A 112,725-nucleotide genomic window follows, 5' to 3' on the forward strand; every position below is an offset into this window, starting at 1 on the left:
AGCGCCGGGCGCAGGGCGGCGGCGAGGTCGGCGCGCTGGCCCGCGGCCCGGCGGGCCTCGGCGTGGTCGAGGGCGTGCCGGGCCGCCCGCACCTGCTCCGCCGCCGCCGCGACGGCCCGTTCGGCGTCGGCCCGGGCCGCGAGCGCGGACTCCCGCTCCCCCGTGAGCGACGCCCGGTCGGCGTGCTCGCGGCGCGCCTGCTCCAGCGGGCCGCGGGCGGGGGCAGCGTCGAGGACCTCGCGGGCCCGGGCGTCGGCCGACTCCGCCGCGGCGAGCGCGGTGTCGGCCTCGGCCAGCGCGGCGACGGCGGCGCTGCGACGGCGACCGAGCGCGTCGAGCCCGGCGGGGACGGCGAGCGCGCGCAGCCCGTCGCGCTCGGCGACGACCCGACGGACGGTGTCGGCGGCGGCCGCCGCGGCCGCGGTGGCGGCGTCGCGGGCGGTGCGGGCGGTGTCGAGCGCGGTGCGGGCGTCGGCGGCGTCGCGGGCGGCGGTGTCGTAGGCGGCCAGCGCCTTCGCGTGGCGGTCGCGCAGGCCGGGCAGGTCGCCGGTGAGCGCGGCGAGCTCGGCGTGCCGGGAACGGACGAGCTCCAGCGGCCCGCGCTCGGGGGCCTGCGCCAGCGCGTCGCGGGCGTCGCCGTCCGCGGCCTCCGCCGACGAGTGGGCCGCGGCGGCGCTCGCGAGCGCGGTGGCCGCGGCGGACCGGCGGGCGTCGAGGTCGGCCAGCCCGTCGGGGGCCGCCAGTGCCGCGAGGACCGTGCCCTCCGCGCGGATCCGGGCCGCGTCGGCCTCGGCCGCGGCCTGCTCGGCCGCCGCCGCCTCGACCTGCGGCACGAGCGCGTCGACCCGCCCGGCCAGCGCCACGAGCGCATCGACCCGCTGCTGCGCGGCCGCCTCGGCCTCCGGCGTGGCGTCGGCGTAGCCGGTGAGCTGCTCGGCGAGGACCTCCGCGCGCTGGCGCTGCGCGGCGGACTCGCTGTTGGCCTCGCGCGCGATCTGGTCGTAGAGCCCCAGCCCGAGGATGCGCACCAGCTTCTCCTGGCGCTTGCGCGGCTCGGTGTGCAGGAACTCCGCGAAGTCGCCCTGGGGCAGCACGACGCAGGTCGTGAAGTCGCCGAAGGGCAGGCCGAGCAGCTCCTCCACCGCCGCGGTGACGCCCCCGGCGCCGTCGGCGAGCGGGTCGGTCTCCTCGTCGACGCCCGCCGTGCCCGCCGGGTCGCGCAGCCGTTCCAGCCGGGCCGAGCGCACCGACACCGACCCCGACGCGGCCCGCCGCAGCTCGCGCGCGGCGACGTAGCGCGCCCCGCCGACGTCGAACACGAGCTTGACGGTGCCCCGGCCGGCCGTCGGCGCGAGCGCGAGCGACACCGTGCGCTGGTTGTCCCAGCGCGGCACCGAGCCGTAGAGGGCGAAGGTGATCGCGTCGATGATCGTGGACTTGCCCGAGCCGGTGGGCCCGACCAGCGCGAAGTACTCCGCGCCCGTGAAGTCGACGACCGTGCGCTCGCGGAACGAGGCGAACCCGTCGAGCTCCAGCAGGACCGGCCTCACGAGGAGATCCGGTCGTGCAGCGTGCGGAACAGCGACTCGACCCGCGGATCGGCGACGCCGCGCGTGCCCAGGTACTCGGAGAACAGCTCGGCCGGGCTCCGCTCGGCGCCCCCGCCCGACGGCCGCGACGCCTCGGGGACCGCGGCGAAGTCCGGGTCGATCCGCACCTCCAGCGCGTTCGGCAGCACCGCCGTGACCTCCTCCCGCAGCCCGGCCCGCGCGGGTTCGGTCACCCACACCCTCAGCCAGTCGTCGCCGACGGTGGCAGAGAGCACCGACAGTTCCGCGACGGTGCCGCGCACGGTGCGCAGCCGCCGGCCCGACGTGACGGGGATGTCGGTGATCCGCGCCGGCGTCGTCGGGGTGGCCTCGACCAGGCAGACGACGGGCTCGTTCTCCTGCTCGCCGAAGTCGACGGCGAGCGGCGCACCCGAGTAGTGGACGGGGCACGGGGCCTCCATCCGCTGGCGGCGGTGCAGGTGCCCGAGCGCGACGTAGTGCGCCTCGATGGGGAAGATGCCGGCGGGAACGGCGTACTCGAAGATCGACTGCGCGGTGCGCTCCCCGCCGCCGAACCGCCCGTTGAGCACGGTCAGGTGGGCCATGACCAGGTTGACCGCGCCGTCCTCGAAGCCCGCGGTGAGGGTGCCGAGGACGTCGCGCAGGTTCTGGTCGTAGGCGTTCGTGTTCTCCCCCGCGGTCTGCGCGACGAGATCGGCCGCGCGCACCGCGTAGCGCTGCGACAGGAACGGCAGGACGGCGACGTTGACCCGCTCCCCGGTGGAGCGGGCGGTGAAGCCGACGACACCGCCCTTGTCGGCCGTGCGCACCTCCCCCACCAGCGTGATCCCGGCCTCCTGGGCCAGCGGGCGGTAGGCGTCCAGGGCCCGGGCGTGGTCGTGGTTGCCCGCGATCGCGACGACCTGCGTGCCGTCCCTGGCCAGCCCCATCAGCGTGCGGATGACGAGCTTCTGCGCCTCCGCCGACGGGGCCGCGGTGTCGTAGAGGTCGCCCGCGACGAGCACGGCGTCGACCTGCTGCTCCCGCGCGATCGTGACGATCTCGCGCAGCACCTGCTCCTGCTCCTCGAGCCGCGAGTGGCCCTTCAGCGTCTTGCCGACGTGCCAGTCGGCGGTGTGCAGGAAGCGCATGGGCCGACGATTCCACCCGACGGCCGACGCGTTCTGTCGGGGGTCGGTGCCACCCTCTCCGCCATGAGCACACGAGACACCGCATGGCCCGCCGGCACCCCCTGCTGGGTCGACATCGCCGTTCCCGACCTGCCCGCCGCCACCGCCTTCTACGGCGCGGTGCTGGGGTGGGAGTTCGTCGACACCGGGGAGGAGTTCGGCCACTACACGCTCGCGCAGGTCGGCGGCCGCAGCGCCGCCGCGATCGCTCCCGTCCAGCCCGGCCAACCGCCGGGGTCCACCCTCTACCTGGCCAGCGACGACGTCGACACCACCGCGAAGCTGGTGACCGAGCACGGCGGCACGGTCGCCGTCGAGCCGTTCGACGTCCCCGGCACGGGGCGGATGGCCGTCGCGTTCGACGCCGCGGGCGGCGCGTTCGGCATCTGGCAGGCGGCCGGGATGATCGGGGCCGAGGTCTACAACGAACCCGGTTCGCTGATCTGGGAGGACGCCCGGCTCACCGACGCCGGGGCCGGCCAGGAGTTCTACGCGTCGGTCTTCGGCTGGACCTACGGCTCCGTCCCCGGCGCCCCCGAGGACTACGCCGTCTTCTCCGTCGGCGGCGAGATCGCGGGCGGCATCGGCGGCATGATGGGCGCCCCCGAGGGCACCCCGAGCCACTGGCTCGTCTACTTCATGGCCGCCGACGTCGACGCGGCGCTGGCCGCGGTCACCTCGGGCGGCGGCACGGTGCTCAGCGACGCCGTCGACACCCCCTTCGGCCGCATGGGCGTCGTGGCGGACCCCTTCGGCACCGCGTTCGCCCTGCACGGAGGGATGCCGCAGTCATGACCCCGGCGCCCGGGCCGGGACGCGGCCGTGCGCGAGCCCCGTCAGAACGGGGCGTCGTCGTCGTCCGCGCCCACCGGGAGGCGGGCGAAGGGGTCGCGCGAGGCCGTCGCGGAGTGGCCGTTCGTCGCCGCCGGGGCGCCCGCGCTCTCCGAGAGCCGGGTCGCCCAGGCCGGGAACGGGAACTCGACGGCCAGCGGCACCGGGATCTCGGGCTGCGAGACGAACATCGTGCCCGGCTTCGCCAGCACCGCGCGGGCCCGCTGCGACGGCGGGAGGAAGCCGTACTCGGGGCGCCCGGCCTCGGCGGGGTCGAGCCGCCCCACCACCTTGATCGAGGAGTTCGACACGATCCGCCGCTCCACCTCCGACGCGGTCTGCTGCGCGCCGATGAGGATGATGCCCAGCGAGCGGCCGCGCTCGGCGATGTCGAGGAGCACCTCCTTGATCGGCGACGACCCCTCGCGCGGCGCGTACTTGTTCAGCTCGTCGATCATGGTGAACAGCAGCCCTGCCGACCCGGCCTGCTCCTTGCGCGCGGTCTCCGCGGCCAGCACCACGCCGACGACGAACCGCTGGGCGCGTTCCGGGAGGTTGTGCAGGTCCACGACCGTGACCTGCTGGTTCTCCGTGCTCACCCGCCGCCCGGGCGCATCGGCGAGGTCGCCGCGGACGATCGTGCGCAGCGGCTTGAGCGAGGAGCGCAGCCGGCGCAGGAACGCGTTGATCGTGCCGATGCCGGTGACCGGGCCGGCCCAGTCGCGGCGGGCGTCCTCGTCGCCGAGGCGGTCGGCGACGAACTCGACGAGCGCGTCGTAGCTGCGCAGCGTCTGCCCCTCCACGGTGACGGCGCCGTCGGCGGCCGGGGTGGCGATCCGCCGCAGGCGCGCGGCGACCTGGTGGATGACCATCGTGTACTGGTTGCGCTCGTCCTCGGCGTCGGCGAAGACGAACGGCAGCAGCTCGCCGGAGCAGAACTCGGCCAGCGTCCACCAGAACGCGGCCACCCCGCTGGTGCGGCCCGTGACGTACGGGCGGCCGGACGGGTCGTCGGGCGTCGGCGGGGCGAAGAACCCGGCGGAGGAGAACGGCGAGGCGGGCAGGTCGAGGCGGGCGTAGCGGGCGCGCTGCTCGTCGTCGAGCTTGGCGTTGGCGTGGTCGAGGAACAGCAGGTCCTCGCCCTTCACGCTGAACACCAGCGCCTTCGCGTTCACCGCGCGCCGCCCGAGCACCCCGGACCGGAAGATCGAGTAGAGCAGGAACAGCGCGAAGCTGGTCTTCGTCGCCACCCCGGAGATGCCGCTGATCGAGACGTGCCCGCCGCGCGTGCCGTCGAGGAACTCCAGGTTGACGTAGATCGGCTCGCCGTCGCGGCCGAGCCCGACGGGCACCTTGAGGTCCATCTTGTCGAAGTACAGCGCCTGCGCGCGCTCCAGCCCGGTCGCGCGGCGGACGAGCGACCCGGGCATCGGCGGCACGTAGACCTCGGGCTCCACCCGCGTCGTCGTGACCTCGGCGATCTCCTGCACCTGCGCGGGCAGCACGCCGTCGTCGATGAGGAAGACGTCGGAGCCGTACTGCGCGCCCTCGTGCCGCGCGCGCACCTCGGTGACCACCCCGGACGTCGTCACGGCCCCGTGCCCGGACACCGACCGCTGCGTGAGCACCACGTCGTCGAGCTGCAGGTACTCCCCCGGCCGCAGCGCCACGGAGAACTGCAGCGGCGTGGAGTCCTCGGTGCCGACGACGAGGCCGACGGACGGCGGAGGGGGCGGGGACGACACGCGGCGAGCCTAGTGACCCTCGACCCCCGCTCCCCCGCCCCCTACTGTCGACCTTCCACGACGGGGAGGACGACGATGACCGAACCCAGGTTCGATCTCGGCTGGATGGACGACGTCATCCGGGGGCTGCACTCGCTGACCTCCGACCAGGTGCCCGCGCTGGAGATCACCCTGCTCGACGCGGTCGTCGACTGGCTGTTCTCCCCGCAGAACCCGCAGATCGCGAACCCCGAGGCCGAGTACGACGAGTCGCACGCCGGCACGCTGGTCTCCACGATGTTCACCGCGGTCGACACCTCGCGCACGTTCCTCCCGAAGCGGGAGCCCGCCGTCACCGACACGATCACGGCGGCGCGCACCCGGATCGTCGACGGGGCGCACGAGCTGTCGGCGCAGGGCCCCGACGGGATCTCGATCCTGGTGTCGCGGGCGATGCCCTCCGTGCTCGCCGAGCTGGGCGACAACTCCGGCGAGAAGGGCAAGCAGGCGCACGGCGTGTACGTGTACCTGCTCTACGCGCTGGCCCTGGGCACGCGCACCGAGCACGACCCGGTCGTGCTCGACGGCGTGGTCGAGTCGTTCATCGGCTGGGACGGCGTGCTGCGGGACGGGTACGTGCTGCCGTGGCGCCCGGCCCGCCCGGAGCCCGAGCCCGATCAGCCCGCGTAGCGCTGCTGCAGCGCGGCCATCCCGGCCCCGAACACGCCGTCGGCGAACAGCGTCACCAGCTCGGGCGCGTCGGCGGCCTCGGAGTCGAAGTCGGTCCACCACTCCACGAACGCGTGCCCGGTGTCGGTGACCGGGGCCACCCGCACCGTCGCGACGTAGCGGCGCACCGGGAACGGGCTCTCGAGGATCTCGTAGGTCTGGCTGCGGGCGAGGTCGTCGAGGACGAGCAGGCGCTCGACGACGGTGCCGCCGTCGCCCAGCGTCAGCCGGCGCACCGCACCGACCTCCGCGGCCGAGGCCCTCGAGTCGAGGGAGCTGGCGGCGATGGCGGGCATCCAGGCGGCAAGGCCGTCGAAGTCGCGGACGACGGTCCACACCTCCTCGGCGGGGGCGGCGATCACGGCGCTGGCGAAGGCACGGGTCACGAGGTGATTCCCTTCAGACGGGTCTTGAACGCGCGGGTCTGCGCGGTCAGTGCGGTCTCGGTGGGCAGCCGCTCCATCGACGACGCCCCGTAGAAGCCGTGGCAGTACCGGGTGCGCTGCAGGACGTGCGCGGCGTCGTCGGGCGAGGAGATCGGGCCGCCGTGGCAGAGCACGAGCACGTCGTCGCGCACCTCCCGCGCGGCCGCCGACCACTCGTCGATCAGCTCCACGCAGTCGTCCAGCGACTTCGCCGTGCCCGCCCCGATCGCGCCGCCCGTCGTCAGGCCCATGTGGCAGACGACCAGGTCGGCCCCGGCGCGGGTCATGACGCGGGCGTCGTCGGCGGAGAAGACGTAGGGGGTGGTGAGCAGGTCGGCGGCGTGCGCGGCGGCGATCATGTCGACCTCCAGCCCGAAGCCCATCCCGGTCTCCTCCAGGTTGGCCCGGAAGACGCCGTCGATCAGGCCGACGGTCGGGAAGTTCTGGACGCCCGCGAAGCCGAGGTCGGCGAGCTCGCGCAGGAAGCGGTCGGTGAGCAGGAACGGATCGGTCCCGTTGACGCCCGCGAGCACCGGCGTGTGCGTGACGACCGGCAGCACCTCCGCGGCCATCTCGACGACGATGTCGTTGGCGTTGCCGTAGGCGAGCAGCCCGGCCAGCGACCCGCGCCCGGCCATCCGGTAGCGGCCCGAGTTGTAGATGACGATGAGGTCGATCCCGCCGGCCTCCTCGCACTTGGCCGACAGGCCCGTCCCCGCCCCGCCGCCGACGATCGGCTCGCCGCGCGCGGCCATGTCGGCGAATCGCTCGACGAGCTCCTGGCGCCGGAACCTCATGCGGTCACCTCCTGCCACGCGGCCAGCACGGCGTCGGCGAAGCCGGGGTCGTTGACGTGGTGCGGCACCCGCCGCACGATCCCCGGCCGGGTGTCCTTCTCGAGCGCGGCGAACAGCGCCTCGTCGGCCTCGGGGTCGTGGAACGGCAGACCGGGCGCGTCGAGGGCCGAGACCCCGCCGGTGGGCAGCAGGAAGACCGCGGGCCCGGTCGTGGCGTTGAGCTTGCGGGCCAGGAACTCCCCGATGGCGACGTTCTCGGCCGCGGTCGTCCGCATGAGCGTGACCTGCGCGTTGTGCACGTAGAGCAGCCTCCCGTCGAACCGCGCGGGCACGTCGGCCCCGAAGTTGACCATGTCCAGTGCCCCGCACGATCCCACATACGGCACGCCGGTGCGCGCGACGGCGTCGAGGCGGTCCTCTCCCGCGGCCATGACGCCGCCGACGATCAGGTCGGCGACCTCGGTTGTGGTCAGGTCGAGCACGCCGGTGACCAGGCCGTCGTCGACGAGCTTCTCCATCGCCCTCCCGCCGGTGCCGGTGGCGTGGAAGACGAGCGCGTCGACGTCGTCGCCCAGGCGCTCGCGGACCTGCGTGACGCACGCCGTGGTGACGCCGAACATCGTCAGCGCGACGGCCGGGCGGTCGTCGGCGGCGGGGACCTCGTGGGTGAGCATCCCGGCGAGGGCGTGCGCGGCGTTGGCGAGGACGCGGCGGGAGATGCGGTTGAGCCCGGCGACGTCGGTGACGGAGTGCAGCATCGCGATGTCCGACGCCCCCACGTACGGCGCGACGTCGCCCGACGCCACCGTCGACACCATGATCTTCGGGACGCCGACGGGCAGCGCCCGCAGCGCCGGGGTGACGAGCGCGGTGCCGCCGGACCCGCCGAGCCCGAGCACCCCGCCGACGTCGTCGCGGGTGCCGAGCCAGCGCTCGAACGCCAGCGCCATCGCGGTGACGGCGGTCCCGCGGTCGCCGGTGAACACCGCGTCCGCCCCGTCGGGGTGGTGGGCGGCGACCTCGGTGGCGGTGACGTCACCCCCGTGCTCGCCGCCGCCCGTGGAGACGTCGACGACCCGCGCAGACACCCCCGCGGCCCGCAGCAGTCCCGCGACGTGGGCCAGCTCGGGCCCCTTGGTGTCGAGCGTGCCGACGACGTAGGCGATCACCGGACCAGTTGTAGTGCAGTCACCGCCGCAGCGACACCGCGGACCGGCGACCACCGCGCAGACCCCGTGGTCACCACGCAGACCGCCGGCGGTCTGCGCGCCGCTCGGCGGTCTGCGCGGTGGCCGCCGGGGCCGAACGCGCGCCGAGCCCCACCAGGTCCTCGCCGGTCAGCCCCGGCCACCCGTGCAGCATCCGCCGCCACTCCCCCGGCACCGCCGACGCCCCGTACCGCGCCCCGAGCAGCGCCCCGGCGATCGCGGCGACGGTGTCGGTGTCGCCGCCCCCGCGCACCGCGGCCTGCAGCCCGTCGACCAGGCCGTCGGTGTGCACGATCGCCGACCACGCCCCCTGCAGCGCCGCCACCACCCACCCGTTCGACGCGGCGAACGCCGACGGGTCGGAGCGCTCCGCCTCGTCGAGCCGGTCCGCCCACGCGGGGTCGACGTGCGGCAGCCCGACCCGGACGTCGAGCGAACCGGTGCGCACGGCGTGGGCGATCGCCAGGCACCACAGCACGCAGGCGTCCCCGGCCTGCGGGTCGTGGTGGGTCAGCGCGGAGACCGCCCGCGCGGCGTCGGCCACGCCGTCCGCGGCCAGCGCGACCGGTGCCGTCCGCATCAGCGACCCGTTGCCGGCGCTGCGCCCGGTCTCGGCGTGCACCTGCGCCGCGCGCTCCCGCAGCCGGGCGGCCGCCCCGCGCCGCGGGATGCCGTGCAGCGGTCCGAGGACGGCGGCGGTCTGCAGCCCCACGTCGGCGGGCCCGGCCGCGTGCCAGGCCAGGAAGCCGTGGGCGACGGCGTCGAGCGCGTCCTCGGAGCGCAGGTCCACCCGCGCGATCACGCACGCCATCTCGGTGTCGTCGCTCCACTGCCCCGGCGCGTAGTTCCCGAGCCCGCCGCCGAGCATCTCGGCCCGCTCCCCCAGCGCGCGGACCCCCGCCTCGTACGGCACGCCGAGCGCGTCGCCGCAGGCCGCGCCGAGCAGCACGCCCGCCCTCCGGTCGGCCGTCATGCCGCCCACTCGTTGATCGCCACCGTGTGCACGTCCCGACCGTGCCAGCGCAGCACCGACACCCGCGGGCCGAGGTCCCGCACGAACCGCCGCGCGTGCCGGCCCAGCGTCGGCACCGGGCGCCGCCCGAGCGCGTCGAGGGCGGCGGCGTGCAGCAGCCCGTCCCAGACGGCGGCGAGCGTCGACGGGGCGTCGAACACCTCCAGCAGGACCGGGCGCCCGGCGATCCCGACGAGCACCCCGCTCTGGAACGGCAGCGGCGAGAGCCCGCTGACCAGCGCGGACGCCGCGTCGTCGAGGTGGCGGACGGTGTCGAACAACGAGTCGCCGTCGCCGTAGACCGCCACGCGCTCCCACACCTCCCGCTGCCCCTTCGCCGTCCGGACCGCGAGCGGCGCCCGCCGACCGTCGCGCGAGTGGACCCCCGCCCCGGACCAGCGCGCCTGCTCGACGCACCGCACCGGCAGCGCGACGGTCGCCCCCGGCTCGACGAGCACCGACCGCGCCGCCACCCGGTCCTGCCGACCCCCCGCCAGCAGCTCCCCCTCCAGCACCAGCGCGGCCCGCTCCCCGCCGTTGTGGACGAGCAGCTCCCCCACCACCGCGTCCGCCCGCTCCGCGACGAGCACCCCGCCGAGCGCGTACCCCGCGTCGGCCACCGCGACGCCGTTGAACACGGGGAACAGCGTCAGCGCGCCCCGCACGACCGGGTTGCCCACGTGGACGTCCATGCCGACCTCCTTCATTAGCGCGATCTAGCGCTAACTAATAAGAGCACAGGTGCGCTAACTTGTCGAGCATGACCTGGCGCGACCCCACCGGCCGCACCCTGGCCGACTACCCGCACCCCTCGGTGGCCGTCGACGTCGCCCTGCTGACCGTCGCCGACGACCGCCTGTGCGTCCTGCTGCACGAGGGCCGCGCGCTGCCCGGCACGTTCCTGCGCATCGAGGAGACCCTGCGCGACGCCGCGCTGCGCGTGCTGCGCGAGAAGGCCGGCGTCAGCGGTGAGGAGCCCCGTCAGCTGGCCGTGTTCGACGATCCCGCGCGCGACGACCGCGGCCGCGTGCTCTCCGTCGCACACGTCGACCTGGTGCCCGCCGACCGCCTGACCGGCGCCCTCACCCCCGTCGACGCCCTGCCGCCGCTCGCCTTCGACCACGCCGCGATCGTCGACGCCGCCGTCGCCTGGGCCCGCGCCGCGCACCGCGACCGGCCCGACCCCCGCGGCCTGCTCGACGAGGAGTTCACGCTCCTGGAGCTGCAGCGGCTGCACGAGGCGGTGCACGGCGGGCCGCTGCCCAAGGACGCGTTCCGGCGCCGGATGCAGGAGCACCTGATCGACACGGGCACACTGAGCCGCGGCACGGTCGGCAAACCCGCTCGCGTCTTCCGCCGCGCGCCCCAGGAGACCCCATGATCAACGACGACGAGCGCATCGCGCTGTTCCTCGACTACGAGAACCTCGCCATCGGCGCCCGCGACGGGCTCGGCGTCATGCCGTTCGACTTCGGTCCCATCGCCGACGCACTGGCAGAGCGGGGGCGGGTCGTCGCGCGCCGGGCGTACGCCGACTGGTCCTACTTCGACGAGGACCGCCGCCTGCTCGCCCGCGCCCAGGTCGAGCTCATCGAGATCCCGCAGCGGCTCGGCGCGTCGCGGAAGAACGCGGCCGACATCAAGATGGTCGTCGACGCGATCGAGATGGCCTTCGAGCGCAGCTTCGTCACGACGTTCGCGATCTGCACCGGCGACTCCGACTTCACCCCGCTCGTGCACAAGCTCCGCGAGCTCGACAAGCGCGTGATCGGGATCGGCGTCGAGTCGTCGACGTCGGCGCTGCTGCCCCCGGCCTGCGACGAGTTCCTGTTCTACGACCGGCTGCCCGGCGTCGAGCCCTCGCAGGCGCCCCGGCGTCCGGCGCGGCGCGGTGGACGCCCCGCGGCGGCGTCGACCCCCGCACCGGCGGCGTCCGAGCCGGTGGTCGAGCCCGTCGTCGACGCGGAGGAGGCCGTGGACGAGCCCGCCGCACCGGCGGAGGAGCGCGAGGTCGGCCCGATCGTCACCACCACCCTCGCCGGGCTGCAGCGCCACGCCGACGGGGTGGTCCTCGCCTCGCGGCTCAAGCGCGCGATCCTGCGCAAGGACCCGACCTTCGACGAGGCCGACCACGGCTTCCGCAGCTTCGGCGAGCTGCTGCGGCACCTGGAGTCCGCGGGCGTCGTCGAGCTGCGGAAGGGATCGGCGCAGGGCGACCCCGAGGTCACCTTCCCGCAGGACGCCTCCGCCGACGACGACGCGTTCCGGCTGCTCGTCGAGGTCGTCCGCGGGTTGCAGGGGCCGCGCTTCCGCCCGCAGCTCAGCGGGCTCAAGGACCAGCTCCGCAAGCGCGAGCCCGGGTTCAGCGAGAAGCGCTACGGCTTCAACACGTTCCTGTCCTTCGCCAAGGCCGCCCGTGCCCGCGGTCTGCTCGCGATGGACTGGGACGAGGACACGGGCGACTACCTGCTCCGCGTCCCCGACGAGTTCTAGCCGGCTACCCCGCCGAGGACAGCCGCGACCGGCGCCGCAGGTCGGCCCGGCGCCGCTGGAACTCCGCGACGAGGTCCTCGCGCGGCGCCGGCACCCAGTGGGTCGTGCGGTCCGCGCCGCGCTGCTCCAGCGCGCCCTCCCCGGTGAGGGTGCCGAGCAGGTGCAGCGCGACGTCCGGTCCGACGCCGAGCAGGTTCCGCACGGCGGCGACGGTCAGGGGCCGGCTCCGCGCGACGTCGAGCAGCGCGGCCCGCTGGGCCGCGGTGGGAGCCGCGGGTCGGGGCTCCTCCGGCTCGGCGCGGTGCGGCCGGGACTCCGGATCGGGGGTGCGCGGACGGGCGGGGGTCTCGGCGAACAGCTCCGCCGGCTCGACCCCCTCCACCGGCCGGTACCGGTGCGGAGGCTCGGCGGACAGGTCGACGGGGTCCGGCCCGGGACGCGACGGCGGCTCGGCGAACAGGTCGACCGGCCGGTCCGGTCCCGGCCCGGCGGGGTGGATCTCGACGGGCTCGCGCTCCACCGGCGGTGTCTCCCACGCCGACCACGACCCGGCCGTCATCGGCTCGACGACGTCGCCCCCGACGGGCGACGGCTCACCGGGAGGCTGCTCCGCGGAACGCGGACCGGACACCGGAAGCACCTCCCCGGGACCGACGAACGACGGCTCCCCCGACCCGACGACCGGCGACCCGACCGGCGGCGGGTCGACCACCTGCGGCGCGGGCGGCGGCGGACCGACCGGCGACCGAACGCCGGGCGGCTCGATCACCGGCGGCTCGACCACCGACGGTTCGACGACCGAGGGCTCGGCCACCGACGGCTCGGCCACCGACGGCTCGGCCACCGACGGACCGACCGGAACAGAGCCGGACCCCGCACCCGACACCGCGGCCCCCGCCGACCGCTCCAGGTCGGCCTCGCCCACCCCGAACAGCTCCTCCACGGCGTCGACCTGCCCGGCCGCAGCCGGAGCCTCGCGAGCCGGGACCTCGCGAGCCGGGACCTCGCGCAGGGCGTGCCGGCCGCTCGGGCGCGGCTCCGCCCCGTCCGCCGAGACGCGCGGCCCGGGCATCCGCACGGTGACGTCCGGTTCGGGCCACCCGGCGTCGGGTGCGGCCGCGTGGTGCACGGGGACGCGGACGGTCGCCGCGTCGCGCACGCCGGGCGCCGAGACGGGAACGGCGGGGACCTCCGGCCCGGGGAGCACCGGCGGGGCGGGCGGGGGGACGGCGACCGGCGGGCGGGCCACCGGCGACGCGGTCGTGGAGGGGACCGCCATCGCGGCCGTCTGCGGCTCCGGAGCGGGTCCGGGGGCGGGCAGCTCGGCCGTCGCGACCGCGTCGACCGGGGGCCGGGGCGCCGCCACCACCTCCAGCACCTCCGTCTCCACCGGCCGCGGCGTCCACACCCCGTCGACGACCTCCCCGAGCGGCGCGATCCCCCGCTCCTCCAGCGCGGCCCACACGGGGGCCAGCGCGGCGTCGGGGTCGAGCAGGTGCACCGACTCGCGGACGCGGACGAACGTCCAGCCGCACCCCGTCAGCTCCTGCTCGCGGGCCAGGTCGGCGGCGCGCTGCTCGGGGGTCGTGTGGAACGCCTCGCCGTCGCACTCCACCGCGACCGTGCCGCCGGCCCCCGTCACGACGAGGTCGATCCGGCGCCCGTTGACCGTCACCTGCGGCAGGACGTGGAACCCCCGCCCGACGAGGTCGAGGAACACGGCCTGCTCGAACAGGGAGTCGAAGCGGTCGTCGCGGCGGTCGGCGCGGACCCCGGACGGCACCGGGGGCAGGTCGTCGGCCCCGGCCAGCACGTGCTCCAGCAGGGAGCGGCGGACGTCGCCGGGCGGGAGGTCCGCCGCGCGGACGGTGTGCACGAGCCAGAGCCGGTCGCGGGCCCGGGACACCGCGAGCGCGTAGTCCTGGGCCGACGCCGGGTGCAGCGGCAGCACGACGGCGTCGCGCTCGTCGCCGCGGAAGTCCTCCGGCGTACCCACGCGCACCCGCGCCCGCACCGCCGGGGCGAGGCGGTCCGCGACCGCCGGGCCGAACCCGGGGTCGTCGCCCGGCACCACCACCCCGACGCTGCGGTCCGGGTGCTCGGCCACGCAGGCGGCCACGGCCTCGACGACGGCCTGCACCTCGTCACCGCGCACGAACGTGCTGCGCAGCGCAGGCGTCCCGTCGGCGACGGCGCGGCGCAGCGGGGCGGGCGGGTCGTCGCGGCCGGGGTCGGGCGACCAGTCGGTGATCGCGGGCAGCCCGCGGAACTGGTCGCGCAGCCGCACGACCGGCCCGAACCGGGTGCGCAGCACGGAGAACAGGCTGCTGCCGGGGCCGAGGGCGGCACGCAGGTACCCGGGCACGTCCGGCAGGGCCGTCTCGACGAGCGGGGGCGCGGGCGCCGCGGGCGGGACGCACTGCCCGTCGTCCCCGACCACCACGACGCGCGGGGCGAGCCACAGCAGGAACGCGCAGGAGGGGTCGAGCCGCGTGGCCTCGTCGACGATCACGACGTCGAACGAGTCGGGCCGGTGCGCGAGCGTCTCCAGCAGGGCCGGGACCGGCAGCACCCACGCGGGCACCGCCGACAGCGCGACCGCCATCGCGTCGCGGGCGCTGCGGCGCAGCGCCTCCGCGGCCTCACCCGTGCCGGCCCGGGCCTGCGTGACGGCGTGCCGGTAGGCCTGCAGGGCCTGGGCCTGCGTGGTGTCGATCCGCGTCAGGCACGCGCGCCAGGCGCGGGCGACGCCGAGCTCGCTGGTCAGCGACCGCAGCACCCCGGTCGCGACGGCCAGCTCCGCGTCCGCCGCCGCGCCTGCGGTGGCCGCGGGCTGCTGGGCCATCCACGCGACGGCCCGGGCCCGCGCCCACGCGGGACCCCACCGCTGCGGGTCGGGGGCGAACCCCGCGGCCAGCTGCGCGGCCAGCTCCGGCGCCGCGCCGCGGACCCGGTCGAGCAGCTCGTCGGCCCGGGTCTGCGCGCGGTGCTCCCGGCGGGCGGTGTCGAGCGCGTGGCCGGCCGCGGTGTACCCGGCGGGGTCGAGGGCGCGCAGGGCGTCGAGCAGCGGGGCGTGCTCGGGCATCCGCTGCGCGGGCGGCACGGCCTCCACCAGCGCCACGGCCGCGTCGACCTCGGCCCGGGCCAGCCGCGCCGCCCGGTGCGCGCGGGCGAGCGCGGCGAGGCAGCCCACCCGCTCCAGGTCGGCGACGGAACCCAGCGCCGGGCGCGCGGGCGGCGGCAGCTCCACGAGCACCCGGCCCACCGCGCCGACGACGGCGTGCAGCCGCTCGACCACCCCGCAGGCCCGGCGCAGGTCGAGCAGGGCGTCGACGGAGTGCGGCCCGTCGGGGATGCCGGTCCGCAGCGGGGCGAACGCCGCGTCGACGCGGTGGGCGATCCGGCGGACGGCGAGGTGGTGCACGGCGGTGACGGCGGCGGCCCGGGTGCGCGGCGGGACCCCGTCGACGAGGACGGCGGTGCCGAGCCGCTCCACCGCGCGCTGCTCGGCGCTGCGGAACACGCGCTTGAGCGCCGCGCCCTGGCCCAGGTGCTCGGCCAGGCGCTCCAGGGCGTGCGCGGCGGCGGGTTCGTCGACGTCGGGGGCCACCTCGACGGGGGCGGCGACCCGCCGCGCGTGCTCCACCGCGGCGTCGACGGCGTCGAGCTCGGCCAGCGCCTCGTGCCAGGTCCGGGACGGCCCCGACGCCAGCAGGGCGTCGGCGGTCGTGCGGGTCCAGCCGGTGGGGTCGGGCAGGGCCCGCAGCGCGGCGGCGGACTCGGCGATCTCGCCGGCCAGCGCCTCCAGCGCGGTCAGCGCCTCGGGCGGGAGCTCGCCGAGCGCCACGACGAGCTCGTCGTCCGGGCCGGGGTGCACGAACGGGCCCCGGTCGACCGCGCCCGCGAGCCGGGCGAAGCCCTCCGGCGACAGCGGGGCGGGCACCGGCAGGCGGTGGCGGCGCTCGCGGTGGCGCGGGGTCTGCTCGCGCAGCAGGTCGAGCAGCTCGGCGAACTCGGCGTCGTCGACGGGCGGCTGGCCGTGCACCGCCCCGGGCACCCAGCCGTCGCGCTCGGCCGTGCTGAGCAGGGTGCGGGCGACCTGCGCGGGAGTGCCGCCGAAGCCGGGCGCGATCTCGGGGTAGACGCGTGCCTCGGCCTCGCGCAGCAGCCCGATCCGGGTCGCCACCTCGTCGCGGGTGCGGGCGGCGTCGGCGCGGCGGGCGGTGAGGTCGGCGATGCGGCGGTCGGCGCGGGCGGGGTCGAACTCGGTGCGCTCGCGGGCCACGCGGGCGACGCCGCCCCCGTCGGCGTCGTCGAGCCCGACGCACAGGTCGCGCAGCCCCTCGGGCAGGCGGTCGCGCAGCACGCGCAGCGACCCGGCGTCGCCGCTGGTGACCAGCACGCGCTTCCCGTCGGCGAGGAGTGCGCCGAGCAGGGCGGCGACGGTGTGGGTCTTGCCGGTGCCGGGCGGGCCCTCGACGACGACACCGGTGTCGGCACCGAGCGCGGCGACGACCCGGGACTGGTCCTCGGTGGCGGCGAACGGGAGCAGCGGTTCGTCGAGGACGGCCGCGGCCCCGCTGCGCTGCAGCCAGGCCGCGCGCTCGGCCGGGGCGACGGCCCGCACGAGCTGGGCGAGCCCGAGCGGCACGGGCCGGCGGACGTCGCGGACGCTGCGGTCGACCTCGTCCCAGCAGCGGTGCAGCGCCACCGCGCCGGTGCGCCGCACGAGCAGCGCCGGGGCGACGGCCAGCACCGGGGACGGACCGGTCGGGCGGGTCCAGCCCGGGTCGAGGGTGCAGGGGGGCCCGGCCCAGCCGCCGAGCAGGTCGACGACGTCCGGGGCGAGCGCGAACGGGCCCGGCTCGCGCGGGGCGGGCGTGCGGTCGTCCTCCCACCGCAGCGGTCCGGTGACGGTGCAGACGAGGTCCCCGGTCGCCGGGTCGGTCCGGACGGCCACGGGCTGGCCGAGCACGTGGACGTGGGTGCCGGACGCGGGCAGGTGCAGCAGGCCCGCGCCGAGCACCAGCTCCCGGCCGGGCAGGGCGGCGAGCCGGGCCAGCTCGCCGACGCGGGCGACCAGCTCCTCCTGGGCGCGGCGGGCCCGCTCGCGGTGCGCCCACGGGCGCCGGACCGCCATCCAGGCGTCGAACGCGTCGCGGACGCCGGGGGCGTCGACGAGGTAGGCGTGCTGGCCGTGCAGCGGCCCGCGGTCGTGCAGGACGGGCGGCTCGAGGTCGTCGCCCGCCGGGCCGAGCCAGCCCGCGACCGCGGCCGGCGCCGAGGGCTCCGGCTCCGCGACGGAGCGTCGCAGCCGGAGCACCTCGGGGCCGTTCCCGACCGGGCAGCGCAGGTCCTCCAGCCAGAGGACGGCGTCGTGCGCGTCGACGTGGCGGACGGGGAGGCGCGCGGGCGGGGCGAGCGCGCGCAGCACACCGACCAGGCGGACCACCTGGTCGCGCACCTGCGCATCCCGCTCCGGCTGCATCGCCACTCCCCCGTTCGCCGCGGCACGATCACGCGACGCGATCGACTATCACCCCAACGGGTGACAGGCGTCGCGGGTTACGGCCGGATCTCAGGCGAAGGTGGCCGCGTCGATCACGAAGCGGTACCGCACGTCGCTGTCGACGACCCGGTCGTAGGCCTCGTCGATGCGCGAGGCGTCGATGACCTCGATCTCGGCGCCCAGGCCGTGCTCGGCGCAGAAGTCGAGCATCTCCTGGGTCTCGCGGATGCCACCGATCATCGAGCCGGCCCAGCTGCGGCGCATCGGGATCAGCGCGAACGCGGGGACCTCGAGCGGCTCGGCGGGCGCGCCCACGTTGACCAGGGTGCCGTTGAGGCCCAGCAGCGACAGGTACTTCTCCATCGGCAGCGGCGCGGACACGGTGTTGACGATCAGGTCGAACGAGCCCGCGAGCTGCTCGAACGTGGCGTCGTCGGAGGTGGCGTAGTAGTGCTGCGCACCGAACTTCCGGCCGTCCTCCTCCTTCGACAGCGTCTGCGACAGCACCGTGACCTCGGCGCCGAGCGCGGCCGCGATCTTGACGCCCATGTGGCCGAGCCCGCCGAGACCGACGATCGCCACCTTCTTGCCCGGGCCCGCGCCCCAGTGCTTGAGCGGCGAGTACAGGGTGATGCCGGCGCACAGCAGCGGCGCGGCCTCGTCGAGCCCGACGCCCTCGGGGATGCCGAGCACGTAGTTCTCGTCGACGACGATCTTCTCGGAGTAGCCGCCGTCGGTGGGCCTGCCGTCGAGGACCCCGCCGTAGGTGCCGACGTTGCCCTTCAGGCAGTACTGCTCCTCGCCCGCCCGGCAGTTCACGCACTCGCGGCAGGAGTCGACCATGCAGCCGACGCCGACGCGGTCGCCCACCCGGTACTTCGTGACCTCGGAGCCGACCTCGGAGACGATCCCGGCGATCTCGTGGCCCGGGACGAGCGGGTAGGTGCCCTCGCCCCACTCGTCGCGGGCGGTGTGGATGTCGGAGTGGCAGATGCCGGCGAACTTGATGTCGATCAGCACGTCACCCGGCTTCAGGTCCCGGCGCTCGATGGTCGTCTTCTCGAACGGGGCCTTGGCGGCGGGGGTGGCGTAGGCGTTGACGGTGATGCTCATGGTTCCGGGGTCCCCGGATCGTGTCGTGCACAACCGAACTGTCGCGACCGTCACGCGTCCCGGACGCGCTCCTCCCGCGACGGCTGCGTCCGCAGCTGGACGGCCACCAGGACGGCCACCGCGGCGGCCCCCAGCACCGCGACGCCGAGCATCGCGGGCCAGCCTCGACGAAGAACGCGAGACCGAGGACCGCCCCGAGCAGGAACGTGCCGACGTAGGCGAGGTCCCGGTCGACGGCCCGCAGCGTCGGCTCGTAGAGGCCCACCGCGAGCAGCAGGAACGACCCCGACAGGCCCGGCAGGACCAGCGCGCAGACCGCCACCGCCGCCGCGGGCGCGACCAGCCACAGCGACGGGTCGTCCAGGTCGCCCGGCGGGAGCCCGGTGATCAGCGCCGTCCCCACCGCGGCGACGACGAGCAGCACCCACTCCCGCACCCCGCGCAGGCCCCCGAGGTCCAGCAGCGGCACCGCGACCGAGGCGGCGACCATGCCGAAGAACAGGGCGGAGGTGCCCACCGGGTGCGCCTCGATCAGCGGGGGCAGCAGGCGCGCGGCCACCAGTACCGCCAGCACCATCCCGGACAGCACGGCGAGCACCAGCGGCCACTCGACGCGGGCCACCTCGGCCCGGGCCCGCGCCCAGCCGAGCCCCCGCGGCACGTCGGTGGTCGCCCGGGCCGCCGACACCAGGTGCGACGCGGCGGAGATCAGCCGCTCGTAGACGCCCACGACGAGCGCGACGGTGCCCCCGCTGACGCCGGGCACGACCTCGACCGAACCGATGGCGACGCCGCGCAGGACATGGGAGAAGCGGAAGGACGACACTGCCCGAAACTACCGATATGACGGAATGAGCCCTCCCTCGGGAGGGGCCGTCGTCACCGGCCTACGGCCGCAGCACCAGGTTCCCGACCTTGCGCCCGGAGTCGACGCGGCGGTGCGCCGCGACGATCCCGTCCAGCCCGACCACCTCGTCGACCACCACGGTCAGCTCCCCCTTCGCCACCCGCTCCAGCAGGTCGGTGAAGTCCTCGGGCCGCTCCGGCGTGACGCCGGAGCGCACCCTCCGGCGGGGCAGCACGGTCTCCCCCAGGCTCGCGACGGCGAGCACCAGCACCCCGTCGTCGGTGAGCAGGCGGCGTCCGGTGGCGGGGTTCAGCGTGCCGACGGCGTCGAGGACGACGTCGAACCGCTCGGTGATCGCGGCCGGGTCCGTCCGCCGGTGGTCGACGACGTGCGCGGCGCCCAGACCCGTCACCAGCTCCGCGTTCGCCCCGCCGCAGACGGCGGTGACGGTCGCGCCGGCGTGCGCGGCCAGCTGCACGGCGTTCGTGCCGACGGCCCCCGAGGCCCCGACGACCAGCACCGACTGTCCGCGGCGGACGTCCCGGAGGAGGTGCAGCGCCGTGGTGCCGCCGAACAGCACGCCCGCGGCGTCCTCGTGCGAGACCTCCGCGGGCTTGCGCACGACCTTCCTGGCCGTGACGAGCTCCGCGTGCGCGCCCAGCCTCGCCCCCGTCATCCCACAGACCTCGTCGCCGGGCCGGAACGATCCGCCGCCGACCTCCACCACCCCGGAGAACACCACCCCCAGTACCGGCTGCCGCGGCCTGCGGAGGCCGATCGCGAGCCGGGCGAGCGGGCCGAACCCCCGCGGGAAGCGCGCGCCGCGGATCCGCGCGTCGCCGGAGTTCACCGTGGTGGCGACGACCCGCACGAGCACCTCCCCCGCCCGCGGCTCGGGGTCGGGCACGTCGGTGACGCGCACGACGTCCGGTGGGCCGTACCGGGTGACGACCGCTGCCCTCATGGCTTCTCCTTACGCCTGTAAGTCCGTGCTCGGACGGTAGCCTTACAGTCGTAAGCCCGCAAGGAGGTACCCGTGCCCACCCGTCCCGCCCTGAGCCCCGAGCGCGTCGTCGACGCCGCCGTCCGCGTCGCCGACCGCGGCGGCCTCGCGCTCGTGAGCATGCGCAACGTCGGCAGGGAGCTCGGCGTCGAGGCGATGTCGCTCTACCACCACGTCGCCGGCAAGGACGCCCTGCTCGACGCGCTCGCCGATCGCGTCTTCGGCGAGATCGGGCTCCCCGCGCCCGACCGCCCGTGGCGTCCCGCGATGGCCGACCGCGCCGCGTCCGCCCGCGTCGTGCTGTCGGCCCATCCGTGGGCGCTCGGCCTCGTCGAGTCGCGCCGCAACCCCGGGCCCGCACTGCTGCGCCACCACGACGCCGTGCTGGGGTGCCTGCGCCGCAACGGGTTCACCGTCGCGATGGCCGCGCACGCGTACTCCGTCCTGGACGCCTACGTCTACGGGTTCGTGCTCACCGAGGTCAACCTGCCCTTCGAGCCCGGCGAGGGCCCCGACGAGTTCGTCGAGGCGCTGAACCTGCCCGTCGACGCCTACCCGCACCTCGCCGAGATGGTGGCCGAGCACGTGCGGGGCCGGGACTACGCCTACGCCCACGAGTTCGAGTACGGCCTCGAGCTGATCCTCGACGGACTCGCCGCGCGGGCGGGGACGTAGGGCGCGCGGGCACGTAGGGTCGGGCCCCGTGGACGCACTGGCATCGGTCGACGGCGTGATCGGCCCGGCCGCGACGGCGACGATCCCGGTCACCGACGACGGGCTGCTGCGCGGCGACGGCGTGTTCGAGGTCGCCCGGCTCTACGCGGGCCGCCCGTTCGCCTGGGACGAGCACGTGGCCCGGCTGCGGCTCTCGGCGGCGAACATCCGCCTGGAGTTCGACCTCGACGCCGCGCTCGCCGAGGTCGACGCCCTGCTCGACCGCGCGGGGGCCGTCGACGGGACCGTGCGCCTGCTCGTCACCCGCGGCGGGCGGCGGGTGGTCGTGCTCGCCCCGCCCCCGGACATCGCCCCGACCATCGCGCTCGGCACGGTCGAGTACGCGCCCACCCGGGTGCTCGACGCGGTGAAGTCGCTGTCCTACGCGGCCAACATGCACGCGTCGCGGCTGGCACGGGAGGCGGGCGCGGGCGAGGCCCTGCTCGTCACCCCCGACGGGACCGTCCTGGAGGGTCCGACCTCGGCGTTCTTCTACGCCGTCGACGGCAGGCTGCACACCCCGCCGCTCGCCGACCACGTGCTCGACTCGATCACCCGCCGGCACGTCGTCGCCGTCACCGGCACGACGGAGCGCCGCCTGGCCCGCGACGAGCTGGGCCGGCTCGACGAGGCGTTCCTCGCCTCCACCACCCGCGAGGTCCAGCCGGTCTCCGCGATCGACGGCCACGACCTGCCCGCCGCACCCGGTCCGCTCACCGCCGCCGCGGCCGACGCCTTCCGCCGGTACGTGCGCGCCGCTACGGCGCCAGCAGCGCGTCGATCTGGTTGATCGCGCTCGACGCCCCCTCGACGACGCCCATGTCGAGCACCGTCTGCAGGGCGTCGGCGCTCGGGTAGGTGCCGACGTAGGTCGCGCGCGTGCCGCCGTCGTGCGCGGCGAAGCGGTACTCGTTGTGCGACACGGGCAGGGCGGGGTTGGGCGTGAAGTCCTCGTGGGCGAAGCCGTCGTCGAAGGTGAAGCCGGTCGGCTCGTCGACGGTGGCGATCTCCCAGTAGCCGGCGTACTTCTCGCCCTCCGGGCTGGTCATGTAGTAGGTCATCCGGCCGCCGGGGCGCAGGTCGTGGTCGACGACGGTGGCCGGGTACGACGGCGGGCCCCACACGCGCTCGAGCTGGCGCGGGTCGGCGTAGACCTGCCAGACGCGCTCGACCGGGGCCGCGAACTCCGCGACGATCGTCAGGGTCAGGGTGTCCATGTCGTGCGAGACGTCGGTGACGGGCATGTCAGCTCTCCTCGTTGTCGGTGGTGTCGTCGGCGGCGATCAGTTCGTCGATGCGGGAGATGCGGCCGCGCCAGACGTGCTCCAGCTCGGTGAGCATCGAGCCCACCGACCGCACGGCCGCCACGTCGCCGCTGGCCAGCTGCTCGCGCCCGTTGCGGCGCTTGGTGATCAGCCCGGCCCTCTCCAGCACGGCGACGTGCTTCTGCACCGCGGCGAAGCTCATCTCGTACCCCGCCGCGAGCGCGGAGACCGAGTGCTCCCCGGCCAGCACGCGGCGCAGGATGTCGCGCCGGGTGCGGTCGGCGAGGGCGTGGAACAGGGCGTCCGCCCGGTCCTCGTCGTCCTCGGCCATGCGACAAACATACAACCAATCGGTTGTATGTCAAGGACGTCGTAGCCTGACCGCCGTGCAGCTGACGAAGGGCGCCAACACCGCACTGCCGCCCACCCGCGAGGTGACCGTGACCTGCGGCTGGGCGTCCCTCCCCGGTCTCGAGGCCGACCTCTCGGCGCTCCTGCTCGCCGCGGGGCGCGTGCGCGGTGACGCCGACTTCGTCTTCTACAACCAGCCCTCCTCCGCCGACCGCAGCGTCGTCCACGCCGGGAAGCGGGCGGGTGCCGCGGTGACCGACCGGATCGTCGTCGACCTGGGCGGCCTGCCCGGGGCCGTGGACGCGGTCGTGTTCGCCGTCAGCGTCGACGGGGGTGCGCTGGCCGAGCTCGGGCCGGTGCACGCGACCGTCGGCAACGGCCCGGGCGCGCCGCTCGCCTCGTTCGTGATGGACGGGCTGGACGCCGAGACCGCGGCCGTCGCCGTGGAGCTGTACCGCCGCGGGGCGCAGTGGAAGGTGCGGGCCGTCGGCCAGGGCTACCGCGACGGGCTGGCGGGGCTGGCGCGCGACTTCGGCGTCGAGATCGACGACGAGCCCCCTCCCCCGCCGCCCGGGATCGACTGGCGCCACCCCCCGGTCCCCGCCGGGTACGAGCTGTAGGAGCACACCGTGGGCTTCTGGCTGCACAAGAGCATCAAGATCCTCCCGGGCGTGCACGTCACGGTGAGCAACGGCGGCGTCAGCTACTCCGTCGGCCCGCGCAACGCCCGCCTGACCCGCCACCCCGGTGGGCGGATCAGCAGCACCGTCGGGCTGGCGCGGATGGGGCTGGTCCACTCCACGACCCTGCGCGAGGCGCGGGCGAACCGGCCCACCCCGCCGCCCGCACCCGCGCCTGTTCCGCCCCCGCCCGCCGCGCAGCCGCCCGACTCACCTGCGCCCGCGCCCACCCCTGCGCCACCCACCTGGGCCCCGTCGCCCGTCGAACCGTCCTGGGAGCGCGACCTCCTCGACGCGCTGACCACCGGCCGCTACGCCGCCGTCGCCCGCGCCCACGGCCGGACCGACCCCGTCGTCCGCCTCCTCGCCGCCGCCCTCGACGGCCTCGCCGAGCCCGATCCCGTCCGCTCGCGCGAGCTGCTCGGCTGGGTGGCCGCCCAGGGCACGACGCCGCTGCACCACCACCCCTTCACCACCCGCCACCTCCGCGACCGGACGTGGCCGGTCCAGATCGCCCACGGCGCCACCGCCTACCTCGGGATCGCGAACGACGTCGTCCTGCTGGCCGTCGCCGAGCTGCACCAGGCGGCGGGTGACCTGGACGCTGCGATCTGGACGGTCGAGCAGGCCGAGCCCACCGCCCCCGCCGCCCTGTCCCTCACCGAGCTCTACAGCGACGCGGGTCGGCACACCGACGTCGTCGACCTGACGACCAGCACCGTCAACGCCGACGACGCCACCGCCCTGCTGCTGGTCTTCCGCGGCCGCGCCCTCGCCGAGCTCGGCCACCCCGACGCCGCCCGCGACGCGCTGCAGGGGTCCCTGCGCGTCCCCCGCGCCTCCTCCGTCCGGCACCGGGCCCTGCTCGAACGCGCCCGCGTGGACCTCTCGCAGGGCCGGCGCGACGACGCCCGCCGCGACCTGGAGACGGTCCTGCACGAGGACCCCGTCTTCCCCGGCCTCGCCGCGGCCCTGCAGGAGATCCGATGACCTGGACCGCGCAGGAGTGCGCCGACGCGTGGGGCGTCAAGATCGGGACCTGGCACGGCTACGTCTCCCGTGGCCAGGCCCCCGCCCCGCTCGCCGACGGCCGGACCTGGGATCCCGACGCCGTCCGCACCTTCCGCCGCCCGGGTGTGGGCCGGTCGCGGACCGGAGCGACTCCCCAGGCCCAGGAGCTCCTCGCGGAGATGGCGCGGGTCGCGGCCGACATCGATGACCTCCGCATCCGCCAGCGCGAGCTGCTGGTCACCGGGAAGCAGGAGGGGCTGGAGGTGCTGGCGATGTCCAGAGCCCTCGGCATCTCCCGCCAGACCGCGGCCAACTGGCTCCGCGACGCCTGACGTCCCCCGATCGGACGAGCAGCCTTCCGACCCTCCGGATGCCCTCCAGGAGCATGAGCTGGAGGCAGGATGTGCCCGATGAGCGGTGAGAGCGTGCGGGCGGAGCGGCCGCGGAGCTTCGCCGAGTTCTGCGTCCTCGCGCGGCCGCGGGTGTGCGCGTCGCTGCGCGCGATGACCGACGGGGACCGCGACGTCGAGGACGTCGTCCAGGAGGCGCTGCTGATCGCCCGGCACCGGTGGGACGAGGTCGGGTCGTACGAGTACCCGGAGGCGTGGCTGGTCCGGGTGAGCCTGCGGATGCTCGTGCGCTGGCGGACCCGTGACCGCTCCCGCATCACGGCGCTCGACCACGACCCGGCCGACACCGACGCCGCGCAGGCGCTCGATCACCTCGAGCGCAGCCACGACCTCGCGGCGGTCATCGCGACGCTGCCGACCCGACAGCGCGAGGTGATCACGCTGTTCTACCGCCTCGACCTCCCGGTCGCCGAGATCGCCAGCGCGCTCGACATGCGGCCCGGCACGGTCCGCAGCCTGCTCGCCCGTGGCCGCGCGACGATCGCCGCCCGCTGGTCCGACGACACCGGGACATCGCGATGACCGGCGCCGAGGCCCGGCTGCGCGCCGCCGCCCACCAGCTCGACGGCGACGTCGACCTCCTCGACTCCTACCAGCGGTTCCTGGCGCTCGAACAGGCTTACGCCGAACGGACGATGCACGACGAGGGGGTCGCGTCGCTGTCGGCCGCGGCCGCCGCAGTGGAGGCGCACTCCGTCGGCGAGTCCGCGGCACGTGCAGGTGACGACGACACGGCCCGCCTGCACCTCGATCTGGCCCACCGGCTCGGCCTCCCCGGGCTCACCCGGCCGGGCGGGCGGGAGAACTGGGAGGGCGTCGACCTCGACACGGTCGCCGACGCCGCCGCAGCAGGCGACCGGGCCGCCGTGGCCGCTCTGCTCACCCGACTGCGCCCGCTCGTCGGACGGTACTGCCGCGCGCGGCTGCAGACCGTTCCGCTGAGCGGTCCGGTCGTCGATCCCGACGACCTGGTGCACACGGTCCTGATGGCCGTCCTCGCCCGGCTGCCCGAGCGTCGGTCAACGTCGGTGACCGGCTTCGCGTTGGCGATCGCCCGTCAGGCCGTCCGTGCCGGTGGACGACAGACCGCGATGCCACCCGGACTCGACGCAGGGCTGCACGAACTCGACGCAGGGCTGCGCGAACTGCCGCTCGACGAGCGCAACGTCGTCGTCGCCCGGGTGGTGATCGGTCGCTCCGCGGCCGAGACGGCGGACCTGCTGGGCATGACGCCCGGGGACGTCAGGATCGCCCAGCACCGTGCGCTGGCCCGGCTCCGGATGCTGCTGAGCGACCCCGGAACCCCGAGCGGTACCCCTTCCGAGCCGTGACGTGCACCGTTCGTCGCTCAGTACTCGTCGTGCCAGTCCCACCAGGCGTACGGCGGGGACTGGGGGTAGCCCTCCGGCGAGTCCTCCCACGCCTCCTGCCGGCCCAGGGCGGTGATGTCGAGGTAGCTCCACGTGCCACCCATCGCCTCGTCCCCGCGGTTGTCGACGAAGTAGGTGCGGTAGACGCTCTCGCCGTCCCGGACGAACGCGTTGGTCCCGTGCCAATGGTCGACGCCGAAGTCGGCGTCGAAGCCGTCGGTCATCGTGAACCACGGCATCGTCCAGCCCATCCGCTCCTTCACCCGCGCGATGTCGGGCTGGGGTGCGCGGGAGGCGAAGACGAGGGTGGTGTCGCGGGCGTGCAGGTGGGCGACGTGCGCGACCTGGTCGGCCACCAGCGAGCAGCCGCGGCAGGCGTGGTCGGGCCAGCCGTGCACGCCTTCCTCCAGGAAGGCGCGGTAGACGATCAGCTGGCGGCGGCCGTCGAACAGGTCGAGCAGGCTCACCCGGCCGTCGGGACCGTCTAACGCGTACTCCTGCTCGACGCGCATCCACGGCATCCGGCGCCGGCGGGCGGCCATCGCGTCGCGGGCGCGGGTCAGCTCCTTCTCCCGCACGAGGAGCGCGCGGCGGGCGGCGTCCCACTCGGCGGCGTCGACGATCGGGGGTCGGGTCATGTCAGCGGGCAGGGTCATCGGGTCCTCCGAGATGGCGGGTCAGGCGGTCGAGGGGGCCGTCCCAGTCGCGGGCCAGTGCGGCGAGGAACTGCTGCGCCACCCGCATCGGGGCCGAGCGCAGCCGGAAGCGCACCCGGCGGCCCTCCCCCGGTTCGGCGGTGACGAGCCCCGCGTCCGCGAGCAGGGCGAGGTGCTTGGCGACGGCCTGCCGGGTGATCGGCAGGCGGGCCGACAGGTCGGTGGCCGTCGCGGGCCCGCCGGAGGCGAGCTCGGCGAGGACGGCCCGGCGGGTCGGGTCGGCGAGGGCGACGAAGACCTGCTCCGCCACCGCCTCGACGTCGCCGCCCTCAGGCGGCATCGAGGTAGCTGACCAGCTCGCCGAGCTCGCTCGCCCAGCCCTGGGTGTTGCCGCCGAACGCGGTGTCGTGGGCCTCGGTGGGCAGCTGCGCGAACCCGCTCTCGACGACGGTCAGCCGCGTGCCGGGACCGTCCTCCACGAGCGTGAACTCGACGTAGGTCCGGCGCGGATCGTCGTCGGGCAGACCGTTGATGTGCCAGGTGAACCCGAACACCGACGGCTCCTCGACGCGCTCCACTCGCATGCGGGCGACGTCTCCGCTGGACCAGGACATCTCTGCCTCACCGCCCGGGCGCAGGTCGATCGTGGCCTTCTCGCCGAACCAGGCGGCGAGACCGTCGGCCGTGGTCAGCGCCGTCCAGACGTCCTCCGGCGGGCGGGCGATCTCGACGGTCCGCTCGATGCGGTCGGGGAATCCCATGACTGCCTCCCTCTATAGCAACTCAACGGTTGCGACCGTATGGCAACCGATGAGTTGCGTCAAGAGGCCACCACCGATGCTGCCCGGAACACCTCCGCCGGCATGGCCCGGTCCAACGACCAGGTGATCGCGATCGGCCGCTCCCCCGAGTGCTCGACGTAGCGGCACAGCCCCAGGCACAGGAACGGGGCCGGGCCCAGGTCGTCGGTCGGCGTCTCCCGCACGAACAGGGCCACGTGGGAGGTCCCGGTCAGGTACCGCTGCCCCGGCCCCGACGCCACCGTGGTGGCGTTGGGCGACTCCCAGTGGAACCGGTCCGGGCTGAAGGCGAAGTCGCGGTACATCGTCGTCGGGGAGAAGTCGCGCTCGGTCTTGCGCAGGTTGACCAGCAGCGCGTCGGTCCCCGTCTCCGGCGCCCACGCCACCCCCTGCGCGTGGCCGTGCGCCTTGCGCGTCAGCGACGCCCAGCCGAGCGCGGCGAGGACCTCCTCGCGGCGGTAGTGCGCGTGGCTGAGCAGCGGGACGTGCAGCAGCCCCTCCCCCAGCGGCCGCGGGACGTGCCGGACGCGGTCGAACTGCATCTCCACCAGCTCCCGGATCTCCGCGCACACCGCGGGATGGCGGCGCAGGTGGGCGAGGCCGTCCTGGTAGGAGGCGTGGCCGCCGCGGTCGGGCCAGAGCAGGAAGAACAGCATCCGGGCCAGGCACTGCTCGCGGGCGGTCAGGTCGTCGTAGGCGGGGCCGTCCGGGTCGGCGAGCGCGGCGTAGACCTCGGCCCGCTCCCGGTCGTCGACGTGGGCGAACGCGACGGCCTTCTTCAGCAGCGCCACCTCGTCCGGCCCGGCGGGGAGGGTGGGCAGGCCCGCGTCGCGCCGCAGACCGGTCCAGGAACCCGACCGGTAGACGTCGACGAGCTCGCGCCCCGACTCCTCCAGGTAGCGGGCCAGCGCGAGGTCGCCGTGCGAGCGGACGTCCGCGACGAGGGCCCGGCGCGTGATCCGCAGCTGCTGGCGCACGTTGTCGAGCACGATCTTCTCGACGACCCGGTCCAGCACCAGCTGCGACCCGGACGGCAGGAACGGGAAGCCGCGCTCGATGTCGTCGACCAGCCCCTTGCGCGTGCTCCCGGTCAGCGCCCGGTAGCGGACGTCGAACCGGAACTCCTGACGGTGCCGGCCGATGAAGTCCAGCACGGTGAGCACCGCCTTGCCGCGCGCCCGGCGCAGGCCGCGCCCCAGCTGCTGCAGGAACACCGTGGCGCTCTGGGTCGGGCGCAGGAACAGGACGGTGTCGATCTCGGGGAGGTCGAGGCCCTCGTTGAACAGGTCGGCTGCGAACAGGCAGTTGACCTCGCGGTTCCGCAGCTTCCGCAGCGCGTCGGCGCGCTCGGCCGCGGGCGTCGAACCGTCGACGGCGAGGCTGGGGATCCCGGCCCGGGTGAACGCCGCGGCCATGTAGCGGGCGTGGGCGACGGAGACGCAGAACCCCAACGCGCGCATGAGCGACACGTCGGTGACCTTGTCCTTCGTCTCTCGCACGATCTTCGCCGCCCGCGCGTCGTTGCCGGTGTACACCGCGTCGAGCGAGGCGACGTCGTACGAGCCGCGCTTCCACCCGACACCGGTCAGGTCGACGTCGTCGGCCACCCCGAAGTAGTGGAACGGCACGAGGAGGTCGGCGCTGAGCGCGTCCCACAGCCGCAGCTCGTAGGCGGTGCGGCCGCCGAACCGGTCGCGGACGTCGGTGCCGTCGGTGCGCTCGGGAGTCGCGGTGAGCCCGAGGAGCTCGCGCGGGGCGAGGTGGTCGAGCAGCCGCCGGTAGGTCGGGGCCTCGGCGTGGTGGAACTCGTCGACGACCACGACGTCGAAGTGGTCGGCGGGCAGCCGGTCCACCCCGTACGCCGCCAGCGACTGCACGCTCGCGAACACGTGCTCCCACCGCTCCGGCCGTTCCCCGCCGACGTGGACCTCGCCGAACGTGCCGTCGGCCAGCACCTCGCGGTACATCCGCCGCGACTGCTCGAGGATCTCCCTGCGGTGGGCGACGAACAGCAGCCGCGCGCGGGGCAGCGTCGTGCGCAGCCGGGCGTAGTCGAGCGCGGCCACCACGGTCTTGCCCGTGCCGGTCGCGGCCACGACGAGGTTGCGGTGGCGGTCGTGTAGGGTCCGCTCCGCGTCCAGCGCGTCGAGGATCATCGACTGGTGCGGGTGCGGGCGGACCTCCAGCCCGGACACCGCGGAGACCTCGATCCGGTCGCGACCCAGGGCGTCGCGCATGCGGTCGTGGTCACGGTCCGGGTCGTAGTCGACGAACGACGGATCGGCCCAGTAGCTGTCGAACGTGCCGGCGAACTTGCGCACGAGGTCGGGCGTGGCGATCGAGGACAGCCGGACGTTCCACTCCAGCCCGTCCACCAGCGCCGACCGCGACAGGTTGCTGCTGCCGACGAACGCGGTGTCGAACCCGGTGTTCCGCCGGAACAGCCACGCCTTGGCGTGCAGCCGCGTCGTCGTCGTCTCGTAGCTGACCTTCACCTGCCCGCCGAACCGGCGGACCAGCGCGTCGACGGCCCGCTGCTCCGTCGCGCCGACGTAGGTCGTCGTGATCACGCGGAACGGGACACCGCGGCGGTGCAGGGCGTCGAGCTGCTCCTCCAGCACGCGGATGCCGGCCCAGCGGACGAACGCGCACAACAGGTCGACGCGGTCGGCCGAGGCCAGCTCGGCCCGCAGCTCCGTCATCAGCGACGGCTCGCCGCGCGCGTTCGTGAGCAGCGCGGCCGAGGACAGCGGCGTGAGCGGGCGCTCCAGCCGGTGCACGCCCGGCGCGGTCTCCCGGCTCAGCGTCACGAGGTGCTCGGCGCTCGTCCCCACCCGCTGCTCCTCGGCGGCGACCCGCCCGAGCAGGTCGTTGACCAGCGCGAGCCGGCGGGCCGGGTCACGCTCCCCCTCCAGCGCCCGCGCGACGGCGCTGCCCACGTGCCGGGCGAGCACGTGCGGCTCGTCGGCCGGGTCGACGACCGCGAAGCGCGGTGTCAGCTCCGCGGACCGGGCCAGGTCCTCGTCCAGCGCCGCGGTGCGCAGGGACTCGTAGACACCCTCGGGGAGCGGCTGCATCACGCCGCACCCTAGAGCCCTCAGCCCCGCGCCCGGTCCAGCGCCGCGCGCAGCAGGTGGGCGAAGACCGCGACGAAGCCGACGGCCAGCACCACCAGGACCCCGAGCACGACCCACACGGCGGGCCCGCCCGGCTGCAGGTGCAGCGCCCAGATCCCGGCCGCGACGGCGAGGGCCGCCATCGGCCAGGCCAGGGTGCCGAGCACCTTCTCCCGGGTGGTCCAGCGGGGGCCGCCCCACAGCATCACGACCCCGGCGACCCACCCCAGCAGCGGGACGACGAACCCGCCGAGCAGCAGGGCCAGCACGGTGAGCACGTCGTAGGCGGTGGAGCCGGTGGTGTCCCGGGCGGGCGGCGGGGCGTTCTCGGCCCGGGCCGCGGCGGCGACCTCCTCCGGGCGGCCCAGCTCGTCGAGGGCCTGGCGGGCGGCCGTCTCGCCGGTGCCCGGCGGGACCGTCTCGGCCAGGTGGGCGCCGATGTTGTCGAGCAGCTCCGCGCGCGGGGCGTCCGCGAGGTCGGCGGTGGCGGCGCGCAGGCGGGCCAGGTAGTCCTCGACCAGCGCGGCGGCCGGGGTGGGGGCGGTCATCAGGCGGGCTCCGTGCGTCGGGTCGTGGTCGGTCATGTGCGTCCCTTCAGCAGTAGTGCGTCCACGGCGGTCTGGAACCGGACCCACTCGCCGCGGAAGGTCTCCAGCGCGGCGCGGCCGTCGTCGGTCAGCCGGTAGTAGCGGCGCGGCGGCCCCGACGGGGACTCCCGCCACGTCGTGTCGACCAGCCCGTCGGTGCGCAGCCGCGACAGCAGCGGGTAGATCGTCCCCTGCCCGGCCGCGAGGGCGTCGTGCCCCGCGAGCTCGGCGACCAGCTCGACGGCGTAGTACTCGCGGAGGTCCAGCAGGGCCAGCACGCAGAAGGCGACGGTGCCGCGGCGCAGCTCGCTCATCGACTTCCGGGTGCGACCTGGTTCCATGCCACACAAGGTACCCGCGCCCACCTGGTACCGCCACCGCCGTCGCCGGGAGGGCAGACTGCACCCGTGACGCACCCCCTCGATCCGCTGTCCGCCGACGAGTTCCGCCAGGTCGCCGCACTGCTGCGCCGTGAGCGCGACGTGGCCCGCCCGACATGGCGGATCGCCGGGATCGAGCTGCGCGAGCCGGCGAAGGCCGCGGTGGCCGCCCACCGCGACGGCGACGACGTGCCGCGCCACGCCCGCGCGCTGGTCTGGGACACCACCACCGGTGTCCCCTACGTCGCGCTGCTCGACCTCACCGCCGACGCCCTCGTCGCCTGGGACGCCCACCCCGGCCAGCAGCCCAACGCGACCGTCGACGAGTGGCACGAGTGCGACGAGACCCTGCGGGCGCACCCCGACGTCGTCGCCGCGCTGGCCGCGCGCGGCATCCCCGACCCGTCGCTGGCCCTGATCGACGTCTGGACCTACGGCGCCGCCCGGCTCCCGGAGGCCTACCGGGGGCGCCGCGTCGGCTGGTGCGACGTGTGGCTGCGCGGGGCGCCCGGCTCCAACCCCTACGCCCACCCCGTGGCGGGGCTGCGGCTGATCGTCGACATGAACACGATGGAGCTGCTGGAGATCGTCGACCACGGCGACCCGGGCCGCCCCGACGTCCAGGGCGAGTACGTCCCCGCCCACATCCCCGGCTACGCCGCGCGCACCGACCGGAAGCCGCTGGAGATCACCCAGCCCGACGGCGTCTCCTTCTCCCTCGACGGCCACGCACTGAGCTGGCAGAACTGGCGGCTGCGGATCGGGTTCACACACCGCGAGGGCCTGGTGCTGCACCAGGTCGGCTGGGCCGACGGCGACACGGTGCGGCCGATCGCACACCGGCTCTCGTTCGCCGAGATGGTCGTCCCCTACCGCGACCCCACCCCCCAGCACGCCGACCGCACCGCCTTCGACATCGGCGAGTGGGGCCTGGGCTTCATGACGACGTCGCTGGAGCTGGGCTGCGACTGCCTCGGCGAGATCCGTTACCTCGACGCCGTCCTGCACGACACCGCGGGCGAGCCGCAGGAGATCCGCAACGCGGTCTGCCTGCACGAGGAGGACAACGGGATCCTCTGGAAGCACGTCGACGGGCAGGCGGGCGCCGAGGTCCGGCGGATGCGCCGCATGGTGATCTCCACGCACGTGACCGTGGCCAACTACGAGTACCTCGTCTACTGGCGCCTCTACGAGGACGGCTCGATCGAGTGCGAGGTGCGCGCCACCGGGATCATGGTGACCACGCCGTTCGTCGGCGAGGCCCCGCCCTACGGCGTGGTCGTCGACCGCGACACCTACGCCCCGATCCACCAGCACTTCATCGTCGCCCGCCTCGACATGGACGTCGACGGGGAGGGCAACACCGTCGTGATGACGGAGACGGCGCAGCCCCCCATCGGCCCCGACAACCCCGACGGCCTCGCGCTGGTGCTGCGCAACGAGCCGATCACCGTCGAGGGGCCGCAGGACTACCGGTGGGAGACCCAGCGCGCGTGGAAGGTCACCAACCCCTCGCGCCGCAACGCCCACGGCAGCCCGGTCGCCTACAAGCTCGTGCCCGGCGCGGCGGTGCCCCCGATGCTCGACCCGGCGTCGTCGGTGTTCGCGCGCGCGCAGGTCATCGGGCACACGCTGTGGGTCACCCCGTTCGACGCCGACGAGCGCTGGCCCTGCGGCGAGTTCGTCAACCAGTCCGCGGTCGACGAGGGGCTGCCGGTCTGGACCGCCCGGCGGCGCAGCGTGGAGGACGCCGACGTCGTGCTCTGGTACGTCTTCGGCATCCACCACGTGCCGCGCGTCGAGGACTGGCCGGTGATGCCCGCCGACACCGTGAGCTTCTGGCTCAAGCCGGCGGGCTTCTTCGACGCCAACCCGGCCCTCGACGTCGCGCCGTCGCACTGACGACTCAGGCCGCCCGGCGCGTGACCAGCCCGGTGACGCCGACGACCACCGCGAACAGCGGCCACACCAGCCCGGCGCTGTAGGGCAGGCCGAGCACCACGGTGGCCGCGGTCGACGCGGCGGCGAGCACGAGCGCGACCACGCCGACGCCCAGCGGCAGCACCCGGTCCCGCACGGCGAGCAGCCCGACGACCGTCATCACGGCCAGGCCCGGCAGGAACGCGCCGAACGCGGCCTGGTCGGCGAGCACGGAGAGGGTGACGGCGGCCTCCGGCGTGTAGAACGCGGAGTCGGTGCCGCCCGGGACCCCGCTCGCCGCGACGTAGCGCAGCAGGACCCCGATGCTCCCGGCGCCCAGGAACGCGATCGACGTCCAGCGCAGCGCCTCCACCAGGCCCGCGCGGTGCGGCGCGTGCCGGGCGTGGAACCGGGTGAGCCCGAGCAGGAACACCAGCGACGCGGCCAGCCCGACGAGCGCGAGCGTGCCGCCGAGCTGCACGGTCGCGGGCTCGGAGAGGCGCTCGCGGAGGAAGTCGGTGGTGGGCTCGGGCGGGCCGCCGAAGCTGTCCGCCGACATCGCCAGCAGGAACGTGGACCCGGCCGCGGCGAGCCCGGACACCAGCGCGGCGGCGGGCCACGGGGTGCGGCGGGCGGGGACGGTGCCGGCGGGGGCGGGGGCGTGCGTCGTCATCGTGACTCCTGGAGGTTCGTCCGGTATGTGCACCCAGGATCTCGGCGCACGGACCCCGGACCCAGGAGGGCAGCGGGCCGACCCGGGTGGTGTCAGCACCACCCGGGCGGGGCGGGATCAGCCCCCTTCGCGCATCCCCCACGGCGAGCCGTAGGACGTCAGGAGGTCGAGGAAGGGCACCGCGTCGAACGCCTCCGGGCCGAGCACGCCGCGGCCGGACCACACCCCCGTGGCCAGCAGCTCCAGCGCCACCACCGGGTTGACGGCGGTCTGCCACACCACGGCCTGGCAGCCGTACTCGCGCATCGACCACTCGTTGTCGACGATGTGGTGCAGGTAGACCTGCCGCGGCCCGCCGTCGACGCCGGTCCCGCTCACCCACAGGCCCGCGCAGGTGCGGCCGCTCATCGTCGGACCCAGGGTCGCGGGGTCGGGCAGGCAGGCCGCCACCACCTCGCGCGGCGACACCGACACCCCGCCCACCTGCACCGGGACCGTCGACGACAGCCCCAGCTCGTGCAGGGTCCGGAGGACCCCGATCACGTGCGACCCCAGCCCGTACTTGAAGGTGACGCGCCGCGCGTCGATCCACCGCGGCATGAGGAGCACCTCCTCGTGCTCCACGTTGACGCACTCCAGCGGCCCGATCCCGCCGGGGAAGTCGAACACCTCGGGCTCGCTGAACGGCTCGGTGGTGAACCAGCCGCGATCGCGCTCCCAGACCACCGGCGGGTTGAGGCACTCCTCGATCAGCGTCCAGATCGAGAACGGCGGCGCGAACCCCCGGCCCTCGACGCGCAGGTCGGACCCGTCGCGCACGCCGAGCTCGTCGATGCGGGAGAACAGGTGATCGGCGGCGTAGCGGGCGAACACGTCGGACAGTCCGGGCTCGACCCCCATGCCGACGAGCGCGAGCACCCCCGCCGCGGCGAACTCGTCGGCGAGGGCGAACTGCTCGTCGCCCAGCAGCACGCCCGGCTGCGTGTACGGCGACGTCGGGTGCGGCACCGACATCGACATCGCCATGTCCAGGTAGGTCACCCGGGCCAGCAGGCAGGCGCGGAACAGCGGCATGACGAAGCGCGGGTCGGTGGCGTTGAGCAGCGCGGTGCAGCCGTGCTCGGCCAGCGCCGCCGCGACCCCGTCGGCGTCGGTGGCGTCGAGCCGGACCGCGACGAACCGCGGGTCCCCCACCCGCTCGACCACCGCCCGGGCGCGCGCCGGGTCGGAGTCGGCCACCACGAGGTGCTCGACGAAGTCACGGCGCGCGGCGATGGCCGCGACGGAGCCGCCCACCCCGCCCGCACCGACGAGGAGGATTCGCATACAGCAACGTAACCGGGTAGCTCTTGTGGGTGAACGGCGCGGGGTGCAATAACTTCCCGATGAGTGCCGAACCCGCCGCCGAAGCCGAGGCGCAGCTCAAACCGGGCGCCATCTCGTTCGTCGACGCGCTGGTGATCGGCCTCGCGTCGACGTCGCCGGCGTACTCGCTCGCCGCGATCATCGGGCCGGTGGTCGCGCTCGTCGGCGTCTACGCCCCCGGGGTGCTGCTGGCGTCGTTCCTGCCGATGCTGCTCATCGCGTCGGCGTTCTACTACCTCAACAAGGTCGACCAGGACTGCGGCACCACGTTCTCCTGGGTGACGCGCGCGATGGGGCCGTGGCTCGGGTGGACCGGCGGCTGGGCGATCGCGATGACCGGCGTGCTGGTCACGGGCTCGCTCGCCGACACCGCCGTCCGCTTCTCGCTGCTCGCGCTCAACCTCGACGACCTGGCGTCGAACAACGCGGTCGTCATCCCGATCGTCGTGGTCGTCGTGCTCGCGATGACGGCGCTGTGCGTGCTCGGCACGGAGATCTCGGCGAGGTTCCAGAACGTGCTGATCCTCGTGCAGGTGCTGTCGCTGCTGGTCTTCGCCGCGGTCGCGCTCGTGCGGGCCGCCACCGGCGACACCCCGTTCGACGCCGAGGTCCCGTCGCTGTCCTGGCTCAACCCGTTCGCCGAGGGCGGCGCGGCGCTCACCGCGGGCCTGCTGCTCGGCGTGTTCGCCTACTGGGGCTGGGAGTCGGCGGTGAACCTCACCGAGGAGACCACCGACTCGGCGTCGACGCCCGGCAAGGCCGCGATCGTGTCGACGGTCGTCCTGCTCGTCACCTACCTCGCCGTCGCCTACGCGGTGGTGACGTTCGCCGGCACCGGCTTCCTCGCCGAGAACCAGGACCAGGCCGAGCTGATCTTCGCGCTGCTCGGCGAGCAGGTGCTCGGCGGCTGGGACTGGGTGCTGCTGCTCTCCGTCGCCACCGCGGCGCTCGCGTCCACCCAGACCACGATCATCCCGGCGTCGCGCACGGGGCTGTCGATGGCCCGCCGGGCGGCGATGCCGCGGCGGCTCGCGCACATCCACCCGCGGTTCCGCACTCCCGACGTGTCGACCTGGACCGTCGCCGCGATCGCCATCGCCTGGTACGTGCTGATCTACCTGGTCAGCGAGAACGCCCTGTTCGACTCGCTCACCGCGCTCTCGCTGCTCATCGCGTTCTACTACTCGCTCACCGGCATCGCGTGCGCCGTCTACTACCGCAAGCAGCTGCTGCGCAGCGCGTCCAACCTGCTCCTGATCGGCGTCGGGCCGCTCGTCGGGTCGGCGCTGCTGATCTACCTGCTGATCCAGTCGGTCACCGACCTCAACGACCCCGAGGCGAGCTCGTCGGGCGTCTCGTGGTTCGGCTTCGGGCCGCCCCTGGTGATCGGGGTCGGCATCTTCCTGGTCGGTATCGTCTTCATGATCGGCTGGCGGGTGCACGACGCACGGTTCTGGCAGGAACGACCCGGCGTGGCACCGGACCCCGTCGACTCCGAGAAGGGCTGAGGCACGTGGCGAGTGGCAAGAGCATCGTCCTGGGCTACGACCGGTCGCCCGGGGCCCGGCGCGCGCTGGACATCGCGATCGAGCTGGCCGGGAGCTTCGACGTGCCGCTCGTGCTGGTGCACGGCGTCGCCCCGCCCAGCTCCGTGGGCGAGGAGGCGGGCCAGGCCCGTGCGGCGATCGACGACATGGACGAGCGGATCGCCGCCCCGGCCGTCGCGGCCGCGGAGGCGGCGGGGGTGTCGGTCGTCGTCGAGGTCGTCGACTCCCGTCCCGCCCCGGCCCTGATCGCCGCGGCCGAGGAGCACGACGCACTCGTCATCGTCGTCGGCACCTGGAACGAGAGCCCGCTGCGCGGCGCCCTGCTCGGCTCGGTGTCGCACAAGCTGCTGCAGATCTCCAACCGGCCGGTGCTCTGCGTGCCCTCCGCGGATCGCGACGCCTGATGACGCCGGTCGCCGTGCTCGTCCTCGTCGTCGGGGTGCTGGTGGTGCTCGCGATCGCCGGGACCGCGTTCGCGCTCGACGCCCGGCGCCGCCGCACCGCCCACCGGCCGGCGGCCCCGCCGCACCCGGCCCCGGAGCACCCTGCCCCGGAGCGGCCGACGCCACCGGCACGGCAGGTCGAGCCGATCGACTCCGCCCGTGCCCAGGAGGACCCGCCGACCGTCATGACCCGCGGCGACGACGGTCCGACGGTGGCCATCCCCCGCCCGGCCGACCCGGAGGACCCGGGCCGGCCCTGAGCGGGCTCACTCCCCCAGCGAGCGCTCCAGCTGCGCCGTCAGCGCCGCGGCGAACGCCGCCGGGTCCGGCAGGTCGCCGCCCTCGGCGAGCAGGGCCGTGCCGTGCAGCAGGCGGGCGATGCCGCGCAGCTCCTCGTCGTCGGGGCGCTCGGCGTGCGCCCGGTTGAGGCCGACGACCAGCGGGCTCTGCGGGTTGAGCTCCAGGATCCGCTTGACCTTCGGCGGCTCCTGGCCCATCGCGCGGTACATCTTCTCCAGCGTCGGGGTGAGGTCGCCGGGGTCGCCGACCAGGCACGCCGCCGACGTCGTCAGCCGGTGGGACAGCCGCACCTCCTTGACGTCGTCCTCCAGCGCGGTGCCCAGCCAGGTGAGCAGCCCGTCGAAGCCCTGCTTCGTCTCGTCGTCGAGGTCGTCGCCGCCGAGGTCGACGTCGCCCTTCGCGATCGAGGCCAGCGGCCTGCCGTCGAACTCCGGCACCATGTCGACCCACACCTCGTCGACGGGGTCGGTCAGCAGCAGCACCTCGTAGCCCTTGGCGCGGAAGGCCTCCATGTGCGGGGAGCCCTCGAGCGCGGTGCGCGAGTCGCCCGTCATGTAGTAGATCGCGTCTTGGCCCTCGGGCATCCGGGCGACGTAGTCGGCCAGCGTCGTCTGCTGCTCGGCGTCGTGCGTCGTGGGGAACGAGCAGACCTCCAGGATCGCCTGCCGGTTGTCGCCGTCGGAGAGCAGTCCCTCCTTGAGCGCGCGGCCCAGCTCGGTCCAGAAGGTGGCGTACTTCTCGGCGTCGGTGTCGAGCATGGTCCTGATCGTCGAGAGCACCTTCTTCACCAGCCGCTTGCGGATCAGCTGGATCTGGCGGTCCTGCTGGAGGATCTCCCGGGAGACGTTGAGCGAGAGGTCGGCCGCGTCGACGACGCCCTTGACGAACCGCAGGTACTCGGGGACGAGCGCCTCGCAATCCTCCATGATGAACACGCGCTTGACGTAGAGCTGCACGCCCCGCCTGGCGTCGCGCATGAACAGGTCCATCGGCGCGTGCGCGGGCAGGAACAGCAGCGCCTGGTACTCGAACGTGCCCTCGGCGGAGAGGCGGACGGTCTCCAGCGGCTCCTGCCAGTCGTGGCTGACGTGCCGGTAGAACTCGCTGTACTCCTCGGGCGAGACGTCGCTCTGCGGGCGCGACCACAGCGCCTTGCGCGAGTTGACGGTGTCGTCCCCGATGCGGATCGGCCAGGTGATGAAGTCCGAGTAGCGCTTCACGAGCCCGCGCACGACGGACTCGTCGGCGTAGTCGTGCAGGCCGTCCTCGGCGTCGACGGGCTTGAGGTGCAGCGTGATCGAGGTGCCCTGGGGCGCGTCCGCGGCGTCGTCGACGGTGTAGGTGCCCTCGCCTGCCGACTCCCAGTGCACCCCCGCCGCCTCCCCGGCCCGCCGGGTGACCATCTCGACGCGGTCGGCGACCATGAAGCTGGAGTAGAACCCGACGCCGAACTGCCCGATGAGCTCGGCCGACGCCTCCTCCGACGCGGCGCCGCTCTCCTTGGCCGCCCGCAGCTGGGCGAGCATCTCGGCGCTGCCCGAGCGCGCGATGGTGCCGATCAGTCCGACGACGTCGTCGCGGCTCATGCCGATGCCGTTGTCGCGGACCGTCAGGGTGCGGGCCTCGGGATCGACCGCCAGCTCGACGTGCAGGTCGTCGACGTCGGCGCCGAGGTCCTTGTCCTGGTACGACGCCAGGCGCAGCTTGTCCAGCGCGTCGGAGGCGTTGGAGACGAGCTCGCGCAGGAAGACGTCCTTGTTCGAGTAGATCGAGTGGATCATCAGCTGGAGCAGCTGGCGGGCTTCCGCCTGGAACTCGATCGTCTCGGTCGACATGGCCGGGTCCTCTCACATCGGTCCTTCGGGAACGCGCGCCGACTTTATGCGACCCCGATGTAACTGCTGCGCCCCCTCGGTACTCCTACGTACTGACGACGCCGGACGGCCGGCGCGCACCACCCCGACACACTTCGAGGAGATCCGCCATGTCCGTTTCGTCCCGCCTCCGCTCGCTCGCCACCGTCACCGCCGGCACGTTCCTGGCCGCCGGCCTCATGGCCGGGCTGGCCACCCCCGCCTCCGCCGCCCCGCGCGACTGCGCCTACATGGGCTACGGCAGCTACGTCGACGGCCTCGCGCTCGACCACCGCGACGGCGAGGTCGTGCTCGCCAACGCGATCAACGCCTACCGCGCCCAGAACGGCCTGCGCCCGCTGACCTACTCCCGCACCCTGGCCCGCCCGGCCATGTGGGCCAGCCTCGACAGCTTCAACCGCGGGTTCTCCCCCAGCAACCACATCGACACCCGCGGCATGAACGTCGCCCAGCGCGTCCAGTTCTGCTCGGGCTACACCGGCTACCTGGGTGAGATCAACTTCTGGGGCTACGGCTCGTCCCCCTCGTACAGCTCGCCCGAGGCCGCGCTGAACTGGTGGAAGAACTCCCCCGGCCACAACGCCCGGCTGCTCGACCCGCGCGCCACCACGTTCGCGGTCGGCCAGGCCTACAACGGCTACCCGACCATCGACCGGGCCCACTACACGGTCGTCTTCGGCGACCACTGAGCCGACCCGACCGGCCCTTGCCCGGGCACCGGGTCGTCACGAGACTGACCCGATGCCCGACAAGAGCCAGCTCCTCAACTACATCGACGGCGAGTTCCGGCCCCCCGCCGAGGGGGGCCGGACCGACGTCGTGGACCCCGCGACCGGCGAGGTCTACGCCACCGCTCCGCTGTCCACCGCCGCCGACGTCGACGCGGCGTACACCGCGGCGGCCCGCGCGTTCGGCGAGTGGAGGCGCACCACTCCCGGGGAGCGCATGGAGAAGCTGCTGGCGATGGCCGACGCCGTCTCCCAGGGCGCGTCGCGGCTGATCGAGGCTGAGGCGCGCAACACCGGCAAGCCGCTGGGGCTCACCGCGTCGGAGGAGATCCCGCCGATGGTCGACCAGATCCGGTTCTTCGCCGGGGCGGCCCGGATGCTGGAGGGCAAGGCGAGCGCGGAGTACATGCGCGGGTTCCAGTCCACGATCCGGCGCGAGCCCGTCGGCGTCGTCGGGTCGGTGGCGCCGTGGAACTACCCGATGATGATGGCGGTCTGGAAGTTCGCGCCGGCGCTGGCGGCGGGCAACACGATCGTCCTCAAGCCGTCGGACACCACACCGGCGAGCGCGGTGCTGATGGCCGAGCTGTTCTCCGACATCCTCCCGCCCGGCGTGTTCAACGTCGTCTGCGGCGACCGCGGCACCGGCGCGCTGATGTCGGCGCACCCGACGCCCGCGATGGTGTCGATCACCGGGAGCACCCGGGCGGGCAAGGCGGTCGCCGAGGCGGCCGCGGCCACCGTCAAGCGCACCCACCTGGAGCTGGGCGGGAAGGCCCCGTGCGTCGTGTTCGCCGACGCCGACGTCGCCGCCGCGGCGGAGGGCATCGCCGTCGCCGGCTACTTCAACGCCGGGCAGGACTGCACCGCCGCCACCCGCGTGCTCATCGCCGAGAGCATCCGGGGCGAGCTGGTGGAGGCGCTCGCCGAGCAGGCCGCCGCCGTCCGCCTGTCCCGCGACGAGGTGGCGGGCAGCGAGGACCTCTACATCCCGCCGGTCAACAACCCCACTCAGCTCGCGCACGTGTCCGGGCTGGTGGAGCGGGCCCCGGCGCACGCGCGGGTGGTCTCCGGCGGAGAGAAGGCGGGAGGTGGGGGCTACTTCTACACGCCCACCCTCGTCGACGGCCTGCGCGCCGACGACGAGCTGATCCGCACCGAGATCTTCGGCCCGGTGATCACCGTGCAGGGCTTCTCCGACGAGGCCGAGGCGATCGCCATGGCCAACGACACCGACTACGGCCTGGCCGCGAGCGTCTGGACGCGGGACCACGGCACCGCGCTGCGCGTCTCCGCGGCGATCGACTCGGGCTGCGTCTGGGTCAACTGCCACATCCCGCTGGTCGCCGAGATGCCGCACGGGGGCGTCAAGCAGTCCGGCTACGGCAAGGACCTGTCGGCGTACTCGCTGGAGGACTACACCCGCGTCAAGCACGTCATGTCCTATGTCGGTGAGTAGGCGGTAACGTGGAGTGACTTCTCGGAGGTGCGGATGGCCGGTGGTGTGCTGGACCGCGTGGTCGTCCGCTCCGTCGAGATCGCCGTGCGCGCCCTGTGGGGGTTCACGCCGCGGGTGATGGAGTACGTCGTCGCCGATCTCGGGCCGTGGCGCGCGATCGGCTGGATGGCGGCGCACATGCCCCGCTACCAGCGCACGCTGCGGGTGCTCGGGCCGCTCCGCGCCCACCTGGCCTGCCTGGCGATCTCCCTGGTCAACGGCTGCCGCTACTGCGCGTTCGGGCAGGCCTACGCGCTGGACCTGCTGCACCTGCGCGACCGCGGCGCACTGCTCCCGGTCGACGCGCCGACCCTGTCGACCTGGACCGGCCTGCCGCCCGACGAGCTGCGCGCCCGCCTGCACCTGGTGCTGGAGGAGGCCGGCCTGCACGCGGAGGTGGTGTGGCTCGACACCGTCCTCGACCTCGCGACCGGCACCCAGGCCCCGATCGACGGGGACGAGGCCCGGGTGGCGCACCTCGTCGTCATGATCGGGCAGCTCAACCGGGTCGGGATCGCGCACGGCATCGCCCCCGACGAGGCGCACGACGCGGTCAACAGGGACGCCGCCCTGCGCGCCCGGCACGCGGAGCTCCGCGCGTGACAGGATGACCGCGTCCAGGTGACGGCGGTACGAGGAAGCCGGTGCGAGTCCGGCGCGGTCCCGCCACTGTGATCCCCCGCCGGGGAGAGCCAGAGACTCACGCCGTCACTCCTCCGTGATCCGGGGCGGATATCCCCGTGAGGAGTCACCCGTGCGTCTCGTGCCTGCCCTGCTCGCCGGGCTCGTCGTCCTGTCGGCCTGCTCCGCCGCCCCCGCCGCGGCGCCCGCCGGCTGCGTCCCCGGCTCCGGCGGGCGCTCCACCGTCGAGCACGCGGAGAACTTCTCCCTGCGCTACGAGGACGGCTACCAGGTCCTGACCGTGGACGAGCCGTCGCCGGGCGCGCCACCGGAGTCCTACGTGCTCCTCGCCTGCGGGGCCGCGCCGGACCTCCCGCCGGAGCTGGCGTCGGCGCAGCGCATCCCGGTCCCGGTCGACAGCCTCTACTCCGGCTCCACGACCCACCTGCCGCTGCTGGTCGACCTCGGCCGCGTCGACGTCCTCACCGGCGTGGCGACGGCCGGGTTCGTCAGCTCGCCGGAGGTGGTCGCGGCCGTCGCCGCCGGTGCGGTCGCCGAGTACGCGCCGACCGAGCAGGTCGACGTGGAGCGCGTCGTCGCCGGGCGCCCGGACGTCCTCATGACCGGCGGGTTCGACGACCCCGCCTACGCGACGCTGCGGCAGGCGGGGATCCCCGTCGTCGCCAACGCCGAGTACCTGGAGCCCACCCCGCTCGGCCGCGCCGAGTGGATCAAGGTGATGGCCGCGCTGACGGGCGACGAGCTGCGGGCCGCCGCCGTGTTCGACCAGGTCGAGGCGGCGTACACGGGGACCGCGGCGCTCGCGGCGGGCGCGGCGCCGGTGCCCGTCGTCGCCGGGTCGCTGTTCGAGGGGGTCTGGAGCGTGCCGGCCGGGGGCAGCTACCTCGGCCGTCTGCTCGACGACGCGGGCGGGGCGAACCCGTGGGCGGGCGACCCGTCGGCGAGCAGCCTGACGCTGGACTTCGAGACCGTCTACGCCACGGCCGGGCAGGCGCCGGTGTGGCTGGCCACGCAGGACTGGGCCACCCGCGCCGACGCGCTCGCCGCCGACCCCCGCTACGGCGAGCTGGCCGCGATGCGCGACGGGCGGACGTGGACGGCGAACCGGTCGATCGGGCCGAACGGCGGCAACGACTTCTACGAGCGCGGGGTGACCCGCCCCGACCTGGTGCTCGCCGACCTGGTGGCGATCCTGCACCCGGAGCTGCTCCCCGGCCACGAGCAGACGTTCTACACCGAGCTCCGATGACGGCGGCGCCCCGGCTGGCACGGCGCGGGGGCCCGACCCGCGCGCTCCCGCGCCCCGACCCGCGGGGGTGGGGGGCGGTGGTGCTGCTGACCGTGGCCGCCGTCGGGACGCTGGTGCTGGCCGTCGCGGTCGGGCCCGTGGTCGTCTCGCCGTCCGACACCGTGGCCGTGCTGCTCGGCCGCACCCCCGCCGACCCCACCGCGCCCGTGCTGATCGGGTCGGTGCGGGTGCCGCGGGCGCTCACCGCGGCGCTGGCCGGGGCCGCGCTCGGGGTGGCGGGCCTGCAGCTGCAGACGCTGTTCCGCAACCCGCTGGCCGAGCCCTACGTGCTGGGCGTCAGCGCCGGGGCGAGCCTCGGTGTCGCGCTGGCCGTGGCGGGCACCGCGGGCGGGTCGGCGGGCACGTTCACCGCGGGGGTCGTCGGGGCCGGGCGGGCGGGGACGGTGGTGGCCGCGGCCGTCGGCGCCGGGATCGTGCTGGGGGTCGTGCTGCTGCTCTCGCGCTGGGTGCGGTCCGGGATCGTGCTGCTCGTCGTCGGCGTGATGCTCGGGTCGCTGGCCACGGCCGGGGTCAGCCTGCTGCTCACCGTGATCGACCCGCAGCGCGCGCAGCAGTTCATCGCGTGGGGGCTGGGCAGCTTCTCCGGGACGACCGGCGCCGACCTGGCCGTGCTCGCGCCGGTCGTCGGCGTCGGGTTGCTGGTGGCGCTGGCCGGGACGAAGTCGCTCAACGCGCTGCTGCTCGGCGAGGACTACGCGCGCAGCGTCGGCGTCCGGATCGGGCGGGTGCGGCTGGTGATCCTGGTGTCCTCGGCCGTGCTGGCCGGGTCGGTCACCGCGTTCTGCGGGCCGGTGGCGTTCCTCGGGATGGCGGTGCCGCACCTGGCCCGGCTGGCCGTCGGCACGTCGGACCACCGGGTCCTGCTGCCGGTCGCGCTGCTCACCGGCGCCGTGGTCGCGCTGGTCTGCGCGGTCGCGGCGCACCTGCCGTGGCTGGCGGGCCCGATCCCGGTCAACGTGATCACGTCGGTGGTCGGGGCCCCGGTCGTCATCGTGGTGCTGATCCGCAGCCGGCTGGTGAACGCGTGACGCTGGCCCTGGACCACCTCACCGTCGGCCACCGGCGCGGCCCCGCCGTGCTCGGCGGGGTCTCCCTCGACGCCCGTCCCGGCGAGCTCACCGCCCTGCTCGGGCCGAACGGGGCCGGGAAGTCGACGCTGCTGCGGACGGTCGCGGGCCTGCTGCCCGCCGTCGCGGGGTCGGTGTCGCTGGGCGGCACGGACCTGCTGGCCCTGACCCCCGCCGAGCGCGCCCGTCGCGTCGCCGTCGTCCTCACCGAGCGCGTCGACGGCGGGCTGCTGACGGCCCGCGAGCTCGTCGGACTCGGCAGGCACCCGCACACCGGCGCCCGCGGCACGCTGCGCGCCGCCGACCGCGCCGCCGTCGACGACGCGCTGGCCGCGGTCCGCGCGACGGAGTTCGCGCAGCGGCGGGTCGGAGAGCTCTCCGACGGCGAGCGGCAGCGCGTCCTCATGGCCCGGGCCCTGGCGCAGGCCCCCGACCTGCTGCTCCTCGACGAGCCGACCGCGTTCCTCGACGCGCCGTCGCGCGTGTCGGTGACCGGCCTGCTGCGGCGCCTGGCCCGCGACCGCGGGATCGTCGTGGTCGTCTCGACCCACGACGTCGAGCTCGCGCTGCGCGTCGCCGACCGGGTCTGGCTGCTCGACCGCACCGGCGGCGTGCGCACCGGACCGCCCGCCGGCCTGGTGGCCGACGGGGCGGTCGGGGCGGCGTTCGACAGCGACGAGCTGCGCTTCGACGCGGGCGCCGGGACGTTCGTGATGCGCTAGCTGCCCTCCAGCACGACCTCGCCCATCTCCGACCAGCCCACCCCGTCCGGCAGCTCCTGGTAGACGATCTTCGGGACCGACGCGACGACCGAGGGCAGCCAGCCGAAGAACCACTGCGCGTGCTCGGAGGACACGTGCGCCTCCCCCGCCGCCTGGTCGACGTAGTTGGCGATCACCGCGTACTCCTCCGGGCGCTCGACGCTCGCGAAGCAGGAGAAGACCAGGTTGCCGGGCTCCTCCCGGACCTGGGCCGAATACGTGACGATGCCCGCGAGGAAGTCCTCCTTCTTCTCGGGGCGGATGTCGATCCTGATCACGATGAAGATCATGACGCCTCCCTGCGTCCGGCGGTGCACACTGCGGCCCCAGGCATACCGCACCCGGGGCCGCAGTGGTGTCTCATCCTCGCTACCCCGTCGCCGGCAGGGTGCTCGGCGCCGGCTCCTGCGCGCAGACGGTGCCGTCGGCGGGCACGGTGCCGTCCACCAGGTAGCGGTCGACGGCGGTGTCGATGCACGGACCGCTCGCCCGGTAGGACCCGTGGCCGTAGCCGTCGCGGGTGAGCAGGACGCCGGACTCCAGCTCGTCGGCCATCGCCACGGCCCACGGGTACGGGGTCTGGGAGTCCTCGCGGCCCCCGACGACCAGGATCGGCGGGGCGCCGGCGCCGGTCAGCGGGCCGGTGAAGCGGTCGGGGTTCGGGACCGGCCACGAGGCGCAGGTCAGCAGCAGGTAGCTGGACAGCGTGCCGAACCGCGGTGCGGCGGCCACGATCTCCGCGGCGTTGGCGTCGTGCACGGCCGGGTCGGCGGGCACCGCGCGGTCGAGGCAGTTGACGGCCGTGTTGGCCTCGGCGAAACCGGCCGGTGTGCCGTCGGGCTCGCGCAGCAGGAGCGTCGACAGCACCCGCAGGATCGACCCGTCCCCGGCCTCGGCGGCGAGCAGCCCGGTGGTGAGCACCGGCCACAGGCTCGGGGTGATCATCGCGAAGCGGGCCGCCGTCAGCACACCGGCCCCGTCGAGGGTGCCGGCCGGGACGCCGTTCGCCGCCGGCACCTCCAGCGGCTGCGCCTCCAGGCGGGCGACCAGCGCGTCGAGCGCGGCACCCGGGTCGCCCGCCCCGAACGGGCAGCCCTGCTCGACGCAGGTGGCCAGGTAGGCGTCGAGCATGCGCTCGCCGGCCAGCGCCTGGTCGGTCGTCGCGGCGACCGGGTCGGTCTGCCAGCGGGCCGGGTCGACGGGCGCGTCGAGCACCATGTGCCGGACGCGGTCGGGGAACAGCGTCGCGTAGGTCGCGCCGAGCAGCGTGCCGTAGGACGCGCCGAGGTAGCTGATCCGGTCCTCGCCGAGCGCGGCCCGCACGAGGTCGATGTCGCGGGCGACGTCGTCGGTGGCCATGTGCGCGAGCAGGGCGGGGTCGACGCCGTCGACGCAGCCGTCGGTCAGCAGCCGCACGTCGGCCTCGAGCGCCTCGCGGGGCATCCCGCCCGGCAGCGTCGGGTCGACGTCGCGCGCGAGGACGGCCTCGCGCTCCGCGTCGTCCAGGCAGCGGACGCCCTCGCTCTCCCCCACCCCGCGCGGGTCCATCCCGACGACGTCGAAGCGCGCGAGCAGCTCGGGCGACCACGGCCCGGTGCCGGCGGCCGCGTCGATCGTCCGGACCGCCTCGTTGGCCGGGCCGCCCGGGCCGCCCGGGTTGTAGAGCAGGCTGCCGATCCGCTGCGCCGGATCGGTCGCGCGGTGGCGGACCAGGGAGAGCGCGACGGTGTCGCCGTCCGGGTCGGCGTGGTCGACGGGGACCTCGAGCGTGGCGCAGTCGAGGCCCGCGCCGCACTCCTGCCAGGCGACGGCGGGCGCGGCCGACCCCCCGGCCGCCGCCCCCGTCGAGCACCCGGCCGCGAGCACGCCCGCGGTGAGCAGCACGGTCAGTGTTCGTGATCGCATGAGCCGATGCTCGCCGGGCGGGCCCTCCCACCGGCAGTCCCGCCCGTCACCGGTCGAGGTGACGCCCGGGCTCCCCGTCGATGACAGGTGTCACCAGGTAGGTGTGCAGCGCCGCCGCCGCACCGAGCATCGCCAGGCCGCGGCGGCGGAGCCGGGCGTGCCAGTCGTCGAGCGTCGCCTCCAGCGCGGCGACCCCACCGGCGGCGCGGACCCGCGCGACGACGACGGCGATGCGCTCCAGCGGGTAGCCGCCGCGGCGCAGCTGGTGGGCGAGGTGGGCGTCGCGGACGTCGACGGCCGAGTAGACGCGGTAGCCGGTGCGGGGGTCGCGGCGCGGGGTGACGATGCCGGCCCGCTCCCAGGCCCGCACCGTCGCGGGGTGGACGCCGAGGCGCCGGGCCAGCGGTCCGATCGCCGACGCCGCGGCGGGTGCCGGGTCGTGCACACCGGGATCCCGGACGGCCGCGTCCACGGCCTCCAGCGTCGCGCGGTCCGCGCTCAGCTCGGCGTGGCTCGCGTCGAGCAGCCCGAGCGCGGCGTCCACGTCGTCGCGGTGCACCGCCCGCAGCACGGCGGCGGCGGTCGCGTGCCCGTGGGCGGGGACCAGCGCGACGAACGCCCGCAGCGCCAGTACGTGTCGCTGGCCGTAGACGCGGTAGCCGTGCGCGGTGCGGTCGGCGGGAGGGAGGATGGAGGCTTCCTCGTAGTTGCGCACCGCCTGGGTCGACAATCCGTGCTCACGGGCCAGGTCGACGGGTCGCAGGCGGGGAGGTCGCATCGCCCCAGTCTCAACCGAGTGTTCAACGATACGGTGGAGGGGGTGACCACTCCCGTGCCCCTGCCCTTCCGCCCCGACGACGACGAGGGGATCGGCGCCCCGCTCGCGCGCTTCCTCGCCGCCCGCCCGACCCCGCCGCGGGTGCTCGCGCTCGGCGAGCCGACGCACGGCGTCGGGTCGTTCCCGCGGATGCGCAACGCGGCCCTGCGCTACCTGGTGGAGCACGCCGGCTTCCGGTCGGTCGCGCTCGAGAGCGACGCGCCGGCCGGGCTGGCCGTCGACGCGTGGGTCCGCGGCGGCCCCGGTGACCTCGACGACCTGCTGGCCACCGGCTTCTCCCACGGCTTCGGCGCCTACGCGGCCAACCGGGAGCTGCTGGTCTGGCTGCGCGGGCACAACCGCGACCGCGCCGACCCGGTGCGCTTCCACGGGTTCGACGCCCCGCTGGAGATGACGCACGCCCAGAGCCCCCGCACCGCGCTGCTCGCCCTGCACGCCCACCTCTCCGCGGTGATCGAGCCGCCGTGCACCGCCGCGGGGATCGAGGAGCTGACCGGTCCCGACGCCCGGTGGACCGAGCCCGCGGCGGCGACGGACCCGTCCCGGTCGGTCGGGTCGACGCCCGAGGTCACCGCCCTGCGGCTGCTCGCCGACGACCTGCGCACCCTGCTGCACGCCCACGCCCCCGCGCTGGTGGCCGCCACCTCGCCGGACGCCTGGTGGACCGCCCGCCTGCACGCGCGCACCGCCGCCGGGCTGCTGCGCTACCACGCCACGATGGCCGACCCCGGTCCCGCGCGGTTCGCCCGGATGATGCAGATGCGCGACGCGATGATGGCCGAGAACCTGCTCGCGGTCGTCGAGCGGGACGGCCCGACGCTGGCGTTCGCCCACAACGGGCACCTGCAGTACGACCAGGGCAGCTGGGCCGGCCTGCGGTGGTGGAGCGCCGGGGCGATCGCGGCCGCAGAACTGGGGGCGGGCTACGCTGTCCTCGTCTCCGCTCTGGGCCGCGGCCCCGGCGTCGGCGACCCGCCGCCCGGCACCCCGGAGGCCGTACTCGCCGCGCTCCCCGCCGGCCGGCTGATCGCGGACCCGGCGGTGCTGCACGGGACCGCGAAGCGCACGGACATCCCACCGCGGCGGGGCTGCTTCCCGCTCGATCCCGCCCATCCCGAGGGGAGCGACGGGATCGTCTTCGTCCGGGACGCCTACTGAGCGCTGCGCCCGTAGAACAGCTCCTGGGTGAGGGTGTTCATCCGGTCGTCCGGAGGTGCGGAGTAGGCGAGCACGGCGTTGATGCGCAGGCGGTCCCCCGCCACCGGCGTGACGCGGTGCAGCGAGTACCGTCCCTGGAACAGGCTCAGCGTGCCGGGCTCGTTCGGCAGCGTGATCCGTCCGGGCCGCTCGTCGGCCAGCGCGGCCCGCACGCCGTCCGGGTTCTCGTCGTCGGCGGTGCGCAGGAGGTGGTGGTACTCGTAGGCCCCGCCCGCGGTGCCCGGCTGCAGCATGATCGTCACGGCGAACGGGGCGCGGTCGAAGTGCCACCCCAGCTCGTCACCGGCGTCGAACACCATCAGCGACGCGGCGCCCAGCGGGTCGGCGAACCGGTGCAGCTGCTCCGGACCGAGCACCCGGGCGAGGAACCCGGTGAGGGCGTCGGAGGTGTAGGCGACGCGCAGCGGGGAGTCGTCGTCGACGAGGTCCCAGGCGATCGCCGACTTGGCCGAGTGCTGCAGCAGCGACGCCACGCCGTCGTCGGTGACCGGCTCGAAGTAGACGTTGTGCGTGCCGTCGGTGCGGTGCGCGCTCCCCCGCTTCCCGAGCGCCTCGTCGACCAGCCGCCGCACCGCGTCGGGCCGCAGGAACCCGGGCAGCTGGCAGGCCCCCTCGAACGCCAGCGCGGCCCGGCAGAACTCGACCAGCGCCCGGCCGCGGGGGCTCTCGGGCCGGTCGATCGGGTAGCGGTCGAGGTCGAGGACCTGCGCGAGGGCCGGGCGGGCGGGTGCGGCCGTCATGACGTGCTCCTTCGGTGTCGTCCGGGCGGCGGGCCCGCGCGGTGTCAGCGCAACGCGGCGTTCGCGACGTCCTGGGCCTGCTGCAGCCCGTCGGCGAGGGGGACGCGGCCGGAGAAGACGTCGTTGAGGACCCCCTCGTTGGCCGTGGTGGCCGCGCCGTACTTCGGCCCGAACGGGGCGTCGATGGTGGGGTCGCCGCCGTCGGTGCCGAACGGGGCGGTGTCGACGCCGCGCGAGGTCCAGTAGTCGTAGTAGCCCTGCTGGGCGTCGAGGACGGCGGGCAGGGCGGCGCCGCGGGCCCCGACCGCCACCGCCCCCTCCGGGGATCCGAGCCAGCGCAGCACGCGCAGGATCTGCTCGCGCCTCGGGCTGTCGGCGTTGCCCGCGGCGATGATGCTGTTGACCACGCTGACGCGTCCGGCCGGGCCAGCGGGCAGCGGGGCGATGCCCCACTCGAACTCCGCGCCGTCGTCGACGTTCTGCAGGTTGTAGGTGCCCGACTCGAACAGCGCCATCCGGCCCTGCAGGAACTGGTCGCGGCTGAAGTCGGGGTTGGTGTTGGTGTCGGCGGCCGACGGGGCCACCCGGTAGCGGTTGATCAGGTCGACGAGGTAGCCGAACGCCTGCGCGGTGGCCGGCTCGGTGTAGACGAACGTGGCGTCCTCGGCCTGGATGCGGCCGCCGTTGGAGCCGACGAAGTTGTAGTAGATGCCCTGCAGGTCGCGGGCGGCGTTGTGGCCGTACTGAGCGATGGCCCCCGCGTCGAAGGCGGGGTCGGTGGCGTCGCGGCCGGACGTGTCGAGCGTCAGGCGCCGGGCGGCGGCGAGGAAGGTGTCGGCCGCCGGGTCGGTCGGGTTCCAGGTCAGGTTCGCCGGGTCGACGCCGGCGGCCTCGACCATCGCCTTGTTGTAGTAGAGGACGATCCGCCCGTCGGTCAGGACCGGCACGCCGCACACGACGCCGTTGCGGGTGTACTGCTCCACCGCGGCCGGGGTCCAGCCCGGCACCTGGTCGCCGAGCTCGGTGCCGACGTCGATCAGCTTGCCCGCGTCGGCCAGCGCGCCGTAGTTGAGCGCGTTGACCCAGTAGACGTCGGTGGCCGTCCCGCTCGCGACGTCGAGGGGCAGCGAGGTGAAGTAGTCGGCGAACGCGACGCGGGTGAACTCCACCCGGATGTCGGGGTTCCGCCGCGAGAACTCGTCGAACGACTCGCGGTAGGCCGCCTCCACGTCCTCGTCCCACAGCCGGAGGGTCACCGTGGTCACGCCGTCGGGCGCCGGCCCGTCGCTCGGGGAGGCGGGCGAGCAGGCGGTCAGGGCCAGCGCGGCGACCGAGAGCTGCAGCGCGGTACGCCGGTCGAAGGTGGTCATGGTCTCCCCCTCACCGGAACCCGGTGATCGTGATGGATCGGACGACGGTGCGCTGGACCGCGAGGAACAGCACCAGCAGCGGGACGATCGCGATCGTCGTGGCGGCCATGACGATCGTCCAGTTGCCGTTGTACTGGGTCTGCAGCGCCGACGTGGCCACCGTCAGCACCTGCCAGGTGGGCCCGGAGGTGATCACCAGCGGCCACAGGAAGTTGTTCCAGTGCGTCACCACGGTGATCACGACGAGCGTCGCGACGATCGGCCGGCTCATCGGCAGGACGATGCTGAACAGGATCCGCAGCGTGCCCGCACCGTCGAGCTTGGCGGCGTCGAGCAGGTCCGACGGGATGCCGCGGAAGTACTCGCGCAACAGGAAGATCGCGTACGGCGAGCCGAACACCTGCGGCAGCACCAGCGCCCAGAACGTGTTGCGCAGACCGGCCTCGGTCATCATCAGGTAGAGCGGGATGATCGTGACGGCCTGCGGCACCATCAGCGTCGCGAGGTACACCCAGAACAGGGTGTCGCGGCCCCGGAAGCGCAGCCGGGCGAACGCGTAGGCGGCGAAGATCGAGAACAGCAGCTGACCCACCAGGATCACGGCGACGACCTGCACGGTCACCGCGATCGGCGTCGTGAAGTCGTACTGCTCCCCGAACAGCGCGACGAAGTTGTCGGCGACGGGCGGCGCGGGCGGGGCCAGCACCGACTGCGCGGCGAACTGCCGCGGGGTCTTCAGCGCCGTCGACAGGCTGAGCACGAACGGCGCGAGCACCAGCACCGCCCCGACGACGAGCACCACGTACGTGGCCCAGGTCGCGACACCACCGCGGCCCCTCACGTCGACAGGTCGTAGGTCGTGCGGCGGGCGAACCACCGCTGCTGCACCAGCGTCACCGTCACCAGGATGACGAACAGCACCAGCGCCATCACCGCGGCCTGCCCGACGGCCCGGTTCTCGAACGCCTCGTAGTAGATCCGCCCCGCCACGACGTCGGTGACGCCCTGCGGGCCGCCGTTGGGGGTGAGCGCGTAGACGGAGTCGAACACCTGGAAGCTCGAGATCACGCCCGTGACCAGCACGAAGAACGTGGTCGGGCGCAGCAGCGGCAGGGTCACCCGCCAGAACGTCTGCCGGCGGTTCGCGCCGTCGAGCCGGGCGGCCTCGAGCACCGTCGACGGGATCGCGCGCAGCCCCGCGACGAAGAACAGCGCGACGTAGCCCGCCTGGGTCCACACCGTGACCGCGGCGACCGACGGCAGCGCCAGCGCCGGGTCGGCCAGCCACTCGATCCGGGTGCCCAGGACGGCGTTGAGCGCGCCGTCGGTGGGCGCGAGCACCCAGCGCCACACCACCCCGAGCACCAGCGGCGCACAGATCCACGGCAGCAGGTAGATCACCCGGAACGCCGCCGAGCCCGGCAGGTCCCGGTGCAGCAGCAGTGCCGCTCCCAGCCCGAGCACGGTCTGCAACGGGATGACGATGACGACGAACAGGGCCGTGACCAGCAGCGACCGGGCGAACCGGCCGTCGGCGGCCACCGAGGTGACGTTGTCGAGGCCGACGAACGTGCGCGGCCCGATCAGGTCCCAGCTCTGCATCCCCAGCCAGGCGACGACCATCACCGGCACCACCAGGAACGCCACCACGCCGAAGAGGCTGGGGGCCAGCAGCGCCCACGCCACTCTGGCCTCACCGTTCTGCCGTGCCATCCGCCCCCGCCGACGCCGGTCCGTCCGCAGCGCGGGAGGACTCCGTGGAGTGCATCCCATGGTCAACCGGGGGCGTTGTCAAGCGGTACCGCAGACCGCTCAGATCCGGTAGGTGCGGATCTTCGCGTAGAGGGCGGTGCGGGAGATCCCGAGCTCCCGGGCGGCGGCGGACTTGTTGCCGTCGTGCTCGCGCAGGACCGCGGCGACGACCGACGCCTCGGAGCGCTCGATCGGCGTCAGCGCCCGGCGCTCGACGGCGGCGCGGACCTCGGGGGGCAGCGCGGCGAGGGCGACCGTCGGTCCGTCGGCGTCGCGGGCGAGGTCGCGCACGACCCGGGTGAGCTCGGCGAGGTTGCCGGGCCAGTGGTAGCGGCGCAGCGCGGCGAACGCCTCGGCGGCGAAGACCCGCCCGCCGCCGTGCCGGGCCAGCTCGGCCCGGGCGATCGCCACGACCGCGTCGGGCCTGCGCCGCAGCGGCGGCAGCCGCACGGACCCCGCGCCCAGCCGGTCGATCAGCCGCATCGTCTGCGGTGCGGCCGGATCGCCGTCCGTCGCGGCGGCGGTCAGACCGACGGCCGGGCGCGGGCAGGCGGCGGCGAGGACCGCGGTGACCGCCGCCGACGCGGTGGCGTCGAGCAGGTCGACGTGGAGCAGCACCACCGGTGCGTCACCGGCGAGCACGGTCCGCAGCCGGTCGAACCACGCGGCGGGATCAACGTGGTGGATGGCCGCGTCGAGCAGCTGCGGGTCGTCGCCGAGCGCCTCCGCGAGCACGGAGCGCCGGCCCGAGCCGGGCTCGCCGAGCACGACCACCGGTCCGTCGGCGGCGAGTCGCCGGGCGCGCGCGGCCGCGGCGTCCCACTCGTCCCCGGCCGGCACCGCGACCGGGCGGCGCGCCGGCTGCGGCCGCGCGGGCAGGTCGGCCACGGTGACCACCGCACCGGCCGGTGCGCCCGCGTCCCGCACGATCCGGACCTGCGCGTTCAGGTCGGTCGGGAGCCCGATGCGCACGTCCTCGCCCGCCCCGCGCAGGGCGCGGATCTCGTCCCACAGGTCGAGACGGTCCAGGCCCAGGTCGGCGGCCTGCGGGTTGGCGATGATCAGCCCGTCGCCGACGACGGCCACGGGCCCGCCCACCCGCCGCTGCTCGTCGAGGAACGCGGACAGGAGGTGCTGCTCCCGCGCCGTGGCCGAGTCGTACAGGGCGACCTGGATCTCGTCGACGAGCTTGCGCACCACCACCGAGAGCAGCGAGTTGGTGTCGGCCGCGCGGCAGGTGACGTTGACGGCACCGACGACGCGGCGGGTCACCGGGTGCCGCACCGGCGCCGCGACGCAGGTGACGTCGTGGAACCGGTGGACGAAGTGCTCGGACCCGCGGACGACCGTCAGCCCCCCGGTCTCGAGCGCGGTGCCGAGACCGTTGGTGCCGACGAACTCCTCGTTGAAGCAGAACCCCTCCACGACCGACAGGTCGTCGAGCGTGGTGCGGAGCATCGGCTCGGAGACCCACCTCCACACCACGCTGCCGGACGCGTCGGACAGCGCCAGGCACGAGCTGTCGCCGACCAGCAGGTCGGCCATCCCGGCCATGATCGGGACGGCGACGCGGGCGAAGTGGCTGTCGAGATCGGTCTCGAGGTACGGGACGTCGACGTACTCGGGATCCACGCCGCTGATCCGGGACCGCCGCCAGGACGTCAGCACCTCCGCGCGCACGTCCCGGGGCTCCTCGCCCGCCTGGAAGAGTTCCCAGGTGTCCACCGTCCCCATCGACGCCCCCTCGCTCCGCACCCCATCCTGACCCGCCGCGCCCGGCGGATCCAGGGGTCGGATCCCGCGTCAGCCCTGCGCCGACTTCTCCTGCTCGTACTTCCTCGTCATGTGGTCGACGGCGTCGAGCTGGGTCTGCGCGTGGGCCGTCCGGGTGGCGGACGCCCGGTCCTTCGCCGCCACGGTGCTGGCCGCCTGGCCCTGGAACTCGGGGAAGACGTTCTGGGCGATGAGCTCGTAGGAGCGCCTGGTGGCCTCCGGGTTGGCCCACTCGTGCCCGAGCAGCAGGAACGCGCCGAAGCCGCCGGACTGGTCGGCGAGCTTCTGCACCTGCGCCTTCGCGTCCTCGACGGTGCCGATGGCACCGATGCCGGCCTCGTTGATGAAGTCGATCATCTCCTTGACGTCGCCGCCCGCGACCGCCATCTGCGGGAACGCCGCGACCTTCTGGAAGTACTGGAACCAGTGCTCGATGCCGTACTCCACCTCGCGGTAGGCCTGCTCCCTGGTCTCGGCGATGTGCATCAGCCCGACCAGGCGCCAGCCGGAGCGGTCCGGCGTCGGACGTCCGTAGTGCCGGGCCCGCTCCTCCACGACGCTCCAGTGGTGCGCCAGCGCGTCGAACCCGTCCTGGGTCAGGGTGGCGCCGATCGACAGGAGCCCGGTGCCGAAGCGGCCGGCGAGGCGGGGGCCCGTGGGGGACGCGACCGCGGCCACGGTGATGTCGAAGCAGGGGTCGCTGTAGGGGCGCAGCTGGAGCTGGGCGTCGACGAGGTTGTGGGTCTTCGTCTGCTTCGTGACGCTCTCCCCCGCGAGCAGCCGCGTGATGATGTCGAGGTTGTCCTCCATCAGCTCGCGGGTGTCGGTCGGGTTCAGCCCGATCATCGCCGAGTCGGTCGGCAGGGAACCCGGCCCGCACCCGAGCATCGTGCGCCCGCGCGTGAGGTGGTCGAGCAGCACCATGCGGTCCGCCACCCACAGCGGGTTGTGGTAGGCGACGGAGGTGACCCCGGTGCCCAGCTTGATGTGGCGGGTCCGCTCGGCCGCCGCGGCCATGAAGATCTCCGGCGAGGCGATGATCTCGCTGCCCGCCGAGTGGTGCTCCCCGATCCAGGCCTCGTCGTAGCCGAGCTGGTCGAGGTGCTCGACCAGCTGCAGGTCGCGCTGCAGCGCGAGGGTCGGGTTCTGGCCGGGCTTGTGGAAGGGCGCCAGGAAGGTGCCGAAACGCAGACGACTCACGGGGACTCCTGCAACTCGATCGGCGGCCGCGGTCCCGACCGCTCTGTCGGAGCCGTCAGCATGACCCGCGCCGCGCCCGCCGGAGTGTGCGGAAAGTGGACACCCGCCGGCCGGCCCTCACGCCCAACGGCGGCGCGACCGGGCGCCCCAGTACTCCTGCGCCGTCCCGCCCACCGCGGCGATCTCCGCGCCCACCCCGTCCGGGACCACCACCTCGACGGCCGCGAGGTTGCTGGCCAGGTGCGCGGGATCGACGGCGCCGGAGAGCACCCGGCCCGCCCACGGCTGCGCCAGTGCCGCCGCCACCGCCAGCCGGTCGACCGGGACGCCGAGCTCCGCGGCCACCGCCTCGGCGCGCCGCACCCCGGGCGAGCCGTCACCGCCGCCCGGGGCGAGCAGCCCGTTCGCCACCGCCTCCTTGACGATCACCCGTGCGCCCGCCCGCGCGGCGTCGGCGAGCGCCGGGCCCGCCGACTGCTCCAGCAGGTTCCACGTCGACTGCACCGAGGTGAACAGCGGCTCCCCGTCCACCTGCACCTCCAGCGCCCGGCGCACCGCGTCGCCCTGCGCCGGACCGGACGTCGAGACGCCCACCCGCACGCCGCGGTCGCGCAGCCCGGCCATCGCCCGGTGCACGGCGACGTCGTCGAGGACTCCGGTGTCGAGCGTCGCCGAGTGCACGTGGTAGATCCGCAGCCGGTCGCCCAGCAGGTCCAGCGTCTGCGCCGACTGCTCCGCGAACGCCGCCGCCGAGTGGTCCTTCACCTCGTGCACCTCGGCGTCGACCCGCCACCCCCCGACGTAGCGGTAGCCCCACTTCGACCCGACCTCCACGTCCCCCGTGCCGGGCCGCGCCGCCAGCCAGCCGGCGACGAACTCCTCCGACCGCCCGTAGGAGCGTGCGACGTCGACGTAGCGGATCCCGGCCGCGTGGGCGGCGTCGAGGAGGGCCCACGTCCGGGCCCGCAGGTCGTCGACGCTCCGGTCGGGACCGAGGTCGCGGGCGCGGCCGGAGGTGAGGTAGGCGGGGCGGGCCACGGCGGCGAGGCCGATGCCGAGGCGCGGGTGCGTCGAGTCGTCCACGGCACCAGCGTGCCCCAGGGGCGTCCGGCGCCGTGGCCTACCGCTCCCGCTCGTCGTCCTCCTCGTACTCCCCCTCGTCCTCCTCTTCTTCGCCGTCTTCTCTTTCGCCGTCTTCTTCTTCGTCCTCGGCCTCGTCGTCCTCGTACTCCTCGTCGTCCTCTTCCTCGGACTCGTCCTCGTCCTCGGAGGCGTCCTCGCCGGAGTCGTCGTCCCCGCCGGCCACGAGCTCCTCCACCTGCCACGCCGTGACGATGGCGTCGAGCACCTCGGTCTCGTCCTCGTCCTCCCCGTCCCCGGCCTCCACGACCTGCCGCAGCTGCCCCAGCAGGCTGCCCAGGACGTCGGTCGGGACGTGCTCGGCGAACAGGACGATCGTCTCCCCCACGAGGTCCTCCCCGTCGTCGCCGTCGTAGAGCTTCTGCGCCTTGCGCAGCAGCTTCTCCGGCGACATCGACGACTCCAGCGAGTCCAGCACCGGCTGCAGGAGCAGGGCGGCCTCGGCCAGCTCGGCGTCCTCGACCTCCCCGTCCGCCGACGCCACCGCCACGAACAGCAGCGCCATCCGCCGCTCGAACGCGACGTCGCCCATCGCGTCGACCAGCTCGCCGTAGGTCTCGTCGTCCATCTCGGCCAGGAAGGTGCCGGGCTCGGTGAGCACCGACTCCTCCTCGCCCCAGCCGGCCTCCTCGTCGAGCACCTCGACCTGGCGGATGATCCAGGAGTCGCCGCCGTTCTGCGCCGGGTCCATGAGGTAGGCGTAGGGCATGTAGCAGTAGCCCCGGTCGCCCCAGTCCGCTCCCCAGGAGTTGCGGACGATGAACACCTGGTCGACGTCGGAGTAGCCGACGCAGAGCATCGCGTGCCCGCCGTGTTGGGCGAGCTCCGCCTCCCGCGGCGTCGGCATCGGGACCAGCCCGGGCCTGCGGTGCTGGTAGAACGAGTCGTAGAGGCTGATCCCGAAGATGATCGGGTAGCCCTCGGCGAGCGCCGACCTCCAGGCGTCCAGGTCGGTCGGCACCAGCTGCACGTCCTCGACGAGGAACGACTCGGCCTCGGTGTAGGCCTCCGCCGCGGGCTCCTCGTCGACCACGTCGGTGTCGAACGGCCACGACGTCTCCGCGCAGGCCCCGTACCGGCGCAGGCCGTCGATGACGTCGACGAGGACCGCGCCCTCGTCGCTGACCTCCTCCTCGCCGGACCCGGTCCGGGCGTTGTAGTAGATGAACAGGCGGCTGACGTCGTAGGCGTCGTCGCCCAGGTGCCGCTTCATCAGGTACTCGTACGCGCCCGCGGTGGCGTTGGCCGTGCAGGTGTTGGTCTGGCCCTGGTCCTCGACCTCGGTCATCCACTCCCGCAGGTCGACCTTGGGCGGCAGGCCGCTCGCGGACCTGCGGCCGGCGAAGCGCTTCGCGTCGGCGGGCGGCTCCTGCCGGCGGTACCCGCTCAGGACCCGCAGGGCCCCTTCCGCGTTCTCCAGCACGTACTGGGCGATCGACATCGGTGGTGCCCTGTTCTCGTCGGGTGGGTGGGGCCACCAACGAGGACGCGCAGCAACGACCTGGCGCCACGATCGTGACCGGCATCACAGGTCCGGGTGTCGGCGCATCGGCTGGTTCGCCGGCGGGAGTGGGGCGGGTGGGGTTCGAACCCACGACCTGACGGGTTATGAGTCCGCTGCTCTGACCAGCTGAGCTACCGCCCCTCGGGGCGCGAGGCTAGCGGATCCCGACACGGCCGGGTCCCATCCACCTGCCGTACCGGCCCGTCACGGACGAAGGCCCCGGCCCGTCCAGGTGGAGGTCGCCGGGGCCTTGCCCGCATCCGATCGTCAGAGCGCGTTCAGCCAGGCGATCCGCTCGGACGAGAAGCGGAACGTCGGGTCGAACAGCACGACGTACTGGCCCGACGGGCTGCCCTGCGGAGCATCGAAGCAGACGTCGCCGGAGGCGGTACCGCCCGGCGCGATCTCGCCGCTGCTCAGCAGGTTGGTGCTGCCCGTGAACCCGGTGTTGAGGATCGTGCCGTTGGGGTCCTGCAACTTCCAGTCGATGAGACTGAACGGCGCCGCCCCGTCACCACCGTTGTTGTAGATCACCGAGGTGCACAGCGTCTCGCCGAGAGTGGAGCCCCCCTCGGTCAACGCGGTGGCCGAGAGCGACAGACCGTCGGACTCGACGGTCGCGCCCGCCTCGGCGACGAGGTCATCTGCCGTCGCTCCCGGGAACGCAGGCGGGGCGCTCGGGTCCTGGGCTGCCGCGTTCCCACCCGGCGTGGTGGTCGATCCGCCACCACCGCCGTTGGCCACGGAGATGATGACGATCAGCAGGATGGTCGCCAGCGGAACGATGAAGCGCTTCTTCTTGTACCAGGGCCGCTGCGCCTTCCGGTACGCCTTCTCCGCGGAAGCCTGTGCCCTGGCTTCTCGCGGGCTGCCGTACCCGGGCTGTGGCTCCGGGCCTCGTGGCTGCGACATGTGTCCCCCTACAGCTCTGCGTGATCCGGTCGGCCACGCATCAGAGCGACCCCTGCCGAGCGCTGTACGCAACGCAGTGGATCGCTGGCGGAGCGTAGCGTGACCCGTGCCACACCCTGCGCTCGGTCCCTCGAACGAGTGATCACCAAGTCACCCAGGGTGGGACCTCCCTCAGGTCGTCCACCCGGCGGCGAGGGCGGCCGCCGCGTCGCGCCGCCCCTGCTCCGCCTGGGCCCGGGCGTAGGCCTCGCGGAACAGCACGAGGCTCAGCAGCTCGTCGCGGCCGCCGCCGTCACCGAGGGAGTCGAGGAGGCGGCCGATCGCCCAGTACGGGTCCCACGGCCCGGCCGGGGCGAACGAGTCCGCCGCCAGCGCGGCCAGCTCGCCGTCCGCGGGCGCCACGACCAGGTGCGGGACGACCCGGTGCCCGGGCCTGCGGTTCTTGCGGCGCAGCGTGTTCACGTCGTCGGCGAGGCCGTCGGCGAGGATCGCCCGGACCGACATCGCCGCCGTCGACGCCAGGTCCGGTGCGCGGAACGGCGGTGCCGCCGGCAGCACCGGGGGCGGGTCGACGGAGTGGCCGGAGACCACCACGAGCCGGTCGACGCCCAGGTCGACGGCCGGGCGCAGCGGCGCGTTGAGCCGCACACCGCCGTCGACGTACCAGCCCGCGCCGACCGCGGGCTCGTCGAGCAGGACGGGCGGGAACATGCCCGGGATCGCGGCCGAGGCGAGCAGGTGGTCCAGGCGCAGCGCGACCGGCACGACGTCGACGGCGAAGGCCGGCGGCGGCACCGCGCCCTGGACGAACAGCCGCGACCGGGCCGCCGACCGCGCGGGCGGGCAGACCGTGGCGGCGACCGCCACCGACTCGACGGCCCCGCTCGCGAGGTTCGCCGCCACCCGGTCGGGCCGGAACAGCTCGCCGGCGCGGGTGCGCAGCGGGGTGACGTCGAGCAGGGCGCCCGGGGCGCCGACGACGCCCAGCCCGGCCAGCCGCGCGACGACGGCGGCGGCGGGGCCGGGGGTGCACAGCGGGTTGCGGAAGACGTCGCCGAACCCGATCCAGGTCTCCTCGACGAGCCGCCCCGCGTCGTCGGGCGGGAGGTCGGCGCACTGCGCGACCAGCGCGGCGGTGATCCCGCCCGAACTGGTGCCGAGCAGGACCTGCGGACGCCTGCCCTGCTCGGCGAGCGCCGGGAGGAGCACGGCCAGTGCGCCCGCCTGGTACGGACCGCGCGCGGCCGCGCCGGACAGCACCAGGCCGACCCGTTCGGTCATCGGTGTCCCTTTCGACGCCAACCGGTGGAACGCTCTTGCCACCGGCCCTCTGATCGGGCGATCATTTCTGAGCACCGTCCGAAGTACATCGGTCACGGAGCGTCAGTACGCCTCGACGTTCAAGGAGACGACCATGCCGGTCAACGATGATGCCAGCGGTGACTACGGGTACGACCTCGCCCATGAGATGAAGGCGGTGCTCAACCTGCCGGTCAGCCGGCGGCGCACCCCCGTCTCCGGCCGGATGGCGGGCCGCGAGCTCGACCTCGACGGCGGCGACTTCGGCTACGACCAGGCGCACGAGTACTGATCCGCCTGGCACGATGGGTGGATGACTTCGACCTCGACCCGTAGTGGTCTGGACCTGCAGTGGGTCGACTCGGGCACCCGTCCGCAGGACGACCTGTTCTCGCACGTCAACGGCCGCTGGCTCGCCACGCACGAGATCCCCGACGACCGCGCGCAGGACGGCGCCTTCCGCGTCCTGCGCGACAACGCTGAGGACGACGTCCGCGCGATCGTCGAGGAGGCGGGGTCCGGCCCCGTCGCCGATCTCTACGCGTCGTTCATGGACGTCGAGCGGATCGAGGCGGCGGGCGTCGCCCCGCTGACCCCCCTGCTCGACGAGGTGACGGCCGCCACCGACCGTGCCGCGCTCGCCGCCGTGCTCGGCCGGCGGCAGCGGGAGGGCCGGGCCGCGCTGTTCGGCGCGTTCGTCTCCACGGACGCGAAGGACTCCACGCGCTACCTGGTGCACCTGTCGCAGTCCGGGCTCGGACTGCCCGACGAGTCGTACTACCGCGAGGACTCCTCGGCCGAGATCCGCACCGAGTACGTCGCCCACCTGCGCCGCCTCTGCGCGCTCGTCGGGCTGCCCGACCACGCCGACACGGTGATGGAGCTGGAGACGGCCCTGGCCGCCGAGTCGTGGGACCGCGTCACCAACCGCGACGCCGAGAAGACCTACACGCTCATGACGCTGGCGCAGCTGCGCGAGTCGGCCCCGGAGTTCGACTGGGAGCCGTTCCTCACCGCGCTGGGCGCCCCGGACGGCGCGTTCGACGAGGTCGTCGTGCGGCAGCCGAGCTTCGTCACCGCCGCCGCGGCGCTGTGGGCGTCCCGGCCGCTCGAGCAGTGGCAGGCCTGGCTGGCCGTGCACACCGCGTCGGCCTGCGCGGAGTTCCTCAACGAGGACGTCGTGCAGGAGGACTTCGCGTTCCACGGCCGCACCCTGTCGGGCACGCCGACGCTGCGGGAGCGGTGGAAGCGCGGCGTGGCGCTGGTGGAGAGCGCGCTGGGCGAGGAGGTCGGCAAGCTCTACGTCGAGCGGCACTTCCCGGCGTCGTCGAAGGAGCGGATGGTCGAGCTCGTCGCTAACCTCGTCGAGGCGTACCGGCAGTCGATCTCCTCGCTCGACTGGATGAGCCCGGAGACGCGGCAGCGCGCGCTCGACAAGCTGGAGCGCTTCACGCCCAAGATCGGCTACCCGGACGTGTGGAAGGACTACTCCTCCCTCGTCGTGCGGCCGGACGACCTGCTGGGCAACGTCGCGCGCGCCGGCGAGTGGTTCACCGACTTCCAGCTCGCGAAGATCGGCCAGCCGGTCGACCACGACGAGTGGTTGATGACCCCGCAGACCGTCAACGCCTACTACCACCCGCGGATGAACGAGATCGTCTTCCCGGCCGCGATCCTGCAGCCGCCGTTCTTCGACCCCGAGGCCGACGACGCGGCCAACTACGGCGGGATCGGCGCCGTCATCGGCCACGAGATCGGCCACGGCTTCGACGACCAGGGCTCGAAGTACGACGGCGACGGCAACATGACCGACTGGTGGACCGAGGCCGACCGCGCCGAGTTCGACCGCCGCTCGGCCGCCCTGATCGCGCAGTACGACGCCCTGTCGCCGGCCGGGCTGCCCGACCACAAGGTCAACGGGTCGCTCACCGTCGGTGAGAACATCGGCGACCTCGGCGGCCTCACCATCGCGCTCAAGGCGTACGCGATCGCCACCGCCGACGAGGAGCCGCCCGTCCTCGACGACCTCACCGGCGTGCAGCGCGTCCTGTTCGGCTGGGCGCAGGTGTGGCGGGCCGTCACCCGGGACGCGGAGGCGATCCGCCGGCTGGCGCTCGACCCGCACTCCCCGCCGGACCTGCGGTGCAACGCCGTCGTCACCAACCTCGACGCGTTCCACGAGGCGTTCGACGTGCAGGAGTCCGACGCCCTGTTCACCCCGCCCGACCAGCGGGTCCGCATCTGGTGACGACGCCGCGGGTGATCAGTGGTCGGCGTCGCCCTCCCCGCCGATGACGCCCGCCGTGACGTCGGGGAGGCCCGCGAACCAGTAGGCCTGCGGGTCGTCCTCGACCAGCCAGGACGGGCGGGCGTGCTCGGAGCCCTGCCCGCGGCCGACCCCGGCCGCGGGCAGGAACGGTGTCGCGCCGGGTGTCGACCGTCCCGCTGCCGGGCCGCCCGGGGTCCCCGTGCGCGGGGACGCCGCGGACGGCGGCTCCGCCGGGACGCCCCGGGGGCCGGCGGCTCCGCCCTCGGGCGGGGTCCGGCCGGTCCACGGCGTACCCGGCACCCAGCCGGTCCCGGTGCCCGCCGCGTCCCGGGGGCCGGCTGCGGCGCGGGCGGACGGGTCGGGGCCGGGGAGGGCGGCGTCGGGGAGGGCGGCGTCGGGACGGGCGCCGCCGTACAGGGCCGCGGTCGACGTGCGCGGCGGGCCGCCCACCCCGGATCCGGCGCGCGGGCCGACCGCCCCCGCCCCACCCGCGCCGGGGCGCCCGGATCCCGCGGGCCCGGACCCGCCCGGCCCGGACACACCGCCCGCTCCCGACGCACCGGGACCGACCGGCGTGGCGGTGCCGAGCAGTCCGGCACCGCCCGCGCCGGGACCGCCCGCTCCCCCACCGCCTGCTCCGGGACCGCCCGCTCCGGGCACCCCGGAGCCACCGGCCCCGGCCGACCCCGACCCGCCGGGCGCCGCCGGGCTGCCGGCACCGGCGCCCACCGGAACGTCCGCTCCCCCCGCGGGCAGGCCTGCGGCGACGGCGGTGCCGGGCGATCCGGGGCCCGCTCCCCCGCCGGCGGACAACGCGGCGCCGCCCGCGCCCGGGGCGGCGACGACCGGCGGCTCGAACGGCTGGAACGTGCGCCCGAGCGACCAGTTCGTGTTCGACTCGTACCGCTGCGCCGCCTCCACCGCGAGCACCCGCAGCTGCTCGACCTGCTGATCCCGCACCGCCGCCTGCGCCACGTTCCGCGGCGGGGACGCGTCGTCGGGCTGCAGCGCGCGCATGTCGTCGGCCACCCGGCCGTAGTAGGCGGCGCCGTCGTCGAGCGCGCCGACCGCGATCCGCGCCTGTCCCGCCCCGAGCTCCCCGACCGCCGCGACGCGCTCGACGTAGCGCCGCGACGCCTCCGCCGCCTCCCCCTCGTGCGCGCCCTGGGCCGCGGTCATCGCCACGCGCAGGTCCTCGGCGGCCCGCTGCAGCGTCTCGGCCAGCTGCCGGTAGCGGTCGGCCGCCGCCCCCATCCCGTCGATGCCCGGACCGGCCAGCACCGGGTCGCGCAGCGCGGCGAGCGGGAACTGCTCGAACGGCACGGCGGTCTGCGTGTACGGCTCGGCCATCGTGGTCCTCAGGTCAGCGGCGGGAGGTTGGAGAGGATGAACTCGCCCATGCGGCGGGGGATGTCGCAGGGGTCGGGGAGGGGCCGGTTCGCCCCGTTCGCCTGGATCCCGATCCCTTGGTGGTCAGCGATGCCGATGGCGAGGGTGCAGCTGTTGTCGGCGAAGTAGTCCGCGCGCACCGCCGGATGGCCCGCAACCTCGGTGGGTTCGAAGCGCTCCACCACATCGCGCGTGTTGTAGATGATGTCCAGCGCCGCGAGTGTCGAATCGGTGTTGATCTCAAGACCGACGGGGTTGGTCGCATCAGTGGCCGAGGTCCACGCGCACGTCTGGACGACTGCGTCGCCTGCTCCTGTGGCGCTGTCCGGTAGCAGATCGAGCTGCCTGAGCTGATCGTCGGTGAGCAGATCGCACGGCGGAATGCCGCGAGCATCCTTGGGTTCCGGGACAGATGGCGCGAACATCGGAGGCGCGCCCTGATCGGGGGCCATCGCAGCGGCAGGTGCGGTGGCCGCACCGTCCGATCTCGGCGGAGTCCGTTCAGGCGCCGTCGTCGTGCAGGCAACAGTCGCGATCACGCAGAGGACAGCGAACAGGAACAGACGGCTCATGCCAGCAATCCGGAGTTCGAGGTTTCCACCGACCGGTATGCGTCCAGCTGATCCTGCAGTGCGTCACGCGTCGCCTCGATCTGGGCGGCCCAGGCCTGCAGGAACCCCTCCGCGCGCCGGGACATCTCGGCGCCGTTGGCTGCGAGATTGAGACTGACCTCGTCGTTCCCAGGAGCATCGAACCGGAATCCGTTGGAAGTCACCACCTGCATCCGCAGCTCGTTCGTGATCCTCGTCAGCTCCGCGATGCACGCCTCCGCCCGCTCCGGATCCACGACGAACCCACCGGCCCGGCCCCCACCCTCGACCGGGGCCGCCAACCGGGAGCGGGCCCAGGTCACGGCGGCGTGGCCGAGGTCCGCCTCGTCGGTACTGCCCCCACCGTCGTCCGCCACGCCAGCAGGATGCCAGCCGGGCCCGCCTCCCGGGCCCGAACAGGGAAAGAGCCGGGCACCCCGTACGGGGTGCCCGGCTCGACGGCGGGTGGGATCAGGCGGTGAGGGCGTGGACGCGCTTGCGGGCGTCCTTGGCCGCGCCCTCGGCCTGGTGCGCGATCTCGGAGCCGACGGCGCTGGCGCGGGCGGCGAGCTCGTGGCCGAGCGAGCTGGCCTGCGAGGTGACCTGGTCGAGGACGACGGGCCCCCGCTTCTCCAGCTCCTTGCGCTTCTTCGCGGCCTGCTTGGCGAGCTGCTTGCGCTGCTTCGCGGTGCGCTTGAGCAGCTCGGCGCGGCGCTTCTCGCCGGCCTTCTGCAGCTCGGCGCCGCGCTTCTCGGCGACCTTCTGCAGCTCGGCGCCGCGCTTCTCGGCCTTCTTGGCGGCACGGGCGGCGCGGACCGAGAGGTCCTGCCCGACCTCGGACGCGCGGGCGGAGGCCTCGCTGCCCGCGGCGGAGAGCTGGGTGCCGGCCTTCTGCGCGAAGGACGAGACGGCGGCACCGGCGCCGGGCGCGGCACCGACGAGGCCCGCGGCGACGCCGCCGAGCGCGCCGGTCGCGTCGTGGGCGACCGAGCTGACGCGCTCGCCGATGCCCGGGCCGGAGGTCTGGGTGAGGTCGAGGACCGCAGCCTGGGCGCGGCGGGCCGCGCGCTTGCCGCGGTAGGCCACCGACGGCTTGCCGTGGGTGTCGGCCGCGGCGATGAGCAGGCCACCGAGCAGGCCGACGTTCTTGAAGAAGTGGATCTGCTGCTCCGCCTTCTTCGCCTCGTCGGTCTCCTCCCAGAACCGGTGACCGGCCAGGGTGGTGGGGATCAGGGACGCGGCGAGGGCGGTGGAGGCCAGGCGCGGGAACTTGCCCAGTGCGAGCATCGACCCGGCGACGATCTTGACGCCGGCGTCGATCTTGATCAGCAGCTCGTCGTCGGGGCGCTGGTCGATCGGCGCCACCTCGACGGCCTTGTCCACGGCCGGGGCGACGGCGTCGAGAACGGGCCGGGCCGCCTCGACGTGGCCCTGGGGCGCCTTGAGCGCGTTGATGCCGCCCTGGATGAACAGAGCAGCGAGCATGGGTCGGGCGACTCGTCGAAGGAGCATGTCGGGCAGTTCCCCATCCTGGGTCGGGCGAAACACCGGCGGTGCCATCATTCCGGTGTGAGCAGACAGCGGGCGATCGGGCTGGACGTCGGAGGCACCAAGATCGCGGGCGGTGTCGTGGACGCCGACGGCACCGTACTGACCGAGCTCGTGGAGCCCACACCGGAGGACTCCGACGCCGAGGCGGTGCTCGCGGTGCTGCTGGACATCGTCGAACGGCTGCGCGCGAAGCACGACGACGTGGCGGCGATCGGGGTCGGCGCGGCCGGGATCGTGGAGTGGCCGCAGGGGCGGATGCTGTGGGCGCCGAACAACGCCTACCGCGACTGGCCGGTGCGCGAGCAGCTGGAGGCCGCCACCGGGCTGCCCGCCGTCATCGACAACGACGCCAACGTCGCCGCGCTCGCGGAGGCGCGGCTGGGCCCGCGCCCCTACCGCCACCTCGTGCTGATCACCGTCGGCACCGGGATCGGCGGCGGGCTGGTGCAGGACGGGCGGATCTACCGGGGCCCGACCGGGCGCGGCGCCGAGCTGGGCCACATCGTCCTCAACCCCGACGGCCCCGTCTGCGGCTGCGGCAACCACGGCTGCTTCGAGGCCTACGCGTCCGGCACGGCGCTCACCCGGATGGGTCGCGAGGCCGCCGCCGACGACCCCGACGGGCTGATCGCGCGGCTCGGGGCGGAGCGGGGCGAGGTCACCGGCCAGACGGTGACGGCTGCGGCCGGGCAGGGCGACCCGACCGCCCTGGACCTGTTCGGGCGGCTGGGCCGCTGGCTCGGTGTCGGCATCGCCTCGCTGGCCAACATCTTCGAGCTGGAGGTGGTCGTCGTCGGCGGCGGGCTCGTCAGCACCGGCGACCTGCTGCTGGCCCCGGCGCGGCGCGCCGCCCGCGAGTTCGCCTACGCCCGGGAGGCCCGGGCGACCGCGCCGATCGTCGCGGCGACGTTCGGCGGCGACGCCGGGATGGTCGGCGCCGCGCTGCTCGCCCTCGACGAGGGCCGTACCTCGGTAGGGTGAGTCCATGCTCGTTCTCGGACCCGTCCTGCGGCACGTCGGCGAGACCACCGCACAGGTCTGGGTGCAGACCGACGAGCCCGCCACCGTGCGCGTACTGGGCTGCGAGGCCCGCACGTTCGAGGTGCAGGGCCACCACTTCGCGCTGGTCGGCGTCACCGGGCTGACACCGGACAGCCGCACCCCCTACGAGGTGCACCTCGACGGCGAGCAGGTGTGGCCGCTGGCCAGCACGCCGTTCCCGGCCAGCCTGATCCGCACGCGCGGCCCGGACTCCGACGGGTCGAACCGGATCATCTTCGGCTCCTGCCGGTACGCGAAGGTGGCCGATCCGAAGCTCGCCGCGAAGCTCGGCATCGACGCGCTCGACGCGTACGCCACGCGGATGGTGCACCGCGATCCCGCGGAGTGGCCCGACGCGCTGCTGCTGCTCGGCGACCAGGTCTACGCCGACGAGCTGACCCCGCGGATCCGCCGCCGCATCGCCGGCCGCCGCGACAACCACCCCGACTGGCCCGACGACGAGATCGTCGACTTCGGCGAGTACGTCGGCCTCTACCGCGACGCCTGGTCCGACCCGGAGATCCGCTGGCTGCTCTCCACGGTGCCCACCGCGATGATCTTCGACGACCACGACGTGCGCGACGACTGGAACACCTCGAAGGCCTGGCGCGACGAGATGCGCGCGACCAGCTGGTGGGAGCACCGGATCCGCGCGGGCCTGGCGTCGTACTGGGTGTTCCAGCACATCGGCAACCTGCCGCCCGAGGAGCTCGCCGCCGACTCCGACGCCGCGCGCATCCTCGGCGCCGAGGGCGACACGTGGCCGCAGCTCGCCGAGCTGGCCGACCGCGCCGACGCCGAGACCGACGGTGCGAAGGGCGTGCGCTTCAGCTTCCGCTGGGACCTGGGCCGCAGCCGGTTCATCATGATCGACTCCCGGAACGGGCGGATCCTCGAGGACGGCCAGCACCTGATGCTGGGCGATCCCGAGTTCGACTGGGTCGAGGCCGCGGTGCACGCCCCCGGCTCCGTCGACCACCTGGTGCTCGGCACGTCGCTGCCGTGGCTGCTGCCGCACGCGATCGGCGAGCTGCAGACGGTCAACGAGATCGCGGCGGCGAAGCCGGGATGGCGCGGGCGGCTCGGGGAGTCGATCCGCCAGGGGGCCGACCTGGAGCACTGGGCGGCGTTCCGCGAGTCCTTCGACCGGCTGACCCGGATGATCGAGCGCGCCGCGCGGAGCGGGGTGGCGTCGGTGAACGTCCTCTCCGGCGACGTCCACCACAGCTACGCCGCCCGGGCCGACCTCGAGTCGGCACCGCCCGCCGCCGTCCACCAGCTCACGTGCTCGCCGGTGCACAACCACGTCGAGTGGTTCGTGAAGCCGGGCTTCCGGCTCGGCTGGTCGCGGTTCACCCGCCGGCTCACCGAGCGCTGGTCCGAGCGGGCGGGCGCCCCGGCCAAGACCGTCGACTGGGAACGCCTGGCCGGCCCGCTGTTCGGCAACACCATCGCCACGCTCGACATCACCGACCGCACGGCCGAGGTGATCTTCGAGCAGCCCACGTCGCCCGCCTCGCTCGCCGAGCGCGCCCGTCTCGAGCTCACCGCACCCGCTCCCGTGGAGGTCGCCACGTGACACCGCCCCCCTCGGCCATCGCCGGCCAGACCGTCGTCCTGCGGCCCACCACGGCCGCCCACGTGCCGCGGTTCCTGGAGGTGCTCTCCCACCCCGAGGTGGCGAAGTGGTGGGGCGGCTACGACCTGGAGCGCGTGCGGCGCGAGCTGCTCGGCCCGCAGGGCTACGCGGTGGAGCTGCACGGCGACGTCGTCGGGCTGATCATCTACTACGAGGAGGACGACGCCGACCACCGCCACGCCGGCCTCGACCTCGCCCTGCACCCCGACGCCCACGGGCAGGGCCTCGGCGCCGACGCGATGCGCACGATGGCCCGGTTCCTGTTCGAGGTCCGCGGCCACCACCGCATCGTCATCGACCCGGCCGCCCACAACGAGCGCGCGATCCGCAGCTACACCCGCGTCGGGTTCCGACCGATCGGCGTCATGCGCGACTACGAGCGCCGCCTCGACGGCAGCTGGCACGACGGCCTGCTGATGGACCTGCTGCCCGACGACCTGGTCTGAGGCCTCAGAAGCTGGTGCGCTCCAGCCACGTGTCGAGCACCGCGGCGTCGCCGAGCACCTCGACGCGCGAGGCCGGGACCCGGCGGGTGACGGCGAGCAGCAGGTCGGCCGCGGTCCCGCGGACGGCCGCCGCGCCCTTGCCGTGCCCGTGCTCCCACTCGACGCCACCGCCGTCGGTGCCGCGGACCAGCCACTCCCCCGCCTCGCCCAGCCCGTCGTCGGTGGCGTGCAGGTGCAGCACGGTCCCCGCGGCCAGCGGCGGGTCCCCGCCGTCGGAGCGCTCCGCCAGCAGCGCGATCCACTCCGACAGGCCGTCGGCGGCCAGCTCCGGCTCGATGTCGTAGGGCACGCCCAGGGCCAGCGCCGCGTCGGCCCGGTGCACCGTCGACTCGTGCAGCCGCCGCCGGATCCACCACGCGGCGGGGCGCGGGCCGAGGAACGTCCAGACCGGCACGTCGGGGCCGGTCCCGTCGACGGCGTCGAGGAGCGTGCGGGGGCTCTCGTGCAGCCAGCCGACGACGTCGTCGCCGGGCTTGCCGCCCGCCACCTCCCGCGGGTCGACGAACGCCCCGGTGCGCACGATCGTCGCGGCCCACCGGTCGCCGCGCCCCACGTGCCGGACCAGCTGCTGCAGCGTCCAGCCCGGGCAGGTCGGGACGGCGGTGTCGGCGGGCGCGTCCCGGACGAGGTCGGCGAGCAACCGGTTCTGGTCGACGAGGGCGGCGGCGTGATCCATGTCTCCACGCTAGCGACCCGTGCGGACAGGCATGGATCCCGGGAGGAGGGGGTAAGGGCACACCATGGCGCCGGATTCACCCGACTGGACGGTCCCTGCCCCGCTGCGTGCACTCTTCTGGTGGCCGGGGGCCGCCTTCGTGCTCGTGCTCGTCGCACCCGAGGCGGCGGTCGGGTCGATCGCGGCGGCGGGCCTGGTGCTGGTCACGTTCGGTGCGCTGGCCGAGGCGCTGCGCCGACGCGCCCGTGCCGTGCGGCCGGAGGGCACCGAGGTGCTGGCAGAGTACGAGCCGGCCGGCCGGGCCGTCGCCTGATCGACGGAGCACGTCACTCCCGGGGCCGCTTGTACGTCCGATAGTCGGATGTCAAACTAAATCCGTCGGCCGGGGTTCGCCCGAACACCGGAAGGCTCCCCGACGAGAGGACTCGGCGATGACCGACCTGCACGTGCCCACGAACCCGGTCCGGTTCGTCACGGCCGCCAGCCTGTTCGACGGCCACGACGCCGCGATCAACATCATGCGACGGATCCTGCAGCGGCAGGGCGCCGAGGTGATCCACCTAGGCCACAACCGCTCCGTCGACGAGGTGGTGGCCGCCGCGATCCAGGAGGACGCGCAGGGCGTCGCCATCAGCTCGTACCAGGGCGGGCACGTCGAGTACTTCTCCTACCTCGTCGAGCTGCTGCGCGAGCGCGGCGCCGGGCACGTCAAGGTCTACGGCGGCGGGGGCGGCGTCATCGTCCCGGCCGAGATCGAGCTGCTGCACAGCCGCGGCGTCGCCCGCATCTTCTCCCCCGAGGACGGCCAGAAGCTCGGGCTGCCCGGGATGATCAACCTGATGATCCGGGAGTGCGACACCGACCTGACGGCCACTCCCCCGTCCTCCTTCGACGGCCTGCGCACCGGCGACCACACCACGCTCGCCCGCGTGCTCACCCTCGCCGAGTCCGGGAAGCTCCCCGCCGACCTCGACCTGGAGCCGCGCCGCCCGGTGCCGGTCCTGGGTATCACGGGCACCGGCGGGTCCGGCAAGTCGAGCCTGACCGACGAGATCGTGCGCCGCTTCCGCCTCGACCAGGAGGACAAGCTCCGGATCGCCGTGCTCGCCGTCGACCCGACGCGGCGCAAGGGCGGCGGTGCGCTGCTCGGCGACCGCATCCGGATGAACTCCCTCGGCGGCGAGCAGGTCTTCTTCCGCTCGATGGCCACCCGCGGCGCCGACGCGAGCCTGCCCGAGCACCTCACCTCCGCGATCGCGGTGCTGCGCGCGGCCGAGTTCGACCTGGTGATCGTCGAGACCCCCGGCATCGGCCAGGGCGACGCCGGCATCGCCGGGCTCGTCGACCGCTCGCTGTACGTGATGACGCCGGAGTTCGGCGCCGCGTCGCAGCTGGAGAAGATCGACATGCTCGACTTCGCCGACGTCGTCGCGATCAACAAGTTCGAGCGCCGCGGCGCCGAGGACGCCCGCCGCGACGTGGGGCGCCAGCTCGTGCGCAACCGCGAGGAGTTCGGGAAGACGTGGGAGGACATGCCGGTCTACGGCACGTCCGCGGCCACCTTCAACGACCTCGGCGTCACCGCGCTCTACCAGCACCTGCGCGAGCTGCTCGTCGACAACGGCCTGGTCGCGGGCGAGGGGCGGCTGCCGCACACCGACCGCAAGACCTCCGCCGACCACGCGTCGGTGATCCCGCCGCAGCGCACGCGCTACCTCTCGGAGATCGCCGAGACCGTGCGGGGCTACCACGCCGACACCGAGAAGGCCGTCGACGCCGCGCGCGTCCGCCAGCACCTGCGCACCGCGCGCGAGCTCGTGGGCGAGGCCGTCGACGAGGAGCTGGCGAAGGCCGAGAAGGCCCTGCCCGCCGACGCCGCGGAGCTGCTCGACACCTGGCCGCAGGTCGTCGAGGACTACTCGGGCGACGAGCTGGTCGTGACGATCCGCGACAAGGAGCTCCGCACGCAGCTGACGCGCGAGACGCTGTCGGGCAACAAGGTGCGCCGGGTCGCGCTGCCGAGCGTCACCGAGGACGCCGACCTGCTGCGCTTCCTGCGCCGCGAGAACCTGCCGGGGCGCTTCCCGTTCACCGCCGGGGTGTTCCCGTTCAAGCGCGAGGGCGAGGACCCGGCCCGCATGTTCGCCGGTGAGGGCGACGCGTTCCGCACCAACCGGCGCTTCAAGATCCTCTCCGACGACTCCGACGCCAAGCGGCTGTCGACGGCGTTCGACTCCGTCACCCTCTACGGCCGCGACCCCGACACCCGTCCCGACGTCTACGGCAAGGTCGGCACCTCGGGCGTCTCGATCGCCACGCTCGAGGACATGAAGGTCCTCTACAGCGGCTTCGACCTCACCTCGCCGACCACCTCGGTGTCGATGACGATCAACGGCCCGGCGCCGTCGATCCTGGCGTTCTACCTCAACACCGCGATCGACCAGACGCTGGAGCGGTTCCGCGAGGAGGAGGGGCGCGAGCCCGACGACGCCGAGCGCGAGGAGCTCACGGCGTTCACGCTGGCCAACGTCCGCGGCACGGTGCAGGCCGACATCCTCAAGGAGGACCAGGGCCAGAACACCTGCATCTTCTCCACCGAGTTCAGCCTGCGGATGATGGCCGACATCCAGGCCTGGTTCATCGAGCACAAGGTCCGCAACTTCTACTCGGTCTCGATCTCCGGCTACCACATCGCCGAGGCCGGGGCGAACCCCATCAGCCAGCTCGCGTTCACGCTGTCCAACGGCTTCACCTTCGTGGAGAGCTACCTCGCCCGCGGCATGTCGATCGACGACTTCGCCCCCAACCTGTCGTTCTTCTTCTCCAACGGCATGGACGCGGAGTACACCGTGATCGGGCGGGTCGCGCGCCGGATCTGGGCCGTCGCGATGCGGGAGAAGTACGGGGCGAACGAGCGCAGCCAGAAGCTCAAGTACCACGTGCAGACCTCCGGGCGGTCGCTGCACGCGCAGGAGATGAACTTCAACGACATCCGCACCACGCTGCAGGCGCTGTGCGCGCTCTACGACAACGCGAACTCGCTGCACACCAACGCCTACGACGAGGCGGTCACCACGCCCACCGAGGAGTCGGTGCGGCGCGCGATGGCGATCCAGCTGATCATCAACCGCGAGTGGGGCCTGTCGCTCAACGAGAACCCGCTGCAGGGCTCGCACATCGTCGACGAGCTGACCGACCTCGTCGAGGAGGCCGTCCTGGCCGAGTTCGACCGGATCTCCGAGCGCGGCGGCGTGCTCGGCGCGATGGAGACCGGCTACCAGCGCGGCCGCATCCAGGACGAGTCGATGCTCTACGAGCACCGCAAGCACGACGGCACGCTGCCGCTCGTCGGCGTCAACACCTTCCTCAAGCCCGACGACCCCGACGCCGGCCCGGTCGAGATCGAGCTGATGCGCGCCACCGAGGCGGAGAAGGAGAGCCAGCTCGAGCGGCTCGCCGATTTCCAGGGCCGGCACGCGTCGGAGGCGCAGGAGGCGATCCGGCGGCTGCAGGACGTCGCCACCGGCGAGGGCAACGTGTTCGCCGAGCTCATGGCGGCGGCGCGGGTCTGCTCGCTGGGCCAGCTCACCGAGGCGTTCTTCGAGGTGGGCGGGCAGTACCGGCGCAACATGTGACCCGTGCGCGGAAAGGGGGGCCAGGGCCCTCCTCTCCGCGCACGAGTGTCGTTACGGGGCGGGCACGTGGCGCAGGTGCACGGCCAGCACCAGCGCGGTCCCGAGCAGCACCGTCACGTAGCCGACCAGCCCGAGCCAGCCGGCGAGGTCGAACGCGACCCCGCCGAGCAGGCCGCCGACGCTGGAGCCGGCGTAGTAGGCGAACAGGTACAGCGACGAGGCCTGGCTCGGGTCGCCGCCGGGCAGCAGCACCGAGCGGCGCCCGACCCAGCTGCTCGCCACCGAGTGCGCGCCGAAGAAGCCGATCGTCAGCAGCAGCACGCCGACGAGCACCAGAGGCAGGACGTCGGGCACGGTGATCCACGCCCCGGCCAGCGCCACCAGCACGGTGCCCCAGAGCACCTTGCGGCGGCCGAAGCGGTCGCCCAGGCGGCCCGCCGTCGTCGACGCGCCGGTGCCGGCGAGGTAGCCGAGGAACACCAGCCCGACCAGCGCGCCCGGCAGCAGGAAGGGGGCCGCGAGCAGGCGGAAGGACAGGAAGTTGTAGACCGTGACGAACGTGCCCATCAGCGCGAACGAGATCCCGAACAGGCAGCGCAGGCCGGGGTCGCGCAGGTGCACGCGCAGCGGGGCGCCGAGGTCGCGCAGCCGCACCGGGGCGGCCCGCACGCCGATCGAGGGCGGCAGCAGCGCCCGGAACGCCACCGTGCAGGCCAGCGACACGATCCCGACGGCCGCGAGCCCGGCCCGCCACCCGCCGAACTCCGCGACGGCCCCGGCGATCAGCCGACCGGACAGTCCGCCGATCGTGTTTCCCGCGATGAGCAGCCCGACCGCGCCGCCGAGCCAGCGCGGCGCGACCTCCCGCGTCACGTGCGTCATCAGCAGCGCCGGCAGGGCCGCGAGCGCGAGACCCTGCAGCGCCCGGATCCCGACGAGCACGCCGAAGGTCGGCGACAGCGGCGCGAGGAGGGCGAGCAGGGCCGACAGGGCGAGCGCCCACGTCATCACGCGCGCCCGGCCCCACGACTCCGCGACCGACGCCAGCGGGACGATCGCCAGGGCGAGCGTGCCGGTCGTCGCCGAGAGCACGAGGCTCGACGTCGACGAGGACACCCCGAACTCGCCCGCCAGCGTCGGCAGGAGCCCCTGCACCGCGTAGACCAGCACGAACGTGGCGATGCCGCCGAACCACAGCGCCGCGCCGAGGCGCCGGTACTCCGGCGTCCCGCGTTCGTGACCGGTGGTGGCGGCGAGGGTCGTTGTCATCGCTATCGACCCTACGTCGCCCGGGCCGCCTCAGCGCTGTGAGTCGCGACTCCGCCGCGCCGTGAACGCGTACTCGGCGAACTCCACCGTCCGCCGCAGGGTGAAGCCGAGGTGCTCGTAGAGCCGCAGCGCGGTGGCGTTGTCGGCGGCGGCGTGCAGGAACGGGACGTCCCCCCGCTCCCGGATCGCGGCGCCGACCGCCCGCACGAGCCGCGAGCCCAGCCCGCGCCCGCGCGCCTCGGGCGCGGTGCAGACCGCGCTGATCTCCGACCACCCGGCCGGGCGCATCCGCTCCCCCGCCATCGCGACGAGCGCGCCGCCGTCGCGGATCCCCAGGTAGGTGCCCATCTCGATCGTGCGCTCCAGGAACGGACCGGGACGGGTGCGCTCCACCAGGGCGAGCATCTCGGGGACGTCGTCCGGGCCGAGCACGACCGCCTCCGGGTCGGGCACCACCGCCATCCCCGACCCGTCGTACTGGACGCCGGGGATGAGCATGGTGCACTCCCAGCCCGCCGGGGCCGTCCGCGGATCACCCGCGGTGGTGACGGTCCCGAACCCCTCGGCGTCGCGCCACCCGTCGGCGTCGTCGGGGAACGCGGCCCAGATCGACATCTCCGGCGGGTAGCGCAGCGCCGAGCCGTGGCGCCGGGCGAACGGGGCGTGCGTGCCGGTCAGTGCGGAGTGCACCGGGGTGTCGAGCGGATGCATGGCCCGATCAGATCACGGGCGATCAGGCCGCCTGGGCGTGCGCCTTGCCGACGGCCGCCGCCCGCTCGAGGGCCTGCGCGTGCGAGGCCTCGGCCAGCGGGACGAGCTCGGCCATGGCCGGGGTGACCGGGGCCAGCGTCAGCTCGGCCTCGACGACGGTGAGGTCGGCGCCCCAGACGTCGGCGAGGATGCGCACCAGGTAGGGGGTGGCGTGGTCCCAGCCCTCGCGCGGGGTGCCGGCCCCGTAGCCCCCGCCGCGGGCGACGACCAGCGTGACCGGGCGCCCGGCCAGCGGCGACGCGCCCGGCGCGAAGCGCGGGTCGGTGATCAGCAGGTCGATCCACGCCTTGAGGTGGGCGGGGACGCCGAAGTTGTAGAGCGGGGTGGCGACGACGACCACGTCGGCGCGGAGCACCTCGTCGGCCAGCCCGGCGGCGACGGCGAGCGCCGCGCGCTGCTCGTCGGTGCGCTGGTCCTCGGGGGTGAACCCGGCGAAGGCGGCGACCGGCCAGACGTTCGGCAGCGGGTCGGCCACCAGGTCGCGACGGGTGACGGTGGCGTTCGGGTGCTGCTCGACGTAGGCGTTCTCCAGCGCGTCGGCGACCTCCCGGCTCACCGAACCGTCGACGCGGATGCTGCTGTCCAGGCGGAACAGGCTCAACGGACTCTCCTCAGAAGTGTGGTGCAGACGATGTTCTGTCTAGCAGACGATCGCTGCAACAGACAATATCGCGGCCCACTTCCTGCGTAGACTGCGACCGTGACCACACCGCCGCGCCTCGAGTCCGACCTGGGCTGGGCGCTGGGCACGGTCATGCGCAGCTACCTGCGCGCGGTCGACGAGGTCGTCGCCGAGGTCCCCGGCGGCCCGCGCGGCTACCAGGTCCTCGCCGCCGCCGGCCGCGGCGAGGCCGGCAGCCAGCTCGCGCTCGCCCAGCACCTGGGCGTCGACCGCACCGTGATGACCTACCTGCTCGACGACCTGGAGTCCGCCGGTCTCGTCGAGCGCCGCCCCGACCCGGCCGACCGCCGCGCCCGGCGCATCTGGATCACCGACGACGGCGGCGCCCGCCTCTGCGCGCTGGAGCGGGCGCTGCGCAGCGCCGAGGACGCCGTGCTGGCCCCGCTGGCCGACGAGGAGCGCACCGTGCTGCGCGAGCTGCTGGCCCGCATCGCGCTCGGGTCCGCCCCGGTCGACCCCTGCCAGGTGGCGGAGGAGCTGCGGGCGGAGGAGATCAGCGCACCCCGAGGTCGAGCTCCGCGACGATCCGCCGCTGCACCGACGCCACCGCCCGGAACGCCTCGCGCAGCGACGCCCGCGTCACGGCGCTGAGGTCGACCGGGCGCACCAGGTCGTCCGGTTCCTCCCCGGCCCGCAGCTGCTCGACCTGGTGCGCCAGCCGCAGGCCCAGCACCAGGTGGAACGCCTCCTCCAGCGTCGCCGCCGCGGCGGGCGACAGGGTGCCCGCGGCCGCCGCGGCGCGCAGCCGGGCCGGCGTCGACGCGCTCGTCACCCCGGCCGCCATGCCGGCCCAGCGCGCCAGGTCGACGACGGGCACGAGCCCGCCGCGCTTGAGGTCGAGCCGGCCGCGGTGGCGCCCCGAGTGCTCCACGACGAAGTCGCGCAGGAACCCCGTCGGCGGGCGGTGCGCGAGGGCGTAGCGGCCGAGCAGGCGCAGCAGGTCCGGGTGGCGGCGGGCGTCGCGGAAGACGTCCGGGACGGCCGGGCTCGCCCGCACGCCCCACACCGGCCGGGCGTCGACGACCAGGGAGACGAGGATGGGTGCCTTCTCCTGCGTCGGGTCGCGCAGCCAGCCGCGCGCCGCCGCGGCCCACGCCTCGTAGGAGCGGGCGAACAGCGGGTTGGTCGCGACCGCGCCGTTCGCGTCGGCCCGGAACCCCGCGGCGGCGAGCCCGGCGAGCACCCGCTCGGCGAGCGCGCGGGAGTGGGCCGCGGCGTCGGCGTCGCGCTCGGGGCCGACCCAGACCAGCGCGCTGTCGACGTCGGAGGACGGCACGGCCTCGCGCCGGGCGAGGCTGCCCAGCGCCAGCCAGGTCAGCGGGCGGGGCGGGGCGCCCAGGTCGGCCACCGCGAGGTCGACGAGCCGGCGGGTGACGGCGTCGACGACGACGGCGGTGATGCCCGCGACGTCCCCGGCGGCGACGCGCGCGTCGTGCAGCCCGATGATCGTGGGTGTCAGCTCCCGCGCCGCCGCGACGACGTCGGCCACCGACCCGGCCCGGGCGATCCGCGCGCGCAGCCCGAAGCTGCTCCGCGTGCTGGCCGCCACGACGTCGACGTCCTCCAGCACGCCGAGCACCTCCCCCGTCGGGGACAGGACCGGGACGTGCCGGACCCCGCGGTCGAGCATGTCGAGCAGCACCTCGCCGCCGAGCCGGTCGGCGGCGGCGGTCCACGCGGGGGCGGTCATCGCGTCCGACAGCGCGGAGCCGGTGTCGGTGCCGTCGGCGACCACGGCCCGCAGGTCGCGGTCGGTGAGGATGCCGACGCGCCCGTCGACCAGCGGGACGACCACGGCCGACGCGCCGCAGCCCGTCATCCGCTGCGCCGCCTCCCGGATCGTGGTCGAGGGCGGCGCGGTGCACAGCGGGGCGCGGATCAGCTCGCCGACGGGGCGCTGCGCCGGATCGGGCCCGTGATCGTCACCGAGCGGCGTGAGCAGCGAGCGGGCGACGTAGCGCAGCCCGCTCGGGCGCCCGAGCAGCGCGCGGACCGACTCCGCGGGCAGCCGCAGGCACGTGGTGGCGCCGCGGGCGACGGCGGAGAAGCCCAGCGGCAGGCCCGAGAGCATCGCGGCGTGCCCGAACAGCTCGCCCGGGCCCAGGAGGTCCAGCACGCGGCCGCCGTGCACGATCTCCACGGCCCCCGTCTGCACCACCCGGACGTACGCGGGCGGGCCGAGCCCCTCCGCCAGGATCGTGGTGCCCGACCGGTGCTCCTCGGGCTCCGCGACGGCCGCGAGCGCGGCGAGCTCGTCCTCGTCGAGGGCGTCGAAGGGCGGGTGGGCACCGAGGAACGCCCCGACCGTCACCGGCGGGCCCCGACCATGATCACCGGAAGTGGTCCCCTCGTGTCACCGGCGACACCCACCGACCACTCCTGGCGATCACCTGCCCGCGGTGGTGCGCCGGTGTGCGCAGAGCGGCTCTGCTCACCTCCACGCATCACCGGCGGGCCGACCAGTAGGCGTGGTGGGCGTCGTGCAGCAGCAGGAACGCGCCCTGCACCACGATCCCGGCACTCGCCCCGGCCGGTCCGGGCCGCCCGCGCCGCCACCGCCACAGCGCCGCCCCGCCCGCGACGTAGCCGGCGTCGAGCCCGACGTTGATCCACAGCACCCGGCGCAGCGTCCGGGACTCCGCCGCCAGCACGTCCGGCGCGTACGGGTCGGGCACCCGCGCCATCCGCCGCCGCTTCAGCCGCCCGGCGACCACGACGATCGCCAGGTCCACCGCGCCCCACCCCGCGTTCTGCCACCCGAACGCCGTGGCGAACGGCCCCCGCCGGGCCGCGGCGAGGCCCAGCCCGCCCACGACGCTCGCCGCACCCCACACGGTGGTGGACCGGGCCAGCGCGTCCTGGCGGGCCCAGGGATCAGGCACGGAGGAGATCCGCCGCCTTCTCCCCGACCATCATGCAGGTGATGTTGGGGTTGATCGCCGGGAGGAACGGCAGGATCGAGGCGTCGGCGACCCGCAGCCCCTCCACCCCCCGCACCCGCAGCTGCGGGTCCACGACCGCCATCGGGTCCGACGACGGGCCCATCTTCGCCGTGCACGCCGGGTGGTAGACGGTGTTGTGGGTCTTCGTGATGTAGTCCACGAGGTCGTCGTCGGTGACGGCGTCGGGCCCCGGCGTCAGCTCCCGGGTGATCCACTCCTTGAGCGCGGGCTGCTCCGCGATCCGCCGGGCGAGCTTCACGCCGTGCAGCATCACCGCCATGTCGTGGCCATCGGGGTCGGTGAAGTACCGCGGATCGACGCGCGCCCGGTCCCGGAAGTCGCGGCTGCGCAGCCGCACCGTGCCGCGCGAGCGGCCCCGCGTGACGTTCGGCGTCAGGCAGAAGCCGTTGTCGGTGGTCGGGTAGCCCCAGCGCACCGTGTTGAGGTCGAACGGCACCGAGCCGTAGTGCATCATCAGGTCCGGCCGGTCCAGGTCGGGCTGCGTGCGGGCGAACAGCCCGATCTCCCACCACTGCGTGGAACGGGTGACCATCGGCCGCGCGGCCTCCCACATGACCAGGCCCTCGACGTGGTCGTCGAGGTTGGCCCCGACGCCCGGCGCGTCGACGAGCACGTCGATCCCGAACTCCCGCAGGTGCTCCCCCGGCCCGATGCCCGACAGCATGAGCAGCTTCGGGGTGTCGACCGCGCCCGTCGACAGGACCACCTCCCGCCGGGCCGCCACCGTGCGGCGCCCCGGCCCGATGTCCTGCTGGTACTCCACCCCCGTCGCCCGGCGCCCGTCGAACAGCACCCGGGACGCCCACGCCCCGGTGATCACCGTCAGGTTGGACCGCGTGCCGAGGATCGGGTGCAGGTAGCTCACCGACGCCGACGCGCGCGTGCCGTCGGGGAAGGAGTTGATCTGGAAGAACCCCGCCCCGTCGGTGACGGTCGAGCCCTCGTTGAACCGCACCGTCGGCAGCCCGACGCCGGCCGCGGCCTCCAGCACCGCGACGCCGCACGGGTCGTCGGGCGGGATCTGCATGAGGTGGACGGGGCCGGAGCGCCCGTGTCCCTCCCACGGGCCGTCGTTGGTCTCCAGGCGCCGGATCAGCGGCCAGCACTCGTCGGCCGACCATCCGTCGCACCCGGACGCGGCCCACTCGTCGAGGTCCTCGCGCGGGGTCCAGAACGCGATGCACGAGTTGTGCGACGAGCACCCGCCCAGCACCTTCGCGCGCGCGTGGCGCAGGAAGGAGTTGCCGTGCTCCTGCGGCTCGACGAGGTAGTCCCAGTCGTAGCCGGAGTCGAGCAGCCCCATCCAGTCGGTGAGCCGCAGGATCGCCGGGTCGTCGACGTCGGACGGCCCCGCCTCCAGCAGCGCGACGGTGACGGCCGGGTCCTCGGACAGCCGCGCCGCGAGCGCGCAGCCCGACGACCCGCCGCCGACGACGACGTAGTCGTAGGTGTCCGTCACGGGGCCTCCTCCAGGTTCTTCGCCATGTGCTCGGGCAGCGTGCCGGTCTGGTGCCGGCCGCGGGCCAGGTACCAGGCCAGCCCGACCAGGATGACGGCCCCGATGAAGATCGGCGCGATGAAGCTGAGCACCCCGGCGCCGTAGACGTCCTCGCGCGGCCAGGCCAGGTTGATCGCCATCGCGGTGCCCCAGACCACGGCGACGATGTTCACCGGCAGCCCCCAGCGACCGAGGGAGAAGTAGCCGTCCTTGCCCGCGTTCGGGCCGGGCCACTCCCCCTTCAGCCGCTTGCGCAGCATCGGCACCGTGACCAGCAGGTACGCGATGTAGATCATGATGATCGCGACGCTGGTGACGGCCGTGAAGATCTGCGGGCTGCCGATGTTCACCACCAGGATGAGCACGGACGCCACGCCGATCAGGACCGCGGGCACCACCGGGGTCTTGCGCTTCGGGTCGATCTTCGCCAGGCGCGCCCCGGCGGGCAGCGCGTTGTCCCGGGCCATCGCGAACATCAGCCGGATCGCGGCGGTGTGCACGGCCAGCGCGCAGACGGTCACCGCGATGACGACGCTGATCAGCAGGGCGATGCCGAGCGGTCCGCCGAGCACGGTGAGCACGACGAACTGCAGGCCGCCGACCGAGCCGATCTCCGGGGCGGTCAGGTCGGGGGCGGCGAGGATCGCGAACAGCAGGATCAGGCCGCCGATGACGAACGAGGCGATCACGGCCCGGAGGATGGCGGTGGGCGCGGTGCGGCGCGGGTCGACGGTCTCCTCACCCAGCGAGCTGGCGGTGTCGAAGCCGTACATGACGTACGCGCTGGCCAGCGCGGCGACGAGGAACGCGCCGAAGTACCCGAGGTCGGTGCCCGCGCCGAGGCCCTGGGTGTCGAACAGCACCGTCGGCGGGTTCACGATGTTCACCGCGAGCAGCACGATGAGCAGGACGGCCGCGATCAGCTCGATGAACACCCCGGCGCTGTTGATCCGGGCCATGAGCTTGACGCCGAGCGCGTTGATCGTCGTCGTGAACGCCACCAGTACGGCGCCCCAGATCACGGCGGACACGGCGAAGTCGGTCTCACCGGTGCCGTCGCCGACGAGCTGGAAGCCGCTCCAGATCAACGGCAGGGTGCCCTGGTAGGCGAGCACGACGGCCGTCAGCGTCACCACCGAGGCGGTGAACATCATCCACCCGGCCAGCCACGCGGTGGTCGGGCCCGCGAGCCGCTTGGACCAGTTGTAGACCGACCCGGCCACCGGGTAGCGCCCGGCCAGCTCGGCGAAGCACAGCGCGACCATGATCTGCCCGGCGAACACCAGCGGCCAGCTCCACCAGTACGCCGGCCCGCCGAACGCGTAGCCGAAGTAGAACAGCTGGAACGTGCCGGTGAGGATCGAGATGTAGCTGATCCCGGCCGCGAAGCTGGCGAACTTGCCGATGCTGCGGTCGAGCGACTGGGAGTAGCCGAAGTCGGCCATCCCGTCGTCGGAGGGCGTGTTCTCCGTCGTGCTCATGATGATGATTCCTCTCCTCGGAACCACCGCATCGGCGCCGGCGCGGTGTTGTGCCAGATGTGCTTGTGCTCCTGGTACTCGGCCAGCCCGGTCGGTCCCAGCTCCCTCCCGTTGCCGGAGGACTTCATCCCGCCCCACTCCGCCGCGGGGACGTAGGGGTGGTAGTCGTTGATCCACACCGTGCCGTGGCGCAGCGCCCCGGCGACGCGGTGCGCGCGCGCCATGTCCTGGGTCCAGACCGCGCCCGCGAGGCCGTACTCGGTGTCGTTGCCGAGCGCGATCGCCTCCTCCTCGGTGCGGAACGTCTCGACGGTGAGGATCGGCCCGAACGTCTCCTCGCGGATCACGCGGGAGTCCCGGCTGACGTCGGCGAGCACGGTGGGCCGGTAGAAGAAGCCGTCCTGCAGCTCCGGTTCGTCGGGCCGCTTCCCGCCCGCGACGAGCCGCGCGCCGTCGGCGAGGGCGTCGGCGACGAACTTCTCGATCTTCTCGCGCTGCGCGGCGGAGACCAGCGGGCCGGACTCGGTGCCCTCGACCAGCCCGCCGCCGAGCCGGATCAGCTCCGCGCGCCGCCCGATCTCGGCCACCAGCTCGTCGTGCACCGACTCCTCGACGATCAGCCGCGCCCCCGCCGAGCACACCTGCCCGGCGTGCAGGAAGACCGCCGTCAGGGCCCAGTCGGCGGCGAGGTCGATCGGGGTGTCGGCGAAGACGATGTTGGGGTTCTTGCCGCCCAGCTCCACCGCGACCCGCTTCACGGTGGCGGCGCTCGCGCGGATGATCGCCTGCCCGGTCGTCAGGCCGCCGGTGAAGCTGACCATGTCGACGTCGCGGTGCTCGGTCAGCGGCGCGCCGACGTCGCGGCCGTCGCCCAGGACGATGTTGACGACGCCGGGCGGCACCCCGGCCTCCTCGCACAGCTGCACGAGGATCACGCTGGTCAGGGGCGTGACCTCGCTGGGCTTGACCACGCACGTGTTGCCCGCGGCGAGGGCGGGCGCGAGCTTCCAGGACAGCTGCAGCAGCGGGTAGTTCCAGGGCGTGATGAGCACGCAGACGCCCACCGGCTCGTGCACGACGCGGGAGAGCACGTTCGCCTGCCCCACGTCGACGACGCGGCCGGGGTCCTTGTCGGCGAGGTCGGCGTAGTAGCGGAATACCGCCGTGACGTCGTCGACGTCGATGCGGGACTCGACGATCGTCTTGCCGGTGTCGAGGGTCTCGGTGCGGGCGATGGACTCCTTGTCCCGCACGAGCAGGTCGGCGATCCGGCGCAGCAGCGCGCCCCGCTCGGGGGCCGGGGTCGTCCGCCACGGTCCGGTGTCGAACGCGGCGCGCGCGGCGGCGACCGCGCGCGCCACGTCGTCGGGGCCCGCCAGGTCGACCGTCTCGACCACGCTCCCGTCGAACGGGTTGATCACGTCGTCGGTACCGCCGGAGCCGGCGGACCACTTTCCGTCGATGAAGAGGCTGGGCACGCGTTGATCGTCCTCACCCGCGACGCCACGTCAAGCGCTCGGTTCGGATTGGTGCTTATAGTTTCGCCATGGGCAACACTGCTGCTCGGGATGGGGGCGTCCAGTCCGTCGATCGGGCCATCAGCGTGTTGGAGATCCTCGCGAGACGCGGTGAGGCGGGCGTCAGCGAGGTGGCCGCGGAGATCGACGTGCACAAGTCCACCGCGTTCCGCCTCCTCGGTGCGCTGGAGGGCCGCGGGCTCGTCGAGCAGGCCGAGGACCGGGGCAAGTACCGCCTCGGGTTCGGCCTGATCCCGCTCGCGGGTGCGGTCTCCGACCGCCTCGACGTCACCCGGCAGGGCCGCGCGGTCTGCTCCCGGCTGGCGTCGGAGATGGGCGAGACGATCAACCTCGCGGTGCTCCAGGAGCACTGGGCGGTCAACGTCGACCAGGCGCTCGGCCCGTCGACGGTGTCCACGCACAACTGGATCGGCCGCCTCACCCCGCTGCACTGCACGTCCAGCGGCAAGATCCTGCTCGCCCACCTGCCCGCCGAGCACCGGACCGCGCTGCTCACCGCGTCCGGCATGGAGCGGCTGACCCCCCGCACCGCCACCATCGACGCCCTGGAGAGCGAGCTCGCGAAGGTCCGTGCCTCCGGCTACGCCGTGGCGCTGGAGGAGTACGAGACCGGCCTCAACGCCGTCGCCGCCCCGGTGCACGACCGCAGCGGCAACGTCATCGCGGCCCTGAGCGTGAGCGGCCCGGCCTACCGCCTCGACGAGGACCGCCTGGCGACGCTGACGGCCCCCCTGGTCCGCGGAGCGGCCGAGATCAGCCGCCGCATGGGCTGGTACGCCGCGTGAGGTTCCGCTGAGCGCTGTTCGGCCCGCGCGCAGCAGCACTGGACGTCATCTCACGCGGCCAGCGCCCGCTCGATCTTCGCGACGATCTCGTCGGGCTCGCCGTAGACCTCGTACTTCGTGAAGCGGTACAGGCGCCAGCCGTGGTCGACCAGGTCCGTGCCACGTCCGATGTCACGCAGCACGCGCTCCGGCCTGACGTGCTCGGCCCCCTCGTACTCGATGCCGATGCGCCGCTCCGGGTAGGCGAGGTCGAGCCAGACGGCCCGGCGGCGACGCTCGTCCTGCACCACCCACTGGACCTCGGGCCTCGGTAGTCCGCGCAGCACCAGCAGGAGCCGCAGGCGCGTCTCCATCGGCGAGCCCGCCCGCGGATCGGCGAGGTCCACCACCCGGGGGAGGCGTCGTCTCCCCCGGGCCCGCGGGTAGCGCTCCGCCAGCCGCAGCACCTCCCGGGGGGCGAACCCTCCCACCCGGCTCAGCGCGTCGACCGCGGCGACGGCGTCGACGAGGTCCGGACGGGTGCGGGCGAGGTCGTACGCCGTGCGCCGGGGTGTCGTCACCGGGACCCCGGCCACCCGCACGACCTCGTTGCGGAGCAGCCGGTCGCGGCGGACGACCAGTCCGGTACACGGGTGGACGCCGCCACCGGGCACCGTGATCTCGACCGGGGCGTCGGCGGGGCCGCAGGACGCATCGAGCAGTTCCGCGGCGGAGTACCCCGCCAGCACGCCGCGGCCGCGGGCGAACAGGTACGCGCCGGTCGACCGCAGGGCCAGGTCGGGTGGTCCGTCGCCGACGGGTGCGTAGACGTCCGGGAAGAGCCGCACGAACCGCGGCCCCCGCAACCGACCCGGGGTGACGAGACCGGCCGAGACGGCAGCGGATCCCCGGAACACAGCGGGCCATCCCGGCACGGACACCCGGGGAGCATCGCGAACCACCCCCACGTCCCGTGGCGTTTCGCGACAACCCGCCGTGAGATGACGGTCAGCACTGTTCGATCACGGTCGGACGACGCTGACCGTCATCTCACGCGAGGCGGTCGCTGACCCAGCGGTGGAACTCGCCGATGTGGTGCTCGCTGGGCACCAGCACTCCCCCGGCCCGGTACGCGCGGCTCGCCATCCCGGGCTGGGTGCGCTCGCACGCGGCGAAGTCCTGCTGGTTGACGCGGTGGAACAGCTCCACGCTCGCGTCGATCTCGGTGACGCCCGGGGCGAAGAGCCAGTCGCACTCGACGACGGTGCGGTCGGCGGCGAGCGGCGTCATCCGGTGCACGATCACGTGGTCGGGCACCAGGTTGACGAACACCTGCGGCTTGATCGTGATCGCGTAGTAGCGGCGGTCCTGGTCGTCGGCGATGCCGGGGAGGCGCTCCGCCCCGGCCCGGCCGTCGACGGTGAACCCCTGCGCGTCGGGCGCGAACGCCGCGCCGTGGCCGACGAAGTACTGCGCGGCGAAGCCGTCGGCGAACTCCGGGAGCACCTCGGTCAGCTCCGGGTGGATCGTGGCGCAGTGGTAGCACTCCATGAAGTTCTCGACGATGAGCTTCCAGTTCGACGCCACGTCGTAGCGGATGCGGCGGCCGAGCACGAGCGAGCCGACGTCGTAGCGGTCGATCGAGTCGACGTCGCCCAGCCGCGTCACCACCTCGCCGATCACGTCGTCGGCGAACGACGGGGGGTCGGCCGCGAGGCAGATCCACACGTAGCCGAGCCACTCCCGCAGGTGGACGACGTGCAGGCCGTACTCGGCGCGGTCGACGTCGGGCATCGTGGTGAGGTTCGGGGCGGCGATCAGCTCGCCGGACAGCGAGTAGGTCCAGGCGTGGTACGGGCACTGCAGGTTGCGCCGCAGCTGCCCGGACTCCTCGGTGCACAGCGCCGCGCCGCGGTGGCGGCAGACGTTGAGGAACCCGCGGACCACCCCGTCGCGGCCGCGGACGAGCACCACCGACTCGCGGCCGACGGTGACGGTCCGGAACGCGCCGGGGCCGGTGAGGTCGGCAGCGAGCGCGACGCAGGTCCAGGTCTGCTCGAAGATCCGCTCCTGCTCCAGGGAGAACAGCGATGCGTCGGTGTAAGCAGAGCCGGGGAGCGTCGTGATCAGCGAGGGCTGGACGGCGGTCACGTGAGGCGCTCCGAGTCGAAGAGTCCGATCGGGTGGGCGGTGGTGCCGGTCGTCGCGAGGTCGGCGCAGATCTCCCCGATCACCGGCACGAACTTGAAGCCGTGCCCGGAGAACCCGCAGGCGACCGTGACGCGGTCGCGGCGGCGGATCACGAAGTGCTCGTCGGGCGTGGTCGTGTACATGCACGGCACGGCCTTCACCAGCGGCCCGACCAGGCTCGGGAGCGTGTCGGCGACGCGGGCGCGCATCTCGTCGACCTCGGCGTCGGTGACGACGCGGTCGAGCGCGTCGGGGTCGGCGTCGGTGCCGCGGCGGAAGAACGCGACCTTCACCCCGCCGCGCGGCCCGTCGATCGCGGGGAAGCCGTAGATCTGCGCTCCCCCGGCCTGTTCGGAGACGTACACCGGGTTGTCGACGAACGGCTCCACCCCGCCCGGGGGCGCGAACCAGTACTGCACCTGGCGCTCGACGCGCAGCGGCAGGCCGAGGTCGCGCAGCAGCGAGGGCGCCCACGCACCCGGGCTGACGACGACGTGCCCGGCGGTGAACGTGCCGTCCGAGGTGCGGACGGTGACGCCGTCGCCGGTCTCGACGACGTCGCGGACCTGCAGCCCGAACCGCAGGTCGGCGCCGTCGCGGGCGGCGAGGTCGAGGTGCGCGGCGACCGTCGCCTCCGGGCGGACGAAGCCGGCGCGCTCCTCGTACACGGCCACCTCGCCCGCGGCGGGGGTGATCGTCGGGAACCGCTCGCGCACGGCCCGCGCGTCGAGGACCTCGTGCGGCAGGTCCCACTCCTGCGCGGCGCGCAGGCTCCCGGCGAACGTCGTGCTCCGTTCCGGGCCGAGGTAGAGGCCGCCGGTCAGCGTGAGGAGGTCGACCGACGCGTCCTTCTCCGCCTCCTCCCACAGCTCGTAGGCGCGCAGCAGCAGCGGGACGTAGGCCGGATCCTCGAAGTAGGACTGGCGGATCACCCGCGAGCCGCCGTGGCTGGAGCCGCGGTCGTGCGCCGGGGTGAACTGCTCCAGCCCGAGCACCCGCACCCCCCGCGCGGCGAGGTGGCGGACGGTGGCCGAGCCCATCCCACCGAGGCCGACCACGATGACGTCGTACGGGGAGCTCATGACCGGATCCGCTTCATCTCGGGGTCGAACAGGGGCTCGGCGGCCACCACCGCCGCGAGGCGCTCGCCGAAGTACTCGATCTGCACCGGCGTGCCCGGCGACGCCGCCGCGGCGGGCAGCCAGGCGTAGGCGATGGAGGCGTCGATCGTGTAGCCGTAGGCCGCGCTGGTGACGTAGCCGGCGCACTCCCCGGCGTGGAAGACCGGCTCCCTGCCCATGACGACGTGCGCCGGGTCGTCGAGGAGCAGCGGGACGAGCCTGCGCTGCGGCACGACGTCGGCCCGCGGCTTCACCGCGAACGCCAGGCCGGCCTCGTACGGGTCGTGCTCGGTGGTCATGTCGGTGCCCGCGGAGCGGTAGCCCTTCTCCAGCCGCAGCGAGTTGAACGCGCTGCGCCCCGCCGCGATGACGCCGTGCTCCTGCCCGGCCGCCCACAGCAGGTCCCACAGCCGCAGCCCCAGCTCGGCGCCGCAGTACAGCTCCCAGCCCAGCTCGCCCACGTAGGACAGCCGCAGCGCGGTGACCGGCACCTCGCCGACGTGGATGCGCCGGGCGCGGAAGTAGCCGAAGCCGGTGTGCGAGACGTCGTCGGTGGTGAGGGAGGCCAGCACGTCGCGCGCCCTCGGACCCCACAGCCCGATGCAGCAGGTGCCGCCGGTGATGTCCCGGACCTGCACGTCGGGGCCCGCCGCGCGCGTGAGCACGTCGAGGTCGAGGTTCGAGTTGCAGCCGACCTGGAAGCGCTGCTCCCCCAGCCGGGCGACGGTGAGGTCGCTGCGGACGCCGCCGTTCCCGTCGAGCAGCAGCGTGTAGGTGACCGCACCCGGCTTCTTGCGCAGGTCGTTCGTCGTCAGGCCGTCGAGGAGGTCCAGCGCGCCGGGGCCGGAGACCTCCAGGCGCTTGAGCGGGGTCATGTCGTACATCGCGACGCGCTCGCGCGTCACCAGCGCCTCGGCGCCGGCGATCGGCGACCAGAACCGCGACGCCCACTCGCCGCGCCCGGGGACCCGCCCCACCTCGGGCAGGTCGGCGTTCGCGGCGAACCACAGCGGCCGCTCCCAGCCCGCGCCCTCGGTGAACACGGCGCCGAGCTCGACCTGGCGGGCGTGGAACGGGCTGACCCGCAGCGGCCGCGGCCGCACCGGGGGTTCGAGCGGGTGGATGACGTCGTAGACCTCGACGAAGCTCTGCATGCTGCGCGTCCGCACGTAGGAGGGGGCGAGCTGCGGCTCCTCGAAGCGGGCGAGGTCGGCCTCGTGCAGGTCGACGCCCGGTTCCCCCCCGACGATCCAGCGCGCGACGGCCCGCGCGACGCCGCACGAGTGCGTCACCCAGACGGCCTCGGCCACCCAGAAGCCCTGCACCGCGGGGTGCTCACCGATCAGCGGCATCCCGTCGGCGGTGAAGGAGAAGATGCCGTTGAAGCCGTGCTCGACCTCGGTGAGCGACGGCAGGAGCGCGCGGGCGTCGTCCCAGGAGGGGGCGAAGTCCTCGACGGTGAAGTGGAGCTTGCTGGGCATCGGGTGGGCGGGCGATGTCTCGGTCGGCAGGTCGCCCAGGTCGACGGGTATCGGGCGGTGGGCGTAGGAGCCGATGCCGATGCGGTCGGTGTGCTCGCGGAAGTAGAGGTCGCGGTCCTGGTGGCGCAGGATCACCGCGCTCGCCTCGGACGTCGCGCCGGCCAGCTCGGGCAGCGGCGTCGTGGTGGCGTACTGGTGCGCCATCGGCAGCAGCGGGATCGCCAGGTCGACGAGCGCACCCGTCTGCGGACCCCAGAAGCCGGTGCAGGACACGACGCGGTCGGCCGGGACGTCGCCCTTGTCGGTGCGGACGCCGGTGACGCGGCCGTGCTCGGTGAGGATCTCCAGCACCCGGTGCCCGCCGAGGACGCGCGCACCCCGGTCGGCGGCGCGGGCGAGCTGTGCGGCGACGGCGCCGGGCGCGTTCGCCAGGCCGTCGGTGGGGGTGTGGAAGCCGCCGAGCACGTTCCCCGCGGGCAGCAGCGGGTGCAGCGCGGCGCACTCGTCGGCGTCGACCAGGCGGGAGTCGATCCCCCAGCTCTGCGCGAGGCCGTGGCGGCGGCGCAGGTCGAGCAGGCGCTCCGGGGTGGTGGCGATCTCCAGGCCGCCGACCGGGGTGAACGCGCCTAGCTCCGTCATCTTCTCGACGGTGTAGCGCGCGAAGCCCGCCATCGTCCTCGACGGGTTGGTCTGGAACACCAGGCCGGGAGCGTGCGACGACGAGCCGCCGGGCAGCGGCAGCTCGCCGCGGTCGAGGACGGTGACGTCGGTCCAGCCCAGTGCGGTCAGCTCGTCGGCGACGGCGGCGCCCACGACACCGGCGCCGATGACGACGACGCGCGGGCTCACGAGGCGACGTCGAGCTGGGCGGCGGCGTCGGCCGCGACGAGGACGTAGACCTCGTCGGCGTCGATCACGACCTGGTGGGTGCGCACGGGGCGGCGCGCGAGCAGGCCGTCGGGCTCACCGGTGCGCAGGTCGAAGATCGCCGCGTGCAGCGGGCACTCGACCTCGCAGCCCTCCAGCCAGCCGTCGGCCAGCGAGGCGTCCTGGTGGGTGCAGGTGTCGTCGATGGCGTAGAGCTCGCCGTCGGTCGTGTGGAACACCGAGACGGGCGGGGTGAGGGGCAGGCGGCGGGCCGTGCCGGGCTGGAGGTCGGCGAGGGCGCAGACGTAGATCATGGGGGCTCCGGAAGCGCAGTACGGAACGGGGTGCACCTGGCGCAACAACGGTCGCTGGGCACCCGGCCCGCTGTCAAGGGGCCCGGGCGACCGGAAACGCGCTCGTCACGCGCTCCGGCCGTAGGCTCACCCGAGTGGCTGTGGATGACCTCGGGAACGACGTGGACGTACCGGACACCGTGGGACGGGTGGTGTCGATCGTCCCCTCGCTGACGGAGGCCGTGGCCGCGACCGCACCCGGCCTGCTCGTCGGCGTCACCGACTGGTGCACCCACCCCGGGGACCTCGACGCCGCCCGGATCCGGGGCACGAAGAACCCGGACGTCGACGCGATCGTCGCGCTGCGGCCCGACCTCGTCGTGGCCAACCAGGAGGAGAACCGCGTCCCCGACCTCGACGCGCTGCGCGCCGCGGGCGTGCCGGTGTACGTGACCGACATCCGCACCCTGGACGACGCCTTCGGCTCGCTCGCCCGCATGCTCGCCGCCTGCCGGCTGGACCGCCCCGCCTGGCTCGACGAGGCGGAGGGGGCGTGGGCGGCGGTGCCCGTCCCGGCGCGGCGGCGGCGCGCCGTGATCCCGATCTGGCGCAAGCCGTGGATGGCGGTCGGGTCCGACACGTTCACCGGAGCGCTGCTCGCCCGGCTCGGCGTCGACAACGTGCTGGCTGAGGACCCGGAGCGGTACCCGAGGTTCGACCCGGCCGCGCTCCCCCCGCACGACCTCGCGGTGCTCCCCGACGAGCCCTACCTGTTCACCGCCGACGACGGGCCGGAGGCGTTCCCGGACGTCCCGTCCGCGCTGGTCAGTGGCCGGCTGCTGACCTGGTACGGCCCGAGCCTGACCGAGGCCGCCCGGGTGCTGCCGGCGGCGTTGGCCGGGTAGCCGCCGCTCTACCCTGGCCCCGTGCTCGTCGTCCTCGACCTCCTCGGCGTCGCCGTGTTCGCCGCATCGGGTGCCCTGGCGGCGGTGCACGCGCGGCTGGACGTGTTCGGGGTCGTCGTCCTCGCCGCCGTCACGGCCCTCGGCGGAGGGATCGTCCGTGACGTCCTGCTCGGCATCACCCCGCCCTCGACGCTGCGCCAGTGGCCCTACCTCGTCGTGCCGGCCGTCGTCGCGCTGCTGGTGTCGCGCTGGCACCCGGCGGTGGCGCGGCTACGCCGCGGGGTGCAGCTCGCCGACGCACTCGGGCTCGCCCTGTTCGTCACCACCGGCACCGCGGTGGCGCTGGGCACCGGCGCCCCGGCGATCACCTCCGCGCTGGTCGGGGTGATCACCGGGATCGGCGGGGGCGTGCTGCGCGACGTGCTGCTCAACGAGGTCCCGACGGTCCTGTGCCGCGAGATCTACGCCCTCGCGGCCGCGGCCGGCGCGGTGGTCGTCGTCGCCGGTGACGCCGTCGGGCTCCCCCAGCTCCCGGTCACGCTCGCCGCGGCGGGGCTGGTGGCGGGGCTGCGGGTGCTCGCCCTGTGGCGGCGCTGGAACGTGCCGGCCCCCTAGCCCCCGCCCCCCGCGACGGCACCGGCACCGGCCGTCCGGCCGCGACACCGGGCGTCACCTAGTGTGGCGTCAGGTGGGGGAACACAGCGCACGAACGGGTGGCCGGGCACGACACGCAGGGGTGGCCGTCCTGGCCGTGCTGCTCGCGGGGTGCACGGCGAGCCCACCGCCGCCGCCCCTGACGCCGCAGGTCAGCGACCCCGCCTTCGCCGTGACGGTGCTCGACGGCGACCCCGCCGCCCTCGCCGCGGACACCAGCACGACCCTGTTCGCGTCGTCACCGCTCGCCGTCCTCGCCGCCGCCGACGACCCGGACGCGCAGGCGCGGGCGGGTGAACGGGCCACCCGCCTGGGCGTGCCGCTGCTGCTCACGCCGGACCCGTCGGCCGAGCTCGACCGGCTCGGCGCCTCGACCGTCCTGCCGGTCGGGGCGGGGGCCCAGGAGTGGGCCGCCGCGTCGGGGCGCACCGTCACCGCGGACGACCCCGAGGTCACCGCGCCGGCGGACCGCGACGTCCTGGTCCTCACCGACGACCCCGCCTCCCCCGCCGCGGCGACCGCACGGGCGTCGGGTGCGCGCGTGGAGACCGTCACCGACCCCGACCCCCGCGTCGCGCCGCCGCCCGGCCTGGACCCGCGCCCGGCGCACGTCGTCGCGCTGGGGGGCGGGTTCGGGCCCGCGGAGCGGCTCTCGGCCCGGCTCGACGTCGCCGCCACCGGGACGACCCTGCCGGGCGGCGGGCAGGTGCTTTTCCCGGGCCGCCGGATGGTCGCGCTCTACGGCCACCCCGGCGTCCCCGCGCTCGGGGTGCTCGGCGAGCAGGGGATCCCCGAGTCGATCGCGCGGGCGCAGGCGCTCGCGGCGGAGTACGACCCGGTCTCCGACGAGCCGGTCGTGCCCGCGTTCGAGCTGATCAGCACCGTCGCCGACGCCGGACCTGGGCCCGACGGCGACTTCAGCTCCGAGGCCGACGTCGAGTTCCTGCGGCCGTGGGTCGACGCGGCGCGCGAGGCGGGCGTGTACGTCGTGCTCGACCTCCAGCCCGGCCGCGCCGACTTCCTCACCCAGGCGCAGCGCTACGCCGACCTGCTCGCGCAGCCGCACGTCGGGCTGGCGCTGGACCCGGAGTGGCGCCTGGGCCCCGACCAGCGCCCGTCGCAGCAGATCGGGACCGTCGACGTCGGGGAGATCAACGCCGTGGCCACCTGGCTCGCCGACCTGACCCGCGACGGCGCCCTGCCGCAGAAGCTGCTGCTGGTGCACCAGTTCCGGCTCTCGATGATCCAGGGCCGGGAGCGGCTCGACACCTCGCGCGACGAGCTCGCGGTGCTCCTGCACGCCGACGGCTTCGGCGTGCCCGAGGAGAAGCTCGGCACCTGGGCCGCCCTGCACGACGGCGAGCCGGCCGGCGTCGTCTGGGGCTGGAAGAACTTCTACGACGAGGACGCGCCGATGTTCACTCCGGAGCAGACGCTGCGGGTCGGGCCGGTTCCGCCGGTGTTCGTGTCGTTCCAGTAGGCCGCGCCGCCCCGGTGGCGAGCAGCCCGACCAGCAGCGCGCCGAGGACGACGAACAGGGCCCGCAGGATCCCGGCGTCCTGCGCGAGCAGCCCGATCAGCGGCGGCCCCGCGAGGAACGCCGTGTACCCCACCGAGCTGACGACGGACACGCGCGCCGCGGCCCTCGCCGGGTCGTCGGCGGCCGCGCTCATCCCGACCGGGAAGCCCAGCGACGCCCCGAGGCCCCAGAGCAGCGCCCCGGCCAGCGCCACCGGCACGGACCCGCCGACGAGCACCAGCAGCAGCCCGACCAGCGCGAGCCCGGCCGCCGCCCGCAGCACCGCGACCCGCCCGAAGCGCTCCAGGGCCGATCCGCCGAACGTGCGCCCGACCGTCATCGCCGTGACGAACATGCCGAACGCGATCGCGCCGACGGTCTCGCTGGACCCGTAGCCCTCGACGAGCGCGTAGGCGATCCAGTCGTTGGCCGACCCCTCGGTGAACGCGAAACCGAGGACCAGCACGCCGATGAGCAGCGTCCGCGGCTCGCGCCAGGCCGCGAGGACCCCGGTGCCGCCCTCGGCCCGCGTCGGGGCCGGGACGGACGGCAGGAACCCGCGCACGGCCACCGTCATGACGATCGGGATGAGCACGACGACGCCGAGGACCTGCGCGGCCAGCGGCACGCCGGTGGCGGCGGTGGCCGCACCGATCCCGGCACCGGTGACGGTGCCGACGCTGAACGCGGCGTGCAACCGCGGCATGAGCGTGCGGCCGCGGCGCTGCTCGACCTCCGCGCCCGCGACGTTCATCGCGACGTCCCACACGCCCGTGCCGAGACCGGTGACGACGAGGCCGACCGCGGCGGGGAGCACCGCACCGGTGAGCAGCCCGGTTGCCAGCAGCGCGAGGCCGACGGTCTCGGTGAGCGCCGCGACCAGCACCGACCGGGCCGGACCCAGCCGCGCGACCAGCGGCCCGGCCAGCGGCAGCCCGGCCACCGATCCGACCGAGAGGCACAGCAGCATCAGCGCGAGCTGCGCCGTCGTGAGGCCCAGCCCGTCCGCGATCGCCGGGGTGCGGCTGATGAACGAGGCGAACGCCAGCCCGTTCACCGCGAACGCCACCACCACCGCGTTGCGCGCCCGGCGCAGTTCGGTCGTCACCACGAGCTCCCGTCGAATCGATTCGATGCGCGATCGAGGGTACGCCACGGATAGGGTCGGGCGTGAGCTGGTTGCTGCTGCACCTCGTCGCCACCGCCGTGCTCGCGGGCGTCGGCTGGGTGGTGCAGGTGGTCGTCTACCCGGCGTTCGCGCTCGTCGGCGCGGCGGAGTGGCCCGCGTACCACCGGCAGCACCTGCGGCGGATCGGGTGGGTCGTCGGGCCGCCGTGGGTGGTGCAGGGGGTGTCGGTCGGCGCGCTGCTGCTCGCGTCGCCGTGGGAGCACGCCGCGCTCGGCGCGCTGGCGGCGGCCGGGGTCGGCCTCACGGTCCTCGGCGCCGTCCCCGCCCACGACCGGCTCGACGCCGACCGCGACCTGCGCCGGCTCCTGCGCGCCAACCTGCTGCGCACGCTGGCCTGGACCGTCGCGACCGTGGTGGCGGCGGCGCAGCTGGCGGCCCGGCTACCGTTCCCCCCGTGAGCGCCCGCCCGACCCTGGCCACCGTGGCCGCGCGCGCCGGGGTCTCGCCGTCGACGGCGTCGCTCGCGTTCTCCGGCAGCCCGCGCGTCGCCGCGCCCACCCGCGAGCGCGTGCTGACGGCCGCGGCCGAGCTCGGCTACGCGGGCCCGGACCCCATCGCGGCGTCCCTGCGCCGCGGCCGCAGCGGCGTCGTCGGGGCGTTCGTCGGCGAGCGGCTGCTCTACGCGTTCCGCGACCCGGTGGCCGTCCAGCTGCTCGACGGGATCACCGAGGTCCTCGGCGCCCACGACGTCGGGCTGCTGCTGCTCGCCGGCGACACCGGCCGCCCGTCGACGGCCCAGATCGCCCGGATCCCGCTCGACGCCGCGATCTTCGCGACCTGCGGCCTCGAGGACGACCCGGCCCTCGACCTGCTGCGCACCCGCGGTGTCCCGATCGTCGTCGTCGAGGGGCCGGACGTCGACGGGGTGGTGCTCGTCGACATCGACGACCGCTCCGGCACCGCCGGCCTCGCCCGGCACCTGCACGGTCTCGGGCACCGCCGCGTCGAGGTCGTCGCGATGCCGCTGCGGCTCGACGGACGCCGCGGCCCCGTCGACGGCGCCCGGCGGGCCCGCGCCCACTACCGCGACGTGCGGCACCGCCTGGAGGGCGTCGAGGACGTGTTCGGGGCGGTGCCGGTGTGGGAGACGGCCAGCAACGCCGTCGACGAGGGGGTGCACGCCGGGCGGGTCCTGCTCGACGTCCCCGCCGCCCGCCGCCCGACCGCGGTGATCGCGCAGAGCGACGTCCTCGCCGCCGGGGTGCTGCAGGCGGCCGCGGAGCTGGGACTGGACGTGCCGGGCGAGGTCAGCGTGGCCGGGTTCGACGGCGCCGACCTGCCCTGGCTCGGCCCCACCCGCCTCACGACGGTCGTCCAGCCGACCGACGAGAAGGGCCGGCGGGCGGCGCAGGCGGCGATGGACCTGGTCGACGGACTGCACCCGGAGGACAGCCTCCTCCCGGTGGCCCTCCGCATCGGCACGACGACCGGCCCCCCACCCCCCTGACCACGCCCCCCCGCCCCCGCCCCGTCACCCCACCCCCGCGAGTTTGCCGCCCCCACCCGGCGAGTTCGCGGTTCGCGCCCGGTGAGTTTGCCGAGGATGCCCGGCGAGTTCGCCGTTGGTGTCCGCCGGATGTGCCGACGGGTGCCTTGCCGGGTCTCGGCAGCGCCTCCGGTAGGCCGCCGGGTGCCGGGTCCTGCCGAGTCACCGGGTGGCAGCCGCAATTCGCCAGGCCGGGACGGCCGACTCGCCGAGCACGAGCGGCAGACTCGCCGAGCGACAGCCGCAAACTCGCCGGGCGACAGCCGCAAACTCGCCGGGTGGGGGCGGCAAACTCGCCGGGTGGGGTCAGGGGGTGGGAGCTTCGGCTGCTCCCGCCGTCTGCGTCGCGTGCGGGACCGGGCAGCCGCGGGGGAAGGTGCCCAGGGCCGACACGTCGTAGCCGTCGGGGTAGCTGCGGACGTTGGGCAGCTGGCGGGCGAACTTCGGCTCCACCCGCGGCCGCATCCGCCGCACGACCGCGCTCCGGGCCCGCACCGCCGCCCGGGCCGCCCGCTGCTCCCACTCCGGGATGCGCGGGTAGCGGAAGGCGGCGCGCAGGGCGTCGTCCATCAGCCCGTAGGAGAACCGGGTGACCAGCCGGGCCGGGGCGAGGTGGTTGGGCGGGAAGGTCGTGAACAGCTGCAGCGTGGCGTCGGCGACGGCGCGGGCGCCCGGGTCATAGCCGAAGTGCGCGCGCTCGTAGTCGTCCATGTAGGCCGCGAACTCCCGGTGCGTCTCCGGGATGTCCTTCATCCCCATGAGCGTGCCGAGCTCGCGGTAGTTGTGCGCGGCCGCGATCCGCTCGTGCTCCGACAGCCGGCGCCACCCCATGTCGTCGATCCACCGGATCGGCACGACGACGAACGTGGCGAGGACGTAGAGGAAGTCGGCGTTGGAGATGTCGTACGCGCCGTGCATCTGGTTCATCCGCCGGATCGCCGCGCGGCCCTGCGGGCTGTGGTGCCCGTGCTCGAGGACCGCGTCGAGGATCAGGGCGGTGTCGTCGTAGCGCTTCTGCACGCGCTCGGTGAACTCCCCGGTCTCCGCGAGGAGCCGCCCGATGCTCGGCACGGCGTACGTGCGGAACAGCGCGAACGACAGCGCCTGGTTGTAGTCCCAGGGGAACTCGCGGGTGGCGCTGATCCCGTAGATCTCCACCGCGTCGGCGACGGGGTCGAGCTCCTCGATGCGACGCAGCCAGTGGTGACGGTCCATGTGCGCAGGTTAGGACGATCTCCGTGGAACGGTCAACGTTGACCGTCCGAGAGGTCCATGATGGCCCCGTGACCATCGACCCGAGCGTCCCGCCCAGCGGCCCCGGCTGCCTCGACTGCGACGCCGCGGGCGGCTGGTGGGTGCACCTGCGCCGCTGTGCGCAGTGCGGCCACGTCGGCTGCTGCGACTCCTCCCCCGCCCAGCACGCCACGGCGCACTGGACCGCCACCGGCCATCCGGTGGTCCGCAGCTACGAGCCGGGAGAGGACTGGTTCTGGGACTACGCGACGGGCACCGCGGCCGACGGCCCGGAGCTCGCGCCCCCGCTGCACCACCCGACCGACCAGCCCGCACCGGGCCCGGCCGGACGGGTGCCCGCCGACTGGCGCTCGCACGTCCACTGATCCAGGCAGGCCAGGAACGTCGCCGCCCGCGGGCCCGGGTCGGAGCGCCAGGCCGCGTGCAGCGCCACCACCGGCTCCGGCTCGACCAGCGGCACCGCGCACAGGCCGCGGGCGACGACCTCGACCGCCCGCTCCCGTGACGCGAACCCGACCAGCGGGCGACCGGCCAGCACGATCCCGGTCGCGGCGGTGTCGTCGACCTCCACCGCCACCGGCAACCGGACGCCCGCCCGCGCCGCCGCCCCCGTGACGGCGTCGTGCAGCGCCGGGCTCACCGCGCGCGCGAACAGCGCGCAGTCGTGCCCGGCGAGCTCGGCCACGGCCACCGCGGGCCGCCCGGCGAGCGCGTGCCCCGGCGCGACGACCGCCACCACCGGCACGTCGTCGAGCACCCGGGAGCGCAGGGCCGCGTCGGCGGGCGGGCCGAACGCGAGCGCCACGTCGATCTCGCCCGCGGCGACGGCCGCGAGCTGCGCGGCGCTGCGCCGCTCCGACAGCCGCGCCGTGAGCCGGGGGTGCTCGACGGCCAGCCGCGCCAGCACCCCGGGCAGGATCCGCACCCCGGCCGGGTGGTTGAACCCGACCGCGACGTCCCCCGCCCGCCCGGACGCCACCTCCCGGGCCGCCCGCACCGCGGCCTCGGCCCGCTCCAGCACGCGCTGGGCCTCGTCGCGGAACGCCGCGCCCGCGTCGGTCAGCCGCACGCGGTGCGGACCCCGGTCGACCAGCCGCACCCCCACCCGGCGCTCGAGGCGCTGCAGGTGCTGGGTCAGCGACGGCTGCGCGAGGTGCAGCCGCGCCGCGGCCCGCCCGAAGTGCAGCTCGTCGGCGAGGACGAGGAACGACTCGAGATGGCGGAGCTCCACCCGCCGGACGCTACGTCGGCGATCCGACCTCCCGGTGGCGCGGACGTGAACGGGGCCCGGTCCCGTCCGTCACCGGACGCGGAGGGTCGACCCGGGCCGGACGACGTGGACCGGGCCGGTGAAGTGGGCCGACGCGGCGGCGCGACGGGCGGTGGCGGTGGGGTCGGAGCCGTCGGGCAGGTGGGTGAGCGCGAGGGCCCGCGCCCCGGCCGCCGTGGCCGCGCGGGCGGCGTCGGCGGCGCAGAGGTGGCCGTGCGGGCCGGGGTCGGGGGCGTCGAGGGTGGCCTCGGCGAGCAGCAGGTCGACGTCGCGGGCCAGCGGCAGCAGGCCGTCGCAGACGCCGGTGTCACCGGTGTAGGCGAGCGCCCCGCCCGGTCCCTCGACGCGGACCCCGACGGCGGCGACGGCGTGCGCCACCGGGTGCGTCGAGAGGGCGAGGGACCCGACCCGCACCGGCCCGTGGCCGCGGACGTCGAAGGCGTGCCGGAAGGGGCGGTCCAGCCGCGGGAACGTCGGCACCGGGAACAGCGACTCCCAGGTGCCGAACACCTCGCCCGCGCCCGCGCCCGCGGGCACGAGCAGCAGCGGCGCCGGCGCCCGCTCGGTGACCAGCTGCTTGGCCAGCACGATCAGGTCGTGGACGTGGTCGAGGTGCAGGTGGCTGACGACGACCGCGTCCAGCCGCACGTCGAGGGCGGACAGCGCGGTGGCGACGCCCGGGCCGCAGTCGAGCAGCACCGTCGTACCGGCGTCGCCGACGAGGTAGCCGGAGCTGGGCCGGCCGTGCCGGGGGACGCCCGCCTGGGCGCCGAGGACGGTGAGGTGCACGGGTGGAGCGTCGCCGCGGCGCGGGCCGCCGGGCAACGGCCGATCCCCGATCGCGCGATCGGGTCCGGCTATCGACGCAGGTCAGACGGGGGCCGGGGCGTCCAGCGGGAGCGACATGACGTGCCCGAGGAACCACTCCTGGCGGGCCGCCGACGCTCCCGCGGCCGTCGCCGGGCGCGGGCGCCCGCTCCAGCCGCAGGCGCAGCGGGCCACGTACCGCGTGAAGGTGCCGCCGGCGCAGCGGGCGACGTCGGTCCACTCGTCGCTGAGCGACCCGTCGCGGTAGCGGCCGGCGACGTAGCCGTCGTGCTCGTCACCGTTGGTCATCACGGACACCATCCTGCCTACGGATCGTGACGGCTGTGTGAAACGCCGGTGAGACGACCTGGTCGGGTGACCCCGTTCCCGGCCCGGCGGCCGCGACGGGGAGGATCGGCCGGTGACCCCCGACGACTTCGCCGGATCCGTCGCCGCCGCCGCGCAGCGGCTCACCGGCGTCGCCCGCACCACGCCGCTGCAGCGCAGCGCCCGGCTCTCCGACGCCACCGGCGCGCACGTGTGGCTCAAGCGGGAGGACCTGCAGGTCGGACGCTCCTACAAGCTCCGCGGCGCCTACAACCTGCTCGCCGGGCTCGACGGCGACGAGCGCGCGGCCGGCGCGGTGTGCGCCAGCGCGGGCAACCACGGCCAGGGCGTCGCGTACGCCTGCGCGCGGCTGGGCATCCGCGGCCGCGTCCACGTCCCGAGCACGACGCCGCGCCAGAAGCGGGAGCGCATCGCGGCGCTGGGCGGGTCGGCCGTGGAGCTCGTCGTCGGCGGCGACACCTACGACGAGGCCGCGCTCGCCGCCGCCGAGCACGCCGCCCGCACCGGGGCCACCGTCGTCCCCGCCTTCGACGACCTGCGCACGATCGCCGGGCAGGGCACCGTCGCGGTGGAGGTCCTCGACCAGCTCGCACACGCCCCGGACGTCGTCGTGGTGCCGGTGGGCGGGGGCGGGCTGCTGGCCGGCGTCGGCACCTGGCTCGCCGCGCGGCACCCCGGCGTGCGGGTGGTCGGGGTGGAGCCCGCCGGGGCGGCGAGCATGACCGCGGCGCTCGCGTCCGGGGGGCCGGAGGCGCTCGTCGAGCTCGACACGTTCGTCGACGGCGCGGCGGTGCGGCGCGTCGGCGACGTCAGCTTCCCGCTGGTGCGCGACTGCGGGGCCGAGCTGGTCACCGTCGACGAGGGGCGGGTGTGCACCGAGATGCTCGACCTCTACCAGGTCGACGGCATCATCGCCGAGCCCGCGGGGGCGCTCGCCTGCGCCGCGCTCGACGCGCTCGACCTGCCCGCCGGCGCCACGGTCGTCAGCCTGCTCTCCGGCGGCAACAACGACGTGAGCCGCTACGCCGAGGTCGTCGAGCGGTCGCTGGTGCACCGCGGGCTCAAGCACTACTTCCTCGTGGAGTTCCCGCAGGAGCCGGGCGCGCTGCGGCGGTTCCTCGACGAGGTGCTCGGTCCCGACGACGACATCGTGCTGTTCGAGTACGTCAAGCGCGACAACCGCGAGACCGGCGCGGCGCTGTGCGGCATCGAGCTGGCGTCCCGCGAGGGGTACGAGCCGCTGTGGAAGCGGATGGAGGCCAGCCCGCTGAGGATCCAGCTGGTGGCGCCGGGTACGGCGGCGTACCGCTTCCTCGTCTGAACCGATCGGGCTCCCCCGCGCGAATGCGGGGTGGACCGGCGGCCGTCGGGGCGGAGGGGACATCCACGCGGCGGCCGCCGGTGCGCAACCCCCGAGGGGCACCCGGGAGGGTGCGCACACCCGAGGGTAGGACGGGCCGCTCCCCGCCACCCGCCGAACGGCACGGCGGCCCGGAGAAATGGTCCGGCCGGCCGCGGACGTACCCCCACCCGCCGAGGTGGCGGCGCTCAGTCCGTGGCGGCCCGCTTGCTGCTGGTGCGGACGTTGCGCACGATGTCGCGGCCGAACGTCACGTCGAGCCGCTCGGCCACCGCGAGCTCCAGCACCGCGAGCATCGCCTCGCCGGAGACCCTGCGCAGGTTGCCGATCACCTCGTAGAGGCGCGGCCACTGGTCGTCGGGGCGGCCGTCGGCGTCGAAGGGCTGCCAGACCTCGCCGAGGAACAGGTCGACGTAGATCTTCGCGATGCCGTCGGCGTGGTGGCGCAGCTGCTCGACGACGTCGAGGGAGCGGGTCATCGGGATACCCATCTCCGTCATCGCCTGCGCCGCCGCCATCAGCCGGGGGCTGGTCTCCTCGTACTGGGCCGTCCCCGACTGGTCCGGGCCGATCTCGGTGAGCAGGCCCATCTTCTGCGCCCGCTTGACCAGGTTCGGGTCGGTCTCGTCGAAGCGCTCGACCAGCTCGACGAGCGAGACGATCTGCCGGTCCTCCACCGCGAACAGGCTGCGGACCGTGCGGATGAAGCGGACGACCTGCTCGGTCGACCCGCCGGTGGTGTCGAGCAGCTTCTTGATGACGTCGAGCTTGACGCCCTCGCCCTGCAGCTCCTTGATCAGGTCCAGGCGTGCCTCGTGCCCCGGCCCGTAGTAGCCGGTGCGGGCGCGGACCTCCGGCGGGGGCAGCAGGCCGCGGGCCTGGTAGGCGCGGATGTTGCGGACGGTGACGCCGCTGACGCGGGCCAGCTCGTCGATGGTCCGCAATTCGACATCGCCGTCTTCCTCTAGCATGTGACACACCTTATCAGTCGACTGCTGTTGCTATGTGACATCAATTCGTGCTGAACTGATGTCATGTTCAAGGCGCTGGTCGCACTCACCACCCCTCTGCTGCCCGAGGACTACCTGTCGCTGGTCGACCCCCTGTGGTCGACCACCGAGCTGCGCGGCCGGGTCGTCGGCGTCCGTCGCGAGACCGACCGCGCCACCACCCTGACCATCCGTCCCGGCCGCGCGTGGACCGGGCACCGCGCCGGCCAGTACGTGCGCATCGGCGTCGACGTCGCGGGGGTGCGGCACTGGCGCACGTACTCGCTGTCGGGCCCCGAGGGCGAGGCCGACCTCACGATCACCGTGCAGGCGCTGCCCGACGGGCTGGTCTCGCGGCACCTCGTCGACGCCACCCCGGTGGGGTCGATCGTGCGGCTGGAGCAGGCGGCCGGCGATTTCGTCCTCCCCTCCCCCGTCCCGGCGAAGCTGCTGATGGTCACGGCCGGCAGCGGCATCACGCCCGTCATGAGCATGCTGCGCACGCTCGGCGCCCATCCCGACGTGGTAGTCCTGCACAGCGCGCCGACCGCGGCCGACGTCATCTTCGCCGACGAGCTGGCCGCGCGTCCCGGCACCGTCGTCCGGCACACCACCGAGCACGGCCGCCTCGACCTCGCCGAGCTCGACGCCCTGTGCCCCGACTGGCGCGACCGCGAGGCCTTCGTCTGCGGCCCCGCCGGCCTGCTCGACGCCGCCGAGGAGCACTGGGGGGAGGCCAGGGCGCGCCTGCACCTGGAGCGGTTCACCCCGCCCGTCCGCTCGACCGGCGGCGCGGGCGGCACCGTGACCTTCGGCGACCGCGACGTCGAGGTCGACGGCGGCGCCAGCCTGCTGGAAGCGGGCGAGGAGGCCGGGGTGCTCCTGCCCAGCGGCTGCCGGATGGGCATCTGCTTCAGCTGCATCCTCCCGCTGCGCGACGGCCAGGTGCGCGACCTGCGCACCGGCGAGATCCACGGCGAGCCCGGCGACATGGTCCAGACCTGCATCACCGGGGCGACCGGCACCGCCCGCCTCGACCTCCGACCCGCTGAGGAGAACCGATGACCAGCACGTTCGACGTCCCCACCGGCACCCCCACCCCGCCCGTCCGCACGGTCGCGTCGCGCCCGTCCCCGGTCGCGGCCGGCCTGACTGAGGCGCAGGTCGAGGAGCTCGGCCGGCGCCTGGACGCGATCCGCGACCGCGTCGTCGCCGACCGCGGACAGCGCGACGCCGACTACATCCACTCCGTCATCCGGACGCAGCGCTACCTCGAGGTCGGCGGCCGCGCACTGCTGTTCGCCGGGATCCTGCCGCCCGCGTGGGTCGCCGGCACGGCGATGCTCTCGGCGTCGAAGATCATCGAGAACATGGAGCTGGGCCACAACATCATGCACGGCCAGTGGGACTGGATGCGGGACCCGAAGATCCACTCCAGCACGTGGGACTGGGACAACACCAGCCCGGCCGAGGCGTGGAAGTACACCCACAACTACGAGCACCACACCTACACCAACGTCGTCGGCCGCGACCGCGACGTGGGCTACGGGATCCTGCGCATGTCCGACGAGCAGCAGTGGCGGCCCTACTACCTGTTCAACCCGCTGTGGAACGCGCTGCTCGCCACGTTCTTCCAGTGGGGCGTGGCGCTGCACGACCTGGAGGCGGAGAAGATCGCCGCGGGCGAGAAGAGCCTGCGGTCGGTGTGGCCGCAGCTCAAGGCGATCGGGCGCAAGGTGCGCCGCCAGTTCACGAAGGACTACCTCGTCTTCCCGGCCCTCGCGGGCCCGTTCTTCCTGCCGGTGCTGACCGGGAACGCCACGGCGAACCTGGTGCGCAACCTCTGGTCGCACGCCGTCATCTTCTGCGGGCACTTCCCCGACGGCGCGGTGCAGTTCTCCGAGGAGCAGCTCGACGGCGAGACGCGCGGCCAGTGGTACCTGCGCCAGATGCTCGGCTCGGCCAACCTCGAGGGCGGGCCGCTGTTCCACCTGATGACGGGCAACCTGAGCTTCCAGATCGAGCACCACCTGTTCCCGGACCTGCCCAGCAACCGGTACGCCGAGATCGCCCCGGAGATCCGGGCGATCTGCGCGGAGTACGGGCTGGAGTACACCTCCGGCCCCCTGTGGAGGCAGTACGCCCAGGTCCTGCGCACGATCAACCGACTCGCCCTGCCCCCGAGGAAGGGCACCGCCCCCGAGCCGACGGCCCTGACCCCCGAGCCCGCCCCTCCCCTGGCCGCCTGACACCCGCGCCGCCCCGCGCCCCGCCCCCGCCCCGCCCCGGTTGCAGTGGGGTGGCTCCACTCCGATCCGGTTGGAGTGGAGCCACCCCACTGCGACACGTCCGGGGCGACGGTCGGCTCCCCGCCGCGGATCGGGGCGGGGTGACGGGGGTCGCGGGCGGTGGGCGGGCCGCGGGGCGGATCGGCCGGGATACTGGGAGCCATGTCCGACACCGCGCCCCCCGCCCCCACCTCCACCGACGTGCTGGTGGTGGGCGCCGGACCGGCCGGGTCGGCGGCCGCGGCGTGGGCCGCGCGGCACGGGCGCGACGTCGTCCTCGCCGACGCCGCCACGTTCCCGCGCGACAAGGCCTGCGGCGACGGCCTCACCCCCCGCGCCATCGCCGAGCTGGAGAAGCTCGGCCTCGGCGACTGGGTCCGGGCCCACGGCACCAACCGCGGCCTGCGCGCCACCGGGTTCGGGCAGGTGCTGGAGCTGCCGTGGCCCGGCGGGTCGCTGCCCGACCACGGCGGCGCCGTCCCCCGCCTGGAGCTCGACGCCCGCATCCGCGACGTCGCGCTCAAGGACGGGGCCGTGCCCGTCGAGGGGGCGAAGGCCGTCGACGTGACGCGCGAGGGCGACCGCGTCACCGGCGTCGTGTTCGACGACGGCGCCACGATCCGCTGCGAGCGGCTCGTCGTCGCCGACGGCGCGCGCTCCACCCTGGGCCGCGTGCTGGGCCGCGAGTGGCACAAGGACACCGCCTACGGCGTCGCCGCCCGCGGGTACGTGCGGTCCGGCCGCAGCGACGACCCGTGGATCTCCTCGCACCTGGAGCTGCGCGGCGAGCAGGACGAGGTACTGGCCGGGTACGGCTGGGTGTTCCCGCTGTCGGACGGCGAGGTCAACATCGGCGTCGGCACGCTCGCCACCGCGAAGCGCCCCGCACAGATCCGGCTGCGCAGCCTCATCGAGCACTACACCGACGCCCGCCGCGAGGACTGGCAGCTCGACGGCCCGGTCCGCGCCCCGATGTCGGCGCTGCTGCCGATGGGCGGCGCCGTGTCGAACGTCGCCGGGCGCAACTGGGCCCTGATCGGCGACGCCGCGGGCTGCGTCAACCCGCTCAACGGCGAGGGCATCGACTACGGCCTGGAGACCGGCCGCCTCGTCGCCGAGCTGATCGCGCAGGACCGCGACCTGTCCGTCGCCTGGCCCGCCACCCTGCGCACCCACTACGGCCAGGCCTTCTCCATCGCGCGGCGCCTGGCGGGGCTGCTCACGCTGCCGCGGCTGCTGCCGCTGGCCGGCCCGGTCGGGATGCGGTCGCGCGCGCTGATGACGGTGGCGCTGCGCGTGATGGGCAACCTGGTCACCGACGCCGACCGCGACCTCACCGCTCGCGCCTGGCGCGCCGCCGGGAAGCTGAGCCTGCGGCTCGACGAGCGGCCGCCGTTCCCCGCGGCGGATCTGCGCACCGCCCGGGTGTAACTCCGGCGGCCCCGCGGGCCTCCTCCTGGTGAGACCTCCCCCGATCACCCGGAGACCACGATGACCGCTTCCCTCCCGCGCCCCGCCCGCGTCGCCGCCGCGGTCGGTGCCGCCGCGCTGCTCGTCCTGCTCGGCACCGCCTGTCAGCGCCCCGTCGACGCCCCGTCCGGTTCGGCCGCCCCCGCCGCCTCCGCCCAGGAGGCGGGCGACGACGCCACCCCGCTCGACGCCTGCGCCCTCCTCCCGGCCGACCAGGTCGAGGACCTGATCGGCCCGAACGACGGCGGCGTCGCGACGAGCGCACCCGGCAGCAACGGCGGCGGCTGCGTCTGGACGAACGAGGAGAACTACTACTCGGTGTCCATCGACTGCGGCCAGACCGGGACCGCGGTCGACGGCGAGCTGCCGCCGTGGGAGCCGGCACTGGGCCCGGAGGTGCCGCTGCCGGACGGCATGCGCGAGTTCGGCTCGAACAGCGGCAGCGTCCAGTTCGTGGCCGACACCCGCGACTGCCTCACCCAGGTGGTGCGCAGCGCGAGCGGCGGCGACCTCGACGCCGCCGTCGTGCTGGCCCGGCAGATCCGCGACGAGCTCTAGCGGGCGGCGCCCGCCGGTCGGTCACCGACCGGCGGGCGCCTGCCCCAGCCGGGCCTTGATGTCGGTCTTGAGCACCTTGCCCACGGTCGACCGCGGCAGGTCCGGCCAGACCTCCACCTGCTTGGGCGCCTTGACGCTGCCGATCCGCGCCTTGACGAACGCGATGAGCTCGGCCTCCGGCGGCGGCTGCGCACCGGGCTGCAGCTGGACGACCGCGACGACCCGCTCGCCCCACTTCTCGTCGGGCAGGCCGACGACACCGCAGTCGCGCACGGCCTCGTGCGCCATCAGCGCCTGCTCGACCTCCGCCGAGTAGACGTTGAAGCCGCCGGTGATGATCATGTCCTTGGCGCGGTCGACGACGAAGAGGAAGCCGTCGTCGTCGAGGTAGCCGATGTCGCCGGTGTGGTGCCACCCGTGCTCCGACGCCTCGGCCGTCGCCTCGGCGTTGCGGTAGTACCCGGCCATCACCAGCGAGCTGCGGACCACGATCTCGCCGCGCTCGCCGTCGGGCAGCAGCGTGCCGTCCGACGCCATGATCCCGACGGTGACCAGCGGGCCCGGCCGTCCCGCGGACGACAGCCGGTGGCGCGCCACGGATCCGTCGGCCAGGAAGTGGTCGCGCGGCGCCATCATCGACACGAACATCGGCGCCTCGGACTGGCCGAACAGCTGCGCCATCACCGGCCCGATCTCGGTGAGCGCCTGCTCGAGCCGGGCGGGCGACATCGGCGCCGCCCCGTACCAGAAGCACTGCAGCGAGCCGAGGTCCGTCGTGGGCAGGTCCTCGTGCGCGAGCAGCATGTAGATCACCGTCGGCGGGAGGAACGTGTGCGTGACGCCGTGCCGCTCGACGAGGGCGAGGAACCCCCCGACGTCGGGTGCGGGCATGACGACGATCTGCCCGCCGAGCGAGAGGACCGGGAAGCAGAGCACCCCGGCCGCGTGCGTCAGCGGGGCCATGGCGAGGTAGACCGGACGCCCCTCGAAGGGGTAGCCCATGAGCGCCAGCGCCGTCATCGTCTCGATGTTGCGGTCGGTGAGCTGCACGCCCTTGGGCCGCCCCGTCGTGCCGCCGGTGCCGACGATCATGACGGTGTCGCCGGCGGCGTCGGCGGAGAAGTCCGTGCCGTCGGCCAGCCAGTCGTCGAGCTCGTCGAGGCACACCACGGTGGCGACCTGCGGCAGGTCCATCTCCGCCACCATCGGCGCGTAGGCGCGGGAGTGGAACAGGGCGACGCAGTCGAACAGGTCGAGGAGCTCGGCGTTCTCGGCCGCCCCGTTCCGCGGGTTGATCGGGCACCACACCGCGCCGCGGCGGGCGATGCCGAACACCGTGGCGAACGCGACCGGGTCGTTGCCGGACAGGATCCCGACCTTGTCCCCGGCCGCGACGCCCGAGCGCGCGAGCGCCCGGGCGACGGCGTGGCTGTGGTCGACGACGTCGCCGTAGGTGAGCGTCGTGGACCCCATGACCAGGCAGGGGGCGTCCGGGCCGAGCGACGCCCCCTTGTCCAGGTAGCCGGTGAGGCTCACATCCCCATACCGCCGTCGACGGGCAGACCCGCCCCGTTGACGAACCGGGAGGCGTCGGAGGCCAGGAAGACCACCGCGTCGGCCATGTCGGCGACCTCGCCGAGGCGGCCCGACGGCGTCAGCTCCACGACGGCGCCGACGGCGGCGTCGGGGCTCTCGAACAGCCCGAGCCCGCTGGTCTCCACCGCGAGCTTGACGCCCATGTCGGTGGCGACCAGGCCCGGGTAGATGCAGTTGACGCGCACGCCGTAGCCGAGCTTGCCGGACTCCATCGCGGCGACGCGCGTGAGCCGGTCGACCGCGGACTTGGTGGCGGAGTAGCCGGCGATCGCGGGGAACGCGATGGTGGCCGCGACCGAGGAGATGTTGATGATCGAGCCGCCGTTGCCCGCCGCACCGCCGGGGCGCATGGCGCGCAGACCGTGCTTGAGGCCGAGCATCGTGCCGAGCACGTTGACCTCGAGCATCGTGCGGATGTCGTCCGGCTCGGTGTCGACGATGAGCTGGGTGACCTCGACGCCGGCATTGTTGACGACGATGTCGAGCCCGCCGAGCTCCGCGACGGTGTGCGCGACCGCGGCCTCCCAGTCGCCGTCGCTGGTGACGTCGAGCGGGACGAACCCGCCGCCCTCGAGACCCGCCGCGGTCTGCTCGCCGACGTCCTTGAGCACGTCCGCGATCATCACGCGGGCCCCCGCCGCCGTGAGCGCCTGCGCCATGCCGGCCCCGAGCCCGCGGGCGCCGCCGGTGACCAGCGCGCGCCTCCCCGTCAGATCGAACGTGGTCATCCGTGGTCCTCTCGTCATCGCCGGTGATGCGGAGCACAACGTAGGACCGCCTTTGGACGAGTGTCAAGACTTCTCTGGACAGGTGTCCAGAGGAGTAGAGTCACGCCGTCATGCCCACCGCAGAGCGCGTCGCCGGACGCCAGGTCGACAAGTTCGAGGAGCGCCGCCGCGAGCTCGCGGACGCGGCGCTCGTCACCCTGTCCGAGCTCGGTTACGCCCGCACCAGCCTCCGCGAGATCGCCCAGAACTCCGCGTTCAGCCACGGCGTCCTGCACTACTACTTCCGCGACAAGGTCGACCTCATCACCTACTGCGTCCGGCAGTACAAGGCGGCCTGCGTCCTGCGCTACGACCAGATCGTGGCCACGGCCGACACCCCCGACGCGCTCGCCGCGGGCTTCGCCGACGGGCTGGTCGCCACGCTCGTCGAGGACGCCCGGATGCACCGGCTCTGGTACGACCTGCGCTCCCAGGCGCTGTTCGAGGAGTCCTTCCGCGCCGACGTCCTCGACATCGACGCCACGCTGGAGCGGATGGTCTGGCGCATCGTCAGCCGCTACGGCGAGCTGCGCGGGGAGCCGGTGCCCACGCCGTCGGCGATGACCTACGCCCTGTTCGACGGCCTGTTCCAGCAGGCACTGCTGCGGCACTTCGCGGGCTCCCCCACCGCCGGCCCCGACCTGCACGACCGCGTGCTCGACCTCCTCGGGCGCCTGCTGCCGTGACCGACCGGGCCGCCGTACTCGCCGCGGAGCGGGAGGCCACCGTCGAGCGGGCCGCGGCGCTGGCGCGGCAGGTCGCGGACCTCGCGGAGCAGCAGGCGCACACCACCCACGACGACGAGCACGATCCCGAGGGCGTGACGATCGGGTTCGAGCGCGCGCAGCTGCAGGGCCTGCTCGCCGGGGCGGGCGAGGAGATCGAGGCGCTCGACCGCGCCGGCGCCCGCCTGGCCGCGGGCACCTACGGCCGGTGCGTGCGCTGCGGCGGCGAGATCGCCCCCGAACGTCTCGACGCGCTGCCGGCCGCGGAGACCTGCATCGCCTGCGCCACGACGCGGCGTCGCTGACTATTCACTCGAACGGCGCACATCGTTGCGCCGAACGGCCGCGTTGATCCGTCGAGTCGTGACCGTCGGACGCCGCCGGCGGTCGCACGACCGTCGAGGAGGACGGCCAGTGTCGAACGGGAAGCATCGTCTCGGGGGGCTGGGGCGCCGCGCGCGCCTCGCGATCGTGGGAGGTGCCGCGGTCGCGCTGACGATCGCGTCGCTGACCGTCCCGGCCGTGGGCCGCGAGGCGTCCGCCGAGCCGAAGGGCGAGGGCGACTGGGTCTCGGCGTGGTCGGCCGCGCCGCAGGGCCCCTCCACCCTCGGGGACTTCGGGGCGGAGCTGCTCAGCGGGAGCCAGCAGGTCACGGCCGTGCAGGACGTCGTGCCGCCGCCGACCACGTTCTCCGACGAGACGATCCGCCAGGTGCTCTACCTGCACCACGGCGGCAGCGCGGTGCGGGTGCAGCTGTCCAACGAGTTCGGCGACCGCGACGCGACGTTCCCCGCGATCACGGTCGGCATCCGGGACGGCGACGCCGGGGCGGCCGTGGAGCCGGGCACGCAGCGCGACGTGACGTTCGGCGGAGAGCCCTCGGTGACCATCCCGCAGGGCGGCACCGTGCTCAGCGACCCGGTCGACCTCGCCACCGAGGCGTTCGACCACCTCGTGCTCAGCATGTTCGTGCCCGCGGGCAACGGGGCCGCCACCGTGCACGGCAGCCACATGCAGACCTTCTTCACCGCCCCCGGCGACGCGACCGCCGCGGAGGGCGACGGCGGGTTCGCCGAGCGCGGAGTCGTGCTGAACAACTACACCTCGACGCTCACCACCGCCTCCTACTACGCGACGGTCGTGCAGGTCGAGGGCCAGCCCGGCGACCGGACCCTCGTCGCGTTCGGCGACTCGATCACCGACGGCTTCCTGTCCACCGGCAACACCGACAGCCGCTACCCCGACGTGCTCGCCCGCCGGCTCAAGGCCGACCCCGACACGGCGCACCTGTCGGTGATCGGCCAGGCGATCAGCGGCGGCCGCGTCACCGGCGACGGGATCGGCCCGTCGGGCCTCTCGCGCATCGACGAGCAGATCCTCGCCCAGCCCAACCTGGGCGGCGTGATCTTCCTGCAGGGCATCAACGACCTCGGCACCGCGGCCCTGCAGGGCCTGCCCGCCACCGCGGACGACCTCATCGCGGCCTACCGCGAGATCGCCGACCGGGTGCACGCCGCCGGCGTGCCGATCTACATCGGCACCCTCACCCCCGCCGGCAACGTGCTGCGGCCGACGCCCTACGGCGTCTACTCGATCCCGTCGCAGGTGGCCGAGCGCAACGCGACCAACGAGTGGCTGCGCACCGAGGGCCGAGAGGTCTTCGACGGCGTCATCGACTTCGACGCCGTGATCCGCGACCCGCTGGTGCCCGACTGGATCGCGCTGCAGTACGACGCGCTGGACAACCTGCACCCCAACGACAACGGGTACCGGGCGA

At 74.5% G+C, this 112,725-nt stretch carries 106 protein-coding genes, 1 tRNA gene, 1 pseudogene and 1 riboswitch (2 of these 109 running past the window's edge); of the genes and pseudogenes, 45 read left to right on the top strand and 63 right to left on the bottom strand.

Annotated features, from left to right (window positions below; genetic code table 11):
* Together H6H00_RS30125 and H6H00_RS30130 are read right to left on the bottom strand one after the other, a co-directional pair.
* Nucleotides 1-1,550, bottom strand: the start of a protein-coding gene (locus tag H6H00_RS30125) for an AAA family ATPase (RefSeq protein ID WP_185718996.1). It extends 1,819 nt beyond the left edge of the window; only the first 1,550 of its 3,369 coding nucleotides appear in the window; the start codon lies at nt 1,548-1,550; the stop codon falls past the left edge of the window.
* On the bottom strand, nt 1,547-2,701 hold the full coding sequence (locus H6H00_RS30130; RefSeq protein ID WP_185718997.1) for an exonuclease SbcCD subunit D: 1,155 nt from the start codon (nt 2,699-2,701) through the stop codon (nt 1,547-1,549). The genes H6H00_RS30125 and H6H00_RS30130 overlap by 4 nt, the downstream gene beginning before the upstream one ends.
* Before the next feature lie 63 nt (nt 2,702-2,764).
* Between H6H00_RS30130 and H6H00_RS30135 the strand changes: the two genes are divergently transcribed.
* On the top strand, nt 2,765-3,535 hold the full coding sequence (locus H6H00_RS30135) for a VOC family protein (protein ID WP_185718998.1): 771 nt from the start codon (nt 2,765-2,767) through the stop codon (nt 3,533-3,535).
* A 41-nt stretch (nt 3,536-3,576) separates the two neighbouring features.
* Here H6H00_RS30135 and H6H00_RS30140 read toward each other — a convergent pair whose 3' ends face one another.
* Nucleotides 3,577-5,316: an ATP-binding protein gene (locus H6H00_RS30140; RefSeq protein ID WP_185718999.1), complete on the bottom strand. Its 1,740-nt coding sequence runs from the start codon at nt 5,314-5,316 to the stop codon at nt 3,577-3,579.
* A gap of 75 nt (nt 5,317-5,391) precedes the next feature.
* Here H6H00_RS30140 and H6H00_RS30145 point away from each other — a divergent pair, with 75 nt between their 5' ends.
* Nucleotides 5,392-5,985 carry a hypothetical protein gene (locus H6H00_RS30145; protein ID WP_185719000.1) on the top strand — a complete coding sequence of 198 codons (594 nt, stop codon included), beginning with the start codon at nt 5,392-5,394 and terminating at the stop codon, nt 5,983-5,985.
* Here the strand turns inward: H6H00_RS30145 and H6H00_RS30150 are convergent.
* The 5 genes from H6H00_RS30150 to H6H00_RS30170 all read right to left on the bottom strand — a co-directional run bounded on the left by H6H00_RS30150 (nt 5,973) and on the right by H6H00_RS30170 (nt 10,158).
* Complete coding sequence (locus H6H00_RS30150; protein WP_185719001.1) at nt 5,973-6,410, bottom strand: SRPBCC family protein; 438 nt, start codon at nt 6,408-6,410, stop codon at nt 5,973-5,975. The genes H6H00_RS30145 and H6H00_RS30150 overlap by 13 nt on opposite strands.
* Nucleotides 6,407-7,246 (bottom strand): phosphoenolpyruvate hydrolase family protein, encoded by an 840-nt coding sequence (locus tag H6H00_RS30155; RefSeq protein WP_185719002.1) that lies wholly within the window; start codon nt 7,244-7,246, stop codon nt 6,407-6,409. The genes H6H00_RS30150 and H6H00_RS30155 overlap by 4 nt, the downstream gene beginning before the upstream one ends.
* Nucleotides 7,243-8,415, bottom strand: coding sequence for a Tm-1-like ATP-binding domain-containing protein (locus H6H00_RS30160; protein WP_185719003.1), 1,173 nt, complete (start codon nt 8,413-8,415; stop codon nt 7,243-7,245). The genes H6H00_RS30155 and H6H00_RS30160 overlap by 4 nt, the downstream gene beginning before the upstream one ends.
* A gap of 70 nt (nt 8,416-8,485) precedes the next feature.
* On the bottom strand, nt 8,486-9,427 hold the full coding sequence (locus tag H6H00_RS30165; protein ID WP_185719004.1) for an ADP-ribosylglycohydrolase family protein: 942 nt from the start codon (nt 9,425-9,427) through the stop codon (nt 8,486-8,488).
* Nucleotides 9,424-10,158, bottom strand: coding sequence for an ARPP-1 family domain-containing protein (locus tag H6H00_RS30170; protein ID WP_185719005.1), 735 nt, complete (start codon nt 10,156-10,158; stop codon nt 9,424-9,426). The genes H6H00_RS30165 and H6H00_RS30170 overlap by 4 nt, the downstream gene beginning before the upstream one ends.
* A gap of 68 nt (nt 10,159-10,226) precedes the next feature.
* On the opposite strand from H6H00_RS30170, the gene H6H00_RS30175 reads away from it, so the two are divergent.
* Together H6H00_RS30175 and H6H00_RS30180 are read left to right on the top strand one after the other, a co-directional pair.
* On the top strand, nt 10,227-10,847 hold the full coding sequence (locus H6H00_RS30175; RefSeq protein ID WP_185719006.1) for an NUDIX hydrolase: 621 nt from the start codon (nt 10,227-10,229) through the stop codon (nt 10,845-10,847).
* Entirely contained in the window at nt 10,844-11,959 is a 1,116-nt protein-coding gene (locus H6H00_RS30180; protein WP_185719007.1) for an NYN domain-containing protein, read from the top strand. Before H6H00_RS30175 ends, H6H00_RS30180 begins: the two co-directional genes overlap by 4 nt.
* A gap of 4 nt (nt 11,960-11,963) precedes the next feature.
* Here the strand turns inward: H6H00_RS30180 and H6H00_RS30185 are convergent, their stop codons facing one another.
* The 4 genes from H6H00_RS30185 to H6H00_RS30200 form a co-directional block, all read right to left on the bottom strand.
* Nucleotides 11,964-17,447 (bottom strand): PDDEXK-like endonuclease domain-containing protein, encoded by a 5,484-nt coding sequence (locus tag H6H00_RS30185; RefSeq protein WP_185719008.1) that lies wholly within the window; start codon nt 17,445-17,447, stop codon nt 11,964-11,966.
* 90 nt (nt 17,448-17,537) lie between these two features.
* On the bottom strand, nt 17,538-18,581 hold the full coding sequence (locus tag H6H00_RS30190; protein ID WP_185719009.1) for an NAD(P)-dependent alcohol dehydrogenase: 1,044 nt from the start codon (nt 18,579-18,581) through the stop codon (nt 17,538-17,540).
* Nucleotides 18,490-19,407 carry a DUF368 domain-containing protein gene (locus tag H6H00_RS30195; RefSeq protein WP_185719010.1) on the bottom strand — a complete coding sequence of 306 codons (918 nt, stop codon included), beginning with the start codon at nt 19,405-19,407 and terminating at the stop codon, nt 18,490-18,492. The genes H6H00_RS30190 and H6H00_RS30195 overlap by 92 nt, the downstream gene beginning before the upstream one ends.
* 61 nt (nt 19,408-19,468) lie before the next feature.
* Nucleotides 19,469-20,392 (bottom strand): NAD(P)-dependent alcohol dehydrogenase, encoded by a 924-nt coding sequence (locus H6H00_RS30200; RefSeq protein ID WP_185719011.1) that lies wholly within the window; start codon nt 20,390-20,392, stop codon nt 19,469-19,471.
* A gap of 72 nt (nt 20,393-20,464) precedes the next feature.
* Between H6H00_RS30200 and H6H00_RS30205 the strand changes: the two genes are divergently transcribed.
* Nucleotides 20,465-21,106 carry a TetR/AcrR family transcriptional regulator gene (locus H6H00_RS30205; protein ID WP_185719012.1) on the top strand — a complete coding sequence of 214 codons (642 nt, stop codon included), beginning with the start codon at nt 20,465-20,467 and terminating at the stop codon, nt 21,104-21,106.
* A 28-nt stretch (nt 21,107-21,134) separates the two neighbouring features.
* Entirely contained in the window at nt 21,135-21,935 is an 801-nt protein-coding gene (locus H6H00_RS30210) for an aminotransferase class IV (RefSeq protein WP_185719013.1), read from the top strand.
* Here the strand turns inward: H6H00_RS30210 and H6H00_RS30215 are convergent.
* The gene (locus tag H6H00_RS30215; RefSeq protein WP_185719014.1) at nt 21,904-22,389 is read right to left on the bottom strand and encodes an SRPBCC family protein; all 486 of its coding nucleotides are present in this window, start codon (nt 22,387-22,389) and stop codon (nt 21,904-21,906) included. The genes H6H00_RS30210 and H6H00_RS30215 overlap by 32 nt on opposite strands.
* Before the next feature lies 1 nt (nt 22,390).
* On the bottom strand, nt 22,391-22,741 hold the full coding sequence (locus H6H00_RS30220; RefSeq protein WP_185719015.1) for an ArsR/SmtB family transcription factor: 351 nt from the start codon (nt 22,739-22,741) through the stop codon (nt 22,391-22,393).
* A gap of 55 nt (nt 22,742-22,796) precedes the next feature.
* On the opposite strand from H6H00_RS30220, the gene H6H00_RS30225 reads away from it, so the two are divergent.
* From H6H00_RS30225 to H6H00_RS30245, 5 genes are all read left to right on the top strand, one after another.
* Entirely contained in the window at nt 22,797-23,381 is a 585-nt protein-coding gene (locus H6H00_RS30225) for a TerD family protein (protein WP_185719016.1), read from the top strand.
* A 9-nt stretch (nt 23,382-23,390) separates the two neighbouring features.
* Nucleotides 23,391-24,431 carry a DUF4236 domain-containing protein gene (locus H6H00_RS32045; protein ID WP_221775721.1) on the top strand — a complete coding sequence of 347 codons (1,041 nt, stop codon included), beginning with the start codon at nt 23,391-23,393 and terminating at the stop codon, nt 24,429-24,431.
* Nucleotides 24,428-24,784: a hypothetical protein gene (locus H6H00_RS30235; RefSeq protein ID WP_185719017.1), complete on the top strand. Its 357-nt coding sequence runs from the start codon at nt 24,428-24,430 to the stop codon at nt 24,782-24,784. Before H6H00_RS32045 ends, H6H00_RS30235 begins: the two co-directional genes overlap by 4 nt.
* Nucleotides 24,785-24,862: 78 nt before the next feature.
* On the top strand, nt 24,863-25,384 hold the full coding sequence (locus H6H00_RS30240; RefSeq protein WP_185719018.1) for an RNA polymerase sigma factor: 522 nt from the start codon (nt 24,863-24,865) through the stop codon (nt 25,382-25,384).
* Nucleotides 25,381-26,193: a sigma factor-like helix-turn-helix DNA-binding protein gene (locus H6H00_RS30245; protein WP_185719019.1), complete on the top strand. Its 813-nt coding sequence runs from the start codon at nt 25,381-25,383 to the stop codon at nt 26,191-26,193. Before H6H00_RS30240 ends, H6H00_RS30245 begins: the two co-directional genes overlap by 4 nt.
* Before the next feature lie 17 nt (nt 26,194-26,210).
* Here the strand turns inward: H6H00_RS30245 and H6H00_RS30250 are convergent, their stop codons facing one another.
* The 6 genes from H6H00_RS30250 to H6H00_RS30275 are packed head-to-tail and all read right to left on the bottom strand — an operon-like array spanning nt 26,211 to nt 31,732.
* Nucleotides 26,211-26,870, bottom strand: a complete 660-nt coding sequence (locus H6H00_RS30250) for a DUF899 domain-containing protein (protein WP_185719020.1) — start codon at nt 26,868-26,870, stop codon at nt 26,211-26,213.
* Between the two features lies 1 nt (nt 26,871).
* Nucleotides 26,872-27,228 carry an ArsR/SmtB family transcription factor gene (locus tag H6H00_RS30255; RefSeq protein ID WP_185719021.1) on the bottom strand — a complete coding sequence of 119 codons (357 nt, stop codon included), beginning with the start codon at nt 27,226-27,228 and terminating at the stop codon, nt 26,872-26,874.
* The gene (locus H6H00_RS30260; protein WP_185719022.1) at nt 27,218-27,649 is read right to left on the bottom strand and encodes an SRPBCC domain-containing protein; all 432 of its coding nucleotides are present in this window, start codon (nt 27,647-27,649) and stop codon (nt 27,218-27,220) included. The genes H6H00_RS30255 and H6H00_RS30260 overlap by 11 nt, the downstream gene beginning before the upstream one ends.
* A 59-nt stretch (nt 27,650-27,708) precedes the next feature.
* Complete coding sequence (locus H6H00_RS30265) at nt 27,709-30,768, bottom strand: DEAD/DEAH box helicase (RefSeq protein ID WP_344735442.1); 3,060 nt, start codon at nt 30,766-30,768, stop codon at nt 27,709-27,711.
* Nucleotides 30,769-30,785: 17 nt separating this feature from the next.
* Entirely contained in the window at nt 30,786-31,388 is a 603-nt protein-coding gene (locus tag H6H00_RS30270) for an HAAS signaling domain-containing protein (protein ID WP_185719024.1), read from the bottom strand.
* A complete protein-coding gene (locus H6H00_RS30275) occupies nt 31,385-31,732 on the bottom strand; it encodes a PadR family transcriptional regulator (protein ID WP_185719025.1) in 348 nt (115 codons plus the stop codon). The genes H6H00_RS30270 and H6H00_RS30275 overlap by 4 nt, the downstream gene beginning before the upstream one ends.
* A 66-nt stretch (nt 31,733-31,798) precedes the next feature.
* Between H6H00_RS30275 and H6H00_RS30280 the strand changes: the two genes are divergently transcribed.
* Nucleotides 31,799-33,673 (top strand): primary-amine oxidase, encoded by a 1,875-nt coding sequence (locus H6H00_RS30280; RefSeq protein ID WP_185719026.1) that lies wholly within the window; start codon nt 31,799-31,801, stop codon nt 33,671-33,673.
* A 4-nt stretch (nt 33,674-33,677) separates the two neighbouring features.
* Here H6H00_RS30280 and H6H00_RS30285 read toward each other — a convergent pair whose 3' ends face one another.
* Together H6H00_RS30285 and H6H00_RS30290 are read right to left on the bottom strand one after the other, a co-directional pair.
* Nucleotides 33,678-34,364, bottom strand: coding sequence for a hypothetical protein (locus H6H00_RS30285; protein WP_185719027.1), 687 nt, complete (start codon nt 34,362-34,364; stop codon nt 33,678-33,680).
* A 117-nt stretch (nt 34,365-34,481) separates the two neighbouring features.
* Nucleotides 34,482-35,690, bottom strand: a complete 1,209-nt coding sequence (locus H6H00_RS30290; RefSeq protein ID WP_185719028.1) for a saccharopine dehydrogenase family protein — start codon at nt 35,688-35,690, stop codon at nt 34,482-34,484.
* A gap of 59 nt (nt 35,691-35,749) precedes the next feature.
* Between H6H00_RS30290 and H6H00_RS30295 the strand changes: the two genes are divergently transcribed.
* From H6H00_RS30295 to H6H00_RS30305, 3 genes are read left to right on the top strand one after another with little or no spacing between them, the layout of a single operon-like run.
* Nucleotides 35,750-37,237, top strand: coding sequence for an APC family permease (locus H6H00_RS30295; RefSeq protein ID WP_185719029.1), 1,488 nt, complete (start codon nt 35,750-35,752; stop codon nt 37,235-37,237).
* A 5-nt stretch (nt 37,238-37,242) separates the two neighbouring features.
* Nucleotides 37,243-37,680: a universal stress protein gene (locus H6H00_RS30300; RefSeq protein ID WP_185719030.1), complete on the top strand. Its 438-nt coding sequence runs from the start codon at nt 37,243-37,245 to the stop codon at nt 37,678-37,680.
* The gene (locus H6H00_RS30305) at nt 37,680-37,979 is read left to right on the top strand and encodes a hypothetical protein (protein ID WP_185719031.1); all 300 of its coding nucleotides are present in this window, start codon (nt 37,680-37,682) and stop codon (nt 37,977-37,979) included. Before H6H00_RS30300 ends, H6H00_RS30305 begins: the two co-directional genes overlap by 1 nt.
* Before the next feature lie 6 nt (nt 37,980-37,985).
* Here H6H00_RS30305 and htpG read toward each other — a convergent pair whose 3' ends face one another.
* Nucleotides 37,986-39,854 carry a molecular chaperone HtpG gene (htpG, locus tag H6H00_RS30310; RefSeq protein WP_185719032.1) on the bottom strand — a complete coding sequence of 623 codons (1,869 nt, stop codon included), beginning with the start codon at nt 39,852-39,854 and terminating at the stop codon, nt 37,986-37,988.
* A gap of 149 nt (nt 39,855-40,003) precedes the next feature.
* Here htpG and H6H00_RS30315 point away from each other — a divergent pair, with 149 nt between their 5' ends.
* The 6 genes from H6H00_RS30315 to H6H00_RS30340 all read left to right on the top strand — a co-directional run bounded on the left by H6H00_RS30315 (nt 40,004) and on the right by H6H00_RS30340 (nt 45,859).
* On the top strand, nt 40,004-40,582 hold the full coding sequence (locus tag H6H00_RS30315; RefSeq protein WP_185719033.1) for a CAP domain-containing protein: 579 nt from the start codon (nt 40,004-40,006) through the stop codon (nt 40,580-40,582).
* A gap of 52 nt (nt 40,583-40,634) precedes the next feature.
* Nucleotides 40,635-42,080: an aminobutyraldehyde dehydrogenase gene (locus tag H6H00_RS30320; protein ID WP_185719034.1), complete on the top strand. Its 1,446-nt coding sequence runs from the start codon at nt 40,635-40,637 to the stop codon at nt 42,078-42,080.
* A gap of 33 nt (nt 42,081-42,113) precedes the next feature.
* Complete coding sequence (locus H6H00_RS30325; protein WP_185719035.1) at nt 42,114-42,722, top strand: hypothetical protein; 609 nt, start codon at nt 42,114-42,116, stop codon at nt 42,720-42,722.
* A riboswitch (cobalamin riboswitch) is annotated at nt 42,720-42,837 on the top strand. (Overlaps the previous gene by 3 nt.)
* 36 nt (nt 42,838-42,873) lie before the next feature.
* Nucleotides 42,874-44,010, top strand: coding sequence for an ABC transporter substrate-binding protein (locus H6H00_RS30330; protein WP_185719036.1), 1,137 nt, complete (start codon nt 42,874-42,876; stop codon nt 44,008-44,010).
* The gene (locus H6H00_RS30335; protein ID WP_185719037.1) at nt 44,007-45,098 is read left to right on the top strand and encodes a FecCD family ABC transporter permease; all 1,092 of its coding nucleotides are present in this window, start codon (nt 44,007-44,009) and stop codon (nt 45,096-45,098) included. Before H6H00_RS30330 ends, H6H00_RS30335 begins: the two co-directional genes overlap by 4 nt.
* Nucleotides 45,095-45,859 (top strand): ABC transporter ATP-binding protein, encoded by a 765-nt coding sequence (locus H6H00_RS30340; protein ID WP_221775722.1) that lies wholly within the window; start codon nt 45,095-45,097, stop codon nt 45,857-45,859. Before H6H00_RS30335 ends, H6H00_RS30340 begins: the two co-directional genes overlap by 4 nt.
* On the opposite strand, the gene H6H00_RS30345 is transcribed toward H6H00_RS30340, so the two are convergent.
* From H6H00_RS30345 to H6H00_RS30355, 3 genes are all read right to left on the bottom strand, one after another.
* Nucleotides 45,856-46,188, bottom strand: coding sequence for a putative quinol monooxygenase (locus H6H00_RS30345; protein ID WP_185719038.1), 333 nt, complete (start codon nt 46,186-46,188; stop codon nt 45,856-45,858). The two genes, H6H00_RS30340 and H6H00_RS30345, sit on opposite strands and share 4 nt — an antisense overlap.
* Nucleotides 46,189-46,267: 79 nt before the next feature.
* On the bottom strand, nt 46,268-47,803 hold the full coding sequence (locus H6H00_RS30350; RefSeq protein WP_185719039.1) for an alpha/beta hydrolase: 1,536 nt from the start codon (nt 47,801-47,803) through the stop codon (nt 46,268-46,270).
* Between the two features lie 46 nt (nt 47,804-47,849).
* Nucleotides 47,850-48,581, bottom strand: coding sequence for a MerR family transcriptional regulator (locus tag H6H00_RS30355; protein WP_185719040.1), 732 nt, complete (start codon nt 48,579-48,581; stop codon nt 47,850-47,852).
* 42 nt (nt 48,582-48,623) lie between these two features.
* Here H6H00_RS30355 and H6H00_RS30360 point away from each other — a divergent pair, with 42 nt between their 5' ends.
* A complete protein-coding gene (locus H6H00_RS30360; RefSeq protein WP_255425451.1) occupies nt 48,624-49,799 on the top strand; it encodes an erythromycin esterase family protein in 1,176 nt (391 codons plus the stop codon).
* Here H6H00_RS30360 and H6H00_RS30365 read toward each other — a convergent pair.
* The 11 genes from H6H00_RS30365 to H6H00_RS30415 all read right to left on the bottom strand — a co-directional run bounded on the left by H6H00_RS30365 (nt 49,793) and on the right by H6H00_RS30415 (nt 61,531).
* Nucleotides 49,793-50,599: a HalD/BesD family halogenase gene (locus tag H6H00_RS30365; protein WP_185719041.1), complete on the bottom strand. Its 807-nt coding sequence runs from the start codon at nt 50,597-50,599 to the stop codon at nt 49,793-49,795. The genes H6H00_RS30360 and H6H00_RS30365 overlap by 7 nt on opposite strands.
* A 44-nt stretch (nt 50,600-50,643) precedes the next feature.
* Nucleotides 50,644-51,969 (bottom strand): ABC transporter substrate-binding protein, encoded by a 1,326-nt coding sequence (locus H6H00_RS30370; RefSeq protein WP_185719042.1) that lies wholly within the window; start codon nt 51,967-51,969, stop codon nt 50,644-50,646.
* Between the two features lie 10 nt (nt 51,970-51,979).
* Nucleotides 51,980-52,810: a carbohydrate ABC transporter permease gene (locus H6H00_RS30375; RefSeq protein WP_185719043.1), complete on the bottom strand. Its 831-nt coding sequence runs from the start codon at nt 52,808-52,810 to the stop codon at nt 51,980-51,982.
* Entirely contained in the window at nt 52,807-53,655 is an 849-nt protein-coding gene (locus H6H00_RS30380; RefSeq protein ID WP_255425452.1) for a carbohydrate ABC transporter permease, read from the bottom strand. The genes H6H00_RS30375 and H6H00_RS30380 overlap by 4 nt, the downstream gene beginning before the upstream one ends.
* A gap of 126 nt (nt 53,656-53,781) precedes the next feature.
* On the bottom strand, nt 53,782-55,455 hold the full coding sequence (locus tag H6H00_RS30385) for a sigma-54-dependent Fis family transcriptional regulator (RefSeq protein WP_185719045.1): 1,674 nt from the start codon (nt 55,453-55,455) through the stop codon (nt 53,782-53,784).
* 69 nt (nt 55,456-55,524) lie between these two features.
* Nucleotides 55,525-56,694 carry an LLM class flavin-dependent oxidoreductase gene (locus H6H00_RS30390; RefSeq protein WP_185719046.1) on the bottom strand — a complete coding sequence of 390 codons (1,170 nt, stop codon included), beginning with the start codon at nt 56,692-56,694 and terminating at the stop codon, nt 55,525-55,527.
* A 117-nt stretch (nt 56,695-56,811) separates the two neighbouring features.
* Nucleotides 56,812-57,777: an aldo/keto reductase gene (locus tag H6H00_RS30395; protein WP_185719047.1), complete on the bottom strand. Its 966-nt coding sequence runs from the start codon at nt 57,775-57,777 to the stop codon at nt 56,812-56,814.
* Nucleotides 57,778-57,814: 37 nt separating this feature from the next.
* Nucleotides 57,815-59,275, bottom strand: coding sequence for a C1 family peptidase (locus H6H00_RS30400; protein ID WP_185719048.1), 1,461 nt, complete (start codon nt 59,273-59,275; stop codon nt 57,815-57,817).
* A gap of 129 nt (nt 59,276-59,404) precedes the next feature.
* Nucleotides 59,405-59,479 (bottom strand) — tRNA-Ile (locus tag H6H00_RS30405).
* A gap of 126 nt (nt 59,480-59,605) precedes the next feature.
* Nucleotides 59,606-60,250, bottom strand: a complete 645-nt coding sequence (locus H6H00_RS30410) for a DUF4352 domain-containing protein (RefSeq protein ID WP_185719049.1) — start codon at nt 60,248-60,250, stop codon at nt 59,606-59,608.
* Between the two features lie 171 nt (nt 60,251-60,421).
* Nucleotides 60,422-61,531 (bottom strand): patatin-like phospholipase family protein, encoded by a 1,110-nt coding sequence (locus H6H00_RS30415; RefSeq protein ID WP_185719050.1) that lies wholly within the window; start codon nt 61,529-61,531, stop codon nt 60,422-60,424.
* 133 nt (nt 61,532-61,664) lie between these two features.
* Here H6H00_RS30415 and H6H00_RS30420 point away from each other — a divergent pair, with 133 nt between their 5' ends.
* Nucleotides 61,665-61,841 (top strand): hypothetical protein, encoded by a 177-nt coding sequence (locus H6H00_RS30420; RefSeq protein WP_185719051.1) that lies wholly within the window; start codon nt 61,665-61,667, stop codon nt 61,839-61,841.
* A gap of 21 nt (nt 61,842-61,862) precedes the next feature.
* Nucleotides 61,863-63,797, top strand: coding sequence for a M13 family metallopeptidase (locus H6H00_RS30425; protein ID WP_185719052.1), 1,935 nt, complete (start codon nt 61,863-61,865; stop codon nt 63,795-63,797).
* A 15-nt stretch (nt 63,798-63,812) separates the two neighbouring features.
* Here H6H00_RS30425 and H6H00_RS30430 read toward each other — a convergent pair whose 3' ends face one another.
* From H6H00_RS30430 to H6H00_RS30445, 4 genes are all read right to left on the bottom strand, one after another.
* Nucleotides 63,813-65,168, bottom strand: a complete 1,356-nt coding sequence (locus tag H6H00_RS30430) for a hypothetical protein (RefSeq protein WP_185719053.1) — start codon at nt 65,166-65,168, stop codon at nt 63,813-63,815.
* Between the two features lie 8 nt (nt 65,169-65,176).
* Nucleotides 65,177-65,779, bottom strand: coding sequence for a DUF3558 domain-containing protein (locus tag H6H00_RS30435; RefSeq protein WP_185719054.1), 603 nt, complete (start codon nt 65,777-65,779; stop codon nt 65,177-65,179).
* On the bottom strand, nt 65,776-66,174 hold the full coding sequence (locus tag H6H00_RS30440) for a PE domain-containing protein (RefSeq protein WP_185719055.1): 399 nt from the start codon (nt 66,172-66,174) through the stop codon (nt 65,776-65,778). The genes H6H00_RS30435 and H6H00_RS30440 overlap by 4 nt, the downstream gene beginning before the upstream one ends.
* Nucleotides 66,175-66,268: 94 nt before the next feature.
* Complete coding sequence (locus H6H00_RS30445; protein WP_185719056.1) at nt 66,269-67,282, bottom strand: DoxX family protein; 1,014 nt, start codon at nt 67,280-67,282, stop codon at nt 66,269-66,271.
* Nucleotides 67,283-67,366: 84 nt separating this feature from the next.
* Here H6H00_RS30445 and H6H00_RS30450 point away from each other — a divergent pair, with 84 nt between their 5' ends.
* The 3 genes from H6H00_RS30450 to H6H00_RS30460 are packed head-to-tail and all read left to right on the top strand — an operon-like array spanning nt 67,367 to nt 70,474.
* Nucleotides 67,367-68,329, top strand: a complete 963-nt coding sequence (locus H6H00_RS30450) for an ROK family protein (protein WP_185719057.1) — start codon at nt 67,367-67,369, stop codon at nt 68,327-68,329.
* Nucleotides 68,330-68,333: 4 nt separating this feature from the next.
* Nucleotides 68,334-69,968: an alkaline phosphatase D family protein gene (locus H6H00_RS30455; RefSeq protein WP_185719058.1), complete on the top strand. Its 1,635-nt coding sequence runs from the start codon at nt 68,334-68,336 to the stop codon at nt 69,966-69,968.
* Entirely contained in the window at nt 69,965-70,474 is a 510-nt protein-coding gene (locus tag H6H00_RS30460; protein ID WP_255425453.1) for a GNAT family N-acetyltransferase, read from the top strand. Before H6H00_RS30455 ends, H6H00_RS30460 begins: the two co-directional genes overlap by 4 nt.
* Nucleotides 70,475-70,478: 4 nt before the next feature.
* Here H6H00_RS30460 and H6H00_RS30465 read toward each other — a convergent pair whose 3' ends face one another.
* Nucleotides 70,479-71,210 (bottom strand): maleylpyruvate isomerase family mycothiol-dependent enzyme, encoded by a 732-nt coding sequence (locus H6H00_RS30465; protein WP_185719059.1) that lies wholly within the window; start codon nt 71,208-71,210, stop codon nt 70,479-70,481.
* Nucleotides 71,211-71,274: 64 nt separating this feature from the next.
* Between H6H00_RS30465 and H6H00_RS30470 the strand changes: the two genes are divergently transcribed.
* Entirely contained in the window at nt 71,275-71,523 is a 249-nt protein-coding gene (locus tag H6H00_RS30470; RefSeq protein ID WP_185719060.1) for a hypothetical protein, read from the top strand.
* Nucleotides 71,524-71,641: 118 nt separating this feature from the next.
* Nucleotides 71,642-74,845, top strand: a complete 3,204-nt coding sequence (gene icmF / locus H6H00_RS30475; protein WP_185719061.1) for a fused isobutyryl-CoA mutase/GTPase IcmF — start codon at nt 71,642-71,644, stop codon at nt 74,843-74,845.
* A gap of 51 nt (nt 74,846-74,896) precedes the next feature.
* Here icmF and H6H00_RS30480 read toward each other — a convergent pair whose 3' ends face one another.
* Genes H6H00_RS30480 through H6H00_RS30490 form a run of 3 tightly spaced genes read right to left on the bottom strand, consistent with a single transcriptional unit; the run spans nt 74,897 to nt 77,486 of the window.
* Nucleotides 74,897-76,114 (bottom strand): MFS transporter, encoded by a 1,218-nt coding sequence (locus H6H00_RS30480; protein ID WP_185719062.1) that lies wholly within the window; start codon nt 76,112-76,114, stop codon nt 74,897-74,899.
* Between the two features lie 30 nt (nt 76,115-76,144).
* The gene (locus H6H00_RS30485) at nt 76,145-76,825 is read right to left on the bottom strand and encodes a GNAT family N-acetyltransferase (RefSeq protein WP_185719063.1); all 681 of its coding nucleotides are present in this window, start codon (nt 76,823-76,825) and stop codon (nt 76,145-76,147) included.
* A 22-nt stretch (nt 76,826-76,847) separates the two neighbouring features.
* The gene (locus H6H00_RS30490) at nt 76,848-77,486 is read right to left on the bottom strand and encodes an FMN-dependent NADH-azoreductase (RefSeq protein ID WP_185719064.1); all 639 of its coding nucleotides are present in this window, start codon (nt 77,484-77,486) and stop codon (nt 76,848-76,850) included.
* Between the two features lie 99 nt (nt 77,487-77,585).
* On the opposite strand from H6H00_RS30490, the gene H6H00_RS30495 reads away from it, so the two are divergent.
* Entirely contained in the window at nt 77,586-78,158 is a 573-nt protein-coding gene (locus H6H00_RS30495; RefSeq protein WP_255425454.1) for a MarR family winged helix-turn-helix transcriptional regulator, read from the top strand.
* Here the strand turns inward: H6H00_RS30495 and H6H00_RS30500 are convergent.
* From H6H00_RS30500 to H6H00_RS30520, 5 genes are all read right to left on the bottom strand, one after another.
* Nucleotides 78,061-79,878: a putative nucleotidyltransferase substrate binding domain-containing protein gene (locus H6H00_RS30500; RefSeq protein ID WP_185719065.1), complete on the bottom strand. Its 1,818-nt coding sequence runs from the start codon at nt 79,876-79,878 to the stop codon at nt 78,061-78,063. The two genes, H6H00_RS30495 and H6H00_RS30500, sit on opposite strands and share 98 nt — an antisense overlap.
* 133 nt (nt 79,879-80,011) lie before the next feature.
* A complete protein-coding gene (locus tag H6H00_RS30505) occupies nt 80,012-80,449 on the bottom strand; it encodes a DUF6992 family protein (protein WP_185719066.1) in 438 nt (145 codons plus the stop codon).
* On the bottom strand, nt 80,442-81,989 hold the full coding sequence (locus H6H00_RS30510; RefSeq protein ID WP_185719067.1) for a GMC family oxidoreductase: 1,548 nt from the start codon (nt 81,987-81,989) through the stop codon (nt 80,442-80,444). Before H6H00_RS30510 ends, H6H00_RS30505 begins: the two co-directional genes overlap by 8 nt.
* The gene (locus tag H6H00_RS30515; RefSeq protein WP_185719068.1) at nt 81,986-83,509 is read right to left on the bottom strand and encodes an APC family permease; all 1,524 of its coding nucleotides are present in this window, start codon (nt 83,507-83,509) and stop codon (nt 81,986-81,988) included. The genes H6H00_RS30510 and H6H00_RS30515 overlap by 4 nt, the downstream gene beginning before the upstream one ends.
* Complete coding sequence (locus H6H00_RS30520; protein WP_185719069.1) at nt 83,506-84,987, bottom strand: aldehyde dehydrogenase family protein; 1,482 nt, start codon at nt 84,985-84,987, stop codon at nt 83,506-83,508. Before H6H00_RS30520 ends, H6H00_RS30515 begins: the two co-directional genes overlap by 4 nt.
* Before the next feature lie 68 nt (nt 84,988-85,055).
* On the opposite strand from H6H00_RS30520, the gene H6H00_RS30525 reads away from it, so the two are divergent.
* The gene (locus H6H00_RS30525) at nt 85,056-85,832 is read left to right on the top strand and encodes an IclR family transcriptional regulator (protein WP_185719070.1); all 777 of its coding nucleotides are present in this window, start codon (nt 85,056-85,058) and stop codon (nt 85,830-85,832) included.
* A 50-nt stretch (nt 85,833-85,882) separates the two neighbouring features.
* Here H6H00_RS30525 and H6H00_RS30530 read toward each other — a convergent pair whose 3' ends face one another.
* The 5 genes from H6H00_RS30530 to H6H00_RS30550 form a co-directional block, all read right to left on the bottom strand.
* Complete coding sequence (locus tag H6H00_RS30530; RefSeq protein WP_185719071.1) at nt 85,883-86,659, bottom strand: endonuclease domain-containing protein; 777 nt, start codon at nt 86,657-86,659, stop codon at nt 85,883-85,885.
* 202 nt (nt 86,660-86,861) lie between these two features.
* On the bottom strand, nt 86,862-87,962 hold the full coding sequence (locus tag H6H00_RS30535) for an aromatic ring-hydroxylating oxygenase subunit alpha (protein ID WP_185719072.1): 1,101 nt from the start codon (nt 87,960-87,962) through the stop codon (nt 86,862-86,864).
* Nucleotides 87,959-89,083: an N-methyl-L-tryptophan oxidase gene (gene solA / locus H6H00_RS30540; protein ID WP_185719073.1), complete on the bottom strand. Its 1,125-nt coding sequence runs from the start codon at nt 89,081-89,083 to the stop codon at nt 87,959-87,961. The genes H6H00_RS30535 and solA overlap by 4 nt, the downstream gene beginning before the upstream one ends.
* Nucleotides 89,080-91,452, bottom strand: a complete 2,373-nt coding sequence (locus H6H00_RS30545) for a GcvT family protein (RefSeq protein WP_185719074.1) — start codon at nt 91,450-91,452, stop codon at nt 89,080-89,082. The genes solA and H6H00_RS30545 overlap by 4 nt, the downstream gene beginning before the upstream one ends.
* A complete protein-coding gene (locus H6H00_RS30550) occupies nt 91,449-91,784 on the bottom strand; it encodes a bifunctional 3-phenylpropionate/cinnamic acid dioxygenase ferredoxin subunit (RefSeq protein WP_185719075.1) in 336 nt (111 codons plus the stop codon). The genes H6H00_RS30545 and H6H00_RS30550 overlap by 4 nt, the downstream gene beginning before the upstream one ends.
* 134 nt (nt 91,785-91,918) lie before the next feature.
* Between H6H00_RS30550 and H6H00_RS30555 the strand changes: the two genes are divergently transcribed.
* The 3 genes from H6H00_RS30555 to H6H00_RS30565 all read left to right on the top strand — a co-directional run bounded on the left by H6H00_RS30555 (nt 91,919) and on the right by H6H00_RS30565 (nt 94,802).
* A complete protein-coding gene (locus H6H00_RS30555) occupies nt 91,919-92,668 on the top strand; it encodes a helical backbone metal receptor (protein WP_185719076.1) in 750 nt (249 codons plus the stop codon).
* A gap of 21 nt (nt 92,669-92,689) precedes the next feature.
* On the top strand, nt 92,690-93,283 hold the full coding sequence (locus H6H00_RS30560; RefSeq protein ID WP_185719077.1) for a trimeric intracellular cation channel family protein: 594 nt from the start codon (nt 92,690-92,692) through the stop codon (nt 93,281-93,283).
* 121 nt (nt 93,284-93,404) lie between these two features.
* Nucleotides 93,405-94,802, top strand: coding sequence for a hypothetical protein (locus H6H00_RS30565; RefSeq protein ID WP_221775724.1), 1,398 nt, complete (start codon nt 93,405-93,407; stop codon nt 94,800-94,802).
* Here the strand turns inward: H6H00_RS30565 and H6H00_RS30570 are convergent.
* The gene (locus H6H00_RS30570) at nt 94,741-95,949 is read right to left on the bottom strand and encodes an MFS transporter (protein ID WP_255425455.1); all 1,209 of its coding nucleotides are present in this window, start codon (nt 95,947-95,949) and stop codon (nt 94,741-94,743) included. The two genes, H6H00_RS30565 and H6H00_RS30570, sit on opposite strands and share 62 nt — an antisense overlap.
* 62 nt (nt 95,950-96,011) lie before the next feature.
* Here H6H00_RS30570 and H6H00_RS32615 point away from each other — a divergent pair, with 62 nt between their 5' ends.
* The gene (locus H6H00_RS32615; protein WP_255425456.1) at nt 96,012-96,428 is read left to right on the top strand and encodes a hypothetical protein; all 417 of its coding nucleotides are present in this window, start codon (nt 96,012-96,014) and stop codon (nt 96,426-96,428) included.
* Nucleotides 96,425-97,477: a LacI family DNA-binding transcriptional regulator gene (locus tag H6H00_RS30575; protein ID WP_255425457.1), complete on the top strand. Its 1,053-nt coding sequence runs from the start codon at nt 96,425-96,427 to the stop codon at nt 97,475-97,477. Before H6H00_RS32615 ends, H6H00_RS30575 begins: the two co-directional genes overlap by 4 nt.
* Nucleotides 97,478-97,822: 345 nt before the next feature.
* Here H6H00_RS30575 and H6H00_RS30580 read toward each other — a convergent pair whose 3' ends face one another.
* Nucleotides 97,823-98,731, bottom strand: coding sequence for an oxygenase MpaB family protein (locus H6H00_RS30580; protein WP_185719080.1), 909 nt, complete (start codon nt 98,729-98,731; stop codon nt 97,823-97,825).
* Between the two features lie 68 nt (nt 98,732-98,799).
* Here H6H00_RS30580 and H6H00_RS32620 point away from each other — a divergent pair, with 68 nt between their 5' ends.
* The gene (locus H6H00_RS32620) at nt 98,800-99,135 is read left to right on the top strand and encodes a UBP-type zinc finger domain-containing protein (RefSeq protein WP_255425458.1); all 336 of its coding nucleotides are present in this window, start codon (nt 98,800-98,802) and stop codon (nt 99,133-99,135) included.
* Between the two features lie 56 nt (nt 99,136-99,191).
* On the opposite strand, the pseudogene H6H00_RS30585 reads toward H6H00_RS32620, so the two are convergent.
* The 3 genes and pseudogenes from H6H00_RS30585 to H6H00_RS30595 all read right to left on the bottom strand — a co-directional run.
* Nucleotides 99,192-100,001 (bottom strand): annotated as a pseudogene (locus tag H6H00_RS30585) (LysR family transcriptional regulator); the annotation flags it as partial.
* Between the two features lie 69 nt (nt 100,002-100,070).
* The gene (locus H6H00_RS30590) at nt 100,071-100,829 is read right to left on the bottom strand and encodes an MBL fold metallo-hydrolase (RefSeq protein WP_185719082.1); all 759 of its coding nucleotides are present in this window, start codon (nt 100,827-100,829) and stop codon (nt 100,071-100,073) included.
* Nucleotides 100,830-100,910: 81 nt separating this feature from the next.
* The gene (locus tag H6H00_RS30595; protein ID WP_185719083.1) at nt 100,911-101,156 is read right to left on the bottom strand and encodes a hypothetical protein; all 246 of its coding nucleotides are present in this window, start codon (nt 101,154-101,156) and stop codon (nt 100,911-100,913) included.
* A 112-nt stretch (nt 101,157-101,268) separates the two neighbouring features.
* Here H6H00_RS30595 and ilvA point away from each other — a divergent pair, with 112 nt between their 5' ends.
* Nucleotides 101,269-102,516, top strand: coding sequence for a threonine ammonia-lyase IlvA (gene ilvA / locus H6H00_RS30600; protein ID WP_185719084.1), 1,248 nt, complete (start codon nt 101,269-101,271; stop codon nt 102,514-102,516).
* Nucleotides 102,517-102,743: 227 nt separating this feature from the next.
* On the opposite strand, the gene H6H00_RS30605 is transcribed toward ilvA, so the two are convergent.
* Nucleotides 102,744-103,526, bottom strand: coding sequence for a MerR family transcriptional regulator (locus H6H00_RS30605; protein ID WP_185719085.1), 783 nt, complete (start codon nt 103,524-103,526; stop codon nt 102,744-102,746).
* Between the two features lie 63 nt (nt 103,527-103,589).
* On the opposite strand from H6H00_RS30605, the gene H6H00_RS30610 reads away from it, so the two are divergent.
* The 4 genes from H6H00_RS30610 (at nt 103,590) to H6H00_RS30625 (ending at nt 107,860) form a co-directional block, all read left to right on the top strand.
* Entirely contained in the window at nt 103,590-104,609 is a 1,020-nt protein-coding gene (locus H6H00_RS30610; protein ID WP_185719086.1) for a ferredoxin reductase, read from the top strand.
* Nucleotides 104,606-105,793, top strand: a complete 1,188-nt coding sequence (locus H6H00_RS30615) for a fatty acid desaturase family protein (protein WP_185719087.1) — start codon at nt 104,606-104,608, stop codon at nt 105,791-105,793. Before H6H00_RS30610 ends, H6H00_RS30615 begins: the two co-directional genes overlap by 4 nt.
* A 201-nt stretch (nt 105,794-105,994) precedes the next feature.
* Nucleotides 105,995-107,263 carry a geranylgeranyl reductase family protein gene (locus H6H00_RS30620; RefSeq protein WP_185719088.1) on the top strand — a complete coding sequence of 423 codons (1,269 nt, stop codon included), beginning with the start codon at nt 105,995-105,997 and terminating at the stop codon, nt 107,261-107,263.
* Between the two features lie 60 nt (nt 107,264-107,323).
* Nucleotides 107,324-107,860, top strand: a complete 537-nt coding sequence (locus tag H6H00_RS30625; protein WP_185719089.1) for a DUF3558 family protein — start codon at nt 107,324-107,326, stop codon at nt 107,858-107,860.
* Between the two features lie 21 nt (nt 107,861-107,881).
* Here H6H00_RS30625 and H6H00_RS30630 read toward each other — a convergent pair whose 3' ends face one another.
* Entirely contained in the window at nt 107,882-109,396 is a 1,515-nt protein-coding gene (locus tag H6H00_RS30630; protein ID WP_185719090.1) for an acyl-CoA synthetase, read from the bottom strand.
* The gene (locus tag H6H00_RS30635) at nt 109,393-110,184 is read right to left on the bottom strand and encodes an SDR family NAD(P)-dependent oxidoreductase (protein WP_185719091.1); all 792 of its coding nucleotides are present in this window, start codon (nt 110,182-110,184) and stop codon (nt 109,393-109,395) included. Before H6H00_RS30635 ends, H6H00_RS30630 begins: the two co-directional genes overlap by 4 nt.
* A gap of 110 nt (nt 110,185-110,294) precedes the next feature.
* Here H6H00_RS30635 and H6H00_RS30640 point away from each other — a divergent pair, with 110 nt between their 5' ends.
* From H6H00_RS30640 to H6H00_RS30650, 3 genes are all read left to right on the top strand, one after another.
* Nucleotides 110,295-110,909 (top strand): TetR/AcrR family transcriptional regulator, encoded by a 615-nt coding sequence (locus H6H00_RS30640; protein ID WP_185719092.1) that lies wholly within the window; start codon nt 110,295-110,297, stop codon nt 110,907-110,909.
* The gene (locus H6H00_RS30645; RefSeq protein ID WP_185719093.1) at nt 110,906-111,253 is read left to right on the top strand and encodes a TraR/DksA family transcriptional regulator; all 348 of its coding nucleotides are present in this window, start codon (nt 110,906-110,908) and stop codon (nt 111,251-111,253) included. Before H6H00_RS30640 ends, H6H00_RS30645 begins: the two co-directional genes overlap by 4 nt.
* Before the next feature lie 166 nt (nt 111,254-111,419).
* A protein-coding gene (locus H6H00_RS30650; RefSeq protein ID WP_185719094.1) for a GDSL-type esterase/lipase family protein crosses the window boundary here: on the top strand, nt 111,420-112,725 show its 5' portion. Its footprint extends 50 nt past the window's final position; 1,306 of the gene's 1,356 nt are visible here — the first part of the coding sequence; its start codon is at nt 111,420-111,422; the stop codon falls past the right edge of the window.

The sequence above is a fragment of the Pseudonocardia petroleophila genome (assembly GCF_014235185.1).
In the GTDB taxonomy this organism is placed as follows: domain Bacteria; phylum Actinomycetota; class Actinomycetes; order Mycobacteriales; family Pseudonocardiaceae; genus Pseudonocardia; species Pseudonocardia petroleophila.

Excerpts from the sequence above, each read along its gene's own strand:
- H6H00_RS30465 (WP_185719059.1), bottom strand. The coding sequence starts at position 71,210 with ATGGATCACGCCGCCGCCCTCGTCGACCAGAACCGGTTGCTCGCCGAC.
- H6H00_RS30415 (WP_185719050.1), bottom strand. The coding sequence starts at position 61,531 with ATGACCGAACGGGTCGGCCTGGTGCTGTCCGGCGCGGCCGCGCGCGGT.
- H6H00_RS30190 (WP_185719009.1), bottom strand. The coding sequence starts at position 18,581 with ATGAGCATCACCGTCAACGCCTACGCCACCCCCGCCGCCAAGGCCCCG.
- H6H00_RS30270 (WP_185719024.1), bottom strand. The coding sequence starts at position 31,388 with ATGACCGACCACGACCCGACGCACGGAGCCCGCCTGATGACCGCCCCC.
- H6H00_RS30175 (WP_185719006.1), top strand. The coding sequence starts at position 10,227 with ATGACCTGGCGCGACCCCACCGGCCGCACCCTGGCCGACTACCCGCAC.
- H6H00_RS30625 (WP_185719089.1), top strand. The coding sequence starts at position 107,324 with ATGACCGCTTCCCTCCCGCGCCCCGCCCGCGTCGCCGCCGCGGTCGGT.
- H6H00_RS30480 (WP_185719062.1), bottom strand. The coding sequence starts at position 76,114 with ATGACAACGACCCTCGCCGCCACCACCGGTCACGAACGCGGGACGCCG.
- H6H00_RS30595 (WP_185719083.1), bottom strand. The coding sequence starts at position 101,156 with ATGACCAACGGTGACGAGCACGACGGCTACGTCGCCGGCCGCTACCGC.
- H6H00_RS30425 (WP_185719052.1), top strand. The coding sequence starts at position 61,863 with ATGACTTCGACCTCGACCCGTAGTGGTCTGGACCTGCAGTGGGTCGAC.
- H6H00_RS30345 (WP_185719038.1), bottom strand. The coding sequence starts at position 46,188 with ATGATCTTCATCGTGATCAGGATCGACATCCGCCCCGAGAAGAAGGAG.
- H6H00_RS30435 (WP_185719054.1), bottom strand. The coding sequence starts at position 65,779 with ATGAGCCGTCTGTTCCTGTTCGCTGTCCTCTGCGTGATCGCGACTGTT.
- H6H00_RS30605 (WP_185719085.1), bottom strand. The coding sequence starts at position 103,526 with ATGCTAGAGGAAGACGGCGATGTCGAATTGCGGACCATCGACGAGCTG.
- H6H00_RS30550 (WP_185719075.1), bottom strand. The coding sequence starts at position 91,784 with ATGATCTACGTCTGCGCCCTCGCCGACCTCCAGCCCGGCACGGCCCGC.
- H6H00_RS30155 (WP_185719002.1), bottom strand. The coding sequence starts at position 7,246 with ATGAGGTTCCGGCGCCAGGAGCTCGTCGAGCGATTCGCCGACATGGCC.
- H6H00_RS30315 (WP_185719033.1), top strand. The coding sequence starts at position 40,004 with ATGTCCGTTTCGTCCCGCCTCCGCTCGCTCGCCACCGTCACCGCCGGC.
- H6H00_RS30235 (WP_185719017.1), top strand. The coding sequence starts at position 24,428 with ATGACCTGGACCGCGCAGGAGTGCGCCGACGCGTGGGGCGTCAAGATC.
- H6H00_RS30350 (WP_185719039.1), bottom strand. The coding sequence starts at position 47,803 with ATGCGATCACGAACACTGACCGTGCTGCTCACCGCGGGCGTGCTCGCG.
- H6H00_RS30485 (WP_185719063.1), bottom strand. The coding sequence starts at position 76,825 with ATGCATCCGCTCGACACCCCGGTGCACTCCGCACTGACCGGCACGCAC.
- H6H00_RS30470 (WP_185719060.1), top strand. The coding sequence starts at position 71,275 with ATGGCGCCGGATTCACCCGACTGGACGGTCCCTGCCCCGCTGCGTGCA.
- H6H00_RS30580 (WP_185719080.1), bottom strand. The coding sequence starts at position 98,731 with ATGGACCGTCACCACTGGCTGCGTCGCATCGAGGAGCTCGACCCCGTC.
- H6H00_RS30185 (WP_185719008.1), bottom strand. The coding sequence starts at position 17,447 with ATGCAGCCGGAGCGGGATGCGCAGGTGCGCGACCAGGTGGTCCGCCTG.
- H6H00_RS30455 (WP_185719058.1), top strand. The coding sequence starts at position 68,334 with ATGCTCGTTCTCGGACCCGTCCTGCGGCACGTCGGCGAGACCACCGCA.
- H6H00_RS30275 (WP_185719025.1), bottom strand. The coding sequence starts at position 31,732 with ATGGAACCAGGTCGCACCCGGAAGTCGATGAGCGAGCTGCGCCGCGGC.
- H6H00_RS30305 (WP_185719031.1), top strand. The coding sequence starts at position 37,680 with ATGACGCCGGTCGCCGTGCTCGTCCTCGTCGTCGGGGTGCTGGTGGTG.
- H6H00_RS30355 (WP_185719040.1), bottom strand. The coding sequence starts at position 48,581 with ATGCGACCTCCCCGCCTGCGACCCGTCGACCTGGCCCGTGAGCACGGA.
- H6H00_RS30420 (WP_185719051.1), top strand. The coding sequence starts at position 61,665 with ATGCCGGTCAACGATGATGCCAGCGGTGACTACGGGTACGACCTCGCC.
- H6H00_RS30515 (WP_185719068.1), bottom strand. The coding sequence starts at position 83,509 with ATGAGCACGACGGAGAACACGCCCTCCGACGACGGGATGGCCGACTTC.
- icmF (WP_185719061.1), top strand. The coding sequence starts at position 71,642 with ATGACCGACCTGCACGTGCCCACGAACCCGGTCCGGTTCGTCACGGCC.
- solA (WP_185719073.1), bottom strand. The coding sequence starts at position 89,083 with ATGAGCTCCCCGTACGACGTCATCGTGGTCGGCCTCGGTGGGATGGGC.
- H6H00_RS30130 (WP_185718997.1), bottom strand. The coding sequence starts at position 2,701 with ATGCGCTTCCTGCACACCGCCGACTGGCACGTCGGCAAGACGCTGAAG.
- H6H00_RS30610 (WP_185719086.1), top strand. The coding sequence starts at position 103,590 with ATGTTCAAGGCGCTGGTCGCACTCACCACCCCTCTGCTGCCCGAGGAC.
- H6H00_RS30325 (WP_185719035.1), top strand. The coding sequence starts at position 42,114 with ATGGCCGGTGGTGTGCTGGACCGCGTGGTCGTCCGCTCCGTCGAGATC.
- H6H00_RS30285 (WP_185719027.1), bottom strand. The coding sequence starts at position 34,364 with ATGACGACGCACGCCCCCGCCCCCGCCGGCACCGTCCCCGCCCGCCGC.
- H6H00_RS30255 (WP_185719021.1), bottom strand. The coding sequence starts at position 27,228 with ATGCCGCCTGAGGGCGGCGACGTCGAGGCGGTGGCGGAGCAGGTCTTC.
- H6H00_RS30165 (WP_185719004.1), bottom strand. The coding sequence starts at position 9,427 with ATGACGGCCGACCGGAGGGCGGGCGTGCTGCTCGGCGCGGCCTGCGGC.
- H6H00_RS30145 (WP_185719000.1), top strand. The coding sequence starts at position 5,392 with ATGACCGAACCCAGGTTCGATCTCGGCTGGATGGACGACGTCATCCGG.
- H6H00_RS30400 (WP_185719048.1), bottom strand. The coding sequence starts at position 59,275 with ATGTCGATCGCCCAGTACGTGCTGGAGAACGCGGAAGGGGCCCTGCGG.
- H6H00_RS30220 (WP_185719015.1), bottom strand. The coding sequence starts at position 22,741 with ATGGCCGAGGACGACGAGGACCGGGCGGACGCCCTGTTCCACGCCCTC.
- H6H00_RS30365 (WP_185719041.1), bottom strand. The coding sequence starts at position 50,599 with ATGACGGCCGCACCCGCCCGCCCGGCCCTCGCGCAGGTCCTCGACCTC.
- H6H00_RS30410 (WP_185719049.1), bottom strand. The coding sequence starts at position 60,250 with ATGTCGCAGCCACGAGGCCCGGAGCCACAGCCCGGGTACGGCAGCCCG.
- H6H00_RS30385 (WP_185719045.1), bottom strand. The coding sequence starts at position 55,455 with ATGGGGACGGTGGACACCTGGGAACTCTTCCAGGCGGGCGAGGAGCCC.
- H6H00_RS30370 (WP_185719042.1), bottom strand. The coding sequence starts at position 51,969 with ATGACCACCTTCGACCGGCGTACCGCGCTGCAGCTCTCGGTCGCCGCG.
- H6H00_RS30245 (WP_185719019.1), top strand. The coding sequence starts at position 25,381 with ATGACCGGCGCCGAGGCCCGGCTGCGCGCCGCCGCCCACCAGCTCGAC.
- H6H00_RS30640 (WP_185719092.1), top strand. The coding sequence starts at position 110,295 with ATGCCCACCGCAGAGCGCGTCGCCGGACGCCAGGTCGACAAGTTCGAG.
- H6H00_RS30290 (WP_185719028.1), bottom strand. The coding sequence starts at position 35,690 with ATGCGAATCCTCCTCGTCGGTGCGGGCGGGGTGGGCGGCTCCGTCGCG.
- H6H00_RS30335 (WP_185719037.1), top strand. The coding sequence starts at position 44,007 with ATGACGGCGGCGCCCCGGCTGGCACGGCGCGGGGGCCCGACCCGCGCG.
- H6H00_RS30135 (WP_185718998.1), top strand. The coding sequence starts at position 2,765 with ATGAGCACACGAGACACCGCATGGCCCGCCGGCACCCCCTGCTGGGTC.
- H6H00_RS30240 (WP_185719018.1), top strand. The coding sequence starts at position 24,863 with ATGAGCGGTGAGAGCGTGCGGGCGGAGCGGCCGCGGAGCTTCGCCGAG.
- H6H00_RS30260 (WP_185719022.1), bottom strand. The coding sequence starts at position 27,649 with ATGGGATTCCCCGACCGCATCGAGCGGACCGTCGAGATCGCCCGCCCG.
- H6H00_RS30430 (WP_185719053.1), bottom strand. The coding sequence starts at position 65,168 with ATGGCCGAGCCGTACACGCAGACCGCCGTGCCGTTCGAGCAGTTCCCG.
- H6H00_RS30635 (WP_185719091.1), bottom strand. The coding sequence starts at position 110,184 with ATGACCACGTTCGATCTGACGGGGAGGCGCGCGCTGGTCACCGGCGGC.
- H6H00_RS30170 (WP_185719005.1), bottom strand. The coding sequence starts at position 10,158 with ATGGACGTCCACGTGGGCAACCCGGTCGTGCGGGGCGCGCTGACGCTG.
- H6H00_RS30525 (WP_185719070.1), top strand. The coding sequence starts at position 85,056 with ATGGGCAACACTGCTGCTCGGGATGGGGGCGTCCAGTCCGTCGATCGG.
- H6H00_RS30620 (WP_185719088.1), top strand. The coding sequence starts at position 105,995 with ATGTCCGACACCGCGCCCCCCGCCCCCACCTCCACCGACGTGCTGGTG.
- H6H00_RS30295 (WP_185719029.1), top strand. The coding sequence starts at position 35,750 with ATGAGTGCCGAACCCGCCGCCGAAGCCGAGGCGCAGCTCAAACCGGGC.
- H6H00_RS30215 (WP_185719014.1), bottom strand. The coding sequence starts at position 22,389 with ATGCCCGTCACCGACGTCTCGCACGACATGGACACCCTGACCCTGACG.
- H6H00_RS30250 (WP_185719020.1), bottom strand. The coding sequence starts at position 26,870 with ATGACCCGACCCCCGATCGTCGACGCCGCCGAGTGGGACGCCGCCCGC.
- H6H00_RS30180 (WP_185719007.1), top strand. The coding sequence starts at position 10,844 with ATGATCAACGACGACGAGCGCATCGCGCTGTTCCTCGACTACGAGAAC.
- htpG (WP_185719032.1), bottom strand. The coding sequence starts at position 39,854 with ATGTCGACCGAGACGATCGAGTTCCAGGCGGAAGCCCGCCAGCTGCTC.
- H6H00_RS30320 (WP_185719034.1), top strand. The coding sequence starts at position 40,635 with ATGCCCGACAAGAGCCAGCTCCTCAACTACATCGACGGCGAGTTCCGG.
- H6H00_RS30200 (WP_185719011.1), bottom strand. The coding sequence starts at position 20,392 with ATGAGGGCAGCGGTCGTCACCCGGTACGGCCCACCGGACGTCGTGCGC.
- H6H00_RS30615 (WP_185719087.1), top strand. The coding sequence starts at position 104,606 with ATGACCAGCACGTTCGACGTCCCCACCGGCACCCCCACCCCGCCCGTC.
- H6H00_RS30445 (WP_185719056.1), bottom strand. The coding sequence starts at position 67,282 with ATGCTCGCTGCTCTGTTCATCCAGGGCGGCATCAACGCGCTCAAGGCG.